The organism is Nostoc sp. (assembly GCF_036916975.1).
GTDB lineage: Bacteria > Cyanobacteriota > Cyanobacteriia > Cyanobacteriales > Nostocaceae > Nostoc.
The window spans coordinates 1-103,686 of the sequence record NZ_JBALFF010000068.1 but is presented as its reverse complement, the minus strand read 5'-3'; the positions used below and the strand labels follow the sequence as shown (position 1 = coordinate 103,686).

The 103,686-nt window shown below is 41.8% G+C and carries 82 protein-coding genes, 3 tRNA genes, 1 other RNA gene and 3 pseudogenes; 36 read left to right on the top strand and 53 right to left on the bottom strand.

The annotated features are described in order from the left end of the window. Positions 1-317 (top strand): annotated as a pseudogene (locus V7K73_RS16880) (hypothetical protein); the annotation flags it as partial. 114 nt (positions 318-431) lie between these two features. On the opposite strand, the gene V7K73_RS16875 reads toward V7K73_RS16880, so the two are convergent. Together V7K73_RS16875 and V7K73_RS16870 are read right to left on the bottom strand one after the other, a co-directional pair. After that, positions 432-761 carry a DUF6464 family protein gene (locus tag V7K73_RS16875; protein ID WP_334881747.1) on the bottom strand — a complete coding sequence of 110 codons (330 nt, stop codon included), beginning with the start codon at positions 759-761 and terminating at the stop codon, positions 432-434. A gap of 224 nt (positions 762-985) precedes the next feature. Then, complete coding sequence (locus tag V7K73_RS16870; protein ID WP_334881746.1) at positions 986-1,480, bottom strand: hypothetical protein; 495 nt, start codon at positions 1,478-1,480, stop codon at positions 986-988. 276 nt (positions 1,481-1,756) lie between these two features. Here V7K73_RS16870 and V7K73_RS16865 point away from each other — a divergent pair, with 276 nt between their 5' ends. After that, the gene (locus tag V7K73_RS16865; protein WP_334881745.1) at positions 1,757-2,215 is read left to right on the top strand and encodes a GNAT family N-acetyltransferase; all 459 of its coding nucleotides are present in this window, start codon (positions 1,757-1,759) and stop codon (positions 2,213-2,215) included. Between the two features lie 349 nt (positions 2,216-2,564). On the opposite strand, the gene V7K73_RS16860 is transcribed toward V7K73_RS16865, so the two are convergent. After that, complete coding sequence (locus V7K73_RS16860) at positions 2,565-3,611, bottom strand: 1-acyl-sn-glycerol-3-phosphate acyltransferase (protein ID WP_334881744.1); 1,047 nt, start codon at positions 3,609-3,611, stop codon at positions 2,565-2,567. Between the two features lie 709 nt (positions 3,612-4,320). Between V7K73_RS16860 and V7K73_RS16855 the strand changes: the two genes are divergently transcribed. Both V7K73_RS16855 and V7K73_RS16850 read left to right on the top strand, forming a co-directional pair. Then, entirely contained in the window at positions 4,321-4,575 is a 255-nt protein-coding gene (locus V7K73_RS16855) for a helix-turn-helix domain-containing protein (RefSeq protein WP_334881743.1), read from the top strand. A 1-nt stretch (position 4,576) separates the two neighbouring features. Next, the gene (locus V7K73_RS16850; protein WP_334881742.1) at positions 4,577-8,260 is read left to right on the top strand and encodes a PAS domain S-box protein; all 3,684 of its coding nucleotides are present in this window, start codon (positions 4,577-4,579) and stop codon (positions 8,258-8,260) included. Positions 8,261-8,528: 268 nt separating this feature from the next. On the opposite strand, the gene V7K73_RS16845 is transcribed toward V7K73_RS16850, so the two are convergent. The 4 genes from V7K73_RS16845 to V7K73_RS16830 form a co-directional block, all read right to left on the bottom strand. Further along, positions 8,529-9,221, bottom strand: coding sequence for an MIP/aquaporin family protein (locus V7K73_RS16845; protein ID WP_334881741.1), 693 nt, complete (start codon positions 9,219-9,221; stop codon positions 8,529-8,531). Positions 9,222-9,281: 60 nt separating this feature from the next. Further along, entirely contained in the window at positions 9,282-10,493 is a 1,212-nt protein-coding gene (locus tag V7K73_RS16840; RefSeq protein WP_334881740.1) for an aspartate aminotransferase, read from the bottom strand. Beyond that, complete coding sequence (locus V7K73_RS16835; RefSeq protein ID WP_334881739.1) at positions 10,490-11,683, bottom strand: iron-containing alcohol dehydrogenase family protein; 1,194 nt, start codon at positions 11,681-11,683, stop codon at positions 10,490-10,492. Before V7K73_RS16835 ends, V7K73_RS16840 begins: the two co-directional genes overlap by 4 nt. Before the next feature lie 621 nt (positions 11,684-12,304). Beyond that, on the bottom strand, positions 12,305-12,826 hold the full coding sequence (locus tag V7K73_RS16830; protein WP_334881738.1) for a Ycf51 family protein: 522 nt from the start codon (positions 12,824-12,826) through the stop codon (positions 12,305-12,307). Between the two features lie 162 nt (positions 12,827-12,988). Between V7K73_RS16830 and V7K73_RS16825 the strand changes: the two genes are divergently transcribed. Both V7K73_RS16825 and V7K73_RS16820 read left to right on the top strand, forming a co-directional pair. Further along, on the top strand, positions 12,989-13,165 hold the full coding sequence (locus tag V7K73_RS16825) for a DUF6888 family protein (protein ID WP_334761876.1): 177 nt from the start codon (positions 12,989-12,991) through the stop codon (positions 13,163-13,165). Beyond that, positions 13,158-13,346, top strand: coding sequence for a DUF6887 family protein (locus V7K73_RS16820; RefSeq protein ID WP_229461752.1), 189 nt, complete (start codon positions 13,158-13,160; stop codon positions 13,344-13,346). Before V7K73_RS16825 ends, V7K73_RS16820 begins: the two co-directional genes overlap by 8 nt. Before the next feature lie 233 nt (positions 13,347-13,579). Here V7K73_RS16820 and V7K73_RS16815 read toward each other — a convergent pair whose 3' ends face one another. The 5 genes from V7K73_RS16815 to surE (V7K73_RS16795) form a co-directional block, all read right to left on the bottom strand. Next, positions 13,580-14,098 carry a hypothetical protein gene (locus V7K73_RS16815; protein WP_334881737.1) on the bottom strand — a complete coding sequence of 173 codons (519 nt, stop codon included), beginning with the start codon at positions 14,096-14,098 and terminating at the stop codon, positions 13,580-13,582. Positions 14,099-14,377: 279 nt separating this feature from the next. Then, positions 14,378-15,778 (bottom strand): O-antigen ligase family protein, encoded by a 1,401-nt coding sequence (locus V7K73_RS16810; protein WP_334881736.1) that lies wholly within the window; start codon positions 15,776-15,778, stop codon positions 14,378-14,380. Continuing rightward, complete coding sequence (locus V7K73_RS16805) at positions 15,760-16,602, bottom strand: YaaW family protein (protein ID WP_334881735.1); 843 nt, start codon at positions 16,600-16,602, stop codon at positions 15,760-15,762. Before V7K73_RS16805 ends, V7K73_RS16810 begins: the two co-directional genes overlap by 19 nt. Before the next feature lie 1,481 nt (positions 16,603-18,083). After that, entirely contained in the window at positions 18,084-18,707 is a 624-nt protein-coding gene (locus tag V7K73_RS16800; protein WP_334881734.1) for a hypothetical protein, read from the bottom strand. A 111-nt stretch (positions 18,708-18,818) separates the two neighbouring features. Further along, positions 18,819-19,499, bottom strand: coding sequence for a 5'/3'-nucleotidase SurE (gene surE / locus V7K73_RS16795; protein WP_334881733.1), 681 nt, complete (start codon positions 19,497-19,499; stop codon positions 18,819-18,821). A 384-nt stretch (positions 19,500-19,883) separates the two neighbouring features. Here surE (V7K73_RS16795) and psb32 point away from each other — a divergent pair, with 384 nt between their 5' ends. Then, a complete protein-coding gene (gene psb32, locus V7K73_RS16790) occupies positions 19,884-20,621 on the top strand; it encodes a photosystem II repair protein Psb32 (protein ID WP_334881732.1) in 738 nt (245 codons plus the stop codon). A gap of 191 nt (positions 20,622-20,812) precedes the next feature. On the opposite strand, the gene V7K73_RS16785 is transcribed toward psb32, so the two are convergent. The 3 genes from V7K73_RS16785 to V7K73_RS16775 all read right to left on the bottom strand — a co-directional run bounded on the left by V7K73_RS16785 (position 20,813) and on the right by V7K73_RS16775 (position 23,384). After that, positions 20,813-21,196, bottom strand: coding sequence for a DUF4346 domain-containing protein (locus V7K73_RS16785; RefSeq protein WP_334881731.1), 384 nt, complete (start codon positions 21,194-21,196; stop codon positions 20,813-20,815). 90 nt (positions 21,197-21,286) lie between these two features. Beyond that, positions 21,287-22,465 carry a GNAT family N-acetyltransferase gene (locus V7K73_RS16780; protein ID WP_334881730.1) on the bottom strand — a complete coding sequence of 393 codons (1,179 nt, stop codon included), beginning with the start codon at positions 22,463-22,465 and terminating at the stop codon, positions 21,287-21,289. Positions 22,466-22,646: 181 nt separating this feature from the next. Then, positions 22,647-23,384 carry a RibD family protein gene (locus V7K73_RS16775; protein WP_334881729.1) on the bottom strand — a complete coding sequence of 246 codons (738 nt, stop codon included), beginning with the start codon at positions 23,382-23,384 and terminating at the stop codon, positions 22,647-22,649. Between the two features lie 294 nt (positions 23,385-23,678). Here V7K73_RS16775 and V7K73_RS16770 point away from each other — a divergent pair, with 294 nt between their 5' ends. Next, positions 23,679-25,802: an ATP-binding protein gene (locus tag V7K73_RS16770; RefSeq protein WP_334881728.1), complete on the top strand. Its 2,124-nt coding sequence runs from the start codon at positions 23,679-23,681 to the stop codon at positions 25,800-25,802. A 51-nt stretch (positions 25,803-25,853) separates the two neighbouring features. On the opposite strand, the gene V7K73_RS16765 is transcribed toward V7K73_RS16770, so the two are convergent. The 3 genes from V7K73_RS16765 to V7K73_RS16755 form a co-directional block, all read right to left on the bottom strand. Next, complete coding sequence (locus V7K73_RS16765; RefSeq protein WP_334881727.1) at positions 25,854-26,933, bottom strand: Gfo/Idh/MocA family protein; 1,080 nt, start codon at positions 26,931-26,933, stop codon at positions 25,854-25,856. A 228-nt stretch (positions 26,934-27,161) separates the two neighbouring features. Further along, entirely contained in the window at positions 27,162-27,881 is a 720-nt protein-coding gene (rnc, locus tag V7K73_RS16760; protein ID WP_334881726.1) for a ribonuclease III, read from the bottom strand. Positions 27,882-28,028: 147 nt separating this feature from the next. Then, the gene (locus V7K73_RS16755; protein ID WP_334881725.1) at positions 28,029-28,223 is read right to left on the bottom strand and encodes a hypothetical protein; all 195 of its coding nucleotides are present in this window, start codon (positions 28,221-28,223) and stop codon (positions 28,029-28,031) included. Between the two features lie 124 nt (positions 28,224-28,347). Between V7K73_RS16755 and V7K73_RS16750 the strand changes: the two genes are divergently transcribed. Then, positions 28,348-28,731 carry a hypothetical protein gene (locus V7K73_RS16750; protein WP_334881724.1) on the top strand — a complete coding sequence of 128 codons (384 nt, stop codon included), beginning with the start codon at positions 28,348-28,350 and terminating at the stop codon, positions 28,729-28,731. Positions 28,732-28,829: 98 nt separating this feature from the next. Here V7K73_RS16750 and rnpB read toward each other — a convergent pair. The 4 genes from rnpB to groL all read right to left on the bottom strand — a co-directional run bounded on the left by rnpB (position 28,830) and on the right by groL (position 33,255). Next, positions 28,830-29,247: RNase P RNA component class A (rnpB, locus tag V7K73_RS16745), an RNA gene on the bottom strand. 51 nt (positions 29,248-29,298) lie between these two features. Then, on the bottom strand, positions 29,299-29,985 hold the full coding sequence (locus V7K73_RS16740; RefSeq protein ID WP_334881723.1) for a hypothetical protein: 687 nt from the start codon (positions 29,983-29,985) through the stop codon (positions 29,299-29,301). Between the two features lie 65 nt (positions 29,986-30,050). Next, a complete protein-coding gene (gene corA, locus V7K73_RS16735) occupies positions 30,051-31,193 on the bottom strand; it encodes a magnesium/cobalt transporter CorA (RefSeq protein WP_334881722.1) in 1,143 nt (380 codons plus the stop codon). 379 nt (positions 31,194-31,572) lie between these two features. Continuing rightward, a complete protein-coding gene (gene groL / locus V7K73_RS16730) occupies positions 31,573-33,255 on the bottom strand; it encodes a chaperonin GroEL (RefSeq protein ID WP_334881721.1) in 1,683 nt (560 codons plus the stop codon). A gap of 157 nt (positions 33,256-33,412) precedes the next feature. On the opposite strand from groL, the gene V7K73_RS16725 reads away from it, so the two are divergent. Continuing rightward, a complete protein-coding gene (locus tag V7K73_RS16725; RefSeq protein ID WP_334881720.1) occupies positions 33,413-34,495 on the top strand; it encodes an MraY family glycosyltransferase in 1,083 nt (360 codons plus the stop codon). A 62-nt stretch (positions 34,496-34,557) separates the two neighbouring features. Here the strand turns inward: V7K73_RS16725 and V7K73_RS16720 are convergent, their stop codons facing one another. Both V7K73_RS16720 and fabG read right to left on the bottom strand, forming a co-directional pair. Further along, entirely contained in the window at positions 34,558-35,436 is an 879-nt protein-coding gene (locus V7K73_RS16720) for an Rpn family recombination-promoting nuclease/putative transposase (protein ID WP_334881719.1), read from the bottom strand. Positions 35,437-35,806: 370 nt separating this feature from the next. Beyond that, positions 35,807-36,553, bottom strand: a complete 747-nt coding sequence (fabG, locus tag V7K73_RS16715; protein WP_334881718.1) for a 3-oxoacyl-[acyl-carrier-protein] reductase — start codon at positions 36,551-36,553, stop codon at positions 35,807-35,809. Positions 36,554-37,059: 506 nt separating this feature from the next. Between fabG and trxA the strand changes: the two genes are divergently transcribed. Next, positions 37,060-37,377, top strand: coding sequence for a thioredoxin (gene trxA / locus V7K73_RS16710; protein ID WP_334881717.1), 318 nt, complete (start codon positions 37,060-37,062; stop codon positions 37,375-37,377). A 217-nt stretch (positions 37,378-37,594) separates the two neighbouring features. Next, positions 37,595-37,759, top strand: coding sequence for a hypothetical protein (locus V7K73_RS16705; protein ID WP_334881716.1), 165 nt, complete (start codon positions 37,595-37,597; stop codon positions 37,757-37,759). Between the two features lie 227 nt (positions 37,760-37,986). Here the strand turns inward: V7K73_RS16705 and V7K73_RS16700 are convergent, their stop codons facing one another. From V7K73_RS16700 to V7K73_RS16690, 3 genes are all read right to left on the bottom strand, one after another. Beyond that, the gene (locus tag V7K73_RS16700; RefSeq protein WP_334881749.1) at positions 37,987-39,903 is read right to left on the bottom strand and encodes an iron uptake porin; all 1,917 of its coding nucleotides are present in this window, start codon (positions 39,901-39,903) and stop codon (positions 37,987-37,989) included. A gap of 707 nt (positions 39,904-40,610) precedes the next feature. Next, positions 40,611-41,393 carry an isoprenyl transferase gene (locus V7K73_RS16695; RefSeq protein WP_334881715.1) on the bottom strand — a complete coding sequence of 261 codons (783 nt, stop codon included), beginning with the start codon at positions 41,391-41,393 and terminating at the stop codon, positions 40,611-40,613. An 81-nt stretch (positions 41,394-41,474) separates the two neighbouring features. After that, positions 41,475-42,413 carry a ferritin-like domain-containing protein gene (locus tag V7K73_RS16690; RefSeq protein ID WP_334881714.1) on the bottom strand — a complete coding sequence of 313 codons (939 nt, stop codon included), beginning with the start codon at positions 42,411-42,413 and terminating at the stop codon, positions 41,475-41,477. A 109-nt stretch (positions 42,414-42,522) separates the two neighbouring features. On the opposite strand from V7K73_RS16690, the gene V7K73_RS16685 reads away from it, so the two are divergent. Then, the gene (locus V7K73_RS16685) at positions 42,523-42,831 is read left to right on the top strand and encodes a hypothetical protein (RefSeq protein ID WP_334881713.1); all 309 of its coding nucleotides are present in this window, start codon (positions 42,523-42,525) and stop codon (positions 42,829-42,831) included. Between the two features lie 274 nt (positions 42,832-43,105). On the opposite strand, the pseudogene V7K73_RS16680 reads toward V7K73_RS16685, so the two are convergent. Then, positions 43,106-43,815 (bottom strand): annotated as a pseudogene (locus V7K73_RS16680) (Uma2 family endonuclease). A gap of 179 nt (positions 43,816-43,994) precedes the next feature. Here V7K73_RS16680 and V7K73_RS16675 point away from each other — a divergent pair. The 3 genes from V7K73_RS16675 (at position 43,995) to V7K73_RS16665 (ending at position 48,830) form a co-directional block, all read left to right on the top strand. Continuing rightward, positions 43,995-46,379 carry an NB-ARC domain-containing protein gene (locus tag V7K73_RS16675; protein WP_334881712.1) on the top strand — a complete coding sequence of 795 codons (2,385 nt, stop codon included), beginning with the start codon at positions 43,995-43,997 and terminating at the stop codon, positions 46,377-46,379. Between the two features lie 1,105 nt (positions 46,380-47,484). Continuing rightward, a complete protein-coding gene (locus V7K73_RS16670) occupies positions 47,485-48,141 on the top strand; it encodes a DUF2301 domain-containing membrane protein (RefSeq protein ID WP_334881711.1) in 657 nt (218 codons plus the stop codon). Next, positions 48,141-48,830, top strand: a complete 690-nt coding sequence (locus V7K73_RS16665; protein ID WP_334881710.1) for a YdcF family protein — start codon at positions 48,141-48,143, stop codon at positions 48,828-48,830. Before V7K73_RS16670 ends, V7K73_RS16665 begins: the two co-directional genes overlap by 1 nt. Before the next feature lie 217 nt (positions 48,831-49,047). Here the strand turns inward: V7K73_RS16665 and V7K73_RS16660 are convergent, their stop codons facing one another. Next, positions 49,048-50,208 carry an alpha/beta hydrolase gene (locus V7K73_RS16660; RefSeq protein ID WP_334881709.1) on the bottom strand — a complete coding sequence of 387 codons (1,161 nt, stop codon included), beginning with the start codon at positions 50,206-50,208 and terminating at the stop codon, positions 49,048-49,050. A gap of 144 nt (positions 50,209-50,352) precedes the next feature. On the opposite strand from V7K73_RS16660, the gene dprA reads away from it, so the two are divergent. Next, positions 50,353-51,465, top strand: a complete 1,113-nt coding sequence (dprA, locus tag V7K73_RS16655) for a DNA-processing protein DprA (RefSeq protein WP_334881708.1) — start codon at positions 50,353-50,355, stop codon at positions 51,463-51,465. 237 nt (positions 51,466-51,702) lie between these two features. On the opposite strand, the gene V7K73_RS16650 is transcribed toward dprA, so the two are convergent. The 5 genes from V7K73_RS16650 to V7K73_RS16630 all read right to left on the bottom strand — a co-directional run bounded on the left by V7K73_RS16650 (position 51,703) and on the right by V7K73_RS16630 (position 55,397). Further along, positions 51,703-51,993, bottom strand: a complete 291-nt coding sequence (locus V7K73_RS16650; protein WP_334881707.1) for a hypothetical protein — start codon at positions 51,991-51,993, stop codon at positions 51,703-51,705. After that, the gene (locus tag V7K73_RS16645; protein ID WP_334881706.1) at positions 51,993-52,295 is read right to left on the bottom strand and encodes a hypothetical protein; all 303 of its coding nucleotides are present in this window, start codon (positions 52,293-52,295) and stop codon (positions 51,993-51,995) included. Before V7K73_RS16645 ends, V7K73_RS16650 begins: the two co-directional genes overlap by 1 nt. Before the next feature lie 289 nt (positions 52,296-52,584). Next, positions 52,585-54,123 carry a serine hydrolase gene (locus tag V7K73_RS16640; RefSeq protein ID WP_334881705.1) on the bottom strand — a complete coding sequence of 513 codons (1,539 nt, stop codon included), beginning with the start codon at positions 54,121-54,123 and terminating at the stop codon, positions 52,585-52,587. A gap of 174 nt (positions 54,124-54,297) precedes the next feature. Continuing rightward, the gene (locus tag V7K73_RS16635; RefSeq protein ID WP_334881704.1) at positions 54,298-55,035 is read right to left on the bottom strand and encodes an RNA methyltransferase; all 738 of its coding nucleotides are present in this window, start codon (positions 55,033-55,035) and stop codon (positions 54,298-54,300) included. Further along, on the bottom strand, positions 55,017-55,397 hold the full coding sequence (locus V7K73_RS16630) for a hypothetical protein (protein ID WP_334881703.1): 381 nt from the start codon (positions 55,395-55,397) through the stop codon (positions 55,017-55,019). The genes V7K73_RS16635 and V7K73_RS16630 overlap by 19 nt, the downstream gene beginning before the upstream one ends. A 365-nt stretch (positions 55,398-55,762) precedes the next feature. Between V7K73_RS16630 and V7K73_RS16625 the strand changes: the two genes are divergently transcribed. Next, positions 55,763-57,208 carry a RecQ family ATP-dependent DNA helicase gene (locus V7K73_RS16625; RefSeq protein WP_334881702.1) on the top strand — a complete coding sequence of 482 codons (1,446 nt, stop codon included), beginning with the start codon at positions 55,763-55,765 and terminating at the stop codon, positions 57,206-57,208. A gap of 117 nt (positions 57,209-57,325) precedes the next feature. Here the strand turns inward: V7K73_RS16625 and V7K73_RS16620 are convergent, their stop codons facing one another. The 4 genes from V7K73_RS16620 to pheS all read right to left on the bottom strand — a co-directional run bounded on the left by V7K73_RS16620 (position 57,326) and on the right by pheS (position 59,924). After that, positions 57,326-57,670: a DUF5615 family PIN-like protein gene (locus V7K73_RS16620; RefSeq protein WP_334881701.1), complete on the bottom strand. Its 345-nt coding sequence runs from the start codon at positions 57,668-57,670 to the stop codon at positions 57,326-57,328. Then, positions 57,667-57,960 (bottom strand): DUF433 domain-containing protein, encoded by a 294-nt coding sequence (locus V7K73_RS16615; RefSeq protein WP_334881700.1) that lies wholly within the window; start codon positions 57,958-57,960, stop codon positions 57,667-57,669. The genes V7K73_RS16620 and V7K73_RS16615 overlap by 4 nt, the downstream gene beginning before the upstream one ends. Positions 57,961-58,078: 118 nt before the next feature. Beyond that, positions 58,079-58,636 carry a Uma2 family endonuclease gene (locus tag V7K73_RS16610; protein ID WP_334881699.1) on the bottom strand — a complete coding sequence of 186 codons (558 nt, stop codon included), beginning with the start codon at positions 58,634-58,636 and terminating at the stop codon, positions 58,079-58,081. A gap of 295 nt (positions 58,637-58,931) precedes the next feature. Beyond that, positions 58,932-59,924 carry a phenylalanine--tRNA ligase subunit alpha gene (gene pheS / locus V7K73_RS16605; protein ID WP_334881698.1) on the bottom strand — a complete coding sequence of 331 codons (993 nt, stop codon included), beginning with the start codon at positions 59,922-59,924 and terminating at the stop codon, positions 58,932-58,934. A 383-nt stretch (positions 59,925-60,307) separates the two neighbouring features. Between pheS and surE (V7K73_RS16600) the strand changes: the two genes are divergently transcribed. The 10 genes from surE (V7K73_RS16600) (at position 60,308) to V7K73_RS16555 (ending at position 71,235) form a co-directional block, all read left to right on the top strand. Beyond that, positions 60,308-61,105, top strand: a complete 798-nt coding sequence (gene surE, locus V7K73_RS16600; protein WP_334881748.1) for a 5'/3'-nucleotidase SurE — start codon at positions 60,308-60,310, stop codon at positions 61,103-61,105. A gap of 297 nt (positions 61,106-61,402) precedes the next feature. Then, positions 61,403-62,299 carry an MBL fold metallo-hydrolase gene (locus tag V7K73_RS16595; protein WP_334881697.1) on the top strand — a complete coding sequence of 299 codons (897 nt, stop codon included), beginning with the start codon at positions 61,403-61,405 and terminating at the stop codon, positions 62,297-62,299. Positions 62,300-62,765: 466 nt separating this feature from the next. Then, positions 62,766-62,909, top strand: a complete 144-nt coding sequence (locus tag V7K73_RS16590; protein ID WP_334881696.1) for a hypothetical protein — start codon at positions 62,766-62,768, stop codon at positions 62,907-62,909. A gap of 33 nt (positions 62,910-62,942) precedes the next feature. After that, positions 62,943-64,007 carry a bifunctional riboflavin kinase/FAD synthetase gene (locus V7K73_RS16585; RefSeq protein ID WP_334881695.1) on the top strand — a complete coding sequence of 355 codons (1,065 nt, stop codon included), beginning with the start codon at positions 62,943-62,945 and terminating at the stop codon, positions 64,005-64,007. A 395-nt stretch (positions 64,008-64,402) separates the two neighbouring features. Next, positions 64,403-65,311, top strand: coding sequence for an AAA family ATPase (locus tag V7K73_RS16580; protein ID WP_334881694.1), 909 nt, complete (start codon positions 64,403-64,405; stop codon positions 65,309-65,311). 329 nt (positions 65,312-65,640) lie between these two features. Continuing rightward, on the top strand, positions 65,641-66,228 hold the full coding sequence (locus V7K73_RS16575) for a cytochrome C (RefSeq protein ID WP_334881693.1): 588 nt from the start codon (positions 65,641-65,643) through the stop codon (positions 66,226-66,228). A 354-nt stretch (positions 66,229-66,582) separates the two neighbouring features. Then, entirely contained in the window at positions 66,583-69,375 is a 2,793-nt protein-coding gene (gene secA, locus V7K73_RS16570; RefSeq protein WP_334881692.1) for a preprotein translocase subunit SecA, read from the top strand. Between the two features lie 106 nt (positions 69,376-69,481). Next, on the top strand, positions 69,482-69,940 hold the full coding sequence (locus tag V7K73_RS16565; RefSeq protein ID WP_334881691.1) for an aspartyl protease family protein: 459 nt from the start codon (positions 69,482-69,484) through the stop codon (positions 69,938-69,940). A gap of 95 nt (positions 69,941-70,035) precedes the next feature. Further along, positions 70,036-70,899, top strand: a complete 864-nt coding sequence (locus V7K73_RS16560) for a hypothetical protein (protein WP_334881690.1) — start codon at positions 70,036-70,038, stop codon at positions 70,897-70,899. Between the two features lie 3 nt (positions 70,900-70,902). Next, the gene (locus V7K73_RS16555) at positions 70,903-71,235 is read left to right on the top strand and encodes a low molecular weight protein tyrosine phosphatase family protein (RefSeq protein ID WP_334881689.1); all 333 of its coding nucleotides are present in this window, start codon (positions 70,903-70,905) and stop codon (positions 71,233-71,235) included. 429 nt (positions 71,236-71,664) lie between these two features. Here the strand turns inward: V7K73_RS16555 and V7K73_RS16550 are convergent, their stop codons facing one another. Together V7K73_RS16550 and V7K73_RS16545 are read right to left on the bottom strand one after the other, a co-directional pair. Continuing rightward, entirely contained in the window at positions 71,665-73,269 is a 1,605-nt protein-coding gene (locus V7K73_RS16550; RefSeq protein ID WP_334881688.1) for a 2-isopropylmalate synthase, read from the bottom strand. Positions 73,270-73,364: 95 nt separating this feature from the next. Beyond that, positions 73,365-73,886, bottom strand: a complete 522-nt coding sequence (locus V7K73_RS16545) for a LabA-like NYN domain-containing protein (RefSeq protein ID WP_041565194.1) — start codon at positions 73,884-73,886, stop codon at positions 73,365-73,367. Between the two features lie 736 nt (positions 73,887-74,622). Here V7K73_RS16545 and V7K73_RS16540 point away from each other — a divergent pair. Next, complete coding sequence (locus V7K73_RS16540) at positions 74,623-76,983, top strand: serine/threonine-protein kinase (protein WP_334881687.1); 2,361 nt, start codon at positions 74,623-74,625, stop codon at positions 76,981-76,983. Positions 76,984-77,383: 400 nt separating this feature from the next. Here V7K73_RS16540 and gorA read toward each other — a convergent pair whose 3' ends face one another. The 8 genes and pseudogenes from gorA to V7K73_RS16500 form a co-directional block, all read right to left on the bottom strand. Then, positions 77,384-78,727, bottom strand: a complete 1,344-nt coding sequence (gene gorA / locus V7K73_RS16535; protein ID WP_334881686.1) for a glutathione-disulfide reductase — start codon at positions 78,725-78,727, stop codon at positions 77,384-77,386. Between the two features lie 458 nt (positions 78,728-79,185). After that, positions 79,186-79,569: an aspartyl protease gene (locus V7K73_RS16530; RefSeq protein WP_334881685.1), complete on the bottom strand. Its 384-nt coding sequence runs from the start codon at positions 79,567-79,569 to the stop codon at positions 79,186-79,188. Beyond that, entirely contained in the window at positions 79,566-79,880 is a 315-nt protein-coding gene (locus tag V7K73_RS16525; RefSeq protein WP_334881684.1) for a hypothetical protein, read from the bottom strand. The genes V7K73_RS16530 and V7K73_RS16525 overlap by 4 nt, the downstream gene beginning before the upstream one ends. Positions 79,881-80,048: 168 nt before the next feature. Further along, positions 80,049-80,150: pseudogene (locus V7K73_RS16520) on the bottom strand (formylglycine-generating enzyme family protein); the annotation flags it as partial. 337 nt (positions 80,151-80,487) lie between these two features. Then, the gene (locus V7K73_RS16515) at positions 80,488-82,089 is read right to left on the bottom strand and encodes a TROVE domain-containing protein (protein ID WP_334881683.1); all 1,602 of its coding nucleotides are present in this window, start codon (positions 82,087-82,089) and stop codon (positions 80,488-80,490) included. A 36-nt stretch (positions 82,090-82,125) separates the two neighbouring features. Then, positions 82,126-82,252 (bottom strand) — tRNA-OTHER (locus tag V7K73_RS16510). A 46-nt stretch (positions 82,253-82,298) separates the two neighbouring features. After that, positions 82,299-82,425, bottom strand: a tRNA-OTHER gene (locus tag V7K73_RS16505). 66 nt (positions 82,426-82,491) lie between these two features. After that, positions 82,492-82,621, bottom strand: a tRNA-OTHER gene (locus V7K73_RS16500). A gap of 437 nt (positions 82,622-83,058) precedes the next feature. Here V7K73_RS16500 and V7K73_RS16495 point away from each other — a divergent pair. Further along, the gene (locus V7K73_RS16495; protein WP_334881682.1) at positions 83,059-83,805 is read left to right on the top strand and encodes a hypothetical protein; all 747 of its coding nucleotides are present in this window, start codon (positions 83,059-83,061) and stop codon (positions 83,803-83,805) included. A gap of 68 nt (positions 83,806-83,873) precedes the next feature. On the opposite strand, the gene V7K73_RS16490 is transcribed toward V7K73_RS16495, so the two are convergent. Together V7K73_RS16490 and V7K73_RS16485 are read right to left on the bottom strand one after the other, a co-directional pair. Further along, on the bottom strand, positions 83,874-85,007 hold the full coding sequence (locus V7K73_RS16490) for a quinone-dependent dihydroorotate dehydrogenase (RefSeq protein ID WP_334881681.1): 1,134 nt from the start codon (positions 85,005-85,007) through the stop codon (positions 83,874-83,876). A gap of 285 nt (positions 85,008-85,292) precedes the next feature. After that, on the bottom strand, positions 85,293-86,018 hold the full coding sequence (locus V7K73_RS16485) for a PEP-CTERM sorting domain-containing protein (RefSeq protein WP_334881680.1): 726 nt from the start codon (positions 86,016-86,018) through the stop codon (positions 85,293-85,295). Between the two features lie 280 nt (positions 86,019-86,298). Between V7K73_RS16485 and V7K73_RS16480 the strand changes: the two genes are divergently transcribed. The 6 genes from V7K73_RS16480 to V7K73_RS16455 all read left to right on the top strand — a co-directional run bounded on the left by V7K73_RS16480 (position 86,299) and on the right by V7K73_RS16455 (position 99,552). Next, positions 86,299-89,220 (top strand): sensor histidine kinase, encoded by a 2,922-nt coding sequence (locus V7K73_RS16480; protein ID WP_334881679.1) that lies wholly within the window; start codon positions 86,299-86,301, stop codon positions 89,218-89,220. 1,099 nt (positions 89,221-90,319) lie between these two features. Then, the gene (locus tag V7K73_RS16475) at positions 90,320-92,092 is read left to right on the top strand and encodes a VWA domain-containing protein (protein ID WP_334881678.1); all 1,773 of its coding nucleotides are present in this window, start codon (positions 90,320-90,322) and stop codon (positions 92,090-92,092) included. Positions 92,093-92,112: 20 nt separating this feature from the next. After that, positions 92,113-94,860, top strand: coding sequence for a tubulin-like doman-containing protein (locus V7K73_RS16470; protein ID WP_334881677.1), 2,748 nt, complete (start codon positions 92,113-92,115; stop codon positions 94,858-94,860). Between the two features lie 30 nt (positions 94,861-94,890). Further along, on the top strand, positions 94,891-97,947 hold the full coding sequence (locus tag V7K73_RS16465; RefSeq protein WP_334881676.1) for a hypothetical protein: 3,057 nt from the start codon (positions 94,891-94,893) through the stop codon (positions 97,945-97,947). 457 nt (positions 97,948-98,404) lie between these two features. Then, complete coding sequence (locus tag V7K73_RS16460; RefSeq protein WP_334881675.1) at positions 98,405-98,599, top strand: DUF2256 domain-containing protein; 195 nt, start codon at positions 98,405-98,407, stop codon at positions 98,597-98,599. Then, on the top strand, positions 98,599-99,552 hold the full coding sequence (locus tag V7K73_RS16455; protein WP_334881674.1) for an isoaspartyl peptidase/L-asparaginase: 954 nt from the start codon (positions 98,599-98,601) through the stop codon (positions 99,550-99,552). The genes V7K73_RS16460 and V7K73_RS16455 overlap by 1 nt, the downstream gene beginning before the upstream one ends. Here V7K73_RS16455 and V7K73_RS16450 read toward each other — a convergent pair. From V7K73_RS16450 to V7K73_RS16440, 3 genes are all read right to left on the bottom strand, one after another. After that, positions 99,543-99,965 (bottom strand): DUF29 family protein, encoded by a 423-nt coding sequence (locus V7K73_RS16450; RefSeq protein WP_334881673.1) that lies wholly within the window; start codon positions 99,963-99,965, stop codon positions 99,543-99,545. The genes V7K73_RS16455 and V7K73_RS16450 overlap by 10 nt on opposite strands. Before the next feature lie 233 nt (positions 99,966-100,198). Continuing rightward, positions 100,199-101,551, bottom strand: coding sequence for a bifunctional UDP-N-acetylglucosamine diphosphorylase/glucosamine-1-phosphate N-acetyltransferase GlmU (gene glmU, locus V7K73_RS16445; protein WP_334881672.1), 1,353 nt, complete (start codon positions 101,549-101,551; stop codon positions 100,199-100,201). A gap of 159 nt (positions 101,552-101,710) precedes the next feature. Then, positions 101,711-102,946: a two-component system response regulator gene (locus V7K73_RS16440; protein ID WP_334881671.1), complete on the bottom strand. Its 1,236-nt coding sequence runs from the start codon at positions 102,944-102,946 to the stop codon at positions 101,711-101,713. Positions 102,947-103,686: the final 740 nt, after the last annotated feature.

Sequence of the window (103,686 nt, the reverse complement as noted above, 5' to 3'; positions counted from 1 at the left end):
CCGTCCGAGGAAGCGATAATGCACTTTTTGTAAATCGCTTTAATGGCACTTCTTGGAGTGGGTATCAGAGTCTGGGAGGTCTAGTCGTCTCAAATCCTAGTTGTAGTTCCTTAGGTACAAATCAGGCTATCTGTGCTGGTCTTGGAACCAATAATGCACTTTTTGTGAATCAATTTAATGGCAGTTCGTGGAGTGGTTATCAGAGTCTGGGAGGTACATACGTTTCAGATCCTAGTTGTACTCGCTTAGGTGCTAGTCAGGTTATCTGTGGCGGTCTTGGAACCAATAATGCACTTTTTGTTAATGTTGGCCCATAGTTACAGAGGTTTTTCTCTAGGGTGAAGGGTAAGGTTAGTTTAGGGCATCGGATAAATTGCTCTTTTCCCAGTTATACCCTTCCCCTTTTTTGAGTATTAGGCAGGTAAAACTTATTAAAGCCTTTTTTCATCACTACCAGCTAATTCCTTAGGTTCGTAGTGACGGCAACCATTACATGGGCCTTCGGGATTGACAGCACAACGCATGTAGCTAGATCGGGCATTAAATTTGCAGCTGATATCGCCAATTAGATAACCCACGCCTTCTAAATAATAGCGATCGCCTTCTACAGGTCTAATGTTTTGTCGTCCCTGCATCGCGGGAAAATTCATGGCTGCTTGTCTGAGTCGTAGGCGCGATCGCGCATGGGTTTTGCGGATCGCCCACAGGCAAATCAGGGACGGTAAAAAACCAACGGCAATCACTAAAAGTGTGTTTAACACCTTCTTTTTACCTCTTCTGTGCGCTGATTGATTGTCCTTGATCTTGCACTCGGGTTTTACGGAAGTGCAAATATTAGGGCAGGCTTGCCTCCTTATTACCACAGTTAGTAGCAATTAGCAATGGCAATGTGGTGAGTAATTTTGAGTCAGAATTTCCTTCTACCACTTCAATCAGCATAACTGTTACAACCTCAGGGGTGATCTGCCGTTGAATATTGATAATTTTAAGATTTGTTGACTAATACCTTTTTAAAGAAGTTTTTTGTATCAGCCTTAGCCCCATTCTTGTTTTTTCTGTGTCGCTGCGATGCTAATCTTTTTTTGGTTTGCTCACGAAGTTGCTGTGCTAACAGTGCGGCTTCCCTTTCGGCTCGGAATAAATCAACTTTTCGCGTTGTCAAAATAAATGATTGGTTAGACTTTCGTTTCACCCAAGGCACCCTAACTGCAAAATACTGACAAATATTTTTGCATAGCTCTTTTATCAAGGATGGGTAAGGTTTTTGAGTATTCAGTGTGTTAGCGATCGCTTTCAATTCTAATATCGCTGCTTCTAACTCTTGCGCCATCTGATTGATGCGTTCCACTTGTGTTATAAAACGCTCCCGTTCACTGATGATTTTTTTTTCTTGGGGTTGCAGTGGCACTATAGCAGTAATTACAGATGTTGGCTGGAACAGCAAAATGGGCTTTTTGTCCGTGTCTTGGATTTTTTTCATACTACCTCAAGTAAGGCTAGCTGACTTTTAAGGCATTTTAGCAGCTAATTAGTACATAAATACTAACTAAGTTTTGTATATGAAGTTTAATCTGATGAATTTTGCTGTATATAGCGTACATCTTTCTTAGCCCCCTCCTCGCAAGGGGGGAGGGGGTTGGGGGTGGGGTTCTGTGAGCGCGTCATAAGCGAAAAGGACTGAACTCGAAAGCTAAAGTAGTCACACCAGCACTGATAAAATTTCTAGTAAAGTTATTTGTGATTAATTACCTTCTTTATGAAATTAAGAATATACGAAATAGCTGATACCGAAGAAATTATGAAATTGTTCTACGACACTGTTCATGAAGTGAATATCCACGATTATACACAAGAACAAGTAGATGCTTGGGCATCAGCAAACATGGATATTGACGTTTGGATTAAAAGTTTAAAAAGTAAGTTTACTTATGTAGCAGAGCAGGGTAAAATTATTGGTTTTGGGGAATTAGAGGCTAATGGACACATTGACCGTTTTTACTGTCATAAAGATTTTCAAAGAAAAGGGATTGGTAAGAAAATCTTAGAACAGCTTGAATTAAAAGCAAAGTCTTTGGAGATTGAAAAGTTATTTGTAGAAGCTAGTATTACAGCCAAACCTTTTTTTGAAAGCCAGAGCTTTATTGTTGTGAAACAGCAACAGGTAGAACGTAGAGGGAAAAAGCTGATAAATTTTATTATGGAAAAATCTATTTAATAATTACTAAATTACTTTGATTCAAAACAGTAGTTTCGACGGATATATACCATTTTCTAATCTAGTAAAGTACAGCTTAACCTCACCCCAATAAAGCTGTGCTTTATCTCCCCTCTCCTTAGTAAGGAGAGGGGTTGGGGGTGAGGTTTTGATATGATATACTTCATGCACCTGGGAACTGCTATAATACGCTAGATAGCATTTAATATGCATATAATAAGGGCTAGAGTGCTTACTAAAAGCGAATTATTCTATAAAAATAAATTATTAGGAAAATAGGAAATAATTTTTTATAGTTAAGCAAATTATTTTTTCAAAAATTGACTTAAATCCATTCGGAGGATTAAATTTATCTCAAAAAGTGATTAATTTTAATTTGCAGTTTTTCTCGTAATTTTTGTGCCTGCCGATAAGCTATGTTACGGTCTTTGTTTGAATGGTTGTGCAATTCTGCTGGTTCCAAAGGCTGAATAAAGTAATGCAGGCGAGTTCTCATTGCCCAAACTCCCATTGAAGGAAACAAAATTAACGCAAGCATTAAAGGCGAGATAGGCAAAAATGGTAATTTGACTAGTCGTTGCAATTTTTTGAAATTAACAGCCCAAGGATGTAAAGATTCACTACCGATGCAAACTATCGGCAGAATAGGAATTTGATAGCGATCGCTCAATTTAATAAAACTCACATTAAACTTTTCTAGTTGATAGCGTCTCCTCCAACCTTTCCCAGGTCCACGGATACCTTCGGGTGCATATAAGAGAATTTTACCTTGGGCGATGCCTGCGGCGGGCTGCGACAACGCTGCTTCAAAATCATCTAATTCGGCTCGCACACCACCCAAAACCTGCGACCATTTAGGTGGTAGCCACCAAATCATCCAAGGATGCTCAAATAATGCTGGACTTGCTAATGGTTGTACCACCCATCCTCTAGCTTCACTTAATAAATAACCCAAGGTCAAAAAATCCCAAGGAAAACTCATCCCTGCGTGGTTCATTGCCACAATCAATGGCCCTGTTTGCGGCAAGTTTTCGACTTGTTGTAATTCTCCACGAAAATAGTATTTGACGATGGGCGCGACAACTTCTTTGCCAAAAGCTTGTTGATATTTGGGATCAAATTCACTAACTTCTGTTCGAGGTGAACGAAAACCAAGACGCAACCAACGACTCAGCAACGCCAGATAAAATCCGCCAGGAATTAAAAATAATCCATATTCTGCCCAATTCCAACCCTCTAAATCAATATGATAGTGCTGCCAATGACGGTTAAATATAATTAGCCAGCCTGGAGGATACCAAAGACAAAACCAATCAAACCAGCTAAATATATAGCCTTCACCTGGTAGATTTTCTAGTTGAGTGTTTAGGTGATTTTCGGAATGTTGATTAATCAAAACAATGATATTAATTAGGCAAAATTTTTATTTAAATCTTATTATAGCTTTATAGCTTTGCCATTGGGATATTAGCTTAGAATTAAAATTGACTAAGTAGGTAGGCGTAATTAAACATAAGATAAAACCTCACCCTCAATCCCTCTCCTTCGTAAGGAGAGGGAAGCCGGAGGCAGGGTGAGGTTTTATATTTAATTTGACCCACTTACATGGTTTGCAAACACTTATAAAGGCCAAGTATTAGATAAAACTTATGTATCCAGCATATCTGTAGCAATCCTATCTAAATTGTCAAAATTCGCAGTATCTAATTTTTCACGAATGATTTAGAATTGCTATATATAATATTAAGTAGGTTACCAAAGATAACTATGGAATATAGTAACCATAGATTTTTGGCGATGCTTGAAGATTGAAAATCATCAAAGCATTTATTATACCATTTGATATTAAATACCCACAAAAGTTAATGTTTGTTTTATAGTTACCTTATAGAGTTATTTTGTCTCAAAAAGTTTTTGTAGCACCACCTTAAAACAGTTAACAGTTATCAAAAGTATGGACTTAAATCAGTGAACAGGAATTAATCAAGACTGATAAATAATATTGGTATTTAACCAAAAGATGAAATTGACAATAACTAATGATAGTTTAAATTCTTCCTCAAGTGAGAGACAAATGGCAAGACAGGTGTCCTACTCTTCCTATTATGGAACTAGGAAACTCACTAAAAATTTCAGATTTAATCCGTGAACTTCGGCAGCACCTCGATCTCTCTCAGGAAAAGTTTGCAGCCAAGTTGGGAGTTTCCGTGCGAACAGTTAATCGCTGGGAGAACAAATCTACAGTGCCTTCACAGATGGCACTAAAGCTAATTGAAGAAATGTTACAGAAAATGGGCGAACCAGGCAAAAGACTGCTGAACGAGTATCTCCTAAAAGCGGAGCAACGGGAGGACTCTTAAGATGATGCTGAAAGTACTCAAAAAAATTTTGATGATGCGCTCTTGGTTACTAACATATAGTGTGATGATTCTGGCAGTTATAGCGGCGCTGCTGCTGACGCAACTGTTGTTGCCAGTCTTCGATCCGAGCGTATTTACATTATTTTATGCTGCCGTGGCAATTAGTGCCTGGTATGGTGGTATGAGACTTGGAGTACTAGCGATCGCTCTTTCTGTTACAACTGCTTTCTATTTTTTGATCGAGCCAGTCTACTCATTCGATCTCCTGGGCCCAAACGTTTTGGTAAGATTAACCTCATTCTCACTAGTATCCTTCTTAATTACTGCCCTATCTTCAGAGTTACGAACTGCCAGACGCAAGGCAGAGACAAGCCTAAAGTTGTTGCAAAATAGCGAAAAGCGGTTTAGTCGCTTGGCAGAATCCAACATCATTGGAGTTATGGTAACTGATATGAGCAACGGCTCGATCGTGGAAGCTAATGATGCTTTTCTGAAGATAGTCGGCTATACGCGAGAAGATTTTGCCGCTAACCAAATTAAATGGCGCGAGATTACCCCAAACGAGTATCTTTTATTGAGTGAGCGTTCAGTAGAAGAACTTAGAACGACCGGAGTATGTAAACCCTTTGAGAAAGAATACATCCGTAAAAATGGCGATCGCATTCCCGTTATACTCGGTTCTGTTGTCCTGGAAGATACTCAAGAAAAGGTGATTGGCTTCGTTGTTGATTTGAGCGAACGCAAACAAGCAGTATTGGCATTACAGCAAGCCAATGAGCGGAACACACGCACTCTAGAAAACATGAGTGATGCATTTATTACTCTAGACCGAGATTGGCGAATCATCTACCAAAATGCCGAAGCAGAGCGAATTAACGGCAAACCCCGGACAGAGGTTATCGGTAAGTCGCACTGGGAGGAATGGCCTTTATCAGTAGGCACTAATGTAGAGCTACAGTACAGAAGGGCGATCGCACAACAGATTCCCGTCTACTTTGAGCATCACTACTACTTCCCGCCCAAGTATGACTTCTGGCTGGAGATTCACGCCTACCCTTGTGAAGATGGTCTTGATATTTTCTTCCGTGACATCAGCCAACGCAAGCAAGTAGAGAAGACAGTCCAAGCAAGTGAAGAACGCCTGAAAAGTTTTTTCCAAGCGAATATAGTTGGCATTCTCTTTGGTGATGTGAATGGTAGCATTACTGAAGCCAACGACGAGTTCTTGCGAATTGTCGGCTATACCCAAGCAGATATCCAGTCAGGCAGATTACGCTGGACTGATATCACGCCTCATGAGTACCAATATTTAGATGAACTGGCTATTTCCGAGGCAAAAGCCAAGGGAACCTGTATTCCTTATGAGAAGGAATGCATTCGCAAGGATGGTTCCAGTGTGCCGGTTGTAGTTGGTTACTCTTTGTTAGGCAAATCTCAACAAAAATCAGTTGCATTCATTCTTGATATTAGCGATCTCCAGCAAGTTAAAAAAGCGCTGAGTCAGAGTCAAGAGCAATTCCAAGCTTTTATGGACAATATTCCCGCCGCAGCGTGGATTACCAATGCAGACGGACGTGTACTTTATCTAAGTCCCACTTATCTGAGTACGTTCGATGTCGCAACAAAGGCGATTAATAAAAATATTTTTGACCTATACCCAGCCGAAATCGCTCAACCCTTCCTTGATAACATTAAAATGGTTGCCCAGACGAATCAGGTTCTTGAAGCGATCGAGTCTGCCCCACGCACAGATGGCACCCTTGGCGAATTTTTGGTATATAAGTTTCCCATTGCCGATGCATCTGGGCAACGCCTAGTCGGAGGGGTTGCAGTTGACATCACCGAACGCGAACGCGCCCTTCGGGAACGCCAGCTTGCTGAACTTGCCTTGCAAGAGCGCAGTGAAAGGCTGAAACTGCTTTCTGAAACAACCAGCGATTTGCTTTCAACAGAGCGCCCCTTGGATCTAATGAACAGCTTGTTTAGCAAACTATCGGCGCAGATGGATTTGCATTTTTACTTCCACTATTTAATTGAGACGCACGAAAATAAGCAGAAACTTCGGTTAGTCGCTTGGAACGGCATTACTGATCAAGTATTTCAAGCAATTGAATACCTAGAATTTAATCAAGGAATGTGCGGACTAGTGCTACAAGAACGCCATCAAATTGTCGTCAATGATGTGCTGCACTCTACTCATCCAAATACCGACATTCTCAAAGATTTGGGAATCACAGCTTATGCAGGTCAACCATTAATTGCTCAGGGAAAGGTGCTTGGTGTCCTTTCTTTTGCCAGTCGCACCCGTACCCGCTTCACTTCTGGGGAAATTGCCCTATTACAAGCAACCTCCGATCAGGTGGCGGTTGCTCTGGAACGCGCTCAGCTGATGGATTCGTTACAGCAGCAAAAAGAGCAATTAGTCCAAGCTAACCGAATCAAAGATGAATTTTTGGCGGTTCTTTCTCACGAACTTCGCACACCGCTAAACCCGATTTTGGGATGGTCGAAGTTATTGCAAACTAAAAAGTATGATGAAGCAACCACTACTCGCGCTCTCGAAACCATTGAGCGCAATGCCAAGCTTCAGACCGAACTAATTGAAGATTTGTTGGATGTCTCTCGGATTTTGCAAGGTAAACTCAGTCTGAATATTGCTTCTGTAAATCTGGAAACTGCGATCGCATCTGCAATAGAAACTGTCCGTCTAGCCGCCCAAGCCAAATCTATCAATTTGCGATTTACTATTTTAGACTTGGGATTAGAAAATTCTTACAAAAATTTAGAATCTATCGATTTTAACAAGCAACCTGACAATCTAAAATCCCAAATCCAAGTTGCGCTTCCAGCACCGGAAAGATTCAATCCAAAATTTCTAGTAACTGGTGATTCAAGTCGCTTGCAGCAAGTTATCTGGAATCTCCTTTCTAATGCTATTAAGTTTACACCCCAAGGTGGACAGGTAGAAATCAGTTTACAGTCTGTTGGTTCTCAGGCTCAACTTAAAGTCAGTGATACAGGTAAGGGAATTAACCCAGATTTTTTACCATTCGTATTTGAATACTTCCGACAAGCTGATGGCGCAACTACCAGGAAATTTGGGGGATTGGGATTAGGATTAGCTATTGTTCGTCACATCGTAGAGCTACATGGTGGCACAGTTAAGGCTGAAAGTTTGGGCGAAGAACAGGGAGCAACTTTTACAGTCATGCTACCTCTGATAAAGACTGATCTCAATAGCCATCAAATTGATAAACAACTTGATGATTTCCCCGATCTTAATGGGGTGAAAGTTCTGCTTGTTGATGATGAACGTGATACGCGAGAGTTAATTGCTTTCATTTTAGAGCAGTCTGGCGCGGTAGTAACTCAGGCCGCATCTGCTATGGAAGCACTAAGAATTATGCCTCAGTTTCAGCCAAATATGCTGTTAAGCGACATTGGAATGCCAGAATTAGACGGCTATATGCTGATGCGTCAAATCAGAGGTATGTCACCAGAACAAGGAGGGACAATTCCAGCGATCGCTCTTACAGCTTATGCAACTGAGGCTGATTCTCAACAGGCGATCGCCGCCGGATTTTGGCAGCATATCACCAAGCCTGTGGAGCCAGCTAAATTACTTCAAGCGATCGCTAAGGTAATTTTTAATTATAACAATCTGCAAACTAACTTATGCCAATAAAATATCTTTTTTCTGGATAGAGTTGCATACAAACTCTCTCCATCATAGAAGATCGCTACACTGCTGTTGTTATCAATCAGGATAATTCTCAACTTAATTTATACTGATACCATTTCTTTGTGAGGCTGCGCCAAACCCTCTTAACTTCTTCTTTCTTTGTGTTCTTTGCGGACTTTGCGGTTCGTTTTTCTTTCTTGTACTTAAATATGGTTTAGCGCATCTTCATACAGAATTGGTATGACTTCGTGGTTGGCTCAAAGCTGTGTCTTTATTCTTTGAAATCGCTAAATCCGTTGGAAAGTTGCCGATATAATATCACTGCTAATTGTGCTCCTAAAATGGGTGCAACCCAATAAACCCAATGATGCTGCCAAATTCCTCCCACCAAAGCGGGGCCTAAAGAACGCGCCGGATTCATACTTGCACCTGTAATTGGCCCCATAAATGCTGCTTCCATCCCTACCGTCAACCCGATCGCTAACCCAGCAAAACCAATATGGGCGCGGCGATCTAGTCCAGAACCCAAAATTACAAACATCAAAATAAAGGTGAGAACGAACTCCAACACCAAAGATTGCAACCAATTCCCATTCAGTGGTAGAGTCGCCCCTAAATTCGCAACTCGCCCCAAACTAATTAGCAGTAAAGCTGAAGCTGCGATCGCACCCACTAACTGTGCCAAAATATACGGCAATACTCGCCGTTTTGGAAAAAACCCACTCGTCCAAAATGCCAAGTTTACAGCAGGATTGAAGTGTGCGCCGCTCAAATGACCAATTCCGTAAATCAACGCAGTAACGACTGCACCAAATACAAAACTGATACCAATATGCGTTACACTGCCACCACTAATGGAGTTCACCATGACTGCACCAGTCCCGGCAAACACCAAAATAAAGGTGCCAATTCCTTCTGCTAAAGCCTCTCGCCAGCAATGCGTCAGCGATTTTTGTAATTTCATGCCTTTAGTAGGCACTTGGGCATCCTACATTTAAAAAAAGTTGATAAGGTTATACTATCTCTATTGTGAAGCAGAGACTACAGCTTCAGGTTGATAGCGGATACCCGCTTGCTTAAAGCGATGTAAAGCTTCACCCAAGCGATCGCAATCGGCAATCAAACTGATTCTGACATAACCCTCACCTGCAACCCCAAAGGCATTACCTGGCGTAAGAACAACGCCAGTTTGCTGCAACACATTCAGAGCAAAATCCGTGGAACCCATACCCACAGGACACTTCACCCAAAGATACATAGTCGCCTTGGTTTTGGGGATATCCCAACCCAACTCTCCTAACCCTTGAATCAGGAAATCGCGGCGGGTACAGTAGCGCTGTTGTACTTCGTGCAAATACACATCTGGCAATTGCAAAGCGGTTTCGGCTGCTGTTTGTAATGCGGCAAAAATGCCGTAATCCAAGTTAGTTTTCAGTGTTCGTAAACCTTGAATTACATGGCGATTACCCACCACAAACCCAACGCGCCAACCAGCCATATTATAGGTTTTAGATAAGGTGTGAAATTCTACACCAATTTCTTTCGCGCCGGGAATTTCTAGCAAGCTAGTGGGTTGATAACCATCAAAAGCTAACTCGGCATAACACAAATCATGCACTAGCAAAATTTCATATTTGCGGGCGAAGGCGACGATTTCTTCAAAAAATTCGCGGGGGGCTGTGGCAGCAGTCGGATTACTGGGATAGTTGAAATAGAGAATTTTAGCTTGTTTTGCAACCTCATCAGGAATTGCAGCTAAATCGATTAACCAGTCATTTTCTGGTTTGAGAATCAAGCTGTGAATTTTCCCCCCTGCGATCGCTGGGCCGCGAAAATGGGCGGGATAAGCTGGGGAAGGAACTAGAACTAAATCGCCAGGGTTAACGTAGGCAAGTGCTAAATGGGTTAATCCTTCTTTAGAACCGAGTAGCGGCAAAGCTTCACTATCAGGATCGAGAACCACACCATAACGACGATGATACCAGTTAGTAATCGCTCGGCGGAAACTAGCAGTTCCCTCAAACGGAGGATAACCGTGATTGGCGGGATCTTTCAAGGCAGCGATCGCCGCTTCTACAACTGGTGCTGGTGTTGCACCATCGGGGTTTCCCATACCCAAATCAATTAAATCTAACCCTTGTTCCCGTGCTTTAGCTTTCAGTTCATCTAAACGGGCAAATACATAGGGCGGTAGCTTTTGTATCCGTTCTGCTGGGACAATCCAATTTAAACTCATGCTTCAACCTCGTCACTGATTCCCTTGGGCGAAACTCGATTCATAGTATCTCTACTATCTATAGGTGCAGTGGTAGAAACCATTGCTGCCATCAACTGTTCTGGCGCGACTTTAAACGGTAGTCGATGGATGTCAGAATTAGGAACTAGGGCAATTTCGGCGGCTGTTTGCAACTCGCCTAATGTAATATTGCCCAATCCCAAATCGCTTAATTTTTGGGGGAGTCCAATTTCTGTGTAGAACTTTAACAACTGTTGCCGTGCCGATGCTGCTAGTTGATTGCCTTGTAGCATTTCTTCTAAACGCAGTTGTACCAAAATTCCAAAAGCAACTTTTTCGCCATGAATACTACCATGTCCTGAAATGTGCGTTAAACCATTATGCACGGCATGGGCCGCAACTGTGCGACACTGCGCCCCTCCAAGTCCTCCAACTACCCCAGCTAATAAAACAGTCGCGTCTACGACTTCTCGCCAAACCTCACTACCTGGTTCTTTCAGGGCGGCGGCTGACTTTTGCAACAAGATATCTCGCAAAACTCGCGCTTGTTGCACTGCGGCAATAATTAAAGTGTCTTGCAAATGCCCACTGCTAACTGAGGCTTCATACCACTTAGCGATCGCATCACCAATTCCAGCTACTAAAGTCCGTTGTGGTGCAGTGTTGATCAAATCATAATCAAGGATCAATAAATCAGGACAACGAGACAACCCCACATCATAAAGAAACGCCCCCTCTTCTGAATAAACATTCGACAAGGCACTCCAAGCTGCACATGTAGAGGCTGATGTCGGAATTGTCACCACTGGCAACTGTAACTGATGCGCGACTAATTTCGCTGTATCTAAGGCTTTGCCACCACCAACACCGATAATTACATCAGCTTTATGTTCTTTTGCTTTCTTCTGTAAACATTTCAGGCTAGCTTCGCAGCAGTCTGGGCTGTATGAAGCTTGGGCAGTATGTAAAGAATGCGTTTCTAAAACTGGGAGCAAATTTTTTCGGCTGATGGACAGAGTAGAATCACCTGCCACAATTAAGGGACGACTTCCCAAACAGGCGATCTCTGCTGCTTTTGCTTGCAACACCCCAGAACCACGGATTACTTTTGCTGGGGCGACTGTGAGCGTCAATAATGTACTAGAGGTTTGAGTAGACAAAGAAGGTTGAGTAGAAATTTGATTAGACATATAATCTAGTTTGCCAAAACCAAGATATTTCTTAATCTAATAGACTTGTAGTCAGGGATGCTTGAAGACATAACTGGTTTTTGGATGGCTCCAACCTTACACCCGACTCATTTGGATCTGAGCCAAGCAATAAACTAGACAGACTAGTTTCACGAAGTTGCTTGAATCTATAATGCCCATTAGCTTGAAATTCCGAACTCTCAAAGTTTTGAATAACTGTAATAATAAATTAACATTACCATTCTCAGATTCTCAAGAAAGGAGAATAATCTGTCGATGGTCATTCCAGCTATGGATAGGTGCGTAGGGGCGAACATTTATCTGTACTCCCCGACAGCTAATTTATTTGCTGCAAAAAATTCTGAAAATGTCAACAGTGGTAATTAGGCTAAAAACTGACAAATTACAACTGTCAGTACCCATTACCTGTACGTTAATTAACTTTTTCCAAAGTGTAACCAATAAAAGTGTAAATATCTTAATATAAAAATAACTATTAATGTATCGGTAAATACAAAATAAATTATGTCATCCTGATAGCAGGTAAATTATTTTTATCCTCTTGCATGAAACAGGGGATAAGGAGAAACTTGTACAAAAATTTCCCCTTATCCCTGCCTTTTAAGCGGTAGATTTTGGCAATTGGGCGAATTTTTCTGTGTAAATTTCGATTGCGATCGCAGAATTTTCACGAGAGACGAGCGATCGCTTGGCTTCACCCAAGTAAACTGGTACAGAAGTCCCTGATTCCGGGTGGATAATGGTACGAGCCCGAACTGTCAACTTGTCCTCTTGGCGTGTACCTGAGCGACCAGAAGAAAACAGATTACTAACTGCTTGACGTAAAGTTGCATCTAATTGTGTGGGTGTAATTTGGGGTGATGTAGCAATCACCGCTTGTGTTGACCCATTGTCATAAACTAGAGTGTAGTGGGCTGCTCCTGGAATCACAGTCCGACTCAAGGGGACTATCGAGAGTGCAAATAAACCAGCCGTCATCACCAGCATAAAGCCAGTCGTACCCACCAGCCGAAAGCGGATGCCCCATTTGAGAATAAAAGCCAAAAATGTTAAGGCAGCAAATAGCAAGGTAGCAATACCTGACCATTGGGTGTACTGAAAAAAGTTAGCTGTTGTGAGCATAAGGTTGGATGGATGCGTCTTTGTTTCGTTACCGACACACCCATTTTACCGAGAGCTTACACCATACTGGTTATCCTAGTCTTTAATGCCAATCAAAATATTGGGTGCGATCGCAGTCATAATAAAGTTTAAACTTGGGTTTAGCCTAAGTTTAGGGGTGAAATGGAGCCAACCTCAGAACAATTGAAACAGTTATACCGAGTCTTGACTTGGCTAACGCGAATGTATCTCCCGGTTTACCTAGTTACCTTAGATGAGCGAACAGATAACATCGTAGTAATAGCAGGTGAAGAGACAGTTGTAGTAATTAATCCAGAAGCAGAGGTTGATTATGAATAAGCCTAACTTTAGAGAAATGACACGCAAGCAATTGCGAGATTATATTTTACAAAATCGTGGCGATACCGAAGCAATTCACGCCCTAGCATTGCACGTTCAGTCTAATGGCAAACGTCTCAATTCAGTAGATGAACTACAACAAGTCATCCAAGAAAAACGTAACCAAGGTTTAGAGCCATAGCTAAAAAAAATCATCATTCCGTTAGGGAGCTAAGTAGGTAGGCAAGATAAAAGCAAACTATCTAACGAAAAGTAAAATCTCTGTATTTGGCTCGTAGTTGCGCTTTAGCGCTAAAGCGCACGAGCTAGTGATGATTAATTTGCGCCCACTTACTTATGCGATTTTGTTAGGTTGTAGCGAATAAAGCTGGGAAAAAAATTGCTTAACCAACTTCCCCAGCCTCCCCAATTTTTCTAGAATAGTATTGGCTCACCAGAGGTAATATCGGAATTTTGAGATGTCTGCAACTTAGTTTGAACACTATCAATGATTGCTAGCCAATCAGCATCTCTGTTCCATTCAGAGCGAATCCTGGTTTTAGTCGCCGCGTCGTAGAGGTTACAAAAAACCACATTCTCTTTTCCAGCAATTGCAGTAATAATCAGGGGTTTAGAAAAGTCCTGGACACATGATGCAGCTAAAAGAAAAGTTTTAGCAAAGTTAGTTTCTATCCCAGTCCTAACAACATAAATTTCATCCGCCCTAACAACGATGTGTAACTTAACGTTGTCCTTCCCCTTAAATTCTGTCGTTTTTAATTTCAGTTCAGATATATACCCAGTTAGCCCTGTTTTGTGGACAGGAATAGTTTGATCATTATTGATATCGTAATTATACCACAAGTAGGATTCCCCGTTTAATTCTCCGCTTTTCACATACAGATAAATAGGTTCTGGCGGGTTACAAAGACCTAGCTTAATTTCAGTAACCATGTTCTATGTTCCTTTATGACAGATAAAATTTTTTTGATATTTCGGCAAATTCAATATTTTTTAAACTTGTGTTTAACTGAAGAAAAATAATAAATATACAAAAGGGCATCTACAAGAGATGCCCGTCATGCAGGAAAACCCCAAAGGGTTGTCCCTACACCTTCCCAACAATCAGCAACAGTAACTAATTAAGTATTAGTTACGCTTGTAATAGTAATCTTATTAACTTGAAACTATAAATGTCCCCAGTGCATACACTGAAAAAGAAATGATGGATATTTAAAATTGCTGTTTGTCATTTCCTGACTCATTTGGATGAGATGCAAGCCTATCGTGTAGCTTATAACGATATATTACTCCACAAATAGCAGCCAAAATTAACCATGAAAAGGCATTCAAACGAAAATCGAATATGGTTACATCTACTGTGTTCAATAGAACCCACGCAGCAAAAGCCAGAAGATAACTGAAAAATATCAATCTGTCTTCTTTATTTATATATTTTGACTTTCGGAGTAATTGGACACCTGTAATCAAAATCCAAGCGAGTAAGCCAAAAAATAACAGAGTACTGGGAAAACCAGTTTCAGCAGATAACATCAAAAACAAGTTATGGGGATGACCCAAGCGAGTATGCATCTGGGCTTTGTAGAATGTACTAAAACTATGTAACCCCCAGCCAGTCCAAGGATGTTCCTGAGCTAAAGACCAGGCAAACTGCCACTGAGTTTTTCGCATTAAAGCGACTGGTCTATCAGGATACATGTCATCATTTAACCTTGCCCAAAAGAAGGCAGGAACGTAATGACGAAAAAATTGAGCGACGGGCGAAGGAGCAAAAGCTGCCAAAAGCACACTAGAAGCGATCGCAGTCACGCCCCCCACAAGAATGCGCCAACCTTGGTAAAGTGCATAAGCTAAACAGGCAAAAATAGCGATCGCCCACCCATTGCGCGAGTTGGTAAAAATCAAGGTGATGAAATTTATAATCATCGCCACGGTTAGGAAGAGAAAGGGGAGTGGGGAGTGGGGAGTGGGGAGATGAGGGGGATGAGGGGGATGAGGGGGGAATGACTGTTTATTTTTGACTCTTAGTTGCTGATAGTTTTCTAGCCACAACCCTAAACCAAGAATGAAAATTATCACTAGATAAGCTGCGAAGGTGTTAGCGTGCAAGAAGAGTGAGGCTATGCGACCTGGCGGATTTCCTCCTGGTACGATTATCCAATTGAACACAACCCATAAAATCTCTAAATTCAAACTCCAGCCCAAAAATAACTGCCCCAAGCCGATAATTATCAGGGGCATAGAACCGATCACCAAAACCCAAGCCATTTGCCGCAATTGGGTAAATGTTTGAATCAGGGCGCTATGGGCAACGAAAAGTAAAAAGAACGGTAAGAAATTAAATAAGCCGAGGAAAGCTAATGTCTTGCCATCGGCAAATCCAGCACTCACCAGCAGCAAGACACTCAAAAGGGCAAATCCCCAGTTGAGAGGGCGGCGACTAATTTTGCGGGATTGTTTCAACCAAGTTATTAATGATACAAAACCGATAGTCACAGCCCCCACTAGAGGACTCAATGGGAAGATTAACAAAGCCCATAGAGAGTAGTTCCAAGCAGATTGCCAACGAGACTTAAAATAGTCAAAAACCTTGTTCAAGCTGGCTCCCAACATTCCTCACGAGTGAGGCGAATTTGAGCTAAGGTGAAAATAGTCGGGATAATCCGACCATAGTTAGTGGCGATCGCTCTCCACCCTAAATCTGCAAAAAACCAAGTCCACATTATCGGCCCAATCACAGCAAACATAGTGCGGGCTGCTCCATAACGAGCTGCATTCACAGTCATACCCCGTTGCGCCATTTGCATACCTACATAGCTTTGAAATTGCGTTGCAGCTGCTTCTGAGCCTGTAATAGCCGCTTGTTTGGCTACTTCATAAGTAGCAAAGTGGATGGCAAATTGACGGGCAATCTGCTTAAGTACAAATGGCTGGAGCATGGAACTAACAGCGATCGCACTACCACCTTTGAAAAGTAACCCCAAGGGGTCACGTTGCAATAAAAGTGGTAGGGGTTCTTTTAGTTCTGATTTGACAAGCTGACGCTGCACTTGTACAGTCAATTTTTGCTTTTCCTGTTCAGGTAATTTTTTCCACACCTGTCCTAGCAGATGCAAAAATACTTCTGCTTCTAAATCAATGGTTGGCAGCCGATTAGAATAGGTAATTTTTAGATACTTACATACGTGAACTAACGCTTCTCGGTAAGTAACCTGGCCTGTGCGTCCCCGCAATACTGTCATCCCGTCTGCCGCCAAAAAGCGAAAGCGACCCTCTAGTGAATCTAGCCAAGCTTTGCGGTCTTGGCTTTGTACTTCGATGGGTTCGGGTGTGTGTACATAGTCTAAGGGATTGAACTTACGACTAAATAGAATTGCGGTTAAATCTTGCAATTCTTCTTCGGTCGCTAACTCTAGCGCCGCCCTCATTTCATCCAATGTCCCTTCCTCCCTTCTATGCAGCTTTGTGTACTTTATTCTACTATTAGCTTTCAGCAGTCATTAGTAGTAATTTTGTCCTTTGATAATAACGAATAACTAATACTTCGGCTTACCTCGCCTTCGGCTCCATTGAGCGACTTGTACTGACTTGTACTGAGTCCAGCCGAAGTAGTGTAGTCAAAGTAAGTCGCTCACCACAAGTGACCAATTACTAATAACCAATGACTAGGGACTATTGACTCATAACTGATATTGTAGTCATTGGTGCCGGAATAGCCGATTGAGTCCGCGTCTATATGAAAAAACGAACCGCTTTGCAAAAGCATCTCGTTAGAGAAGGACAGGAAGGAATAGCAGTTTTAGAAAGTTATTGCCTAAGTACTATAAAAGTAAAATATCCACTGGAGTTTAGATTAGATGGGTAATTTTAAACTCCAAATAATGAAAAAACTCCAGAAATTTTTGTGACAAATCTGGAGCCAGGAAAGATACGCATTTACCTATACCAAATTTTCACCGTCGGAGAATCCTACGTCATCAGGGTATACACTCAAATCTAGATAAAAGTCTATGAGGATAAACCACTGTGCTTCTGCAATCTACATAAATGGTATTTTTTGTCAATGCGTCAGTTCTAATAACTTTTCTGTGGGAAGTAACGCAAAACAGCCTCAGACGAACTGAGGCTGTTTTGCGAGAGTTATTTGGCATGAGGGGTACATCAATAACTGAAACTGATGCCCCATGTTTAGATATAAATAATTCAGTATGCATCCCTATTCAGGCGTGTTTTGGCATACCCGGATGATTTAGAAAATTGCGACACCGAACAGTCGGTGGTAGACATCGCTTTTTCCAAAAAAACTCCAGATGCACTTAATGCATCTGGAGTAGTAACAGGTTTCTAACATCAATCAATTTTCACTTATGCGATCGCTAGATGTCGTTAGAGTATATACTCAAATGTATTTATGTCTGTTCATCCGCAAATCGACCCGCAAATTACCTTCATTTATACCCTTAATATCATTCTATCTAAGTAATTACACCAAAAAAACTCGATTTGGAATTATGGCTCGATTAAGAAAACTGTCAGAGTTATACTGTCAGTAGTTCTGAATACTTAGGTTTGTGTCAAGCAAGTGAAATATCAACTCCTCCAGCCGACAAGCAATCAAGTGTGATTTTTAACGAAAAAATGGGTTTAAAGCCGTGTTGTTCTCCGACGGCTTTTTCTTCATCTTCAGGCTTCTAATCAAGTCTCTAATACCAAATTCTGTATGAAGATGCGCTAAACCATATTTAAGTACAAGAAAGAAAAACGAACCGCAAAGTCCGCAAAGAACACAAAGAAAGAAAGAAAGAAAGAAAGAAAGAAAGAAAGAAGAAGTTAAGAGGGTTTGGGGCAGCCTCACAAAGAAATGGTATAAGAACATCAGTTTTTGTTCGGCCTACTGATTCACAATAGTCTTGAAGAATTAGTCAATGAGTTGTGGGGTAGGAATTTGCGTATCAATATCTGCTTGAGAGAAAGTGGGAAGTAACCAGCTACTCTCACCCGCCTTGAATACTTTGGCTGGTTCAACATTCAATTGAATTGCACCAGTAGCTGGATTGGTTGTAGCAATAGACTGTGTACCATCGACAAAATTGACGGCGATTGGTTGGGTTAGTTGTTGTGGTTGAGCGTTTGGGCCTAGAACCACTTGAGAACCTGCGGGTAAGTAAATACCATCACAATCCCAATCATCATCTGTAATTTTTCCTGCGCCCAAGAAGTAGAGTTGGGTTGGAGATTTTTTTGGTTTATTGGCATAGACAGCCAACGTCTTTCCTGTTTCATTGCGGCACTGCGCCCGCTTTCTAGCTGTTTCTATGACATTTTTCTGAAGCTGCAATTGTGCCAGTCGCTTCTGAAATTGCTCAGGTGTATAACCCGCTTGCTCAGGTGTATCCTTTATAGTTAGAAGTTGATTAAGCGCCTGAGTTACTTCAGCATAGTCAGCCCCCTTAGTAAAATCCTTGCCCGCCCAAGAGGGTTGAGCAATTAACAGGTTTACCATCAACACGAGAGCGACAAGAACAATTTTGAGAAACTGCATATTTTTCTGCTTTTTTTGAAATCAGTGTTCAGTGCTACTGAAACTTTACCAGATTTCAAAGTTTTGAAGCGTTAGTTGACTAATAACAATTTGAGATTTTGGATTCAATCGTCAAACTCTTAACTGAGTTACCGCAATATTACCGGAAAAACATACATCTACATCGCTACCAGGAGTGCGATCGCGTTTGCCATATTCCCCTACATAATAAAAATTATCGCCTTCAATTCGATAGTTTACTGGCAAAGGTCTGTTACAGGGTTGGCAAAATACCATATTCGGATCTGGTTCTCCTGATTGCAGATGCGGCAAGTTCACATTCCAAAAGCTTCCCGGTTCTAGGGGACGGTGGAGTAACTCCGCTAAAACTTCAACTGTGAATTTAGCAGCCATATCCCAATCAAAATTCTGCTTGGCTTTGCGATATTGAGAAATGGCAATTCCAGGAATACCGTGCATTGCGGCTTCCCGCACCGCAGCCACTGTGCCAGAAATGTAGACATCGACTCCTAAGTTGCCCCCAGCGTTGATCCCTGAAAGCACAAATTTGACATCTGCGCTAATTTGTGTTATGGCAATTCTTACACAATCGGCGGGAGTGCCTGCGATCGCATATTCAGTCTCAGAACGTTGCTGGAGGTTGATGGCACGAGTGGTGGTAACTTGATGTCCACAGCCAGACTGAGGATCGCAAGGAGCCGCGATAATAGCATTTTTGCCGTTTACAGCTTTCACCAGCGCTCGGATACCGGGGGCATCAATGCCGTCGTCGTTAGTTAAAATTATGGTCATTTATATATTATATTGATATAAATTTAGCTAAAATATCCCAAAAATGCAGATATCACCCATCAATGGGTATAGCAGGAAAAGCTACTTGCAGATATGAAAAAATATGCTTAATTCTGCCAAAAATATTGATTATACGATATCATTTATAGATTTTTTGCAAATACCGCCCCAAGTTTTTGGATTAATCCCCAAAATGGGCGGTATTTTTTGTCATTTTAATGCTTGCAACCTCCCTCATCACAAGTTTGTGCAATCAAAAAATCCCGTAAAATATATATCTGCTGGCAGTAACAGAAACTTTATACTGAAAAAAATCGGGAACGAGGTGATTTTTGCAGTGATTCTGTAGTATTTTTGGTGCAAGTCTGTCTTAGGGATCACACGATGAAACAGCTCCTCAAACAAGTATTTAACAGTCAAAAACACCTCATCCGGCTAATTCTCCCTTTGGTGACGGTTATTTTAGCAGCCTCGCTGTTTGCCGTACCTGCTTTTGCTACAGGTGTGAATCAAATACCCAACCTCACAGCAGGGAATAACACCTGGGTTTTAGATCAAGGTGAAGTTATTAGCCGTCTGAATGAAGGTAAGATTAACACCGCTTTCGAGGATTTGGCAAAACAAACAGGTAAGGAAGTTAGAATTGTTACTGTTCGCCGCCTCGATTACGGTGAAACACCAGAAAGCTTCACCAAAGAACTGTTTGAAAAATGGTTTCCCACAAAACAAGCCCAAGCGAATGAAATTTTATTGGTTATTGATACGGTTACTAATGGTACTGCCATTATTACTGGAGATGAAGTCAAGCCAATGCTTACTGACTCTATTGCCGAGAGTATAGCTACTGAAACAGTAAGTGTGCCGTTACGCAATGGTAACAAATACAATCAGGCATTTCTCGATGCCAGCGATCGCCTTGTCGCCGTTCTCTCTGGAAAAGCCGATCCAGGCCCACCAAAAATAATTGAGAATGTACAAGTAGAAGGCACCTTCAAGAAAGCAGGCGAAACTGACCAAGGTAACGCCACTGCTTGGGTAGTAGGATTGTTAATTGCCGCCACTGTTATTCCAATGGCGACTTATTACATCTATCAGATAAATCAGCCATCATCTAATGGGTAATGGGAGAGTAGGAGTTAGGAGTTAGGAGTTAGGAGTTAGGAGTTAGGAGTTAGGAGTTTGGAGTTAGGAGTTAGGAGTTAGGAGTTTGGAGTTAGGGGTTAGGGGTTTGGAGTTTGGAGTTAGGAGTTTGGAGTTAGCAATTTCTAACTCTTAGCTTTTAACTCTTAACTTTTAACTCCTAACTCCTAACTTTAATCTTGAACATACTCTTGCCCTGTAACTAAAGCTACCTCAGCCCTGACAAATTCTCGACCCAAATAAGCTGCATGATCTAATTGAGTTACAGGAGGGGGCTGAGTTTCTTCAAAAATCTTCACGCAAAGTTCTTTCGCTGTCCTCGCACTAAAAACGGTTGTGTGGGTTCGTTCTACCTTTTGTCGCGCCGGAATTACCTTTCCCGTTTCGGGATCGACAGCTAAACCGCGATCGTCAATCACATTTGTAAAATGCTTGGCATAAATTAATCCGGCATCTCGATCCAAGTAAATAATGAAATATCCACCGGGATCAAGATCAATATGACGATGGGAAAGTTTATCATCAATTGCGGCTAAATCTTCAACTATTAAATCCATAAGCATTCTAAAAAGAAATTTTCTTTCTTGAGGGTTTTTTCACTCTATATCAAGTGTAATTCGTCGTTCCCTCTCTGCCTTGGCAAACTTTTAAGAATCTTGGTTACTAAATGGCAACTCTGCATTAATTGCCTCAATCTCCTGCTGTTCGAGTTGATTCACTTCCTTAATATAGGGACGTAAAATTTGTGCTAAACGATTATTGTAAAAGCGGTGCAAACTGTGATTGGGCATAGCGGGGAAACCACGGCGTTTTTTGTGCCGCCCGCCCGCGCCAGGATCAAAAAGTTGGATATTGTTAGCGATCGCCCACTCAATCGGCGCATAATAGCAAGCATCAAAATGTAAGCAATCTATTTCTTCAAAACTCCCCCAATAGCGTCCATAGAGTTTGTCATCTTTAAATAAACAAAAGGACATTCCTAAAGGATGAGAGTTATCTTGCTCGCTATATGCAGCAACAAACAAGACTCGATGCCGATAATCGGCGTGTAACTGCTCAAAAAACCTCCGTGTGAGATACTTGCTACCCCACCAGCCAAACTTATCACAGGTGTCAGCATAGAATTGGTGCATCAAAGGAAATAAAGACTGAGGAATTTCATCACCAGTCAGGGGTTGCAATCGCAAACCTGCTTTTTCCACAGCTTTGCGTTCCCGCTTGATATTGCGGCGCTGATTGGCGTTGAAAACTTTCAAGTAGTCATCAAAAGTTTTAAAGCCAGCATTTTCCCAGACGTAGCTGTGGTGTAGCCAAGTTGTAAAACCATGCCGTTCTAGCATCGGACGCCATTGGGGATCGACGTAGAGAAAATGACATCCAGAAATTCGATTTTTGGCGCAAAAAGTGTCAATTTCATGCACCATCATCGCTGTGATTTCGTCTTCATCTTCTCCTGGGGCAATTAAGAAGCGATAGCCTTCGGCAGGAGTAAATGGTGTCATTCCCAGCAATTTTGGGTAATATTGAACCCCGATGCGGGAGGCTAACTCTGCCCATTGATGATCGAAAACAAATTCACCAGAACTATGTCCTTTGAGATAAAGTGGCGCAGCAGCAATCAGCGTTCTATCTCGCCACAATGTCAAGTGATTCGGCAACCAACCAGCTTTAGCCGTAGCACTATGGGAGGTTTCGAGATTGTTCAGCCACTCCCATTCTAAAAACGGCGTTTTGAGTGGCATTGCCAAAGCATTCCAGGCATTTTGGGGTACTTCAGCAATTTTGTTCGTCCAAACGACAGAATAGCGAGGCTTAAGTTGTTCCACTTTTTAGGAGAGTAGGGAGTAGGGAGTGGGGAGTGGGGAGTGGGGAGTGGGGAGTTAGGAGTTAGGAGTTAGGAGTGGGGGAGATGAGGAAGTAGAGATTAATTTCTTCTCAATGCCCAATGCCCAATGCCCAATGCCCAATGCCCAATGCCCAATCCCCAATAACTTTATTTAGCGTAATCTAATCTGCTGGTCGTTGCAGGCGATAGTGCAAAAAGACTTCTTGCTCAACTGCATGAACTTCTAGCAGTTGCAGCTTGGGAGCTAAATCGGGTAAAAATCCTTTCCCATCCACGGGTGTGGGTGCGGTATTACCACCTAAAATCAACGGACAGACAGTTAGCCATAATTCATCAATTAAATCTAGTCCCAGCAAGGAAGCGACTAATTCACCTCCACCCAAAACCGCCAAGCGTGTTATATGTAGAGTGGCTAGATGCTTTAAAGCTGCACAAATGTCTATTTCTCGCGTTGGTGTTTCAAAAACCAAAATTTGCTCAAATTCTGGAGGAGATTGTTGTGCTTTGGTTCCCATTGAGGGAAGCGTCCTTAAACGTCCTTTCCATGAAAGTTCTCCTGCTGTTGTCGTGATTAGCCAGCGTCTAACTGGTTGCTTAAAAAATTTAATTTCCGGATTGAGGTTTGCAGAGTGTGTAGTCACTATATAAACTGGCTGCGGAGGCTTCCCTTCTTGCGCCCGAAGTTGCACTAGACTTGGATCTGATATAGTAAGTGTTGTTCCGTAAGCCCAAAGAGTACCAGCACCGAATAAAACCGCATCAGCAGCAGCGATTTGTTTTTCTAAGTGTGCTTTATCCACCTTTGAGCCAAACCGAGCAGGCGATCGCCTAAAATCTGCTATTTTACCATCTGCACTCATTGCTAAAACAACTGTAGTGTGAGGACGATGTTGCAACATTAAACTGATTTGATAGTTTGAATATTTTTTTTGCTCGTGTGTAGATTCTCAAAAAAATCCATGCCTGCAAGCTACTATTTTACAACTTCACTACTGTATTTATATGCAACACAAACTGCTTTTAAATCTAGCATATCTTAATTTTGGTATACCGCGTTTCTTTTTGAATCATAGCAATTTGTTAATTTTAAACATTGAAAATAAAATTCTGATACTTTAATAAAATGTCTCATCTAGCTCATCTAATTACATATCTTTGCTGTTGTGGTTTGCAGATGCAAAGTGAGACACTTGATGACTAATTACCGCCAGTCTTCTTTTCGTCGAATTTTAGTAACGAGAATACTGCTTCTGTTCGTTCCAGTTTTACTTATAGGCGAGATTGTTGCCTTGAATAAGGCACGTTCTAGCATATTGGGAACTGCCCGTCAAAATTTAACAGAAAGCGCTATCAGTAAAGGGGAGAGAATTGGAGATGCGATCGCTATCTTAAAAGCTACTTTGCTGAGTGTAAGTAAAACAACGGTTATTCCGTCTGCGCCTATACAAGAGCAAGAAATTCTCACGCAGCTAAAGCAACAACTTCCACCCAGTATTGAGTGCATCCAATTAACGAATCTCTTAAGCCAGAAAATAGTTGCTAGTAGCTGTGAGGATCAAGCAATAGGAGAATTGAAATTACCTTTGCCTAGTGATGGAATTGATGTCAAAGCAATCTTCCCCCCAAAGGCAGGAATAACTGGAAAAAGAAATGCACAAAATCAATTGCAAGTAGTGTTATCTGCACCAGTCTTTGATAGGCGAAAAAATTTATACAGCTTAAGTATTCAGTCTGCATTTTACCAACAAACCAGAAATGCGCCGGGATCGCTCACAGGCGCTATGGTAGTGATTGCTGAAGATGGCACAATTTTGGCACACCCATTCACAGATTGGGTGGGAACTAATATTAATCAGCACCCAAATGCTTCCCAACTCAAGAGCATAATTAAAAATGCAATTGCGGGGGAAAACAATTCGATAAATTTGTCTTTTACACAGGGGAACGAATTAGTCGCTGGTTATACGGCTATTGCAAATCCACTTACCCAACAGCAGCAGCAAAAATGGATAGTCTTAGCTGTTTCTAGTGTCGATAATGCGCTTTTTGGTTTAGAGGAAATAAAACTAATTCTCATCGTTTTGACAGTTGGTCTGATTGGTGCAAGTTTGGTAGCATCTTTATATCTAGCTCCTTACTTAGCACGTCCTGTAGAAGAATTGCGAGACTACGCTCTAAATATTCACTCTCACCACGCCGCCCAACCAGTTCCGCACAATTTTCAAATCAGAGAATTCAATCAACTGGCCCAAGCATTAGACCAAATGGTAGAACGGCTCAAAGCTGGCTCAGAAGAACTAGAAATAGCTTGGAAAGAAGCAAAAAGCGCTAACCAGATTAAAAGCCAGTTTTTGGCTACGACTTCTCATGAATTGAGAAACCCATTACATACTATTATTAACTGTATTCGCCTGGTTGAAGATGGCTTATGTGATAGCCGACAAGAAGAAATGGAGTTTCTTAAACGTGCCGATGAAACAACGATTCATTTGCTAAATATTATTAATGATTTACTCGACATTTCTAAAATCGAAGCAGGTAAGCTTTCTGTAGTCACCACACCTCTTGACCTCCGACAAATATTGTTAGAGGTGATTAATTTACAATCAGTTAATGTTCAACAAAAGGGCTTGCAATTGAAATGCGAGTTAGATTCTCAAGCAATACCAATTAAGGCAGACGCAGGAAAACTGAAGCAAGTGCTGATTAATGTTATCGGCAACGCCACTAAATTTACCGACGCAGGAAGCATCACCATTGCTACAGAAATTCAACATAGTAATGCTAAATCTCAAGTGGTGGTAATAGTTAAAGATACAGGTATAGGAATTGATCCCACACAACAGCACAAACTATTTCGCCCCTTTGTGATGGTGAATGGCACAACCACGCGCCAGTTTGAAGGTACTGGACTGGGACTAGCAATTTCACGAAACTTAATCGAACTCATGGGAGGCAGCATTACTCTTGAAAGTACAGGACTTCATCAAGGTACGACACTGAAGATTATCTTACCTTTGATTGATATCTCGTTGTTACCTGTTCTCAATAAACAAGAAAATGTAGAGAATCTTAGATTTTCCTCTGGGAATGAGGGGGCAAAAGCAAGCAACTACCCCAGCCTACAGGAGTCTGGGAGAAGTCCGTCCTTGGGGATCAATAAATCTGTAAAAGCAGGTGTAGACAAAGAGAAGTCCTCGAAGTTGCAGGTGTTACTTGGGAACGAGACTTACGAGATAAGTCTTTCGCCGCAGCAAACCCTCTTGGTAACTCTTCCAAAAACAAAAGTTTATGCAAATGGGGGTTTTGAGAGGTAATTCTCGCTACATCTTAAATGAAAATAAAGAAACTTGAATCTCAAGGGAAAATTACGTCTCAAGAAAAATAGGTTGGCCGCCTTGTCCAAGAGATGCTGTTAGAGCAGCAAGAATTTCTACTAACTGTGTGCCTACCCAGCCCGACGAAACCTCTGAGGGAGTATTGTTGAGAACAGAGACAACAAAGCAGGAGCAAACGCGCCCCAATGGTTCTCCTGGTTCTAATTCCAGCACTACCTGCCTTTGATTTACAGGAATAAATTGATTACCCTGCTGTTCAAATTCCCCATGTATCAGGGTTAGAGGTGATGATTGCGACATCTCATCAAAAATCAAACTACCAAGGCTCCCCACAATTCCCAGCCGTCGCTGCTTATCAGGATTCAGCCAGCACAAGTGAATATAAGCTTGAAAGCCATCTGGGTATGTCAGTGTTAGCCATACGAGGTCAGCCAAACCTTGGGATGAGGGGGATGAGGGGGAATAAATATTAATTGACTCCCTCATCTCCCCCTGCTCCTTACCTTCCTGTAGCCACACCGTACCCGTTGCTTGTACTTTCACAGGGGTTTGACCTAGCCAAGCGTTAAAGATAGCAATATCGTGAATAGCTAAGTCCCACAGCGCATCAACATCTTGCCGGACAGGCCCCAAATGGGTGCGCGTTGCGTAGCCATAGCGTAAATCACCTAATTTACCCGCTTGTACTACAGTTTTTCCTTGCTCAACTGCTGGGTGAAATAAATAAGTGTGGTCAACCATTAGTATTAAATGATGCTGCTCTGCCAAATGGCAAAGTTCCCGACATTCTGCTGGTTTGAGAGTTAGGGGTTTTTCAGCTAAAACATGGTATCCCTGTTGGAGAGCATCTTTAATTAAAGCATAGTGGGTGGTAGCTGGAGTTGCGATCGCCACCCCTATCAACCCTGGAATTTTCTTTAAATCCTCCCACTTGGTTGTTAATACTACATGCTCGTCTAAATTAAACTGCTGTTTTATCGCCGCTAATCGTTCTGGATGCGGGTCTACTACAGCAACTACATCTACTTGGGGATGTGCTAAAAAATTTCGTAGCAGATGCACTCCCCAACGCCCAACTCCGATGACAGCAATTTTAATTTGGTTTGTCATTTGTCATTTATCATTTGTCATTTGTCATTAGTATGCAAGGGACTTGGGACAAATGACCACTGACAAGCAACTGAATTATCAGTTTAGGGACTTCCAAGAAATAAATTATCCAAATAAACGAACCACAGAGGCACAGAGAACACAGAGAGAAGAGGAATAGAGAGAGTTTTTGCGTCAGTTTTGGAACATTTTTTTATTTGGAAGTCCCTTATCAGCCGTATTTTTGGTTCAGGGTATTTCTGGTTGAGGAATGGCTAAAAAGGCTACCTTAGCTGCGGCTTGTTCAGCAGTTTTGATTGAGCGTCCCTTACCAACTCCTAGCTTGTTTCCGTGTAGCCAAACTTCAGCCACGAAACGTTCTTGATTCCGGTGCGGTTGAGTGATTTCTACAACCCGATACTCTGGTAAAACTTTAAATTGTGCCTGAGTCCATTCTTGGAGAGCAGCTTTGTAATTAAGTCTGGCAGGATCGAGGCGAATTTCTGTTGTTAGCTCTTGGAAGTGGGGATCTAGCCAAGAGCGGATCAGTTCCAGATTTTGAGTACTTAAATAAAGCGCACCGAGAACTGCTTCAAAAGCATCTGCCAATCGTGACTCTAGACCAACTTTATCAGCAGTAGCACTACCAGCGATTAGTAAGTATAACTCTAAACCATAAACTCTGGCTAATTGGGCGAGGATGCGATCGCTCACCAACACCGAACGAATTGCCGCAAAATCCCCTACTGGACAATCGGGATAATTTTCCCATAACACAACAGCCGACACCAGCCGTACCACTGCATCGCCAACAAACTCCAGTTGTTCATAATTTGCCGAATCAGAGACAGTGGGATGAGTTAGCGCTAAATCCAGCAGTTCCCACTTTATCGGTGCTTCTACCGACAAACCTAATTTTTGGACTAAACTTTCGAGTTGCCGTTGACGGCGTGGATAAGCAAGGGGCATTACATGATAAGGGGAAAGGGGCAGGGGGCAGGAGGAAACTAATAACTCCTAACTTTTAACTCAGCACTAAAATAGGCGTAGAGGCAGGACATAAATACTAGGTATCTATCTTAATAGTTCTCGGAGTAATACTCTAACAACTTTTAACTACTTCCCTTTATTTCTATTTAGCTTCTCTTGGATAGCTTCTCTACAGAATTCAGGAGGGTTATCTTGTTGCTGCACTTCATCTTTCATGGATTTTGTCATGCGTAAATTCATCTTCTCAGTCAGAGGTTCTTCTCTGTCAGTCTTGAAACCATAATTTTTAATATCTGGATTACCGCGATTATCTTTAGACACTTTACGTTACTTAATAAAGCTGTACTAATGTGGAAGCATATTGAATAATGATTAATTGGTGGATGAAACTTTCTGAGGGTATGCATCCACCGATTCCCACTTTTACAAGAGGTAACTCTATTTTATGTTCACACGCACGGAATTAGAAGTTAAAAGCTTGAGAGCGTTACGCGATTTGTGCCTGATACAGTACGGCATCCAAGCAATCGGGAACCCTGCTGATAAGACATCCTACATTAACGCACTCCTAACCTTCCCTGTTGTAGCTTGCAAACAAGTGTCAGAAAATAAAGGATTAAAATCTCCTATGTTCTCTCAAGTACAAGCGCTAGAAGCAACGCTAGAAGCTATGGGAACACCGACACCAGAGCAGTCAGCATTGCTCAAAGTGACGATGGAGGGAAGGAAGCTAGAGTACCCAGCACGGTACAGTCAAGAAAAGCTTTTTGGACTCTATCGGGTTAAATGGCATCTGGATACAGCATTAGAGATCCTGGGAATGCTCTAAATGATGAATTAACGATGTCTACGACGAGCTTCGCTTACGCACACCCGCACAAAAAATAATAGAGTACAAACCGTGAAAGGTTCATACTCAATTAAAGGGGAGAGAGCAGGACATAAGCCGGGTTCTGTTCTCTTGCGAGGGCAGTTATCTATCTGGGACGCTTGTTACCAAACGCCTCTAGCGGCTCTCATTGAGCGGAACTGGTAAAAGACCAACCGTAGTTCCTATCGCCTTGCTTCCAACCGGGGTTTACCGAGCCAGCACCTCTCGATACTGCTGGTGCGCTCTTACCGCACCTTTGCACCCTTACCAAATTTAGTTAAGAGTTATGAGTGATGAGTTAAGAGTTAATAATTCCTAACTCCTAACTCCTAACTTGTTTGGCGGTATCTTTCTGTGGCACTATCCTCACGATCGCTCGCACTGGACGTTATCCAGCAAGTTTGGTCTTTCGGAAGTCCGGACTTTCCTCAAACCAGTGACTATCACTGATCTGCAACCGCCTGCGCCTACTCTCTCCTTAGATCCAGTGTAATCTTTGGAAGTCCCTAGTATGCTGACATGGCATTACTTTTTTTTATTCCAAGGTAAAGCGTAAGTCCAAGGTAGTTTCCTGACTGTGAAAGGACAATTGATAATGCTAATAGGAGGAAAATCACGACCTGGAGCTAGACCTAAACGTACCTCAGATATCCTTAACACCAGTTGCAGGGAAAAGTCCAACTCCTTTCTTCTGTTAATAAAGTCGTTGTACAATTTTTTTTGCAGCCCGTTGATATCAATTAGTGGTTTTTTTGCTGAATAGGTTCCAGCTACTTGATCGCGTTGGAAAACATCTTCTGCTGTCACCGTTTCCGAAAGTGTTTTCCTGGGAGCAATCAGGCTTGGACTTTGGGGTACTGCTAAGTCGCGGGTTAAATCTGGTGATTTTCTAATTACACGGCGCGATTGCTTGCTATGTTCAACTACTAAAGAACTGTTGTCCCAGTCAACATATACAGCAACATTATCAGATTTATTTTCAATGCTAATCGATAAATCTTTCAAATCGTCAATTGGATATGAGGATTTGAGTTTAAAGGAAATGCCAACTTTATCGTCGAGATTGTTTTCTTTGAGTTGCTCGTCAACGATTCCTTTTTTAAACTCAAACTTAATTTGATCGTCGATGGATTCAACCATGCGGTTAAAAACGTATGAGACACCGATAATATAAATCGTTAAAACTACTAAATTCTGGTCGCTACTCCTCATAACTTAAAATATTAACTCCCGGTGCTAATGTAATGTATACTTGAGTCACTATCCATCTACAATTTTTAATTTCGCTTGGTTACTACAGAATTTTGCAGCCAGCCTCGTCGCCAAAAAAACAATAGTAATCCAAGTGCGATCGCCCCCATCAGTGTCAAGCAAGCTGGATAGCCCCAATACCAATTCAACTCAGGCATATTATATGGCGATTTTTCCGTATTGAAATTCATACCATATATTCCGGCAACAAAAGTCAGTGGAATAAAAATTGTTGAAACTACCGTTAGTACCTTCATAATTTCATTCATTTTATTGCTGACTGCCGAAAGATACACATCCATTAATCCAGATGAGAGTTCTCGGTAAGTTTCCACCATATCCATCACTTGTACCGTATGGTCATAACAATCTCGTAGGTAAATTCGCACTTCTTCAGTAATCAAATCTGGAGCATCTCGAATTAAAGAATTAATTGCATCTCGCTGAGGCCAGATAGCACGACGTAGTTGCAGTAATTCTCGCCTAATTTGATAAATGTCTTGGAGTGTTTGTGGAGTAGGTTTAACTATTACCTCTTCTTCTAACTCTTCGATTCGCTCCCCATAAAGCTCTAGTACTGGGAAAAAGCCATCAATAATTGCATCTAACAGAGCGTAAGCTAAATAATCCGCTCCTTGTTTACGGATGATTCCTTTGTTTTTTTCAATCCGCGATCGCACCCCTTCAAAGCAATCATGTTGTGGTTCTTCTTGGACTGTCAACAAATACTTTTTCCCTAATATCAAACTCACTTGTTCGCTGTGAAAACCACATGTTCTTTCCTTTGGTACTACCATCCGCGAAATGAATAGCAATTGGTCTTCATAATCCTCTGTTTTGGGACGCTCCGGTACATTAACTACATCTTCTAAAACTAAAGGATGTAATTGAAAAACGTTACCCAATCGTTGTAATATATCTTGACTGCCCAAACCTTGTACGTCTACCCAAGAAATCGATTCCATCTCCAGATAGGGGATACATTCTTCTGGGGTTGCTATTTCTTCGCGGATAAAATTGGTTTGGTTATAGTCAATCAAAAAAATTATTGGTGGTGGAGCATCTGCATCAATAAAAATAGTTCCAGGTAAAGTCCCTGGTTGGTGATGGAACTCATCTTCATATATCCTAGTGACGATTTTCGGAACGCGGCGCAGTTTTCGTGCCATGTAATACTACCTAATTGTCATTGGTCATTGGTGATTTGTCATTTGTCATTTGGAAATAACAAAAGATATAAGGATAATTTACACATTATTTTACAAAAATTAATCTAATAACGCTAATTTCTACTAATTTCTAAATTATGCAATTATTTAGATTCCTAATTTGATTTGGTCATCAGCATTTTGCTATTAGCCAATCAAGTATCAAATCTAGGGGCAATTCATGAATTGCCCCTACAGAAAATCAAGGCTTTCACTGCCTTGAAAGCGTAAGTCCTATACAGATAACATATTGTTCCTGAATCAGCAATGATAGATATAAAAAACAGTTTGCCTTGGCAAGACAAACTGCTGAAAAAATATTTATCTGGGTGAGCAGAAGTTAGAACATGCCCATGCCGCCCATGCCACCCATGCCGCCCATGCCGCCCATACCACCCATGCCGCCCATGCCGCCCATATCAGGGGCAGCAGCAGCAGATTTCTTCTCTGGCTTTTCAACAACGATCGCTTCGGTAGTTAAGACCAAACCAGCAATAGAACCAGCGTTTTGCAAAGCTGAACGCACGACTTTTGCAGGGTCGATAATCCCAGCAGCAATCAAGTCTTCAAATTCGCCAGTAGCGGCGTTGTAGCCAATGTTGATGTCGCCATCCCGGACTTTCGAGACGATTACAGAACCTTCAGCACCAGCGTTGTCTGCTATTTGGCGCAAGGGGGCTTCTAGCGCTCGTTCGACAATATCAGCCCCAATTCTTTCTTCGTCATTTTGTAGAGTCTTTTTAATCTCTTCTACCTTTTTAGCTAAGTGAATTAGAGTTGTCCCACCACCAGGAACAATACCTTCTTCCACAGCAGCTTTAGTAGCGTTCAGTGCGTCTTCAATTCGCAGTTTCCGGTCTTTGAGTTCGGTTTCGGTTGCCGCACCCACTTTAATCACTGCCACACCGCCAGCAAGCTTGGCGATGCGTTCTTGGAGTTTTTCTTGATCGTAGTCGGAATCGGTTTCTTCCAACTGTCTGCGAATTTGAGCAATCCGTTTTTGTACTTCTGGCTTAGTGCTACTACCAGCGACAATTGTAGTGCTTTCTTTGTCAATGGTGATTTTGCGGGCAGTTCCCAGCGCTTCTAAAGAAGCGGTATCCAAACTTAAGCCGATTTCTTCAGAAATCAACTGTCCATCGGTGAGAATAGCAATATCTTCTAACAAAGCTTTGCGGCGATCGCCAAATCCAGGTGCTTTAATTGCAGCTACAGCTAGTACACCCCGCGCTTTGTTCACTACCAAAGTTGCCAAAGCATCACCTTCGACATCTTCAGCAATAATCAGCAAGGGCTGACCAGAACGGGCGACTTTTTCCAACACTGGCACTAAATCTTGGATGCTGCTGATTTTTTTATCTGTCACCAAGATCCGGGCGTTTTCAAATTCGACGATTTGCCGCTCGTTGTTGGTGACAAAGTAGGGAGAAATGTAACCCCTGTCAACCTGCATCCCCTCAACTACTTCTAGTTCAGTTGTGAGAGATTTAGATTCTTCAACGGTTATTACACCATCTTTGGTGACTTTTTCCATTGCTTGAGCTAACATTTGGCCAACTTCTTCATCGTTACCAGCAGAGACAGTTGCAACTTGAGCGATCGCACTACCTTCTACTGGCTTGGCTATTTTGGCAATTTCTAGTACCAGTGCCTCAATAGTTTTGTCGATCCCGCGTCTTAAGCTAACTGGGTTACTACCCGCCGCCACGTTCTTCAAACCTTCCCGAATCAAGGCTTGTGCCAAAACTGTGGCGGTGGTTGTCCCATCCCCAGCGACATCTTTAGTTTTTGAGGCTACTTCCTGGATGAGTCTTGCACCAGTATTTTCTAAAGGATCTTCTAATTCAATTTCTTTGGCAACAGTGATACCATCGTTGACAATTTGAGGTGCGCCAAATTTTTTCTCTAAAAGGACATTGCGACCTTTAGGCCCCAAGGTGATTTTTACGGCATCGGCAAGGGCGTTAACACCCCTTTCTAGAGCTCGCCGAGATTCCTCGTCAAATGCAATAATTTTCGCCATGTTTAATTTCTCCAGCGCTTCCATTAGACAATTTAGCACTCACAGCGCCAGAGTGCTAATCTCCCAATTGGCTCAAGTTACAAATGGAAATAAAAAAATTGATTAATATACAGGTGATGCTCATATTAGATCCAGGCAGTAATGCTTGAATTGGGAGATGAATCTAGACAACTCCCTTAAGTCCCTTGGTATTGCCGACCCTAGCGGCACCGGCTGGTTGGCGGTAGTATTTACATTCCTCTTGGCTTGCGTTGTAACGTGGCGTTTAATTCCGACAGTACGCAAATTCGCCTTGCGGGTAGGTTGGGCTGACCAACCCAATGCCCGAAGGCTCAACCGAGAACCTTTACCCAATGCAGGGGGGCTGGCTATCTACGCGGGTGTAATTGCCGCGCTGGTATTAGCTAGCCTTTTACGACCGATTGAACTGCAAAACGTATTGGCTCAGGTGCTTACTATTCTGTTGGGGGGTTCGATATTAGTCCTTGTAGGCTTTATCGACGATCAGTTCGGCTTACCGCCCTCCGTTCGATTGTGGGCGCAAATTATCACCGCCCTGTTGCTGGTAGCTAATGGGATCAGCGTCAAAGTATTGTTTGGCACTCCCATCGACTCGCTGCTGTCGATCTTGTTAACAGTAGTATGGGTAGTAGGGATTACCAACGCCATCAACTTAATGGATGGGATGGATGGCTTGGCAGGAGGGATCAGCTTTATTACCGCCATGAGTTTGTTAGGCGTTGCAGCCCAATTTAACAATCGGGCGGCGGCAATTTTGGTACTTGCAGCTTTGGGGGGTGCAGCACTAGGCTTTTTGCGTCATAACTTCCATCCGTCACGGATTATTATGGGTGATGCTGGAGCATACTTTTTTGGCTATGTGCTGGCAGCAACTAGTATTTTAGGGAAACTGCAACAAAACACAGTTTATGCGCTAATTCCTACGGTTTTATTTTTGTTGTTACCAGTGCTAGACACCACTCAAGTATTTGTACGGCGCATACTAGCAGGAAAGAACCCTCTGAGTACTCCTGGGAAAGACCACTTGCACCACCGCTTACTTGCTTGGGGACTCTCCCAGCGCCATGCTGCCTTCACGCTTTGGTCAATTACCTTAGTTTTCAACCTGCTGGCGATGAGAATACAGGGTATGAGTTGGGCTGTGATCGCAGCTACCGCTAGTAGTATTATCATTCTTTTGGGCTTTACTATCTGGCAAAGGATACGTCAACAGCCTTAGTTCCTTGTAGGGTGGGCATTGCAATGCTAACCCTACGATGTTTTATTCACTCCATCAAAAATTCAAGCTTGAGTTAAATTATCTTGCAACCAAGCAACTAAATCTCCTTCTGTGGAAAAATCCAACAGTGCCTCAGCTAAATTCTCAAGCTGTTCGATAGATAGTTGACTGATGCGCCCTGACAATTGCTGACTCAAATTGCCAATGCGTCGTCGCAGCTGACGGATAACTACCTCTAGAGTCTGTTCTTGCCTAACTTCATCACGGACTTCCTCATAAACTTCATCATGGACTTCCTCATAAATTCTGGTAGTTTTGATATCAAAATCACCGAGTCCAAACATTTTTATCAACTCCTGACGACTGATACGCGGTAGTTTGTAAACTACAATTGTTTCTATTAAATCTAGCACTTTTTGTTGAAGTGCTTTATCGCTGACTTCTGAACGTGTCTTTGTAATCAAACTTTTGACTAATAGGGGAGTTTGTTTTTTATTTACAACTACTAATTTGATAATACCAACTCCCAAGGAATGTTCAGTTACTTCTCCAAGCTCGTTTAGATATAATCTTGTTACCAGTTGGTCGAGTAAGACTCGATAGGGTTGTACTTCGGTTGGTTCAACACTGCGACGAGGAAATATAACTACTGCTCGCCAATCTTTAGTAGGTGCGTAAAGTCGTAAATAGAGAAAAATTTCGGAAAATAACCGAGCGTAAAATTCGTGATCTTTTTGAAATTGAACCTCTACAAAATAAATCGGCTGACTGCTACTATCAGCAACAGGAAGAAAGACTCCATCAATACGAAATGCTGTTTGTTTTAATTCTACTGAAGCGAAATTATATGCATTGGCTTCTGATGCTTGCAAATTAATTAATTCAAAAAAAGCACTGGGGAAAGTTTGAAATAAACGATAGAAAATGGAGTCGGTTTTCATGCTAGTCTGTCAAGTTTGATTTAATAAGTTTTTGGGTAACGCATTGCCTCAACCCAACCTAGAAATATTCTTAACTTCTCAGGACTTACGCAAAAACTCTCTCAAACTCTTATTCCTCTGTGTCGCGCCAGTTGCTTCTCCCAAGGGGAGACGCTGCGCGAACAAGTCGGGGAACCCGCAAGGGCGCACTGGCTTCTCTGCGTCCTCTGCGGTTCGTTTTTTGGTAATTTTGCGTAAGTCCTACTTCTAAATAAAAAAATACTCAACTACTTATTGTGGGGTGGGCGACACGAACGCCCATATATAAGGGCGGGCTTTTCGGCCTACCCCACAAGATTGGCTAATTTATTTGTTGGAAGTCCCCGACTATTTAGGCCATTACCATACCGCCATCAACGTTAAATACTTGTCCGGTGATGTAAGTGGCGGCAGGGTCGGCGGCGAGGAAACGCACCATTCCAGCGACTTCTTCGGGTTGACCGAAGCGACCGAGTGGGATGTATTTGAGAATCTCTTCGGGGTTGTTGAGATCGCTGGTCATGTCGGTGGCGATGAATCCAGGGGCGACGGCGTTAACGGTGATCCCGCGAGTCGCTAGTTCTTTGGCAACGCTTTTAGTGAAGCCGATTACACCTGCTTTGGCGGCGCTGTAGTTTGATTGACCTGGGTTGCCCATTTGCCCAGCGACGGAGGTAATGTTGATAATCCGTCCCGATCGCTGCTTCAACATAATTTTACTGACGGCGCGTGTACAGAAGAAAACACCAGTTAAATTAAGGTCTATCACTGCTTGCCAATCTTCTGGCTTCAAACGCAAAAGCAGGGTGTCGCGGGTAATACCTGCATTGTTGACTAAGATATCCACACGGCTGAACTTTTCCATAACGGTTTTAACTAGTGCGTCTACTTGATCGCCTTTAGATACGTCTGCTTGGATAGCGATCGCCTGACCTCCCGCTTCTGTAATTTCTGTAACAACTGCCTCAGCAGCAGCACTAGAATTGGCATAATTGACCACTGCGATCGCTCCTTGTGTGGCTAATTCAATGGCGATCGCTCGTCCAATCCCTCGTGATGCACCTGTGACAATTGCGACTTTATCTTGTAATAGTGTCATTCAATGTTCCTCAATCTTAGAAATACTGCGCTAATTATCTTATGGTGATTTAGGGAACATCTGAATATTGTCTGAATATGGAATCACGCTTTTCGAGTTGAGAGCGAGTTTTTCCAGAAATCAAATCATAGTCTTATACACACAAACAAGAATAATATACTAATTTTATTATAATTATTTAAGATTTTTTGCTGGCAAATCATTCTAAACTTTATCTAAGTTGAGAACTGTAGTTTTTACCCTCTCCCTAAATCCCTCTCCCAAATCTGGGAGAGGGAGTTTGAAATTCTGGCTCCCCATTCTGGCTCCCCTTCTCCCAGATTTGGGGGATAGGTTGGGGGATGAGGGCAAATCCTTTTCGTCATGGAAGAACTATAGGTTTCAAGATAGACGTGGTTTATATTGATTAATTTAATCCTTTCCCAACAAAAACCCATGAACCTATACCGCTTTTATTTTCAAAGAATTACTATTGAAACAAACAATTGAAAATCGGTGTGTGTCACATGGCAACTAAAAAGCAATTTAACAGCTTTGAAGAGATGCTGTCTGCTTCTGATGTACCTGTATTAGTAGATTTTTACGCTGACTGGTGTGGGCCATGCCAAATGATGGTGCCAATTTTAGAGCAAGTTAATCTCCAACTTAAGGATCGCCTGCGAATTGTCAAAATTGACACGGAAAAATACACAGATTTAGCTAGTCAGTATAAAATTTCCGCTCTACCAACTTTAGTACTATTTAAGCAGGGTGAGCCTGTGGATCGGATAGAGGGAGTGATGCAAGCACCGCAGTTGGTGCAATATCTACAAACAAAGGTTTAAGCTAACACTTAAAATTTGGATTTTAGCTGCCAGAGGCGCGGAATATCGCGTCTTTTTTAGTGGGATAGCACAGCTAGCTGTTGCCCTACAAATCACCGTGTAAAATATTAAGTAAATATTAAGCATTTCTACTTGTATGTCTAGAGACTGGAGTTTATAAATTGAGATAGCTATATTGTATAGATATAACAAACTATATTGACAAATAAAGCAATCTATGAATAGCAAGCAGGAAAGACCTGACAAATCTTATATTTGGGTAAATATTGATTTTGATAAAGTTCAACATAGAATAAATGCCGTGACTTATCAGATTGAGCGCGTTATACAAAAGCACCAACTTTCAAATCAAACTGATAAATCAGGCAAAAGAAATAATTAAGTTATTTGTAGAGATTTTAGGCAAAGTAACTATATTTTTGTCAAACACAAATCTTTTCCCTCACCCCCAGCCCCTTTCCCAAAATTGGGAGAGGGGAGACATAATTCTAGTTCCCCGAATCCCAAAGATGGATTCGGGGTTAGGGGATGAGGGCTATCAAGGGAATGGCACATTTGGGATAGTCCGCTCCCAGCATAAAGCTGAGGAAGGGGAATTACGCGATTAGGTTAAAAGGTAAAAGTAGTCCGAAGTACACCTACAGTCGTAGTCTCATTGTTGCTGTTACCTTCTGGGTTAAAGAGAATAAACGCACCAGGGGTAATGCTGATATTATCGCTAACTTGAAAGCGGTAATAGCCTTCTAAATGGTAAGGAGTTGCCCGATTCTCGCCTGTGGGGGTAAGTTGAGCAGAACCACCAGTATCACTACGGAAAAGCGGCTGACCAAAAATAATCCCCGCAGTGTTCCCAGACTTGAATAAATCTCTGAAGTGAATTCCCGCCATCCAACTTGTAAAGGTGGTGGAAGCATTCACGCTATTTGAAGCAGCATCAACAAATAGTGCTGCACCGTAGCCAGATAAGGCTATCTTGGGAGACAATCGCCATGTTAGCGTACCCCCAACAGAGTTGACTGTGACCGGTGTTCCTGCTCCAACCCCTGCTAAAGCACCGATATCACTACTAACTAATCCTGTACCCAAAATATTGATTTCGTGATAACTGTGGGCATAGTTTAAACCAATATCCAGAGCGGAACTTGGCTTGAAGGTTAACTGTGTGGCAATAACACTACTACCACTAAATAAACCTGCTCCCAAAGGTGTAGTAGAAACTCCTGGTACTGCTTCAGTGGCAGATTTTTGGGTTAAATTGGCATTGGGATTGCCGTATAAAGCTCTTAAATCCAAATTTGGCGAAATGTTAAAAATAAATCCCGCCGCCGATGCTAAACCAGTACCCGAAGTTCCACCAGAAATCCGTACCACAGGATTCAAGCCGCCAAAACGAGAAATTGACTCTTGTCCTTCACCATAAAAAGGCGTAATTGCTGGGAAAGCATCTGATGTTTCCGCCGCAGTTCCCCCAAACAAGGTTAATTTATTAGCGACGGGAAAGATATACAGCAGTTTGTAAAGCTGAACACTGTTTGCGCCAACACCCGACAAAGTATTGACATTTATCCCCGGAAATTGCGGCTCAAAACTGGTACGGGCGCTACTTGCACTTAAAAGCGGCGAAGCTAATCCTAAACCCTGTTGTAAGCTACCCTGTCCATCGGCTCCACCCAAAAAGTTATAGGCTTGCAATCCAGTAATTAATAAATCTTTACCAGTAAAGCTAGTGGTGAGATTTAACCGTACTCTATTGACTAGGATAATGTTCGGGTCGCTTTTATTAGGAGCGCCGCCGCTACCACCAACACCAGCAATAATTACCTCTCCATTAAGTTTAGTAGTCGTAGAAAACTGATTTGCTTCTAGTTCTGCTGTGCGAGCTTCTACAGCATCTACTCGACCCCGCAATGTTGCTAATTCTGCCGTAAATTGTTCTTGTAGTTTCTGCAATGTGGCTAAATCTTCTTTCTTGACCAAATCACTAGTTGCAGTCGCAATCAGTTCATTGATTCGTTCTAAACAAGCATTTAAGCCAGCAGCAAACTCATAGCGAGTCATCGCCCGATTACCGCGATAGGTTTGATTGGGATAACCTGCGATACAACCATAGCGCTCGACTAAAGATTGGAGTGCCTGAAAAGCCCAATCGGTCGGCTGTACATCAGACAATTGAGATACGGATGTTACTTGGGCAAGTTTGTATGAGGATGGAGATGAAGTTGCAGATTGTGGTATGATTGGTTGCCAAAAGTTAACGGCAGAATCTACTTCATCTGGATTTTTTTGCTGTTGATTAACTGAGGTTAATTTTTTTTGGCTCTCATTAGCTATCAGCAATTTACTGGAGATATTTTTTGCTAAATTGCTTTGATGAGAATAATTATTTTCATAGCTGCCATCATCTTGATTAACAGCTACGTTTTTATCTGTAATTTCTAAACTAGGAAGGGCTTGCACAGGTGATAACCCGGCAATTAAACATAAAAAACCCATCCCACTAGCAGAAGCTAGTAGATATTTTATCATCATAACTCCCAACACCCATAAAATAATGGAAAAATTAATTGCGATTTTAAAATTGATTGATAAGTAAATTTAAAGTAGATTGAGCAAGAGAATCTTGTTAACTTTAATTTTTTTTTATTTCAGGATTTTTTCTGAATTAACTTACCACAATCTAAACTTATATCGCAAGTATTAAATTATAGTAAATACTATTTTGGGAAAGAATTAACAAGAAATCATATTGGTAGTTCTTATAATTACTATTGACAAAATAATAATTACATAAGTGTAATTTTGTGATAAATAACGAATATAGGTATTAAGCCGAGGATTTTGGCTCAATACCTAACGAAGAATAATTTACTCAAAAAAAATTAAGAGACTGCGATCGCTAAAATCAGCAAGAAAACGGTGGAAGTAATTTCTCTTGCGGTTGTAGCCCACTGTAGACATCACAGCAGTCTTATATATCACCTTTTAGCCAAATAAACAATACCTTACAGTAAGTAATATTTTTAACAAAACATTTGTAACTACCCTTGCAGTTTATTTACTCACCGCCTGCTATTCTGATAGTTACTTCGGTCTGTCATAGCAGATAGATTATCCTCAATAATGTTTTTATTTATTAGCGCTCATATACCATCGTGGTAATGTGGGTGCTTTTTCTTTATCCCTGATGGCAAAAATCCGGTTTAATTTTGAGGCGATGTTTGCTGTTTGATATACTAAGCTGACACTGAAGCTTTAACTTGACCAAAACGGCGATGTCTACGACGGGCTACGCCTACGCGTCTTTGGTAGCTCAACAAAGCCTGATGAAATGCTTCTCGATTAAAATCTGGCCAAAGAATATCGGTGAAATACATTTCTGTATACGCCATTTGCCACAAGAGAAAATTACTCAATCGCATCTCACCACTAGTACGAATCAACAAATCGGGTTCTGGAGTATCTGCTGTGTAGAGATGTTGTTCTACAAGACTTTCATTTACTTGTTGGGAATTAAGTTCGCCCTGTTGCACGAGTTGAGCTACTTGACGACAAACTCTGGTAATTTCGTTGCGGCTACCATAGTTGACTGCAACAGTAAAGTGGATTGCTTGATTGTTCAACGTCTCTGTCATTGAACGTTCCATTTCTGTTTGCAGAGACTTGGGTAAAGCTGATAAATCTCCAATAAAGGAGATGCGTACACCTTCTTGATGCATCTGAGCCAACTCGCGGCGTAGTAATCGCTCAAACAAATGCATCAGAAAATTAACTTCTTCAATGGGACGCTGCCAATTTTCTGTTGAGAAAGCATAGGCTGTCAATGCTTTGATTCCCCAATCTTTGCAGCAACGCAATAGTTCTTTGAGTGTCTTTGCTCCTTGGCGATGTCCAGCGATGCGCGGTAATCCTCGACTGGTTGCCCATCGTCCGTTACCATCCATGATCACGGCGATATGTTGGGGGATTTTTTGAGGTGTTAAATCGGTGGGTAGTTTTGAGAGAAGTTTGGAAGTCATGGATTTTTTGTGTTGAGAAATAAGAGTTAGGAAATAACGAACCGCAGAGGCGCAGAGGACACGGAGAAATGCACAAAAGGTTTATTGAGTAATTTCAAATAAATCTTGCAAGTACTCTGGTGTGAGGCTATTGTTCCAACTCCATAGACGATGCATTGTGTAGGCGAAGGTGAAGAGGAGAGTTGTTTTGTTGGTTAATGACCAAGCATTCCAGTTAAGGGTAGCCTTCATGCGGCGGAGGGTACGCATCAGGTTGTTACGATGATAGTTTGGCGATCGCGTTTTAATCAGCGTGCGTCCAATTCGCATCAACCCAGTATCAGGGAAAGTCCAAACACCAAACCCCCAGAATTTCGTTGTATGGTTGATTTCATCCTGTGCTAGTTCTTCTAGAACATCCTGGAGTGCGCCGGTGGTGTGAGCCATCAACCAAATATAAAGACAGGTAGCACCGTATTCTGTGGCAATGCGGTGTAAGCCGTGGCGATATAGGTCTTCGTAAGCGTCATCTGTGGGAAGATAGTTTCTAACGGTACGAAGTTTTGGGGTAATTTTCTCGCCTGTTAGTTGGGTGTAGATTTTGATTAATGCTGGTGTGTGCTGACGTTCTTCCTTTTCCCACAAACCAAGTTCTAGGAGTTCGCCATCTTCACCGACTGTTCCACCTACAAACCGAGCCATTTGAGGATGCAATTTTTCCAAATACTGCCGGCTGGTTTGGGTATAGCCGCGAATCGGGGCTTCTGTATCCATCGCACCTATCAATATAGATAAAAATACCTCTGCGTCTAAGCCGATAATTTGATTGCGGTTAATTGTTTGCCAATCGATGGGTTTCCAGGGACGCGGTTGGGGATTGGCAAACTGTATCGGTAAATCTTGCAGACGCTCATGTAGTTTTTCGACTGCAATATATTTGTCTATGAGGGAACTAATGCGGCGCTGTGTTTGCAAGTAATGAGGACTGGGATAGCTTTGACCTGCTAAGTCTTTTGTGATTGAATTGAGGGCATTAAGCATTTTTTTATACTTAAATTTTTATCTCTATGCCCAATAGCCTAAGCGATGCCTACGGCTGGCTACGCCTACGCACTTGGTTTTGTCAGTCGGCTGAAGTCGGCAGTTTTATGTGATAGGGTTGCAAAAGTCGGGGGAAAAGTTGGTTATAGAAAATTTTGGTTTCAAACCTTGCCCTTCTAAGACGACGTTACAAAGTTATATCACCATTGCAGATCCAAAGCAGTTAGTATTATCTGATTTACCATTTAAAGCAGGACAGAGAGTTGAGGTTATTGTTTTGACAGACGATAATCAAAGGGTTACTTTAGCAGAAGAATTAAAAAAGTTATTCAAAGAAATACAAGCGATACACGCAGATAATCCCTTGGATGATCAGGAAATAGTAGCAGAAATTGAAGCTTATAGACGGGGAAAATGAAAGTTTAGGATAATATTAAAGTATTCATTAACCAATTGTTAAACCTTATCTAAGTTGAGAACCGTAGTTTTCACCCTCTCCCTAAATCCCTCTCCCAAATCTGGGAGAGGGACTTTTAAATTCTGGCTGCTCTTGGACTATGTATGGGGGATAGGTTGGGGGATGAGGGCAAATCCTTTTCATAATGGAAGAACTATAGGTTTCAAGATAGACGTGGTTTAGTATCCATTATCGGAAGTTTTTTTTGAATCTGTAAAAATCCTTTTGTATTAATTTAACTCTCTGATAGTTCCCCAAATTGGTGACGATAACGTTCAAGTTGTTTTTGCGCTAATTCCAACTGTTCTTCTGGAGTTTGATAGCGCTTTCCTTGTTGATCGTACCAATACAAAACCTGACGCTGAATATTACCAGATACGTATTGCGATCGCCCAATTCCCAAACCAATTTCTGGCATCCAAAAGGGTTCACCAATTTGCAGTTTATAGCTACCATCTACTAAGCGATAAACTTCAAAAGGTTGATGGCGAAGCTCCAAAGGAGCCGCTTCGCTAACGCGTTGCCAATACTCTGGATTATAAATAATGTAGTACAGTACCCCTAACTTGGCATAGGTGTCTAATTTTTTGTCGTATTCTCCACCCAAAGTTAAGGAAACAATTTCCAAAGCCAAAATAGGTACAATGTAATGTTATTTTCTTCCCAAACAACATAGCTTGTACGAGATTTATCCGCTTTGCGGCGTTCTACACCCAAGCTCAAAAATCCGTCTGGTACAATCGGTACAAGTGGACTAACCCCTGTAGTATGGTAAACGCCCATATCCACACTGAAAAACCAGTCATTACGGTTTGCCCAAATATATTGCAGCAAGAAGAGAAGCAGGTTGGGAATAAAATTCTGGTCTTCGTTATCCACAGGGGTATCGTCTGAACAAGGAAGTTCAGCACTACTAGGCAATTGACGGGGGTCTGATTTCACCATAAGTAATGATGGTGCTGGAGTGACTATCATGAGTTTTATTTTATTAGACGAGAAGGCTTTATTCGGAAAAGTCGGGAAAAAAGTCGGATTCACAGAATCTTATCCGAAAACTTCAGCAACATAACTGTAAAGTAATTTATAGTTGTCCCTAAAATCTGAACTACCCTTGTTGTTACACAATGGACGCTGAAGCAGCATTAGCATGGTTAGACGCCATAATTCCCCCTCAGACTGGGGAACGGTTGAGCGATTTGCAAAAAGTGATTCTTGTGCAAGTTTGGTTGGGTAGAAAATACTTGGATATCGCTCATTCTTACGGTTGTACGGAAGGACACGCCAAGGATGCTGGTTCTCAGTTATGGAAGCTGCTTTCTAAAGTATTGCGAGAAAAGATTACTAAAAGTAATTGTCGCGCTACTTTGGAACGGGTTTTGAGAAAAACTACTGCGATATCAAGTCTGATTGATTACTCGCGATCGCCACATCCCACCCCAAAATTAGAGGATACCAATTTTATTGGACGAACAGAAGCGATCGCTCACTTAAATACTTTGGTAAATCAAGGCTCGAAAGTTATTGTTATCCAAGGTGAGGGAGGTTTAGGCAAAACCACTCTAGCGCAGCAATATCTGCATCATGGGTTTGAGTTGGTTTTGGAACTGCTGATGGCGAAGGAAACGCAGAATATCACCCCCGCCGAACGAGTAGTAGAGGAATGGCTCAAACAAGATTTTGATCAAGAACCTGGGGTAGAATTTGGGGTAACTTTGGGACGACTCAAGCGCCAACTCCACAATCGGCGAATTGGGGTGTTAATTGACAATCTCGAACCTGCATTAGATCAACAAGGTGGGTTGATTGCTTCTCACCGCAACTATGTAGAACTATTGCGGATTTTGGCTGATGCTAGGGTACAGTCTGTTACCTTGATTACTAGCCGCGATCGCCTTTGTGAACCTGGGTTGAATGTGAATCACTATCGGCTTCCTGGTTTAGATCAAAGCGCATGGCAACAGTTTTTTAGCAACCGTGGGTTAACTATCAACTCGCAAATTTTGCAAATCATGCATCGCACTTATGGCGGTAATGCTAAAGCAATGGGAATTCTCTGTGGTTCGATTGTGGAGGATTTTGATGGTGACATGCTTCTTTATTGGCAAGAAAATCATGCCGATCCGTTAGCAGCAACCGACTTAAAAAATTTAGCCGTTAGTCAAATCAATCGTCTGCAAGCTCTCGATCCTCAAGCTTATCGCCTACTTTGTCGTTTGGGATGTTATCGTTACCAAGATATACCTACCATTCCATCTCAAGGATTGTTTTGTTTACTTTGGGATGTCGCACCCGATCGACATCGCCAAATCATCGCCTCGTTAAGAAATCGGTCTTTGGTGGAGTATCAAAAAGGTGAATACTGGTTGCATCCGGTGATTCGGAAAGAAGCGATCACACGTTTACGCCCCAGCAATGAATGGGAAATTGCCAACCACAAAGCCGCAGAATTTTGGACAACTAGTGTTAAACAAATTGAAACCTTTAAGGATGCTTTGCAAGCTTTAGAAGCATATTATCACTACATAGAGATTAATCAATTTGAGTTGGCGGGTAAGGTCATTTTAAAAAGCCGAAATAATCAATGGCAGCAGTTTTTGCCTCTTGGTAGTACGTTGTATCGGATGGGTTTAATTCAGCCGATACTTGCGGCAATTAATCAAGTATTTAATAATTTGAAAGATGACAAAAATCTCAGCGAACTATACAATATACTGGGTGATTTATATTGGATAACAGGTAAAATTAGTCAAGCGATCGCTTGTCAGCAAAAGACTATTACTTTGGCAACTCAAGCACTCAAATCACTTGTACCTCAGCCAGAAAATAAACATCCAGTTTACTATCTGAGAATGCTAGAGGTAGATTCTTTATTAAGTATTGGTCTTTATCAAATAGATTTGTGGGAACTAGAGGCAGCCGCAAAGTTATTTCAACAAGTAATTTATCTGGCTCAAAATACCGAGCATCATCGCTGGGCAGAGAAAGCTTCAGTCTGTTTAGCTTTGGTATATTCTTATTTAGGTTTACGTGATGCCTCCGATCAATTAGCAAATGTAGCTTATCAAAATATTACAAACGAAAAATTGGTGGAAACTGGAAGATTTGTTTATTTCATGCAAATTTTGGGTCAAACTTATGTAAATTTAGGAGATTTTTATAAAGCAAATCAAATACTCCAGCAAGCTTTGACTTTTGCTGAAGAAAGCCACTATATGCAGGTAAAAGCAAAAACACTTTTGGGTTTAGCAGAAATCCATCGACAACAAGCATTTGCATTAGCCCTTACTTATCATACAGAAGCAATCGAACTTTTGGATAAAATAGGTGCTAAATGTGACCTAGCTGAAGCTTATTTTCAATTAGGTTTAACTTATCAAAAGATGGCAAAGTCTGATGAGAGTCAAATGAATTTTAATCGAGCAATTCAGCTATTTACTGAAATAAAAGCTCCGAAGCAAGTTGAAAAAATTTCCAACTGCGCTGCTCAAGGTTGTGTCAACTATTCCTGACATTGCTGAGTGGATATATTTAGACGCTAAAAAGCAGGCATATCGTTAACACACATCATACAATTTGCTGGCGTTGCGTTCGCTATCGACTTGAGTGGAAATTATTTTAAGCGATCGCACATCCAGGGAGCAATATCTAACGACAAACCGAGCAAAAGTCTACAGTTTTGCAATTCTTTAGACTCCAGGCGATCGCTCATCTCACCTTTTTATATCAACTAATTAAACCTTATCTAATACCATTTCTTTGTGAGGCTGCGCCAAACCCTCTTAACTTCTTCTTTCTTTCTTTCTTTCTTTCTTTGTGTTCTTTGCGGACTTTGCGGTTCGTTTTTCTTTCTTGTACTTAAATATGGTTTAGCGCATCTTCATACAGAATTGGTATAAGTTGAGAACCGTAGTTTTCACCCTCTCCCTAAATCCCTCTCCCAAATGCTTGAGAGGGAGTTTTAAATTCTGGCTCCCGAATCCCAAATCTGGGATTCGGGGTTAGGGGATGAGGGCAAATCCTTTTCATCACGGAAGAACTATAGGTTTCAAGATAGACGTGGTTTATGGGTTTATCCGATTACCAAATTTTTATATGCACTAAAGCTTAAATTTGTCAATATTTACTGTTTACAGCTAAAATTTCATCTTAGAATCAAGTCCTCAGCTAAACTATAAACTAAGTGGGTCGGCGTAAATCATTATCGTTGGGATAAGGCAGGGGGCAAAGGGCAGGAAATAGGGGGAAAAAGGGTTTAAGCCTTGTTTACTTTTATTTACACAGTTTGCTTTTATTGTGCCGACTTACTTACATGGCGAAAGTTTGCCTTTAACAAGGAGCAAAATCCTTTTATTAGTCTGGTTCAATTGAGATGGTAGCTGGATTTACCCCGTGCTTTACTATTTGCTATGTCTTTCGCTCTGGAAGAAAATCTGGTCAAATGGTTGAGATAATTTGTCAGCTAGCGCGTCTGTCAAGTCAAGTGATACTACAAAAATGGCTTAAAAGTTTAGGGAATGTGACACTTACCTCGTCTAATTGCCCATAATAATAAAAGTAACCCTTCAGCAATTTACTGTTGTACTCTATTAGTAATTCATAACTATATTTTTAACTATGACTACGCAAACAGTAGCTCCATCAGAAGTTTATCAAGGTCAGTTTGGGGAATTTACAATTACTCAGAGCGATCGCACTGGCGTAATTATCTACCGCGCTGGGTTAATGGTAGCAGCACTGAGCTTTGCCATAGGCAGCGCTTTGGTTTTGCTCAACAATAACCCGGCTATTTTTACGACACTTACACCTCTATATACTTGTTTTGCTGTCGCCCTTGGTGTAAGTTTATTTACCATTCATATTTATATGGCATCACTGCACCGAATATTGCAAATTTTTTGGGCGATCGGTAGTATAGCATCAGTGATTTTAGCAATCTCTAGTAGTGAACCTTTAGCTCTCACTGTTTACAATCAGCCTCTTACCTTATTTGGAGTTGGTTTTATCTTCGTTGCTTTGACAGGTATTTATTTTAAAGAAGCTTTTTGCTTTAATCGTTTGGAAACTAAAGTATTAACCCTAATAGTACCGCTACTATTGTTAGGACATTTGGTGGGAATTTTACCAACTCAGGGGGAAAGTGTTTTATTAGGAATTTGGGCAACGTTGTTTTTGGTGTTTGCTTTGCGAAAGACAGTACAAGCAATACCTGCTGATATCGGAGATAAGTCTGTATTTACTTATTTAAAAGAACAACGTTTAGCTAAGGTTTAATGCAGACAAAAAATCGTCGGTGTAGAAAATTTCCAAAAATCAAACTAATAAAACGCCAAGAAATGTGGACATTTACGGCTCAGGGGTGGGCGATTGCAATAGCTTCGATTGCTTATTTAATATTTTTCACTATTACTCATGTACACTCATTTCTCGCCGTGACTTCCCCGATAAAATCAGCAGAAATATTGGTTGTTGAAGGATGGCTACCAGATTATGCCATACAACAAGCTTTGACTGAATTTAAAAACGGTTCTTATAGTCTAGTAATTACCACGGGAGGCTCAATAGAAAAAGGAATTTATCTTACCGAATACAAGAACTTTGCCGAAGTGTCAGCCGCCACCTTCAAGAAACTCGGTTTAGAATCAGAGAAGGTGGTAGCTGTGCCAACGCCTCTGGTAATCAAGGATCGTAGTTATGCATCTGCTGCCGAATTTAATCGCTGGCTATCCGATTCTAATTTAAAGCTACAATCAATTAATGTTTTTTCTTTGGATGTTCACACCCGTAGAAGTTGGTTGCTGTTTAAGAAACTACTTAGCCCTAACATCAAAGTTGGTGCGATCGCTGCCAAAACACAAGATTACGATCCAAACAAATGGTGGGATTATAGCCAAGGTGTACGGACAATTATTGATGAAGGGATAGCTTATATTTATGCGCGGTTTCTAAATTGGAAATCTTAAAGGTGATAATTCGTAATTCGTAATTCGTAATTTTGAGTTACGAACTAAGAATTATGTTATGTAGCTTTTCCTAATTAAATGAGTTACATCAGAGCAAGCGACGAGCTTGCTCTTAGGGGGTTGTGGGTGGGGTTCAGTACCTACTCAACTGAGAACCGCTATCTAAAACCTAATTTTGGTAGGGTACTTTTACTATGGGCAATTAGACGACATCATATTACTTTTGCAGGATTTGTAATAATGCTTGTCGGTAAATTTTTAAGCCCTCTGCGTTCAGATGATCGCCATCGCTCGACAAATTATCTTTAAGAACATTATTCTCATACAATGGTGCTACTCCTGCTGCTGCAACTGGCACTTTTTCTATTTCAGCAACTTTATTAATCAAAGTATTAATTTGTTCAACTTTAGAATTTGGGGCTGATAGAGTTGGATCTGAGCTTGCTGCAACAGTTGAATAAAAAGCCGGAATCAGAAAAATCCCTTTATTTCCCATTGTGCGGACAAGTGCGATCGCTTCTTGTAGATTTTTGCTAAACAACTCATCACTAATTCCATACCAAGCATCATTTCCACCTATGGCAATAATAGCTTTTTCGCATGTAACCTTGGTAGGAATTAAACTTTTGAGTTGTTCCAGTAATGAGATTGTACTCAAGCCATTTAACCCAAAATTAAAAGTATCATTCCCAAGAGTATTACCAAGTTCAGCCGAAACAGAATCACCAAATAAGCAACCTGAAAACTGTTTATTTTGAGCGGCAAATATTTGATATTGCAGGGCAATTTTTCCTAAAGGAGAAGAACTTACATTGTCCTTTGGAGATGCATCAGCAGAACCAGAATAAGAATTTGCCATGCTAACTAGCTTAGAAATTTTTGACAGATCAATAACTAGTTGATTACTGGGATAGGCTGCGAGAAAGCTGACTAATCCTAGACCTTCTGGTGATTTTGCTCCTATGATAATGGCAGCTCGTAGGGCTTGTATACTGGCTTGATCGCGACGAGCGATCGCAACGGACGCAAAAGATAAAATTTGCTTGCTCATCCCTGTATTTATCAGCTTATCTAAAGCCACAATATCAAGAGACATTTTTACCTGAAGGGCATCTTGAAACTTCTGTTTTTCCTTAGGGCTGAGGTAATGTAAGAAAGATTGCAGTTCGCTAGAAACCTTTTGGTTGTCGGCATAGTTGCGTATATCTGCCACAGGGAGCGATCGCTCAAACAACCCGTATCTGACAGTAACTTTCTCAGCCGCCAAACTAGGCAACGAACCAAGCCCACTGTGCAACAGTAAAAATATTAAACACCCAGATAGGCTTATTAAAACACGATAGAAATATTTCATCACACAAAATAAGAAGATAGTCAATAGTTAATAGTCAAGAGTCAAGAGTCAAAAGTCAAGGGGTTAGTCATTTGTCATTGGTTATTAATCTTCTCCCTCATCCCCCTCATTCCCCTCAACAAACAACCCCAATATGGGAATACTCAATCAAGTAGTGAGGATGAAACCGTGGTAGAAGAAGGCGCATATTGGCTAGCTTGGGCGCAAATTTCGGGAATTGGCCCGGTATTATTGCGGCGGCTGCAACAGCATTTTGGCACGTTAGCAACAGCTTGGAACGCTACCAAGGTAGAGTTAGGAGAGGTCGAGGGTTTTGGTTTTCAAACACTCGAAAAAGTAGTACAACAGCGATCGCGCCTACACCCAGAACAACTATTTACCAAGCACCAGCAAGAAAATTCTCATTTCTGGACACCAGCAGATGCAGATTATCCCCGCTTACTACTAGAAACTCCCAGTCCACCGCCGATTTTATACTATCGCGGTGAAGTCGAACTCCAAGAAAATCTCGGACAAAAACCGATGGTTGGAATTGTCGGAACCCGCCAACCCTCAGAATACGGTATCCGTTGGACTCGCCAAATTAGTACAGCTTTGGCTAAAAATGGCTTTACAGTTGTTTCTGGGATGGCGGAGGGAATTGACACAGAAAGCCACATCGCCGCCATGAAAGCAGGTGGACGCACGATCGCAGTTTTAGGAACCGGTGTAGATGTCATCTATCCACATAAAAATCGAGATTTGTACAAGCAGATTTTGACGGCTGGCTTAGTCGTGAGTGAGTATCCCACAAAAACCCCACCCGATCGCACTCACTTTCCCCGTCGCAACCGAATTATTGCAGGTTTAAGCCGCGCTATCCTGGTAATGGAAGCGCCGATCAAATCTGGTGCTTTAATTACTGCTACCTACGCAAATGAATTTGGTAGAGATGTTTATGCACTGCCTGGTAGAGTAGATGATTATCCATCCCAAGGGTGCTTAAAGTTACTGAGTCAAGGAGCTTCTTTCATCCTCAAAGAATTAGATGAACTATTAACAATGCTAGGAGCAATACCACAAATTGATGCAGTGGAGGCTTCCATAGCACCAGAACAGTTAATGCCAATATCGCCAGAATTGCAAACGGTAATGAATGCGTTGGCAAGTGAAGCTTTACCCTTCGATTTTATTGTCCAACAAACCGGCATGGCTGCTGGTTCAGTTTCTGGTGCGTTGTTACAGTTGGAACTTATGGGTTTAATTTCGCAATTACCAGGAATGCGGTATCAAAAAAGTTAAAATATAATGGGACTTCCAAAGAATAAATTATTCCAAGAAAAATAAGGTACAGGATTGTTCAATACCTATTTTGGTTGATATGACAGCACTTACATTAAACCTCAATTCTGTAATTAAACTGACAAGAAAGCAGTTTTATCAATTGTGTCTGGAAGTTTTCAAATTCCTCAAACTTTTTGCGAGGAAAATATATTACCTGGTTTTGTACTAAATATGCAACAAATTTGGGGATAAATATTAGGGATGAGGAGTAATAGATAATACCGTTATCACTCCTTGACCAAGACCGTAGTACCAAAAAACTCTAAATGCAGCAGGTGTTTTATTTTCTACGTATGCTTCAAATACTTCTTCGCCATTGGGGCCAAATAAATCATCAAATTTGTGATTTTGCAAACCAGGATGACGGAGGTTAGTTTCCATCAAAGCTAATGTTTTGGTGACTTTCCGGTACTTTTTCGGGTCAGTTTGCTCTAAATTTTTCAATGCATCCCTGGCTTCAGTTGAATATTGCAGACGAAATTGCATTAATCATCAATCTCCAAGTCTGCGTATTGAGCAAATGAACCTAAATCATGAACTTCTCCCCTCCCTGCTTCTTCCAAACCCCGTAACACCATCGCTAAGGCTTCTGGATTTTGCCACAACCATCGTTGGTTTTCAGGAATTTTTTCCATATCCACAGGGTCTAGCAGAATTTGTCCTGCATCATTAGCCAGCACTCGATAAACTTTTACCTTGGCTGCTTCTCCTAATGTTAAGTTTCCTTGCTCATTTGTTAAGATAGCTTCTTTAATTACATAAAAATTTTGATTGCTAATTATCATCATTTTATTGTCAACAATTATACAACTTACTATTATAACTAAATTCTAATTTTTCATCCGAAAAATATTCGTTGTGTAATTGACCTTTTTTAATTAAAAGTTAAGAAGAATAATAATTTTTAATTAATTAATTTGGGGTACAGAGCAACCACTGAAATCTTTGATTCTAGTGGTCTACAATCAGTGTTGGGTTCAGAGCCAACAATGATTGCAATTTTTAATACCTCGTCTTTAAAGACGGGGTTTATCCCTATTTTTCAATAATTCTTAATTACGAATTACGAATTACGAATTATCTTGCGGGATAGTACTGTGGATTCATAACAGGAGATTGATAACCATTTGGGGGTACAGGATTCATAACAGGAGGCTGATAAACGCTCATGGGTACAGTGCCAGTCGTACCATTGGGTACAGGATTCACAACAGGCGGCTGATAACCATTTATGGGTATAGTGCTTGTGGTACTGTTGGGTGTAACAGCATTTTTGCTAAACTCTTGGTAGGCGGCACGAGAAATTGAGCTAATCAATTTTTCGGGGCGAGGGTCGTTTTCGGGGCGTTGTACCATCACAGAGGCTATGTAGCGTTTGCCAGTTGGAACAACTATTAAACCTGAATCTGCCAACATAGTACCAATATCGCCCGTTTTGTGGTATATTCTCGCGCCTGTTCCCAAACCTGATGGTAGCAGAGTGTCTTTCTGAGTGCGACGCAAGATATCGAGCATCAAATCGCGTGATGGCATACTCACTAAATTTCCCTGACTGACAATCGCCATCAAATTCCCCAATTCTTTGGGACTAGTGGTGTTTGTCCCTTGCAAATCTGGGAGTAAATTACGAATTTTTGTGGTTGTCAATCCCCAGTCCCGGAAACGTTGGTTTAAAGCCTCCATCCCTCCGAGTCGCGCAATCAGCATATTTGTCGCGGTGTTGTCGCTGATTGTAATCATTTTAGTGACGACATCTAAAGCAGCATACTGGGTTCCTGCGGGTTTGTATTGCAGATTTCCAGAACCGCCAGCAATCATATCCTGTTGCATGGTCAGCATTTCATCCAGGCGAATTTTACCCGCGTCTACATCCTGGAAAAAAGCAATTAAAATCGGCACTTTAATTGTGCTAGCCGCCGGAAAACTGGTAGAGCCATTGATATCTACATAATTACCAGTATCTAAATCTACTAAGAAAACTCCAGGTGTAAGATTTGGGCTGGTCGCCGCCAAATTTTGCACAGCATTTTTTAAGGAGCTAATTTCCTGAGATAGGTATAAGCTCGAAGGTGCGACTGGGGGAGCTTGGGTAGGTTGTGGCTGCGATCGCTCCACACTATTATTAGATTGCGGCGCAGAAGTTGTATTGATGCGATTAGCGGGGTCTAATACTGACAATGCTGTGCCAACAATTGCACCCATGCCAACACCCACAATCAACAACCGCACAATATACAACAAGGTTTTGGCCATTGGCTTTAACCGCGTCTTGGGCGATGAACGCCTGCCTCTTTTTGGCTTTTCCATCCGCACTGTTTTCACCATCACAGCACCTGGTCGAAAGGGAGGAATTTTGCCCTTTACATTAGGTATTGGTTTTACTGCCGTTGGCATGACTAACCCCGATTTTACCCTACGTGTAGCACCAGGGATTGGGGGAGGACTTATCGGATTTTTTGGGCGTGTTGGCGCTGTTTCTCGTCCATTGGCAGCTTGTTGCTGACTGTTAGCTTTAACTTTCTTCTTTACCACTTTTTGAACTTTTTGTGGTGGCTGGCGGCGATTTAAGGGTTGACGCCGCGAGAAAGCTGTTAGTTCGTCACTTGAATCTGACACAGTTACTCCTTGTGACCCACTTGGCTGTTTTCTTGCAGACTCCTAACCCAAAACTTAATCTTTAAGCAAATATTAATACTCAAATTCCACTTTGCCACTAAGTAGCATTTTTGTGTTTAGTCTAAGCCATATTAAATATTTTGGGGGATGATTGCGTATATATTAAACAAATAATTACAAGTTTTCACCATCCTTGTGGTTCTTAATGGCCCATTCTACCTGCTGCAAAATCCCTCGCAGCATGTAGACTTCTGTTGTTTTCAGGTGAGCGCGATTATATATTTGGCGGAATTTTTCCATCCGACTAGCTGCCGTATGGGGATATACATAACCAATTTTTAATAATAATGATTCTAATTGCTGATAGTATGCTTCCACAACATCTAAGGGGGCGAGTTCAGTTTGGGTTAAAGTTTTAGTGGCAGGCTGGGTACATTGTGACAATTCATAACAGCAGACTGCTACGGCGGTAGCCAAATTTAGGGCTACATAATCTGGACTCGTGGGAATACCAACAAACCTCTGTGCATAATTTAATTCTTCATTACTTAATCCCCGGTCTTCCCTGCCAAAAATCAGTGCTGCGGGTTTTTCTGGTTCCTCCAGTAACCAGGGTAGTGCAGTGCGGGGGGTTTCTAGGGGTGTTTCCCAACTGCGAACGCGACCAGTAGTAGCGATCGCCCGTACACATCCATGCAATGCTTCTGGTAATGTCGGCACTAATACCGCCGATTCTAAAATTTCTTGAGCATGAACAGCCATCATCAAAGCTTCCGTCGAAAACGGATCGCATTGGGGATTTACTAATACTAAATTATATAGCCCGAAATTTTTCATTACCCTGGCGATCGCTCCGATATTTATCGGACCTGCTGGCTCTACCAACACAATTCTTAATCCAGCCAAGCCCATTTTTTGCCTCCTGCGATCGCACCATAAGATATTTTTAGGCTAATACCTGCTTTAATCATCACAACTAAGTGTTCAATACGTTCATACTCATCTAGTTCTTTCAACTCCGTGGGTGTAAGTTCACCTGCGTGACTGCGTGCTAGCAAAGTACGCAAACGTTCTTGCATTTCGGGAGTAGGTTTAAATTCAGCAATTTGTTCAGGAGTGGGATTGCTGGCTAAAAAATCTAGGATATATCGGTAAACTTGTGCTGGTACAGCTGGCTGTTTGAGGCTCAAAGCAAGTAGTTCAGGTAAGCGATCGCCTACTTGTGCTAGTTGTTGAGATAGTTCCTCTGATACTTCCAGGGTGATTTTTGGCATGTTGCGCTTTCCTGAAGTGTGTCCTTCTCTCAATTGTAAACCTGGTAAAACAGGCATCAAATCAATATTGCTCGTGCTGTAATATATTCATGAATTGCCCCTGATCGCGTGTACTTTTGAGTAAGTCCTAAATTAGTTCTAAGTAGGTAGACGTAATTAAACATAAGAAAAACCTCACCCTCAATCCCTCTCCGTGAGTTCGGAGAGAGAAGCCGGAGATAGGGTGAGGTTTTATACTTGTTTTAACTCACTTACTTAATTCATTTTTTTAGTCAGTGGGTTGCAACCTGAGATGATGAAATTACTGAACCATTAGCTAGATAACAGAGGCTATATTCAGTTTTCAAGGATATAGATGTATCTACATGAATCAGCCTACAATAAAATCTTGGCAAGAAGTTCTTGCTACATTTAAAAAAATCTGGGGTTATGAAGATTTCCGTCCGCCACAAGGAGAAATTGTCAGCAGTTTATTGGCACAAAAAGATGCGCTGATTATTATGCCCACAGGTGGAGGTAAATCGATTTGTTTTCAACTTCCCGCGCTACTACAAACAGGATTAACTTTGGTAGTTTCGCCCTTGGTGGCGTTGATGGAAAATCAAGTACAAGAACTACTACAAAACAACCAAAAAGCAGGACTTTTGCATAGTGAATTATCTTCATCTCAACGCCGTGCAACGCTGCAAGCTTTAGAACGTCAACAGCTAAGATTGCTTTATTTATCGCCAGAAACTTTGCTAAGTGCGCCAGTGTGGGAAAGATTATCTCAGCCGCAATTGCAAATTAATGGCTTAATTTTGGATGAAGCCCATTGTTTAGTGCAGTGGGGTGATACTTTTCGCCCAGCTTATCGCAGATTAGGGGCTGTGCGTCCGGCATTGCTAAAATCAAAACCACCAGGAACAAAAATCAGTATCGCCGCTTTTACTGCGACTGCTGACCCGTTAGCGCAAAAAACTATTCAAACAGTTTTACAATTACAGCAACCAGAGATTTTCCGCTTGAATCCCTACCGTCCTAATTTGCATCCCAGCGTTCGCATCGCTTGGACACCACGAGGTAGAAAACAACAATTATTAAAGTTTATTCAAAATAGACCGCAACAATCGGGGTTAGTTTATGTTCGCACTAGGAGAGATAGCGAAGATTTAGCCCAATGGTTAGCAGACATGGGTTATGCAACAGCTAGTTATCATGCGGGATTGGGTGCAACTGAACGGCGTGCAGTGGAAACAAGCTGGTTAAGTGGCAAAATACCCTTTGTTGTGTGTACCTGTGCGTTTGGTATGGGGATAAATAAATCAGATGTTCGCTGGGTAGCCCACTTTCACGCGCCGCATTTGTTATCTGAATATGTGCAAGAAATTGGCCGGGCTGGAAGGGATGGGAAACCGGCCGAAGCACTGACATTAGTAAGTGAACCTACGGGGTGGTTAGATCCAGAGGATAAGCAAAGACAGCAGTTTTTTCAAGAACAAATGCGATCGCAGCAACAAATAGCGCAGCAACTTGTGAAAAAATTACCGAAACAGGGAGAAGTGAATGCAGTAACCCGACAATTTCCTGAAGGTGCGATCGCCTTAGCTTTACTCCACAGCAATGGTCAGTTAAACTGGCTTGACCCTTTTCATTATTACACAATTGGGCAAAAAGCCGGAAATCAGCCACCGACGCAATTACACGCCGCTAAACAAATGCATCAATATTTGACTACAAAGCAGTGTCGTTGGCAGTTTTTGTTAAACGCCTTTGGTTTTGACAAAGAAGCTGCTAATTGGCGTTGCGGACATTGCGACAATTGCCGTTAAGAATGTGAGTTCGATATAAGCTGGAAGCCTTGATTTACGGTAGCAAGTCAGAGCGTGAAACCGTTATTTTTTCGTTCAGAAGCCTCTTACGCCTAACTCAGGTTAATTTGGAATGATTCATACATACAACAACTGATTCCTAATTTCATAAGCCGTTAGTGCGCTTACCAGAATGCCAATCCGTTGCGCCACTTCATAAGCGTTTTTCTGAGGTACAACGATAATCCCAAAGTGTTCTTTATCCTCCTCTATGTACTGGAGATGCAATCGCTCAAAATCGACACGGTTATGTGTAAGAATACATCTCCCTACAGAAGTTGCGAATTCAAGTTGCTGAAGGTCAGTTTTGCCGAGGGTTGCTTGTTCAGGAACAGTTGTGACATCCAGACCGCGCGATCGCAAAAGTGTAGCAACCAACGCTGACATATCCTCATCGCTGTAAAGTGCAGCAAAAACTGTCACGATTTGGGCAATATAGCTTTTACAGATAGATGTATTAATTCATCAGGTACTTGGTTTCGCTCAATGTATTCATTAATCTCTGTCTGATGATCGAGATAAAAACTCAAGGCATCGAATACTTGTGCCAACGTCAGATGTGGCAAATGGTTCAAGATTTCTTCTGGCATAATCCCCAACCGCCATAAACCGACAATGGCACGAACAGATGTCCGAGTACCTATAATAATTGGCTCTCCACTCAAAATTTCCGGGTTATGGGTAACGTAACGCGAGGAGGTTTCAGCAAACATAGAACGAATCACTCAGCATAACTAGCGTTGCCTCTAGTTTACCAATAGTTATGGCCAGCAGCAGGCTGGTTTGCCTGTGCAATATGTACTGCTGCTCATTACTGTTGCACGGTCGTGGTTAATTTTCTCTAAAATTTCTAACTATTAAAATGGTAGAAGCGATCGCAGTATTTTCTGTAAATCTGGTTTCTTCATAAAACCCGTCAACTAATATTAGTACGGTAACTGCATTTCTTTGGGGGTCAACAATCCAATATTCAGCAATTCCCCTTGCGGCATACTCGGAACGTTTGTAGCGATAGTCCCGATCTTCGTTAGCTTTACCAGGAGAAACAACTTCGACAACTAATGCCGGAGGTGGCATATCCAAGGTGATTGTAGATCGCATTGAACCTTCTAAAGCTGTTGCAAGTTCATCCGTCAGCACAACTAAGTCAGGAATGCGAGTTGTCGCACGAGAACCAGCAACAACAATTTCAACTTTGTTACTTAAGCGATTAACTGGGATGAATTTCAGAAAATTGACCAGCAAAAAGAGAGATATCTGGACATTTTTTGGACTTTCGGGTGGCATTGCAACTAACTCACCTGCCACCAATTCATACTGGCTATCCGTGCGATCGTCATATTTCAAATATTCTTCAAGGGTTATACGTTTGCCAGTGATTACAGTCATATCACGTCAACACAAGTTACGTACTGATAGTTTACCAAATTCATTAATCCCGATCTATTATTTAAAACCACAGATAATTCATGGGTATTTATCCGTGGTTATATTTTCATCCAATTGACTTTTGCAAGAGATTTAAGTAGGTAGGCAAGATAAAACCAAACTATGTAACGAAAGGTAAAATCTCTGTATTTAGCTCGTAGTTGCGCTTTAGCGCTAAAGCGCAACTACGAGCCAGTGATGATTATTTGCGCCCACTTACTTAGTAAAAGCCTGATTATTTAAAGCGATCGCTTCCCTAAAATTGCTGCAAAAATCGTAAATCACTAGCATATAACCGACGAATATCATCGATTTGATGTAACACCATTGCAAAGCGTTCTACACCAAAACCGGCAGCAAACCCTGTATAAATTTCTGGGTCATAACCCACAGACTTAAGTACATTTGGATCGACCATACCGCAGCCCATCACCTCTAACCAGCGCCCATTCCACTGCAAATCTACCTCAGCCGAGGGTTCAGTAAACGGAAAATAACTGGCGCGGAAGCGAATAGGCAAATCACCAAATATTGCTTGTAAAAATACCTTAATTGTGCCTTTGAGGTCTGTAAAAGTTAGTCCCTCGTCAATCGCTAAAAGTTCTATTTGATGGAAAACTGCCGAGTGAGTCGCATCTACATTATCTCGCCGATAAACTCGCCCTGGAGCCACAACCCTAATCGGTGGTTCTTCTCTTTCCATGTAACGAATTTGCACTGACGAGGTATGAGTGCGTAAAAGATTACCATCTGGCAGGTAGAAGGTATCTTGCATATCACGGGCGGGGTGGTCAGGCGGGGTATTAAGAGCCTCAAAATTGTAGTAATCTGTTTCCATCTCTGGCCCTTGAGCCACGGTGTAGCCCATACCGACAAAAATATCGAGTGCGCGGTCAATAATTCCATTGAGGGGATGAATTCGACCTTGGGGACTGTAAATTCCCGGCATAGTAACATCAAGAGTTTCAGCCTCTAGCTGTACCTGAATTTGGGCAGCTTCTAAGGCGACACGTTGCTGGTCTAGACTAGTTTGCAGAGATTCTTTGACTGTATTGGCGATCGCTCCAATTTTTGGCCGTTCCTCTGCACTAAGACCCCCCATACTTCGCAATAGCGCCCCCAGTTCCCCTTTTTTACCCAGATAGTTAACTCTGAGTTCCTCCAGACGTTCTAGGGTGTCGGCGGCTGCGATCGCTTTTTCTCCTTCTTGCCGCAGTGCTAAAAGTTGAGCTTCTAAATTGCTAGTCATTAGTTATTAGTCATTGGTCATTAGTCATTAGTCTATATTCAAAAGCTGTAAGCTGCTCGATAAATCAACTTACAGCTATGGCATCAATATCAGCCAAAGGGGAGGTTTCCGCCCATCAGAACTTTTCAAGACGAATTTTTAATTTTGAACTCTGCCTTGCGGTAGTAGTACAGCTTGACATAAATTCAGGTAACATCTCAATATCCAGCTAAAATACATCTCAATTAACTAGACAAAAAGCTGAAAGCCCCTTGTTAAAAGTAGGCAAACTTCCGCCACAGTCTACTAATGAGTATGTATGTTTTTTTGCTGGTTGTGACATGAGACATTGACAAATGGCTAATAACAAATAACAAATAACTAATGACCAATGACCAATGACTATGAAATTACTAATTAGCAACGATGACGGCATTTCTGCCTTGGGTATTCGGACTCTAGCCAACTACTTGGCAGAGGCAGGTCATGATGTGAGTGTAGTTTGCCCAGATCGAGAGCGATCGGCAACTGGACACGGATTAACTTTACACCAACCCATTCGCGCCGAAATTGTTGAAGAGATTTTTCATCCTGCTGTCAAAGCTTGGGCTTGCGATGGTACGCCTTCAGATTGCGTCAAATTAGCCCTGTGGGCTTTGCTAGATACTCCCCCCGATTTAGTTCTCTCTGGCATTAATCAAGGTGCGAATTTGGGAACTGAAATTTTGTATTCCGGCACTGTTTCTGCGGCAATGGAAGGTTTAATTGAAGGCATTCCCAGTGTAGCACTGAGTCTTATTAGTCACACATCTAAAGACTTTCAACCTGCTGCTAAGTTTGCCAAAATTCTGGTAGACCAGTTAGCCCAAAAACCTTTGCCAGACTTAATGTTGCTCAACGTCAATATTCCTGCCGTTAAGTGGGAAGAAATTGCCGGAGTTACTCTCACCCGTCAAGGAGTGCGGCGTTACATTGATGTGTTTAATAAACGAGTTGATCCTCGTGGAAAAACGTACTACTGGTTAACCGGAGAGGTAATTGAAGATGTAGAACCCCCAACCGGATTAAATCTGCTGCCAAATGTACCCTTAGATGTGCATGTTGTCCGTAAAAACTACATCAGTATAACCCCCTTACAATACAATCTTACTTACGCAGATGGGCTAAATAAATTGTCTGAGTGGGAATTCAATTTTCTGTAAATCATTTGATTTATCAGGATAAAACTAAAATTATTTAAATGCATTAGAGAAAAATGTAGGCTATAACGTAGGGGCGCTCTTGAAAAACCGATACACATCCACCCGAAAAACAGAAAACTCTACTTGAGACGATTTCATCCACATTTACACAATCAGCCAGAAACAGGGTATGCTGTTTTACCAAGAAATCCTTCCTCTAGCAAAATCGGTAAGACAGCATAAATTTAGACAAAATCAATAACAATCAATTTTTCCACTTATCGCCCGCTCAGTCCAGCCAGCCAGCAAGCAATACCCATGTCTAGGATAGAGAATCAATTTACCGTACAATTTTGGGGCGTTCGCGGCAGCATCCCCAGCCCAGGGCCAAACACCGTTCGTTACGGCGGTAATACCCCTTGCATATCAATGCAAGCGGGCGATAAACGCTTAGTTTTCGATGCTGGCACGGGACTACATGTTTTGGGGCAATCTTTGTTGCGCCAAATGCCGTTAGAAGCTCATATATTTTTTACCCACTCTCACTGGGATCACATGCAGGGTTTTCCCTTCTTTACCCCAGGATTTGTCAAGGGGAATGACTTTCATATCTACGGCGCGATCGCACCTGATGGTTCTACCATAGAACAGCGCCTCAATGACCAGATGTTGCACCCGAACTTTCCCGTACCCTTGCAAATTATGCAAGCCAATTTAAGTTTCTACGACATTCGACCCGGGCAACCAATCCAGATTGATGACCTTACCGTAGAAACAGCACCTTTAAACCATCCAGGTGAAGCTGTAGGATACCGCGTCAACTGGCGTGGTGGTGCTGCTGCTTACATCACTGATACCGAACATTTTCCCGACCGACTCGATGATAATGTGCTGTGGCTAGCTCGGAATGCTGACATTCTGGTTTACGATTCCACCTACACAGACGAGGAATACTACTCGCCCAAATCCCCGAAAATTGGCTGGGGACATTCTACCTGGCAAGAAGCAGTGAAAGTGGCACAAGCCGCTAACGTCAAAACTCTAGTGATTTACCACCACGACCCCGCACACGATGACGATTTTTTGGATTGTGTAGGGAAAGAAGCAGCTGCGAAATTTCCTGGGGCGATCATGGCCCGGGAAGGATTGGTACTTCAGATTCCCACCTCAGTTGTCTTATCAGAATCTTTTCCTGTTAGTAAGTTTTCTACCTAAAGATTGCGATCGGAGGAATTGGAGATTTTAGATTAGATTGGTGATCAGAAGCTTTCAGCGCGAGAGCGTACCTGTTGGCTGTACGGTGAGACAGCGCTGCCCAGAGTTGTCACGCCAACCATAGGATAAGGGCGACAACAGGAGGACTACTTTATAGCACCAACATAGCCCAGACACCCACAGACGCCCTAAGATTGCGGCTGATCGAATAGTAAACCTTCGTTGCAGTCTCAACAAGGAACTAGAGCCTTTTTAGCTCTGGTATTTGGGGTTATCTGGACTTAGTAATTAGCTGTCAAGCTAATAGCACAAGATACTATCTTGGGCAACTTCCCGTGGGTTGGAAAGTGGATTAAATAAAATGCAAAACTTCATCAATTATCTAGCTTCCCTCTCCTTTATCTAGCTTCCCTCTCCTTTATAAGGAGAGGGATTGAGGGTGAGGTAACCCAGGGACATAAATTGTATGTTATTTAATTCTTATTCCTTAGGCTTTTGGCTGATAGCTAAAAGGGGTCGCATCAACACCCTGGCCGATCGCACAAAACCTCATGGGCAGTTGGTGAATGTCCTCCTCAAGGCGGTTTACCATAAGGTAGCTTCCTGCTGATAGCTAAAATAAACCTAAAATCTCAGAATCCACGTGCTAAATTTGTCTCAAAATGGGTGTTCTGTGTGGGTTGCTTCTTCTAGCGTTGGGCTGCTAACGCCGACTGCTGTTGCCCTTGGCAAGTTTGATGGTGTTCATCTTGGTCATCAAAGGGTAATTCAGCCAGTCTTGCACCCTGATGGTCAGTTGTCAGTAGCTAGTAGTCCGCAGTCAAAGGAAAATCAAGAATATATTTACTCAACAGTTGTCACCTTTGACCCCCATCCACAGGAATTTTTTACGGGGCAGCCCCGGAGTTTGTTAACGCCACTCGATGAAAAAGTCCAACAATTGCGATCGCTTGGGGTAGAACAACTGGTACTACTACCCTTTGACAAAGAACTATCTGCTTTGACCCCCGAAGAATTCGTTCAAAAAATTCTTGTGCAGCAACTGCGATGCCAGCAAATTAGCATCGGGCAGGATTTTTGTTTTGGCGAAAAGCGCAGTGGTACTGCCAAAGATTTGCAATTAATCGCCGCCAAGCACAATATCCCCGTTACCATCGTTCCCTTACAAACTTATACAGGTAACTCGCCCACCGAAAGCAGTTGCCTCGGTACTAATCCGACTCAGGATGCCCGCATTAGCACTTCATTAATTCGCCAAACCCTTGAGCAAGGCGACATCGAAAATGCAAATCTACTACTAGGACGCCCCTACACTCTCCTTGGTGTTGTCGTTCAAGGTCAACAATTGGGCAGAACAATTGGCTTTCCCACCGCCAACCTCCAACTACCAAAAGAAAAGTTTTTGCCCCGCCAAGGAGTCTATGCTGTCCGCGTTTTCATTCTCAGTGAAACATCAGATGTCGCTCCTAGTGAAAGCTTGGGCGTAATGAATATCGGTAATCGCCCAACTGTAAATGGTACTTATTCATCTGCGGAAGTACATCTGTTGGATTGGTCTGATGATTTGTATGGCAAAAAATTAGCTGTGGAACTAGTGAAATTTTTGCGCCCTGAACAAAAATTTGCTTCTCTAGAAGCCCTGAAAACACAAATTCAACTTGACTGCGTTGTTGCCAAAGAAGTTTTGAGTGCTGAAGCCCAAAGTTAAAAGTTAGGAGTTAGGAGTTAAAAGTTAGGAGTTAGGAGTTAAAAGTTAGGAGTTAGGAGTTAAAAGTTAGGAGTTAGGAGTTAGGAGTTAGGAGTTATACCATTTCTTTGTGAGGCTGCGCCAAACCCTCTTAACTTTTTCTTTCTTTCTTTCTTTCTTTCTTTGTGTTCTTTGCGGACTTTGCGGTTCGTTTTTCTTTCTTGTACTTAAATATGGTTTAGCGCATCTTCATACAGAATTGGTATTAGGAGTTAAAAGTTAGGAGTTAGGAGTTAGGAGTTCTGAGTGGGAACAATGTATTTAGGGAAATTGGGCATTGGGCATTGTGAAAACTCTTCCCTCATCTCCCTCATCTCCCTCATCTCCCTACTCCCTACTCCCCACTGGCGCACCGCATGAGAGAAAAAATTGACGCTTTAACACAAAATCTGGCTCTTACCATCGTTGGCAAAGCTGAGGCAATACGTTTAGTGCTAGTAGCCTTGCTAGGTGGTGGTCATGCCTTGCTAGAAGATGTCCCTGGTGTTGGTAAAACCCTACTGGCTAAATCTCTAGCTCGTTCACTGGATGGTAAGTTTCAACGGCTACAATGTACCCCCGATTTACTGCCAACTGACATTACTGGTACTAACATCTGGAACCCAAAAAGCGGCGAATTTACTTATCTTCCTGGGCCAATCTTTGCCAATATTCTCCTAGCTGACGAAATTAACCGCGCTACACCCCGCACTCAGTCTGCTTTATTAGAAGTCATGGAAGAACATCAGGTAACAGTTGATGGTGTCTCTCGTGCAGTTCCCCAGCCCTTTTTTGTCATTGCTACTCAAAACCCAATTGAGTATCAAGGTACTTTTCCGCTACCGGAAGCGCAAATGGATCGGTTCATGTTGTCGCTGAGTTTGGGCTATCCTTCGGAAGCAGAAGAACTCCAAATGCTGCAAAATCTCCAAAATGGTGTGAAGGTTGCTGATTTGCAGCCTTGTATTACCTTGGCAGAAATACAGGAATTGCGTTACCTCTGCTCTCAAGTAAAAGTGGCACCCTCCTTGCAACAGTACATCCTCGAATTGGTGCGAGTAACACGGCAAGATGAAGAAATAGCCCTTGGTGTTAGCCCGCGTGGTACATTAGCATTACACCGGGCTGCTCAAGCGCTAGCTTTTCTATTAGGGCGTGATTATGCCATTCCCGATGATGTGAAATTTCTCGTCCCTCATGTTCTTTGCCATCGCCTTATCCCAAGAGGTGGACGGAATGCAAGAACTGTTGTTGAGCGATTATTGCGCTCGGTTTCTATTCCTTAAAGATAACTGTTGCTTTTAAGCTTTTACTTAATTGCTTTCTCTTGAAAATGCTACTAACAGAACCTGAAATTAAACAAGTTCTAGACCAAGCTAAAGCTGCTTTTTTTGGGAGCATCGCAATTTTGGCTTAAATCTTTTCCCTCACCCCCAGCCCCTCTCCCATTTTTGGGAGAGGGGAGACATTATTCTAGTTCCCCGAATCCCAAATGATGGGATTCGGGGTATAGAGAAGGGCTTGCCAATAGGCATTGCTATGTTGCTACTGCCAACGCTGGCTAAGTTCTATGATTAGCACAAGCGCCACTTCTAAATATCTAGGAATGTGAGGAATGTCAATTTTTGTTAAGCGCAAAATCCGCGATGCCTACGGCGGGCTACGCCAACGCCAATCGCTACAGCAAAGCGCCGAACGCCAATTCAAACGCCAATTTTTCGGTTTACTTCTGGTAATTGTAACCTGGAGCCTAGCTATGGGTTGGCTTCTAGCTTTGGCAACTAATGCCCAAAGTGCTACTCCCACCGCCGAAATTGGCACTGTTGACGTAGTACCTGCACAGTATCAATTAGGACAAGAACTGTATCTGGAAAACTGCTCCACATGCCACATCGCCTTACCGCCAGCCGTTTTACCCACCCAAACTTGGAAAAATCTCCTGCAAGACTCGCAGCACTACGGCGCACAACTAAAGCCTTTAGTCGATCCGCCACGCATCTTGGTGTGGAAATATCTTTCGACTTTCTCCCGTATCCAGCGAGACGACGAAGAAACACCATATCGCCTTAATGACTCACGTTATTTCAAAGCTTTACATCCAGGAGTTAAATTACCACGTCCCGTCCAGCTTGGCAGCTGTGTTAGCTGTCATCAAGGCGCTAGTGATTACAATTTTCGCCGCCTGACAGCAGAATGGCAGTGATGAGTACAGACGCGATTAATCGCGTCTGTACAGGAGTAAAGAGTTGAAAAATTCATAACTCATAACTCATAATTCATAACTCATAACTCATAACTCATAACTCATAACTCTATTCCCCCGCTCCTTCTCTGGCCCCATCTGAGGGCAAAATGATACTATGAAGAAAGACTAAATAATCAGATAAGAGTTAAAACCAATCATTTAGTAAACTGATTGCCTCGTTTTTCTCCTGTTTTTGAGTTAATTCTCATTTGACACCCATCCACAACCAAGAAGGTTGGGTTGGGTTAAATGTTTATAATCAATGCCAAACCTTTAATTCCCATCCCCCTTGATTCAGTTCTATAATCTGCCATGCTAAAACTTTTGTTGGGCGACCCCAACGCTCGTAAGCTTAAAAAATACCAACCTTCTGTTACTGAAATTAACCTTCTAGAGGAAGAAATTAAGGCTCTTTCCGATGAGGGGTTAAAAGGTAAAACCGTCGAATTTAAACAACGGTTTGCCAAAGGCGAAACTCTGGATGACTTATTGGCCGAAGCTTACGCTGTTGTCCGGGAAGCAGGACGGCGAGTCTTAGGCTTGCGGCACTTTGATGTTCAACTCCTTGGCGGTATGATTTTGCATGTAGGGCAAATTGCCGAAATGAAAACTGGTGAGGGTAAAACGCTTGTAGCAACCTTACCGAGTTATTTAAATGGTCTTACTGGTAAAGGTGTACACGTCGTCACTGTGAACGATTACCTAGCTCGTCGGGATGCTGAATGGATGGGACAGGTGCATCGGTTCTTGGGGCTGAGTGTGGGGCTAATCCAGTCAACCATGACTCCCAATGAACGCCAGAAAAACTATGATTGTGATATTACCTATGTCACCAACAGCGAGGTAGGGTTTGACTACCTGCGGGATAACATGGCGACATCAATGGCAGATGTGGTGCAACGCCCGTTTAATTATTGCGTGATTGACGAGGTAGACTCGATTTTAATTGATGAGGCGCGGACACCGCTAATTATTTCTGGGCAGGTGGAAAGACCTACAGAAAAGTATCTGCAAGCAGCTGAAATCGCATTCACACTCCAAAAAGACGAGCATTATGATGTGGATGAAAAAGCTCGTAACGTGCTTTTGACTGATGAAGGATTTGCGGAATCCGAAAATCTTTTGGGAGTCACAGATTTATTTGACCCGGAAGATCCTTGGGCGCACTTCGTTTTCAATGCGATTAAAGCCAAAGAACTTTTTCTCAAGGACGTAAATTACATCGTCCGTAATGGCGAAGTGGTAATTGTGGATGAATTTACCGGTCGGGTGCTACCCGGACGGCGTTGGAGTGATGGATTACACCAGGCCATTGAAGCCAAAGAACACGTAGAAATTCAGCCAGAAACTCAAACTCTAGCGACAATTACTTATCAAAATCTGTTCTTGCTGTATCCAAAACTGGGTGGAATGACCGGAACGGCAAAAACGGAAGAACCGGAATTTGAAAAAATTTACAAATTGGAAGTTGCGGTAATTCCTACCAACCGCGATCGCAGACGCCAAGATTTGTCTGATATGGTCTTTAAGACAGAACCAGGCAAGTGGGGTGCGATCGCTAAAGAATGTGCCGAAATGCACGAACTCGGCAGACCTGTATTAGTAGGAACCACTAGTGTAGAAAAGTCCGAATATCTCAGCCGACTATTGAAGGAGTTGACGATTCCCCACGAATTACTCAACGCCCGTCCCGAGAACGTCGAGCGTGAGGCGGAAATCGTCGCCCAAGCTGGACGAAAAGGTGCTGTGACCATTGCTACTAACATGGCTGGTAGAGGTACAGACATCATTCTGGGTGGAAACTCCGAATACATGGCACGTCTGAAGCTGCGGGAATACTTCATGCCCCGAATTGTCATGCCAGAAGATGAAGATAGCTTTGGCGTGCAAAGACCAGCCGGATTACCCACAGGACACGGTGGTGGTCAAGGCTTTGTCCCTGGTAAAAAAGTCAAAACTTGGCGGGCTTCACCAGAAATTTTCCCCACCCAATTGACAAAAGAAACAGAAAAACTACTCAAAGATGCAGTAGAAATTGCGGTGCGTGAATATGGCGATCGCAGTTTATCGGAACTGGAAGCAGAAGACAAGGTAGCTGTAGCCGCAGAAAAAGCTCCCATCGATGACCCTGTAATTCAGAAATTGCGCGAAGCTTACAACCGCGTTAAGCAGGAATACGAACAATTTACTACCCGCGAACATGATGAAGTTGTGGGAATCGGTGGTTTACACGTAATTGGTACAGAACGCCACGAATCGCGGCGGATTGATAACCAGTTGCGCGGACGTGCAGGAAGACAAGGCGACCCTGGAACCACAAGATTTTTCCTCAGTTTAGAGGATAACCTACTGCGGATTTTTGGAGGCGATCGCGTTGCTGGGTTAATGAATGCCTTCCAAGTCGAAGAAGATATGCCCATCGAATCTGGGATGCTTACTCGCAGTTTGGAAGGCGCACAGAAAAAAGTTGAAACCTACTACTACGACATTCGTAAGCAGGTATTTGAGTATGACGAAGTGATGAACAATCAACGTCGTGCTATTTATGCTGAACGTCGCCGGGTGTTAGAAGGTCAAGATTTGAAAGAACAGGTAATCAAGTACGCCGAAAAAACGATGGATGACATCGTTGACTACTATATCAACGTAGACTTGCCCTCGGAAGAGTGGGAGTTAGAAAAGCTGGTTGAGAAAGTTAAAGAATTCGTCTATCTACTAGAGGATTTGCAGCCGAATCAATTAGAAGATATGACAGTCAGCGAGATTAAAGCCTTTCTGCACGAACAGGTGCGAATTGCTTACGACCTCAAAGAAGCGCAAATTGACCAAGTTCAACCCGGACTTATGCGCCAAGCTGAACGGTTCTTTATCTTGCAACGCATTGATACTCTGTGGCGGGAACACCTGCAACAAATGGATGCCTTACGCGAATCGGTAGGATTACGTGGTTATGGGCAAAAAGACCCGCTAATTGAGTATAAGAGCGAGGGTTACGAACTCTTCTTAGATATGATGGTTAACATCCGCCGAGATGTGGTGTACTCGTTGTTCATGTTCCAGCCGCAGCCTCAGCAAATGATGCAAGCTGAGTCAGAGATGGTGTAAGTAGTGCCATATCTCATGCAGAGACGCAGAGGCGCAGAAAGTGCTTTTGCGTCTTTGTATTTTAAGGCATCTCTCAAAAATATTTTGTTTTCAGGAGTTTGCTGAAATGGGTAAGCTGGTACTGCCAAATCTTCAAGGTAAGCAAATGGGGCAAGTAATAGTTAGCCTCACTGTCACGAATCGAATTGATCAAGTTTTGGCTCAACGAGGCTTTATTTCTTCGGGGGAAGTTCGCTCTTGTATTTTGGATAATGTTTTAGTTGACACGGGCGCAACTTTGCTATGTTTACCTGCTAGCGTTATTAGTCAACTAGGTTTAGTCCAAGGTGGAGAAGCGCAAGTAGAAACTGCTGCTGGAGTGCAGCAGGGGCGAATTTTCCGAGATGTTGAACTTAGTATTGGAGAACGTCAAGGAACCTTCGATTGTCTGGAACTCACAGAAGTACCTTATGCCCTTTTGGGTGTAACGCCAATGGAAGTTTTAGGGTTAGAACCAGACCTTAAAAATCGAAAGTTGCGGGTTTTGCCGATGAATTCTGAGCAAACTTATCTGAGTGTATTGTAAGCGATCGTATGTTTTATGCTGAAAGCAGGTACTCAGTTTTTCAGGTATGTGTTATGACGGATAATTAAGTTATGCCTCTGTTAAGAGTAGATGATATGGCAGAAAACATTGATTATGAGCAAATCTATCAGCTGACATTCCGTAAACAATGGGCTGAGTTATTGGATCTTGTTTATAAGTATTCTAAATTTGCTTCTTCAGATGAATTAGTTAAAAGAGCAGTAAATACTTTTGAAAATGAGTTTTTTGGAGAATTAGATAAAGGAATTGCAAAGGATAATATTGAAACTGTATTAGAAAATCTATTTTTACTTCATAAAGGTAAAATTTATAGTTTAACAGAAGATAGAGCTATTACAGTCGTTGTTGAATTGGTCAATATATATAGAAATAAAGGTTTACTCCTTGAAGCATATAATTATGCTAAATTTTATCCGAAACAGGAAATATGTGCTGAAGTAATTAGGCTGCACCAGGAATCATTACCCAAAGTTGTAGAACATTCTCAAAGTGATCAAATAAAGGTAACAGAAAATAAAAATATAGCTAATGTAAAATATACTACCAGCCTTTTTAAATCTCATCAAGAAATGGAATTTTTCATGGCTGTTAGGGAAAACTTTCAAATGTTTGTAGTTTATCCTAATGTTGCATTAAGTTGTTTAATTAACTTTAACAAAATTAAGAGTAATTTGTCCCAAGAAGAGAGGAGCTTCTTTTTTAGAGGAATTGTAGATTGTGTTGTATTTGATCAACATGAAAGCTATAAACCAATTAAATTCTTTGAGTTAGATAGCTCTTATCATGATTCGCCTGAACAAAAACTAAGAGATAGTTATAAGGATAAGATTTTGGCATTGGCTGGACAAACACTTTATAGGATTAGAAAGACCTCAGATAATCACGGGAGGACAGAATTCATGAAACTAATAAGAGAAATAGTAAATATTACATATTAATTAATGAAAAATCTCTTATTTATCTGTAGTCAGAATAAATTGCGAAGTCCCACCGCCGAGGCTGTGTTTTCTGAATATGAAGGACTTGAAACAGACTCGGCAGGTTTGGATCGCTATGCCCAAGTACCAGTTTCAACCGAAGCTATTATCTGGGCTGATATTATCTTTGTGATGGAGAAGTCACATAAAAATAAGCTATCGAAAAATTTTCAGCCCTTTCTTAAAGATAAAAAAATTATATGTTTAGATATACCAGATGAATATAAATACATGGAACCAGATTTAATTAAATTGTTAAAACATAAAGTGCTACCCATATTAAAAATTAAAAAATGAATATTCAGGAAGCTTTTAATGCTGCCGCAGTAGATTACGATAATTAAGAATTAAGGTTGCTCCCGAACAATTTGCTTAAGTCCCAAGTCTGGCCAAGCCTGATTTTGTGCAGTTATCAGGAAGAAATTGGTATCACACCTAACTCCTCACCAAAATCGGCTACGGTGTCCACACAAGTCTTTAGTGGGGCTATTTAAGATTTATCGCGCAGCTCCTGAGATACCTCACCCTGGTTCTGCTATGCAAAACCTGTCCCTCTCCGATACTTTGGAGAGGGATGTCCGATAGGACTCTTTGAGGTTTTGGAGGACTTTTGGGTAATCGGATAACCTGTGTATATACCGTAGCCAAAGTCGGGAAGGAGTTTTTTAGCTGATGTTAAAAACAAGGTGCGGTGCTTGTATTATGGGCAGTTTGACAGATACGATCTCAGACTTTCTGTGCAGATACTTCCTCTGGCTTTTCTTGCCTTTGCAACGCCGAATACAGCCTATTGAGCGCATTTACATAAGCTTGCGCGGATGCCACGATGATATCTGTGTTCGCTGCATGACCAGAAAACACTTTAGATTCATAACGTAAACGAATCGTCACTTCTCCAATAGCATCAATACCGGCTGTTACTGACTGCACAGAAAACTCAATCAACTCATTGGGTACATTCACCACACGGTTGATAGCCTTGTAAACTGCATCCACTGGCCCAGTACCGATCGCAGCATCGGTTAATTCTTCACCGTCTGGGGTACGCAAGGTAACTGTAGCAGTGGGGCGGGCGTTGCTACCACAGGAAACTTGCACCAATTCGACTCGGAACAAATCGGGTGCTTGTTGGATTTCATCGTTAACGATCGCTTCCAAATCCCAATCAGAAATATCTTTCTTTTTATCGGCTACTTCTTTAAATCTGACGAAGGCTTTATTTAACTCAGTATCTGACAGTTCAAAGCCCAATTCTTTCAATCGGGTACGAAAAGCATTTCTACCTGAATGTTTGCCCAATACTATTTGATTGTCTGTTAAACCAATCAATTGGGCATCCATAATTTCGTAGGTGAGCTTATTTTTTAGCACACCATCTTGGTGAATCCCAGACTCATGAGCAAAAGCATTCGCCCCGACGATCGCTTTATTTGGTTGTACTAACATCCCCGTCAAATTAGAAACTAAGCGTGAGGTTTTGTAAATTTGCCGAGTGTCGATATTTGTTAAAGATTCTTGAGATTCTTCTGGTCTTCCCAAAAAGGGATTAAAATATTGTCGCCGCACATGCAACGCCATCACCAATTCTTCTAGTGAGGCATTTCCGGCGCGTTCGCCAATGCCATTAATCGTACATTCTAGTTGGCGGGCGCCATTTTTCACCGCTTCTAAGAAGTTAGCAACTGCCAAGCCTAAATCATTATGACCGTGAACGGAAATAATCGCTTGGTCGATGTTGGGGACATTTTCGATAATCCCCTTAATGATTGCGCCAAACTCGCTAGGGGTGGTATAACCGACAGTATCGGGAATGTTAACTGTTGTTGCACCAGCTGCGATCGCTCTCTCTAAAACTTGGTAAAGAAATTCTGGATCGGAACGAGCCGCATCCATCGGCGAAAATTCTACATCTGTCATGAAGGACTTGGCATAAGCTACCATTTCTTCAGCGATCGCTAGCACTTCTGCCCGTGACTTCCGCAACTGATATTCTAAATGGATATCAGAAGTCGAAATAAATGTGTGAATTCTGGCATTAACTGCCGGTTTTAATGCGGATGCCGCTGCTTCAATATCTGCTTTAATTGCTCTTGCCAAACTGCAAATTACCGGGCCATTTTCTGTCCCCACAATTTTGGCAATCTTGCTGACTGCTTCAAAATCTCCGGGACTGGCAAAGGCAAAGCCTGCCTCAATTATATCCACACCCAGACGCGCCAGTTGCTTGGCTATAACTAGCTTCTCGTCTATATTCAGAGTTGCTCCTGGACACTGCTCTCCATCTCGCAATGTAGTATCAAAAATGATGATTCGGTCTGTTTTGTTTATCATTTGCCCTTTGTTGTTTAGTGTTTACTTGTGGCTCAATATATCTTCAACCTTAGTTTTTCTTTTACTCTTACCTTTGTAAATAATTGCTAAGAATACTAACCTTCTGTTTTTTCTATTTGATCTCTGATATCATTTAAATCTATATATCTGTCAGTAGCATTTCGGAGTTCTCTAGCGATCATTCCTTCTGTCGATACTACTGTAATATGTGTATTTTTTGAGCGTAATAATTCGATTGCTCTTTCAAAATCTCCATCGCCACTGAATAATACTACTCGGTCATACTGATCTACTGTATTAAACATATCTACAACAATTTCAATATCTAAATTCGCTTTTTGCGAGTAACGACCAGAGGTATCATCATAATATTCTTTCAGAATTTTAGTTCTAACAGTATATCCTAGACTAATTAGAGCATCTCTAAAACCTCGCTGATCTTGTGGGTCTTTTAAGCCAGTGTACCAGAATGCATTAATTAATGTTGTCTCTGATTGCTCATGTTTGAAGTATTCTAAAACTCGCCGCGGGTCAAAAAACCAACCATTTTTTTGTTGAGCATAGAACATATTGTTTCCGTCTACAAAAATAGACAGACGATTCATTGGAGAACCCATACAAATTTACACCTAATAATATATATGAATTTAGATGGAACAATAGATTATAGCAATTTTCAAATGCCTTGTTTGCTAATATCTATAAACTAACTCTTCATCTGTAGCTTTTATCCTACCTCTTTCAAGGCATAAAAACGCCTGCAACATTGGAGTTGAGATCCTGGGTGCTAAACCTTATTCACCTCCGGCACTGCAAGAGCCACCCTGCGCTCAAAATCTACCAATAAAATTGAACTAGTAACAGCATTTATAACTGTATAACACTAAATTTTACTCCTAAAGAGGTATAGCATAGGCTTAGGGTAGGATATAAGTTGATGCCTATCTATAGGTTTAGCTTTCAGTATAAGGATACGCTTTGTGGGGAGTACCAATATTGCGCCAAACACAGAAGACAAGGTTGGGACAGCTTCTGGTAAAACCCCAGTTAAGAGGATAGTTGTTGGTTAGGTTAAGGTAAAATATCACCGCAACCAACTACAGAGACGAAGTATATCCGGCTATAATCTGTGAGACAATCATTAGTTGTAACTCACTCAACAGGATAATAATTTAGGCAGTACCTGAGTAGGAATCTGTTGGGGGCTACCTTTGTCAATAAAAGTTTGTTGATGAATAGAAGATACTTTACAAATGTATAAGATTATCATTTAAGTCTTATTTGAATGTGCTTGTACTAAAACGTGGTCTGAATAAATAAAAGTGTTGGACTTAAATCAATCAGTAACACGATATGGCAGAAGAACCTACATCTACCTTAACTAAAAACTATGTCTCTGCTGCCAATAGACACTCAGGTAAACCGACAAAGGTAACTTCAACAGCATCGGCTCGTCAGTCTAGGTGGATGGTTTTGTTAGGTCATCTGCTCGCTGGCGGTTGGGTAATGGGTGCAGCATTGTTGAGTGCTTCTGGTGGAGAATTGGTTCAATTGATCGAAAATAAGGCGCTTTCTGCTTTTTTTCAAGTGCGTGGGTCGATTTTACCTCCAGAAGACATCGTAATTTTAGCAATAGACGATCAGTCAATATCAGTTCCCGAACAGTACTATAAAACAAATCCGAAACAGTATGCCTACTTAGAAACACTGAAATCTTATCCTTTTAAACGGGCTGCATACTCCCAGGTAATCACAAAGTTAATCAAAGCAGGTGCCCGTTCTGTAGCGGTAGATGTCGTTTTTGACACGCCAAGCAGTTATGGAGCTACTGACGATCGCCAACTCCAGGCAGTATTGCAAAAATATGGCACCAAAGTTACCTTAGCAGCCGTCTACGAAAATTCCCAGATGCGCCAGGGGTCTTTTATGCAACTGATTGACCCACAAGAGATGTTTCGTACAGGTTCTGTGTCCATTGGCTCAGTTAATTTCCCCCTAGAGGTAGATGGTAAAGTTCATCGATTGGCGAGTGAGTTTTCTAAGTTGTTAGGTGAAGATAATTTGATTGAAAAGCTACCCTCTTTTGATGAAGCAGCATTGAGGGCAGCACAAGTAAATTATCCCCGACCAAAGGGCGATCGCATTCATTTTTGGGGTTCTGCGGGTACATTTGAGCAAATCCCGTTTTGGCATGTACTCGATCCGGAAAACTGGAATACCTATTTACAGCAAGGAAAGGTCTTCAAAGACAAGATAGTGCTGATTGGTTCAACAGATAAGTTAAACAATGATTATTATCCAGTCGCTGCTAGCAACAGCGCTAAACCCATGTCGGGCGTGGAAATTCACGCCAACGCGATCGCAACTTTGATGCAAGGTAAAGCGATCGCCCCAGCAATTAAAAGTCCAGCGTTGCGGGGTTTGTTTGTGCTAATTATAGTTGCCAGTGCAGCTTTGATAATTAGTAGACGCAAGCATACTATCAATAAATTTCTCTATAGCCTCGCCCTGTCTGGTACTTGGGTAGGAATTAGTTATGGGTTATTTGTCCATAGTCAGTTAGTTTTTCCCACTACAGTACCAATGATTGCGATCGCTATGATTGGATTTTCCTATCTGGCAACCTCATTAATCAGAGAAAGTATCAAAAAACGCCAATTAGTAGACATTTTTCAGAAGTATAAAACTTCCGCCGTTGTCCAAGAGATTATCAGCCAACAAGATGATTTGCAAGACCTAATCCAGCAACGAGATTTAGCCTTATCAGGAAAAGTCCTGGCTAGACGCTACAGAATCGTCAAAGTTCTCGGTTCCGGTGGATTCAGCGAAACCTACATTGCCGAAGATACCCAACGTCCTGGGAATCCGCGATGTGTTGTCAAACAACTAAAACCAGCCAACACCAAACCAGAAGCCCTGCAACTTGCTAGACGTTTATTTCACTCAGAGGCGGAAACACTCGAAAAATTGGGAACGCACCCTCAAATTCCGCAACTTTTAGCGTATTTTGAAGAAGATGAAGAATTTTATTTAGTACAAGAACAGATCATTGGTCATCCTTTAAATCAAGAATTGCCAGCAGGTAGAGCAATTGATGAAATTGCAGCGATCGCAATTGTCAGGGATTTATTGCAAACATTAACATTTGTCCATAAAAACAATGTGATTCACCGGGATATTAAGCCCAGCAATATCATCCGCCGACATTCAGATGGTAAACTGATTTTGATTGACTTTGGAGCCGTCAAAGAAGTTAGTACAAAACAGCTAGATCATCAAGAGCAAAATCCCTTCACCATTGGTATTGGTACTCAGGGTTACGCACCAAGCGAGCAATGTTTTGGGCGTCCCCACTACAGTAGTGATATCTATGCAGTCGGCATGGTTGGGATTAAAGCCTTAACTGGTATGCCACCCCGTGAGCTACCTAGAGATGCTGATGGAGAGATAAGGTGGAGCGATGCCTACGGCGGTAAACTATGCACCCAGGTAAGCCACTCCCTCGCTAAGATTCTCAGTAAAATGGTGCTGGAAGACTTCAAACAGCGATATCAATCTGCATCAGAGGCTCTTGAGGATCTGGAAGTTTTTGACGATATTGTAAGTTTCCAAACCAGATACCCCATGCTACAGAATGACTCATTAATGAATACTTTAGATGACTTAGGCGCTGCCACACAATCTAGCTCAAAACCATCCTCAGAAACTACTTGATATCATGTCCGCCAAATTACCCATAATCAAAGAACCTCACCCCCAACCCCTCCCCTTACTAAGGGGAGGGGAGACAAAGCGTAGCTTTGGCTCTTTGAGGTGATTTGGGTTAAGTAATCAAGCTGACATGATGTCAATGAAGAGGAAAAGGGGGAGAACCCCATAAATAAATTTATTTGCTCTGAAACCCTTATGGCAGGGGTAATTCCACAATATTCTCCCAAGCTTTGAGCAACAATTGCCTATAAAGGTCACTCAGTTCTGCATAAGTAGGTAGGCAAGATAAAACCAAACTATGTAACGAAAAGTAAAATCTCTGTATTTGGCTCGTAGTTGTGCTTTAGCGCTAAAGCGCAACTACGAGCTAGTGATGATTATTTGCGCCCAGTTACTTATAATTTTAATTTAACGACAAAAACTCTTCTCCTGTGGTGGGATGAATGCCTATAGTTTCATCCAAGTCTTCCTTAGTAATGCCCTTGCGAATTGCCACACCCAGACTTTGAATGATATTTGCTGCATGTTCACCCACCATGTGAGCGCCCAAAACTTGCCCAGAATCACCATTTAACACTAACTTTATAGTAGTTGGCTCATCCTGTTCGATTAGCCGATACAACAGTGGTTGAAACTGGGTGCGGTAGCATTGGACATCACCAAATTTTTCCCGTGCTTTCGCCTCTGTCATCCCCACACTAGCCGCTTCTGGACGGCAAAAAACAGCAGTGGGGACATAATCATAATTTAGTTTTTGCGCCTTATTCCCAAAAACTGTATCCGCAAAGGCAATACCTTCTGCCTTAGCCACTGGAGTCAATTGCACACGGCTGGTGCAATCACCCACAGCAAAAATGTTTTCTTGGCTAGTGCGGCTGTATTCATCTACTTTAATTGCACCATCTTCGCCAAGTTCAACATGGGCATTTTCTAAACCAAGATTCTTGGTATTTGGAATGTAACCTGTGGCAACTAAGATGGTATCTGCTGTAATTATTTCTTGGCTCTCACCAGAAATAGTCAACAAGAAACCTTCTTCTGAGAATTTGATTTCACTAACAGTGCTGTTGGTGAAAAACTTAATTTTGCGTTTAATTAAACCCTGTTGTACAGCAGAGCGAATGTCATCATCAAACCCCGATAAAATCATTCCGTCTCTTTCAATCACCGTCACTTCGCAGCCGAAAGCGTGCATCATGCTAGAAAATTCTACGCCAATGTAGCCGCCGCCAATAATTGCTAAACGTTTCGGCAGATAGGGTAGCTGAAACATCTCGCGGGATGTGATAGCGTATTCTATACCTGGAATGTTGGGCTTGAGGGGTTGCCCTCCCACAGCAATTAAAATTTTGTCGGCTGTAACTTTGCGTCCATCAATATTGATAGTATGGGTATCGATGAGAGTGACATGTTGAGAAATTAGTTCAATTCCAGCTTTTTGCAATTGCTGAAAATAAGACTGGTTAATTGTGTCAATATGCTGATGTACTGACTTCATAAATAATGTCCAGTCAAAGTATGTTTGACAGTCACTCCACCCATAACTGTGCGCTATTTTATTTTGCAGGGCAAAGTCGGCTGCGTAGACAATCAGTTTTTTCGGAACGCAACCGCGATTTACACAAGTCCCACCGACGGATTCTTGTTCAGCAACAGCGACACGTACACCGTAACTAGCTGCTTTTTTAGCTGCTGCCAATCCCCCAGGCCCAGCACCAATGACAAACAAATCGTAATCAAATGTCATAAAAATCTGTTCCTTTTTCACTTTTTGGACAGAGCTATTTCATACCTTATAATGATTTACACAAAACTTAATCTACTGTCTTTGGGTGGACAATTGGGGATGAAACCAGGCTGATATCTAGCACATTGCCGCATTAATAGCAATTACATCCAAAAGGAACAGCGACGCCGAATAGCCCGCCATAGGCATCGCTCGATTATTGCTAATTTATATTACATTATGTTGCCAAAGAAGCATTTTGTATATTCTACAAGAGGTAGATGTTTGCGTAGGCGTAGCCCGTCGTAGACATCGCACTTTTGAGCCAAAGCATATAAATAACAGCTTAATCTTCAGTTACAATCTCAATTTAATCTTAGTTACCCACAAGAGGAGTGAATTTAATCGCGTGAATGGGTTACAAAATGAGGGTTGGGAGGAAGAAAGTTGATAATTGAGTTAGTAGCTACGAATTACTACTAATCTGCTTCCACTACTTCTAATGTCAAAATCCTTTTTGGTTTATTCACAACCAGCTGCATAATATCTAACCACAGTGAACCAAGCAAAATATCAGGTAGTTCTTCTCCTACATGAACGGGAATGATAAATTCTTTGCCAGCAACAATGACTTTTCCTTCATATAAATCAAAATACTCTAATCCTCTGGCAGTTTGCATCTCAATCTTAGGTATAACTATCGGCCAGTCAATAGCTTCCAAGTCTTGAGAATTAATCGCCAGCCACCCAGATGTAAAACCTGTATCAAGCATTGCTTCAACTTCAAATTGCTCACCATTAGCTACAACCAATTGTATTTCAAAGAACAACTCTCCATTGTTACCAAACTTGCCCACAATCATATCGTGCCGCAAGCTCCAATTTCGTTAAGGCGAAAGATAGTAAGTTTCGCATCTGGATTAGTATATCGCGCGCGAATTTGCTGTAGCAAACCTTCTAGTTTCGCGTCAATCAGGTAGTTTTCGCTTTCTGCATCAATAGCGATAAACCAGTTGTAATGGTTGTCGATGAGTTGGGGACGAAGGCACTCAAAAATAGTACGACACCTAGCACCCAGTTCCTGACGTTGTGCTTGACGGAGATTTGTTTCTTCAGTCGTAACGTTAGATTTTATCCATCCCCGATTTCGGCTTGTTTTTGATAATTGAGTCATATTGAATAAAAATAGATTAGAAGCAGTATTTTAATTATTGCGTGCTATTGCTGATTGTCTATAAAATATTGGAATCGCTTCGGCTAATCTAGCTAAATTTTGTAGGTTGGGTTGAATGTAGTGAAACCCAACATCATCGTTTTGCGAGAGTCGAATAACTGTTCAGTAAGCATATTCCCATTCGGCCTCGCTAGGTAGTCTGTAGGTTTTTCCTGTCTTCTGGCTCAACCTTTTACAAAATTCTACTGCATCATCCCAACTCACGTTTTCTAACGAATTGTAATATTGTTGGGTTGGAGTTGGGTTTGAGGTGTTTGACTACACACTGTCTACGACGGGCTGCGCCTACGCACATCGAAGACACCCTACTCTTACCCATTGCTGAAATAGAAAAACGACTATTCAAAAATTAAATCGCCTTCTTCTTTGCGTCAGGTAAAAATCAAACAAAGGCGGGTGCGGGGATTGAACCCGCTAATCCCCACAATGGTGGAGACGTAACCGATAACCTTAAATTCTTCGGCCCCGAAAGGCAAGTTGCGAACAAGGATAACCCGCCATGAAGTATGAAGGATAAAGTGTTTCATCCTTTACCCTCCACCAATTTCTACAACTCACCCGTAGCCAGCATCTGGATGATCCGAGGCGTACCTGGGTCCAACCCTGCCAAATCCCAGGAGAGGGAATCTTCAGGATCTACCAAAGTAATTTGGTAAGGTGTCAAGGTGACATATACCGCCTTGACGTTAGGATTTACCTTTTTGCGGTACTTTTTCAGTGCTTGACTAGGATGCTTATTTCCCGCCCAGCTTTCCGAGTCAGTCCAAAAGCAGACTACATCAGCTTTAAAGTTATTCTTGATCATCCAGTCGTAAGCTACAGATGCGTCTGTTCCACCAAAGTTTTGATTGCTAGCTTTGCGAACCGCAGAACTAAAACTATCTTTGGCGGTAATATCTAATTCCCGGAATTCGGTAGCAAAGCCGCGAATCATGTAGTTTTTTTCTGCTTTTGCTGTCACTAGTGCCATTGTGGTGGCAATTTCACAACAAGTTAGTCCCATATCTGCAACCAAGTTACCCATAGAACCAGAAACATCTACGGCGTGCATGAATACTTTACGTGTCGGTTGCACAACATCAAAAGACAGTTCAACCGCCTTTTCTAAAATGTCCACAATCCGAGGAACTGGATTCCAAGTTTTCTTGCTGCGTCCTAATGTTCCACCAGATTGATAAGTTTTGAGTGCTTTCAAAACATCTATCGGATGGATGCGACCTTTACGCAGATGTTCTCTGCGATTAAGAACTGTTTCCACTTGCAGCAAATTAGCGTTTTCATCAGCTCGTAACACACCCAGTTCAGTTAAAGAACCCAAGTTACGTAACATTGCACCTATTGGCATTTCCTGAAATAGCAACTGCCAAGCAAGCTGATCCATTTTGCCCACAGGTGCAGCCATTTCGTGGGTTAAGCGTCCTTGGGAAATAGCTTCATGGGTTTGGGTAGGATTCTGCTTGAGCCACTCGTACCACCAAATCTGCGCCAATGCTTCTGAGGGGATATCTGCTGGTAATTCTTCCCAGCCTTTAACTACCCACTCAAATAGTTGACGGTGATTTTCTGTAGGCGGTTTGACATGGAACAATCGCAACGCATCTCGATTAGAGAAGCCTTGACGCTGTTGATATTTCAACAGTTGATAAGCTAAACCCTTCACGTCTTCCCTTGAGAGCCAAGTTTTACCAGCTTCCCGCACTACTTTGCCAAATCCCCGCAGAGATTTGGTGTAGTTCAACCATTCGTAGAAGTGGCTACCAGTGCGGACAATTTGCGGGAAGATTTCACCAAACGCCTGTTTTGCTTCTGGTGCTTCACCCATCGACAGCAGTACCAAAGCTAATATTGGCGCACTGTTATTGATGGCGCGTCCATCGCTAGCATATAGAATTTCTTCTGCCGCACGGCTGGGATTTTCCGCAACAGCAAGTCTTACAACTGTCACAAAATCCTCAGTTAATTCCTGTTTACCAGCGTAGTAAGTGCTTTTTGCTGTGCCAACTAACAGACAACGGCGTAGCATCTTCCAAATACCAGCATCAAACATCCAGCCGCCGGAACGTCCCTGAACCATTTCGGCTTCTCGTCCGGGGATAGGTTGATTTTGTGGTGTAGTTGTCTTCTTGTTAGTGAAGAAGTTGTAATTCATGGCTTCATCTCCCAGCCCTTGTGGGCAAAATGAAAGGTGGCAGAGCAGGATTTGAACCTGCGACATCCGGCTTAACAGGCGATAACCCTAATTCGTCGGCCTTTTCAGGCAAGGTGTGAACAAGGATGTTTTTCGGCGCTCTACCAAACTGAGCTACCTGCCACATAGAAATTTTGGATTTTGGATTTTGGATTGAATCTAAAATTATTTGGTGTAGCGGAGCGGGATTTGAACCCGCGACCTCTCGAACCTGATTCGATAACCCTAATTCGTCGGCCTTTTCAGGCAAGAGGTGAACAAGGATGTTTAGCGCTCTACCTCTGAGCTACCCGCCACATGAAAATTTTGGATTTTGGATTTTAGATTTTGGATTTTGGATTGAATTTAAAATCTAAAATTAATTGGTGTAGTGGAGCGGGGATTGAACCCGCGACCTCCCGCGTGACAGGCGATAACCCTCAATTCGTCGGCCTTTTCAGGCAAGGGCTGAATAAGGATGTTTAGGCGCTCTAACCACTGAGCTACCCACCACATAAGTAAGTAGGCGCAAATAATCATCATTGGCTCGTAGTTGCGCTGTCTTCGCTAAAGCGCAACTACGAGCTAAATACAGAGATTTTACTTTTCGTTATATAGTTTGGTTTTATCTTGCCTATTTACTTATCAAGTAAAGTTGACTTGTATTATTAATGTAGTATGTGTATTATTTGTTGTCAAGGGGTTGGCAAGTTAATTTATGAGTTGTTAGTTGAGTGAAAAACCCTGTTGTTTTCGCCGGTAAGAATTTTTGTGCGTAGTTTACCGCCGTAGGCATCGCAGACCAATCTTAGATAAGTTGCAGATTGAAAAGGTTATGACACTCACTAAGGAAAGGTTTTGCCGGCAACTTTGCCAAAAGATACAAAAAAGTGTCCTAATTTTTGCCAATATATAGTATTATTTCCAAAAATTCACTTGGCAAAAATCGGCATGAGTGAGAAACCCATAGAAGATAACGGTAAGGCTTTTCTCGTTCTACTTTTGCCCCTCTCGTTCTTGATTATTTTCCTAGTTACCACTTGGAGATTTTTACTGGCACTAATTTTGCTGGTAATTGGCTTCAAGGTTTGGCAGGAATATCAATGGCAACAGTGGACTCATCGAGTTAACCCAATTTTTCATCAGTTAGTTCGGGAAAATCAGGGCAGGCTTACGCCAATGGACTTGGCAATGAGGGGCAATTTTCCTGGAACAACGGCAAAACGCTACTTGGATAGTAAAGCCTCGGAATTTGGCGCTAGTATAGTAAACTCCGAAGATGCGGGGCAGTCTTATTACTTTATAACTGCCAGCATTCTCGGCAATATTCTTGATAGTAGTGAGCCTGTTAAAGAACTTGCTACTCAAGCAGTTACTAAAACTGCGCGTTCGTCGCAGACGTTGGCGCAGCCATCGCTCCTAGCACCACCACCAACCCCACAGGAGGAACCAGAAACCGAATCACCACCACAGCCAACCCATGATTCAGCTACACGATCGCTGGAAAAACAGTTAATTTTTGGCTCTCTGATTCAATCTGAACTTGCCAAACGGCTAAATGTCTATTCCAGCACGGTTTATAAACGGCGAAACGATCCAGAGTTTCCTGATTGGAGTCGCAGCAAAGATCCTGATGGTATTGCCTGGTCATACTCAGAAAAAACGAAGGAGTTTTTCCCAGTGGAGGAACAAGGTTAAAACAATTCGTAATTCGTAATTCGTAATTCGTAATTCGTAATTCGTAATTCGTAATTCGTAATTCGTAATTAGAATTTGGGAATTTTTGTTTGTAAACCTACAGCTTCGTTGATGGAATTTAAGCCGCTTTGTTCTAGTAGGACAAGCAAACCTGCGAGAATCTGGCGTACCATTAATGGGCCTTCGTAAATCCAGCCTGTATAAACCTGGATCAAACTAGCACCAGCAGTAATTTTCTCCCAAGCATCGTCAGCAGAAAAGATGCCACCAACGCCAATAATCGGAATTTCTCCTTGGGTTTGCTGCCAAATAAAACGAATTACCTCAGTGGAGCGATCGCGCAATGGTTCGCCGCTAATTCCGCCAGCTTCATCCTGAGGTGATTTGCCTGTTTGGTCAATCACCCGGGTTTTGAGTCCATCACGGCTGATGGTGGTGTTAGTGGCGATAATTCCTGCCAGTTGGTAGGTTTTAGCCAAAGAAATAATGTCAGCGATCGCAACCCAATCCAAATCTGGCGCTATCTTGACAAAAATTGGTTTTTGTGTAGTATTTTCTTGTTGTAATAAATTCAAGATAGCACTGAGCATAGAAGCATCTTGGAGCGATCGCAACCCCGGTGTATTGGGAGAAGAGACATTAACAACAAAATAGTCTCCCAAATCCTTGAGTAAACGAAAACTATCGAGATAATCTTGTGCGGCTGCTTCTAGAGGAGTTAGCTTAGATTTACCCAAATTTATGCCTATGGGTATTGACTGGGTTAACTTCTGTTTTTCTTGTGCCAAACGTGCCGCCATTGCTGCTGCACCGCGATTATTAAAGCCCATCCGATTCAGAGCAGCTTTATCCAACGGCAAGCGAAACAAACGGGGAGGCGGATTTCCTGGCTGTGCGTGAAAAGTTACAGTTCCTAATTCAGCAAAGCCAAAACCCAGGTTAGACCAAATGTTAGCAGCTACTCCATCCTTGTCAAACCCAGCCGCTAACCCTACGGGATTAGGAAAGTTTAGTCCAAACAAATTCTGTTCTAGGCGGGAATCGTACAAACACAAGGATTTTTGTAAGGGTTGGTTTACCCAACTAGCAGGGGTTTGCGACAGCCAGCTAAAACAGCGAATCGTCTGCTGGTGTAACCACTCCGAATCGGCTTTTACCACATTGAACAAAACCGGACGAATGGCAAATTTATAAATATCCATTAGCTTTTCAAAAAAAATTACCCACTTAGGCATAGTTGCATAAAAAATACCCTCACTTACGGGTAAGGGTATTGGAATATTACTTTGTATGAGATATCCTTGTTTTGTCACTTTGGAAGAATGTAATAGCCCAAAAGGTTACAGGGCTTTAGTTTCTAGTTTGTTATAAGATAAAGCCTCAAACCTTTATGAAATCAAAGTCTCAGAGTTTGGGTTCCATTATTGTTTACCGAGAGTGACAAAACAGGGATAAAACACTTCTTTAGCTGTGTAACAACGACGAATTTATTGTGCTTGGGAGGCTTTTTGCTTGCGCTTAATCATCCATCCCATAACACCAGCAACTGCTATGACACCAAGAGTACTGGGTTCAGGAACAGAGGTAAGTGCTACTTTCGTTCTGAAGATGGCATAATTGCGATCGCTGCTAGAGTCGTAGCCCAGCGAGTCATGCCATATAAACTTTGATTGCGAAGATATACCTGGAATTGTACCCCAAGGAGCAGTTCCTTGGCGAGCCGACACCTGTGGGGTCTTCCAAGTTGCACTACCTATTTCGCTAGCCACAGTTGTTAATAAAGGAACATTACCAGACTCACCTGGATTTGCACCACTAGCAATTTTGTATACCCAATCGCTAGTATTTGATAAGAGGGAACCGCCACCAGGCAATGTGAAGTCGCCTATCCAGGCTTGGTTTATGCTATCATCCCAAGCTAGGACGTACAGATAGTCTCCGTCATTGGCGTTGAAATTGAAGGTTTCAGGCAAAGACCAGTTAAATTGGCCAGGATTGCCAGATGCACCCTTCTCGTTTCTACCAACAAATGTCAACCCGCTACCGTCCGCTTGACCGTAGTAAAGACCATAATGGTTATCTGCTGTGAGGGTTGCTGTAATATTGACAGCGTGCGCCGAAGTTGTTCCAGTTAACAATAAAGCAACTGATCCTAACATCCCTGTTAGCCCAAGTTTGAGAGAATTAGGATTTGAAATTAAAGTAAAACTCATTTGCTCTCCAAAAAAGCTCAAATTTAGTTTGTCCAGACGTACATCGTCGGACAGCACACATATATTACTGCTAAAAATACTTAGTATCAATGGCTAATTGAGCTTTTTACCAAATCAACATAATATCAACATCATGTATAATTTGTTTTTTATAAAGTTATAAATTTTAACTGTTAACTGATTTAAGAGTGTTGTCTGGGGAAAATGCGCGATCGCTTATTACTCAAGGTGCTTTTCTGGGCATCTTATATATTACAAGTTATGTAAACCAATAAATCAGATGGGGCAGCCGCAAAAATCTATAGCCGCCGAACAGCAGATCCTCTCATTGGGGCGCGTCCTCCAAAACCTCAGAGAAGAAGAAGATGTTGACGTTCTGATTGAAACTACTATTTCTTATCTTAAAGAACAGTTTGACTACAAAATGATTTGGATTGCTCTTTACGATCGCCTGAATCACATATTACTCGGTAAAGGGGGCATCATACCCGATCGGGACACCAGCTTTTTACACCAAAGGGTTGTTCTCAGTCCTGGGGATTTATTAGAGCAAGTAGTGATTGAACAGCATCCCTTGGGCATAGCTGATTTGCGAACTGAAATCCGCGCCGCCGAATGGCGAAAAATTGCCGAAAAATTCCACATCCAAGGAACGATTCTTTTACCAATTCGCTATAAAGACCGTTGCTTAGGTGTGCTGTTACTGGGTTCAGAACGCTGGGGCTACTTACTGACAGGGGAAGCAAAAGCCCGTTTGATGATGGTTTTAGGCGAATTGGGGGCAGTGCTTTTTCAAAATGAGATACATTTGCAGCAAAAGCAAACCAAGCGAATCGACGAACGATTATTAGAATTGCTAGAAAATTTACGCACCCTTGGTAACCTGAATCAAAGACTTGAAGCTGCGGTGCAAGCAACTCATAAATTTGTTTCCCCCAACCGGACAAATATTTACTGGTTTGAGCGGGAAGGGCGCTACTTTTGGTGTCGGATCAGCAATCAGCTGGTGAAAATCGATCGCAATTCTAGCACTCAGCAAGCGGCGGGAATGACGGTACAGGAGTTGAGTGACTTTTATTATGCTTTGACAGTTAACCAAATTGTCTCGATTGGTGATGCCCGCAGTTCTTTAAAGAGTCATTTTACAGCAAAATTGCTGCAACGGCTGAAGGTGCGATCGCTCTTAGCCGCTCCAATAATCTGGCAAAAGAACTTGCTCGGTTTTCTGGCGGTAGAAAGCAATGAACCTCGAATCTGGACAGAGACAGACAAAAATTTTGTTCAAGGTGCTGCTGGCTTAATTTCTCTGGTCGCAACTACCGAAAGCATGGAAAACACTATCAAACAGATTCAAGAGGATGCCCAACTGACTAGTCAAGTTGCTCAAGGTATCTATAGCGAACATGACCTTCAGGAAACTTTAGACAGCTGTGCTAAAAGAGTTTTAGCTCGATTAGTTGCTACACGATTTTTGTTGTTGCAGTATGATCCTCAACAGAATCATTATAAATTTATTTACCAAAGTCAGCCTTCTAATCGCCGACAGTTGACATTTGCCCTTCATCCTCTCAAAGAGTTAGATGGGCAGCTTTTGCAACGTTCAACTCAAGCCGTGGAAATTGAGAATTTAGATGAAGATTTACGCTTTTTTAATTGGCGTCCCTTGTTGTTAGAAAGTGGAGTGCGATCGCTACTTATTTGTAAATGCACTCACGAGCATATACCAGCAACGCTTTTGGTGATAGCTCACGAAACCAATCGTTCTTGGACAACTCTAGAAAAAGAATTACTCTTGGCTGTTAGTCAACAGATTGGTGTAATTATTCGCCAGTGGCAATTACATAGCCGCACCACCCAGCAGCAAAAAACTTCCCAAGCATTTGAGCAATGCCTACGCATCCTGACACAATCCCCAAATAGCAAAATTGAGGTAGGAAAAAAACATTTAGAACGTACAGCACTCGAACAAATAGCATCGATTCTGGGTTGTCCTTTAGCGTTACTGCTATCCTGGTCACCTGGTGAAAGTTGGGCAGAAATTATCCCTGGAGTGGCTGACAATAGCCTATTCGGGCTTTTTTCCGATGCATCTATTTCTATCCAGACAGAAGCCTTAATTCAGTGGGGACTTGCCACAGAGAGTTACCTGACTTTGAACGTAGATGATTTACCCCCCAAAACTCGAAAATGGTTGAAGATTCCAGACAAAGGTCAAATTTTGGTGATGGCATTACGTACCAATGCTGATTATGAAATTACGGGTGTAGTGTTGTTAGCAGACTATCAAGAGCGTCGCTGGTCAGAACAAAATCTCAGTGCGATCGCAACTCTGATTTCTCAATTAGCCTGGTGGCGTCGTGAAAAGCAAATTACCCGACTTTTAGAATCCACAACAGAAGATTTACGACAACTCAACTGGTACAAACATCGCCGCTTAGAGGAAATTCAAAGAATAACGGCGCTATCCCTTAAACAAATACATGATTTGGGTACTCCTAGTAATGAACTGACTCAGATGCGCTACGAACTATTGCTGCGGCAATTAGATCATACAGCCGCCTCTATGAGTGGAATGCTAAAACTTGAGCAATGGCAGCTAAATATAAGTTGGGAAACTATGCCCATAGCCAGTTTACTGAAGCGATCGCTCGAACGCATCGAAAATTTACTTAAACAACAAAAGCTGTGGATTGGTGTACATGGTTTGGGACAACAGATAGAGGAACAATCGTCAAAGAATTCTTCACTCGCTAGAGGTCTTCCTACTTCTAACGCTCAATCTGCAATGGCGATCGCTGGTGATATTGTCAAAATTGAGTTAGTTATCCATGAATTATTGGTTAATGCCTGCAACCGTTCTCAAAGCGGCGGCAGAATTGATATTTGGTGTCGCCGTTTTGATGCGTCAAAATCCTTAAATACAAAGCTTTCTTCTGCAAGTGGAGAAACTGATCATCAGACATCGCTAGAACTGTCGATTACATACAACGGTGCGATCGAACCACAGCTATTAACAGAACTACATGATAATAGACCCAAAGATGTGCTTGCTCCCTCCAAACTCGACCAACCACCAGGTTTACATTTGGTAATCTGCCAAAACCTCATGCAAGAACTAGGAGGAGAGTTGAATTTCTATCAGTTACCAGATAATCGGCTAGTTAGCCGCTTGTTGTTGACCTTAGTTGGTGATAATTTTTAGTGTAAAATCGTGGCGAATTGAGGGTTAAAGTTTAAACGCAGAGGGATACAGAGGTAAACGCAGAGGCACGCGGAGAATTCGCTATCATAATTAATGAAATACTGTATTTAGTTGAAATTTAAACGCAGATGCGCTTACCTTCCCGCAGACCAAAGCAGTACTGATGTATTACTTTGGCGTGGTTAATTATTTGGGAACTGCTATAACTACAAGCGTTAACAATTTATCCTTGTCACTGTCAAGGTTAATTAAACGGAAATATAAAATTAGCTTGGCAGTTATCTCAATTATTTTAGATATATTTACTGAGTCTATAAAGAGTTAAACTAGTACTTTTTGATAATTTGAATGTCTCAAAAAAACGTGACATTTTTAAAAATACTAGTTAACATATAACTTGATAAAACGCTGATTAACACCAGTCATTTTTTATTGAGGAAAAATTAATTAGCCAGTTAAAATTTGTCAAACTTTTATAAAAAGTCTATTTGCAAATGTGATTAAAGCATAAACAATTACCAATTCTTCTTAGCGCTTTTTTGGGGAATTAAATATTGTCGCAATATTTAACCAATACATTGCTAATTAAATTAAGATATTTTTTTTAAATTAGGGAGCATCCCAAATGTGCAAAAACCTTGATAGCCCTCATCCCCTAACCCCGAATCCTATGTTTGGGATTCGGAAAACTAGAATTATGTCTCCCCTCTCCCATGTTTGGGAGAGGGGCTGGGGGAAAAGATTTAAGTACTCATTGGGATGCTCCCTTAAATTACATGTTTTATTTAATAGTTAATTCAAGCTTGATAGCGTTCTTAAAATATAAATACCCCCTTAAACATACATTTTTAAGCAAAAATATGGAATCACTACATCAAATTATAGCTACCACTTTAGAGATTATCAACTTACTGCAAATAAAAATTTATAGATGCTATAAAAACATATTTATAAGCATCAAAATAATTAAATTTAAACCATTAATATACCGCTTTAATGAAGACCAAGATAAAATTTATTTGTCTGGAGAAATCTATCAATGAGTTTTAGATACTTCAAGCATTGGTTGAGATTTAGTTCAATCCGAAGCATTATTCTTTTGGCTCTAATATCAATTCCTAACTTATATAGTGCATCTGCTCAGACTACTCCTAAAGGAGGAATTGACTGGATTTTAGTTGTAGATACTTCTGCTTCTATGCGTGGTGTCGGTGGAACAAAAAACATTTTTGAGCCAGTTAAAAATTCTATCACCGAATTTGTTAATACAGCTAGATTAGGCGATACAGTTACTATTTATAGCTTTGATACAGATGTCACCCTAAATGCCAATGATATCACTATTAATAGTAATCCAGACAGAGGTAAACTTAAGCAAATAATTAGCTCACTTCAAGCTGAGGGCGTGCGTACTTATACAGGTAAGGCTGTGCAAAAGGCTTTGGAACATTCTGCCCTGTTAAATAAACGTGCTGACGCTCTTGGTCGTACTGTTAGTATTGTATTTCTGACAGATGGATTAGAAGATGTGCGTGGTATTCCTAATCCAATTTCTATTCCTAGTAATACCCAATTTTTACGTGAGCAACAATGCAAGCCCTATATATTTTTTGTGTCTTTAGGATTAAAAGAACACGAAAAGCAACTGAATGACTTTGCTAGCAATCCAGCGCTTTGTGGCAAGGGACAAGTATTGCGAGATCCTGGAGGAATTCAGCTAAATCAACTGGCTCAAAATATCCGACCAGTGCTGATTACACCCAAGCTTGATGTTAATTTACCCACTGCCAATTTGTCGCCAGTATTACCGGGAACAACTACTAAACCGCTCAATGTTAATACCATCAGTAATGTCAATGGTAAGGTAAGTTTGCAACTAGAAGACCCTGATCAAAGTGGTATTCGCTTAATTTCACCCGATCGCACCATCGACTTAGCTGCTAATCAAGCAACAGTGATCCCTGTGCGTTTACAGATACCACCGGAGGCAAAAGGGGGCGCAAATAACTTGCGCTTGGTGTTGATCAGTGCAGATCAAGCGATTGCACCAATTAAAATTGACCTACCTATAACCATTAAGTCACAACTGCAAATACAACCTACAAAGATAGATTTTGGCTCAATAGAAGCAGGGAAAACCACTGAGACTCAAACTTTGGTAGTTCGCACCAATACATCTGGAACAGCTAGCTTACAGCTGCAAGGCAATTTCAAAGACATTTCTATGACAGAACCTTCAGCAGCCATATCCTTACAACCAGGAGAAACTAAAATTCCTGTGCAGTTGCAGGTTACTGATAACAGTTTTGCAGGCGATCGCACTTTCACACTAGTCCTAACCCCAGATAAATCAATTGCTAATCCTGTCAGTGCGGAAGTTCATCTGTATATTTTGATGCCCCTATGGCGAAAAATAGTTATTTGGTTACTTTTAGTGCTGTTGGTGTTGTTAATTGCCCTGATAGTAGTTTGTTTGATTCAACGCAAAACCCCCTTGGAATTAGTCGAAAATTTCCGCAACCGCAACCGCTTAGAAGGAGCGTTGGTAGTGCTAGAACCACTGCCACAATCATCGCAAGACGAAGAGATTAGTCTTACTCACCTACAAAAGGGTAAAGTATGCCTGAGTGATTTGATACCAGTTATTGCTCCGACAAATTCTGATGCTGAGTTAGTCACAGTTTGGCGGGCAGGCAAAAAAAATATAGATTTGCGGTGTTTGAAAGGTGTAATTTTTGTCAATACTAAAAATATAAATACAGATGAACTCTTCGACGAGGACATCATCCAGATTGGCAACGTTAAGCTGCAATTTAACTGGATTGAACACCAAAGACCCCCTGAGCCAAGCAGTGGGCAAACAAACTTTTGAATAATATCACAGGAAAGTGAATGTTAAGTCCCACGGTTGTGCGTCCCACGGTTGTTTTTCGTCCTACTGTTGTTATCGGGCTAGGAGGAACGGGTTATGAAGTTGTACTCAAGCTTAAAAAGCGATTTATAGATGTTTACGGCTCAGTTCCAGAAGTTATTCGTTTTATTTCTATTGATACTACTGAAAATATCCAAGAACGAGAAAAATCACCTGATGGAACTAAGGTTATCTTAGAACCTAATGAACTTTATGCAATTTCTGTCGCAAATCCCCTACCTTTAACACGTAACGACCACATCGCGGAATGGTGGCCTAGGGATATTTCAGCAGCTAGCCTGATTAGTGGCGCTGGACAGATTCGCGCCCGGGGACGGCTGGCCTTATTTGCAAAAGTAGGCGATATTGACGCTTTAATTGCTCAAGCAATCAATTCTGTCCGCGAAATTCGCACTAGTAAACAAGTATTTTCAGATAACTTTCAAGTTTCCAGTCGAGATGGTGTCGAAGTTTTTATTGTTGGCAGTTTGGCTGGTGGAACGGGGAGTGGCACATTCTTAGATACGGCTTTTTTAACACGAAGACATCTGAATAATTTTTCTAATATTACGGGGGTATTTGTTTTACCCAGAGTGTTTGCTAATATTCCCCAAACTCACTTGGTCAAGTCTAATGCTTATGGCGCTCTCAAGGAAATCGAAAACTTTTGGGGATTGTCCCCCTCTAATAGCATTGAGATTGATTATGGCATCGCAAAAATAAAAGCCGATCGTCCTCCCTTTGATGCTGTATTTTTAATTGACGGGGTTAATAAAAATGGAACTGTAGTTGGTCGTCCAGATGATTTACAAAATTTAGTTGCAGATGGTTTGTACATCCAAATTGGTTCTCAAATCGGTCTAGATGCTGCTAACGTTGCTGATAACATTCGCGCTTATCTGGCAACTGGTGAAAAAGTTAGAGGACGCAATATAAATTACTGTAGTTTTGGTTTTGCTACCCTGACTTTGCCAGTACAGCAATATGAGCGGATGAAATTAGAAGATACTCAAAGCTTGCTAAAGAATGAGTTAATGGCATCTACCCCAACAATCGATTTAGAAAGCGACATCGCCCGTTTTTTAGAAGATTGCAAGTTAGCAGAAGCGACTACTGTCCTCAATGCCTTGACTGAAAGCGATCGCGGCGGACAGATGAAACCCGAATTTAGAATTGGCGAAATGCGTTACGATCGCACTGCTTTACCGACGATTAAAGAACTCTACAAACGGCAGTTGGATCAATTTGAACAACGCACGGCTCAAGAGTTGGGATTGAATTTTCATCGCTTACAACAGACTACAACTGCTGCGATCGCAACTTTCTGGGAGCGAAGCCTCAACCGTCCCAATGGGCTAGCTTATGCCTTGCAATTTTTAAACCTACTTTCCCAAAAGCTAAATGAATTACAGCAGAGCGTACAGCGCAAATCGCAAGAGGCGCAATCTAGTTTCAATGCTTTGAAATTAGAACCACAAGAAGAAAAAATTAAAGAAGCCGCAGAAACTTGGTTCTCAAATAAAAACAATATTCAAGCAGCTTGTCAGAGATACAAAGAACGGGCTGACCAAAAGTGGAAGATTTATTTACATTTAAAGCGGTGTGATAAAGCGGCTGAACTGTATGGTGTGTTGCGGAGTAAGGTAGAAGAAATCCAAGAAAAGTCTCAGCGTCTGCACAGTAACTTAGATAAAGTTTATCGAGATTTAGAACAGAGTTATCACGAGGTCAACCGTCAAGGAAGTAACGATAATCCTTTTATTCACACCATTCAGCGTATCAACCTGCAATCAAAACGCCCCAAAGTTACAGGCGAAGATTTTATCCGTTGGTATCGAGAACAGTCTCAAAATTTAACGAATTGGTCTGATAAAAAAGCTGAAGATGTCAAGAACGAAATTTTGAAATTTGTTGATGAAGCTTATTATCCTCTTACCAGTATGACTGTTGAAGAGGTTTTAACAGATAGCAATCCCGAAGATGCCGGACAAGATTTGCAACAACTTGGTAAACTTGCAGTTCCTCTCTGGCAGTATGAAGTATCAGAAATTCCCATTCAACAGCAACACTTAATCACAGAATTTTATTACTACGGTGTAGAGAGTAACAACACAGTTTTTAGCAATCCGCCTCTTTCTAGTCGCTTGCCTAAAGGAAATAATAATCCTTCTTTCGTACCGACAGGTGAACCCCATAAGGTGATGCTGTTTCGCGTGGAAGTCGGTGTTCCCTTATTTGCCTTCAACGGAATGAGGGATATGGAGTCAGCTTACCTAGATCCGAATAAAGTCTTTAAGCACCTGCATCGCAATTGGACAAACTTAGCTAATTTAATTCCTCCAGAAGAGGACGGTGGAGCGTTGCGTTGGTTTGCTTTAGCCATGGCACCCGATCGATATAAATTAATTGTCAATCAGGGTAAAAAATATTTCGTTTCTACAGAACAAGCGAAAAAATTAGAAGGCGGAGTTTTGCCTTTAGGAGGCGATCGCAAATCAGCATTTAAAACTTTCAAAAGTAACTTACCTCTAGTCAAGGAAATTGCTGACAAAGTTGAGCGGATTACCCACGAAGACCAAGACAAAGCCAAATTTACTTTGCAAAACTACATCAATCACCTCAATCAGGTTTTAAAGGGAGGTAAGGTTGATCCGCAGATTCAAGAACAGGTAGAAATGGAAATCCAGGAAATTGAAGCCTACCTGGAACATTTAGATGTGATTATTTAGCCCCATAGTTTGCACTCTGAGAGTGTCCCCATGCCAAAACCAACTATTTTACTTGCACTCGATCCTCACAGTGCCGCTTTTTGTGCAGCCATTAAACGGCAACTGCAAGAATTTCCAGCCGATCAAACCTGTTTAATTCAAACTTATACCTTAACTTGGGATAGTCAAACTTTTGGCTTTAGTGGCGAGTTAGATCAGTTTGCTGACACGAGTTTTGATCTCGCTCAAACTCATAGTAAACAAGCTTATGTTTCCAAAATTCGTACCCAGTTCAGCGAAGCGACTGGGGAACTGCAAACTGCACTGATTGAATTATTGAAAACGGCTAATCAATCAAAAGAAGCAATCGCAGCGAAACGCCAAGGAGTGGAAATCAGTAGCAGCCATCGAGTATATCTGATGCTGTCAGCCAGCAATCAATTTGCTAGGGGAGTAGTATTTGACATAGTACGCTTGATTCGTTGGCTATTTTCTAAGTATTTTACAGATATTCCTTACAGCTTAGAAGCTTTATTGCTACTGCCAGGGTTATTTACCCAAGCCACAACTGCTGATTACGGTGCTGCTTACACTTTCCTAAAAGAGTTAGATTACAAAATGACCAGTGGCGTTGTAATTACAGGTAGTCAAAAAGTACCACCTTTTGATAACTGCTGGCTAATGGACGAACGAATTGGCGGACTGAGGGATAATTTACCTAGTTATGCTGATGCTTTGGCAGGTTTTCTCACAGTGGAACCGGAAACCAGTGGTTTATTGATTGGCGCACAAAAAGTCCGGGGAAAAATACCCGCTTATAGCTCATTTGGTTATGGAGAATTGTTTTTCGCAGGAGAAATAACTATTAATCGTTTGAGTGCTGCCTTAGCTGCCGATATTATCATGGAGCAGTTTTTACCGAAAGCAGAATTCACTCCCGAAGCAAGTCGTAAATGCCTATTAGATGCCAAAGAATTTGTTCTCAGCGAAGATTTTAGTAATGCTTTTTTGCAATTAGAACGAGACAACGGTAAACCAGTTTGGCAAGATTTTAATCCGCGTATTGAGATCCATGCTGGGATGGCGCAAGAATATGGGTTGGAATTGCAACGTGCTTATCGGCAATTTGAAAATAAAGAGCTACTTTCTTATAAGCGCACATTGGAAAAGTGTTGCAAACAACTACAAGCAAACCTAACCAATTTTTTAGATCGCAGCATAAATCGCTATGTTGATGCTACACCTAGAGGCTTACATGAAGGAATTAGGCTATTAAACATATTGACCTTTTTGTATTTGGAACTGCAAACAGATGCCATTGGCGATCAATCCCAAAATCTGGTTACAGAACTGCGTGCGGCTGAAGCATTTCTCGACTCAAGATTGCAGGTAACAATTGATCGAGAAGCCACTCAAAAGCTGCTCAACCAAATTCTATCCTTAAAATTGCGGCAGCAACAATTACAAGATGGTTTAGCTGAAAGAAAATCTGAGGAACAACTGCAAGAGTTACAAACAACTCAAAAACAGCTAGAAACAGCAGTTGCTGACTATCGTCAGGGGTTAAATGCCGAAATCGAACAAGCTCGACAAATTCGCTTTATGGCGATCGCTCGCGCTCGTGAACAAGCCGAAGCTGCGATCGTTGTAGCTCAGAACCACTTAACGGCCATTGAAAATCAACTCGAAAAAGCCACAGATAACTTAGATGAACTGCTAGCAGAAGAAAACCGTTTTCGCTCACAGTATCTAATCGTGTATCCTACCTTAGTTACTGGTGCAATATTCGCCTTGCTGATTTTGACCGGAATTTTCAGTCAATCAACACTATGGCTATTATTGCAAAAGTTTTGGGCTAACTTAGTTACTTATCTGCTTTGGACTGCGGTAACAATTTTGACTTACTTAGGTATTGTTTGGCTGAAGTACAGCACTAATATCCGCGATCGCATTCAGAAGCTTCAGAAACAAATTAAACGCCTAGAAAGCACTATTAAAGCAACCGCCGTAGAATTGCGTCGCAGCTATAATGAACAATTAAAGTTAGAGTACGATTTATACGCCCAAAATCTCCGTGTCGAGGCGTTAAATTATTTGATTAAAACAACTAAACAAAGAACTGAAACCTTACGTCAAACTCTGTCTGATTTCTCTGAGATACACAATAATTTGGTTGCTCAACGCGATCAAGCGACCACAAAGTTCTCCGAAATTCGACTGACAGTTCTAACTGATGCGGATATTGATACTTATTACCAAAGTTTCCTTTCCACATTACCAACTGAAAATTTTACTCAACAACAGGTTAGCCGTTCTCAGTCGTGGAAAATTTCTGCTGAAGAATTTCAAAATCAACTTATGCCCTTTGCTCGTCAACAGTTCGAGCAATTGGCTAATTTGTCTATTGGCGAAGTATTAAAGCAGCCAGATTTAATTGCCGCTAATACAGCTAATTTGCGTTTGAATCAACTTTATGATAACGCTAATTTGTTACTGCGACTTCAAGATATTGACACTAACTTAAACCCAACTTCTCAACGGGAGATTACCCTCTGGGTGGGAGCAAAAGATAAAGAACAAATTTTTGCATTTTACAGTCGCTTTAGTCGTAGTTTAACCGCCTTGATAGCTGAAGATGAGCAACGGTTGTGTATTTTGACCCGTTCGTTAGGCTTTCCGGCTTATTTTCTCAGTCAAATTGAGTATTATCGAGACTGCTATGAACGGACTCAAAGCGAACAAATCGAGCCAGACGAAAATATTCCCGATTTAATCCCAGAAGAAATTGGTTCTGGTAGGGAATTAAAACTAGCTTATCAAACTTTGCTTTTAGCGATCGCTCTTGGGCTACTATCCCAGCATTCTCAAGGTGATTATCAATTTAACGCTCGGTCAATTGGTAAAAATCGAGAACAAATTACTTTAGCTTTAGCAACTGAGTTCACCTTTCAGGAACTCTATGGAGACTTAGAAGAACGTATTGAAACATTTGAACGTGATTTTATTTACCATAAATTACAGGAATTCGGAACATCTGCTTCAGATTTAAATCCTTACGAAGTTAAGCTTTTAGATCATCTACTCTCAGACTATAACCCTCTGAATTAGGCATTAAATTACCTCCTTCTACTTCTCGGAAAATTTAATATAGACCTAACCCTCAAACCCCCAACCCTTTCTCTAAAAGGGAAGAAATGTCAGATTTAAAGCCTCTCTTATTTTAAGATAGAACTTACGTAAAACTAAAAGCTATAAGGGCAATTCAGGAATTGCCCCTACGTGAAAATTAGGGTTTAGGTTATTGTTTGCGTAAGTTTTGTCAGACAGGAATTACGCAAAATATCTCTCAAACTCTTATTCCTCTGTGCGCTCTGCGCCTCTGCGGTTTGTTATTCCGTAATTCGTGCGTTAGTTCTGTAGAAGGTTGGGAGAGAGCTAAAAAATAAGTCTAAAGATAGATTGACAACACATTTTTTCGTCGAAAGTATCCCTCCTTCCTAGCAAACTGGTTATAATTATTTTCCACCTCTTTCAGAAATCAAATTATCCTATAGACAGTATTTATATGGGACGTGTTCGTTCTAAATCTGACCTACCAACAAAAATCTGTCCGGTATGTCAACGTCCTTTTACATGGCGTAAAAAGTGGCAAGATTGCTGGGACGATGTGAAATACTGCTCAGAGCGTTGTCGTCGTCGCCGTTCTGAAGCTGAAAATGAAACCAACCGCAACACAGACGCAAATAGCGCAAGAGATTAATGGAGTCACAGGTGCAACCTAAATTAATTATTCATGGCGGGGCTGGTAGTTCTCTCCACGGTAAAGGCGGATTGGAGGCGGTGCGCCGATCGCTCCATACAGTAATAGAAGAAGTCTATTCTCTACTATTATGCAAAGCAACTGCCTCTGAGGCGGTGGTGCATGGTTGCCAAATGCTCGAAGATAACCCCCGCTTTAATGCTGGTACTGGTTCAGTACTACAATCTGATGGGCAAATCCGCATGAGTGCTTCTTTGATGGATGGTGCATTAGGGCGGTTTAGTGGTGTAATTAATATCTCGCGGGTGAAAAATCCCATTGAGTTAGCGCAATTTTTACAGAACTCACCAGACCGAGTGCTATCAGATTTCGGTTCGGCTGAGTTGGCGCGGGAAATGCAACTTCCCAGCTATAACGCTTTAACTGATTTGCGGTTACAAGAGTGGATACAAGAGCGACAGGATAATTTTAAAAGTGCAATGGCTGGCGTGGTAGCAGAACCCGAATTAGTAGAAACTAGCAATGCTGGACGCGGTACCATCGGTGTGGTAGCTTTAGATGCATCTGGTAGGCTAGCTGCTGGCACATCTACTGGTGGTAAGGGCTTTGAGCGGATTGGCAGAGTAAGTGATTCGGCGATGCCAGCAGGTAATTATGCTACTAGTAACGCTGGTGTTAGCTGTACTGGCATTGGCGAAGATATTATCGATGAGTGTCTAGCTCCCCGGATTGTAGTACGTGTCACTGATGGAATGTCTCTAAAGGAGGCGATGCAGCGATCCTTTGGAGAAGCGCATCAGAACCAACGGGATTTGGGAGCGATCGCCTTAGATGCAAGTGGAGCGATCGCTTGGGGAAAAACTAGCGAAATCTTACTCGCCGCCTACCACGACGGCGAAAAAATTGGCGACACCTTGGAATGGACCAGCAACGAACTGATCGGCTATTGTTGAATCAGTTTCAGGGCTTCGGCTAAAGTTTCTTGCTGGTTAACGATTGCAGCTAATTCTTGGGCTTCATAACGCCCCTCAAAAGCTTCTAGCGCCGCTCTTTTCAGTGCCACTTGATATCCTTGTTCCAGAATATCGATTAATTCTGCTTGATTCAAGTAAAAATCACCAGATTTGCGGCGCTTGTTTATTTTGTTGATTTCACGGACTGTATTTTCTATCGAAACATCCCAAGAGCGAGTAGAACGTTTTTCGGCTTTTTGTTGAATTAAATGGATGAGCAGAATTACACCATAACTATCAATTTTATTGATTTTGTCACTGAGGCTCATTTCTTCTAACTCATCCACCAACAGCAACGCCTCATGGATTTTGCCTTGTTCTAGAAATTGCCTAAGTTCTAGCAGTTCTTCCATACTAAATTGGGTTTGTCTTGCTCTGATGACTCAAATGGGACAAGCTAAAACCATACAAACCATTAGTACCTTTAGTTGAATCAACTAAGGGACTTCCAAGAAATAAATTACTCAAATAAACGAACCACAGAGACACAGAGAACACAGAGGAATAAAGAGGAGAGAGTTTTTTCGCCAGTTTTTTGGGTATTTTTTTATTTGGAAGTCCCTAATCTGATGATTTAATTATGGCTTTATTGACTCTTCTTGCGCCAAGCAGGTTTTACCACCTGACGACTACGGGCGATCGCCAGAGAACCATCAGGCACATCTTCTGTGACTGTAGAACCAGCTGCGATGTAGACATCATCTCCCAAGGTGAGTGGAGCCACTAAAACGCTATTAGCACCAGTTTTTGTGCGATCGCCTATTTTAGTAGGATGTTTCTTCACGCCATCATAATTGGCAGTAATTGTACCGGCACCAATATTAACCTGATTGCCGACAACGCTATCACCTATATACGACAAATGTTTAGCATTCGTGCGATCGCCTAATTGCGTATTTTTCAATTCCACAAAATTCCCCACACAGCAACCAGCACCCACTTCTACGTGACCACGCAAATGAGCATAAGGGCCAATTCGGCTTCCCGCCTGCACAGTGCTATCTGTCACCACCGAATACTGCACCGTGACATTTTCCGCCAACTGGCTATTTTCAATTAAACTTCCTGGGCCAATGTGGCAACTTGATTGAATGACTGTATTTCCCCGCAGATGAGTTTGGGGTTCAATAATTACATCCGGCTGTAATTCTACTGTTTCATCAATAGTGATACTTGTAGGGTCGATGAGAGTGACACCCGCTAGCATCCATTTTTCCTTGACTCGCCTTTGCAAAATTTCGTAGGCTGTTGCTAGTTGCAGGCGATCGTTAATGCCGAGAATTTCTTGGTAATCTTCTACATCCACTGCCATAACTTTTCCGACTTGAGTCACGGCATCAGTGAGATAGTATTCTTTTTGAGCATTGTTGGCTTGTAGGTGGGGAAGTACCTTTGCCAAATCTGGCCAGCGAAAGCAGTAAACTCCAGCGTTAATCCGATGATTCTCTCTTTGAGCAGCAGTACAATCTTTGTGTTCGACCATTTGCTGCACCATATTTTCATCGTTACAAAAAACTCGTCCGTAGCCGGTGGGGTTGGGTAGGTGGGAGGTGAGAATAGTGGCGGCGTTTTGATTTTGGGCGTGAGTTTGTAACATCTGCTTCAAGGTTTCGCTACGTATCAGGGGTAAATCGCCGTTAAGTACTAGCAAATTCCCAGTGTAGTCTTCCAAGTGAGGAAGTAATTGCTGGATGGCATGACCTGTACCCAATTGCACAGTCTGTTCGACAAACTCCAAGCTCTTAATTGAATGCATGGCGGCTTGCACTTCCTCAGATTGATATCCTACAATCACGATTCGCCGTGAGGGTAAAAGTGGTTCTACACTTTCGAGAACTCTCTCGACTAGCGATCGCCCACCCAAAGAATGTAAAACCTTGGGTAAGCGTGATTTCATCCGTGTGCCGCGTCCCGCCGCTAAAATTGCTACAACTACCATAATTAGCTATCAGCTATCAGTGAAATTATGATTAATGCTGTTGGTACTTTAAAATGTCGGATCAAATCATACCAGCTAATCATAGAAGACTAAAATATACAATGAGTCAGGATTATAGCAATTTTCGCCGCTCGCGGCAGCTACAAAATTTTTTACTCCCTACTTGTTTTCATAACAGGAGAGAATAAACTCGGCAAATTGCTGCATTAGTTTGGGATTACGCCAACCAGAATCAGTTTCTTTTTGCATCACTGAAAGTGCTTCTACTGAAGTAAAAGCTTTTTTGTAAGGTCGTTCGCTCCTTAAAGCATCATAAATATCAATTAACTGAAATACTTGTGCCAGGTAGGGAATATCATCTTCCTTGAGTCCATCAGGGTAGCCTGAGCCATCCCAGCGTTCGTGGTGATGACGAATAATTGGAATTACACCCCGCATAGTGCGTAGTGGCTGGCAGATTTTTTCTCCAATCAAAACATGCTGCCGCATGATCTGCCAATCTTCGGGGGTAAGTTTGCCTTTTTTTAGCAGCACTGCATCGGGAATACCTACCTTACCAATATCGTGGAGATAACCACCCCACATCAAATCTCGAATTTGGTAGTGTGATAAATTGAGGTATTCACCAAAAGCTTGTCCCAGTCTTACCAAGCGTTCACAATGATTGCCTGTATTGGAATCGCGGCTTTCAATCGACATGGCAATAGAAAATAGTACTTGTTCGGCATGTTCTAAATCTTCGTTCAGACGCTTCTGCCGCACTAAGGACTTTACACGCGCCGCCAGTTCCACACGATCAAAGGGTTTGGTGAGAAAATCATCTGCCCCAACTTCAATTCCCCGAATCCGCGATCGCCTGTCATTTAAAGCCGTAATAAAAATCACTGGGATTAGCCTAGTCTGCTCATCCTGCTTGAGTAATTGGCACACTTCAAATCCATCCATTCCTGGCATCATCACATCCAGCAAAATCAAATCTGGTTGTTTTTGAGTTACCAATCCTACAACAATAGAACCACTATCCGCCTCAATTACTTCGTATCCTTCCATCCCCAAGAGGGCAACAGCAGTCATGCGACTGGCCGCATGATCGTCAACTACTAAAACCTTCGGCGGATCTAAATCAGACTCATTCACTTTAGAACCTTTGCTTTGTAGTGTTCTAGAGACCAATGAATCATCACTACAGTTAACATCAGGTTTTATCCAAGAACACCCTGTTTGGTTATCTTTAAGCATAAGGTCTTCTTGAGATAAGCTTAAAGAATAAGCCTCCACATTATTTTGCGATCTTACGGCATGATTGGAACCAATACTCTTCACTCTGCTAATGGGGTTTGGCTCACTAACAATTTGTTCTGTAAAGCCTGTATGGGTGGATTTCCATGGAATCACAAAGGCACTCCAGTTTTTTGCACAAGTTAACAGTGTCAGATTTCAAAAACAAATTTAATATTCAACTATATCTGAGCTAGAGGTTTAATAAGCATTATCCATTATGTCAAGCTACGTATCTAAGTTTTTCGGCGTATGTATCTTTTATGTTACAAACAAAGGGTGTCTGTTTGTCAAATTTTTTGTTTTACTTCTATTCCAGTATCATCAATTGCGACAAATCTTAAATCAGCCTTTCTACGGATATTTTTTCAGTAGCGGCGCTAAAAAGCCTTGTAATTGGTTGTTTTATATCGAGATACCCAGTTTGGAATGTTAAGTCTTTATAGTCATCATGATATGTATAGATTTTTACTTATCCACTTATAGGAATATTTTTTTATTGTGAAATAATATGTAGTATTGAATATATCTCTTGCAAAAGTCCCTAACACCCCACCCCCCAATACGGTTCGGTTAACAAAGTTATCTGTTGAGGCGAGCAGTTCTTGAGCAGGGGGAGAAGAGAAGCAGGGAAAGAGAAATTTAGGACTTACGCATTAGGTATGAAATGTAGGGGCAATTCATGAATTGCCCCTACGGTAAATCAGGGCTTTCACTGCCTTGAAAGCGTAAGTCCTGAAATTGCTTAATAATAACTGTGTTATACCAATTTAATATGAAGCTGCATATAATATAAAAAATAAACTTGATAAATAAAAATAACCATGAGCCGTCCTTTTAAGATTGAAATAGCAGAG

Excerpts from the sequence above, each read along its gene's own strand:
- V7K73_RS16555 (WP_334881689.1), top strand. The coding sequence starts at position 70,903 with ATGAAAAATCTCTTATTTATCTGTAGTCAGAATAAATTGCGAAGTCCC.
- V7K73_RS16625 (WP_334881702.1), top strand. The coding sequence starts at position 55,763 with ATGAATCAGCCTACAATAAAATCTTGGCAAGAAGTTCTTGCTACATTT.
- V7K73_RS16565 (WP_334881691.1), top strand. The coding sequence starts at position 69,482 with ATGGGTAAGCTGGTACTGCCAAATCTTCAAGGTAAGCAAATGGGGCAA.
- pheS (WP_334881698.1), bottom strand. The coding sequence starts at position 59,924 with ATGACTAGCAATTTAGAAGCTCAACTTTTAGCACTGCGGCAAGAAGGA.
- V7K73_RS16670 (WP_334881711.1), top strand. The coding sequence starts at position 47,485 with ATGACTACGCAAACAGTAGCTCCATCAGAAGTTTATCAAGGTCAGTTT.
- V7K73_RS16495 (WP_334881682.1), top strand. The coding sequence starts at position 83,059 with ATGAGTGAGAAACCCATAGAAGATAACGGTAAGGCTTTTCTCGTTCTA.
- V7K73_RS16490 (WP_334881681.1), bottom strand. The coding sequence starts at position 85,007 with ATGGATATTTATAAATTTGCCATTCGTCCGGTTTTGTTCAATGTGGTA.
- V7K73_RS16865 (WP_334881745.1), top strand. The coding sequence starts at position 1,757 with ATGAAATTAAGAATATACGAAATAGCTGATACCGAAGAAATTATGAAA.
- V7K73_RS16480 (WP_334881679.1), top strand. The coding sequence starts at position 86,299 with ATGGGGCAGCCGCAAAAATCTATAGCCGCCGAACAGCAGATCCTCTCA.
- V7K73_RS16525 (WP_334881684.1), bottom strand. The coding sequence starts at position 79,880 with ATGACTCAATTATCAAAAACAAGCCGAAATCGGGGATGGATAAAATCT.
- psb32 (WP_334881732.1), top strand. The coding sequence starts at position 19,884 with ATGAAACAGCTCCTCAAACAAGTATTTAACAGTCAAAAACACCTCATC.
- V7K73_RS16470 (WP_334881677.1), top strand. The coding sequence starts at position 92,113 with ATGTTAAGTCCCACGGTTGTGCGTCCCACGGTTGTTTTTCGTCCTACT.
- V7K73_RS16690 (WP_334881714.1), bottom strand. The coding sequence starts at position 42,413 with ATGCTTAATGCCCTCAATTCAATCACAAAAGACTTAGCAGGTCAAAGC.
- V7K73_RS16855 (WP_334881743.1), top strand. The coding sequence starts at position 4,321 with ATGGAACTAGGAAACTCACTAAAAATTTCAGATTTAATCCGTGAACTT.
- V7K73_RS16695 (WP_334881715.1), bottom strand. The coding sequence starts at position 41,393 with ATGACTTCCAAACTTCTCTCAAAACTACCCACCGATTTAACACCTCAA.
- V7K73_RS16850 (WP_334881742.1), top strand. The coding sequence starts at position 4,577 with ATGATGCTGAAAGTACTCAAAAAAATTTTGATGATGCGCTCTTGGTTA.
- V7K73_RS16725 (WP_334881720.1), top strand. The coding sequence starts at position 33,413 with ATGAATCTAGACAACTCCCTTAAGTCCCTTGGTATTGCCGACCCTAGC.
- V7K73_RS16615 (WP_334881700.1), bottom strand. The coding sequence starts at position 57,960 with ATGTTTGCTGAAACCTCCTCGCGTTACGTTACCCATAACCCGGAAATT.
- V7K73_RS16450 (WP_334881673.1), bottom strand. The coding sequence starts at position 99,965 with ATGGAAGAACTGCTAGAACTTAGGCAATTTCTAGAACAAGGCAAAATC.
- secA (WP_334881692.1), top strand. The coding sequence starts at position 66,583 with ATGCTAAAACTTTTGTTGGGCGACCCCAACGCTCGTAAGCTTAAAAAA.
- corA (WP_334881722.1), bottom strand. The coding sequence starts at position 31,193 with ATGGCACGAAAACTGCGCCGCGTTCCGAAAATCGTCACTAGGATATAT.
- V7K73_RS16845 (WP_334881741.1), bottom strand. The coding sequence starts at position 9,221 with ATGAAATTACAAAAATCGCTGACGCATTGCTGGCGAGAGGCTTTAGCA.
- V7K73_RS16665 (WP_334881710.1), top strand. The coding sequence starts at position 48,141 with ATGCAGACAAAAAATCGTCGGTGTAGAAAATTTCCAAAAATCAAACTA.
- V7K73_RS16650 (WP_334881707.1), bottom strand. The coding sequence starts at position 51,993 with ATGCAATTTCGTCTGCAATATTCAACTGAAGCCAGGGATGCATTGAAA.
- V7K73_RS16785 (WP_334881731.1), bottom strand. The coding sequence starts at position 21,196 with ATGGATTTAATAGTTGAAGATTTAGCCGCAATTGATGATAAACTTTCC.
- V7K73_RS16645 (WP_334881706.1), bottom strand. The coding sequence starts at position 52,295 with ATGATGATAATTAGCAATCAAAATTTTTATGTAATTAAAGAAGCTATC.
- V7K73_RS16485 (WP_334881680.1), bottom strand. The coding sequence starts at position 86,018 with ATGAGTTTTACTTTAATTTCAAATCCTAATTCTCTCAAACTTGGGCTA.
- V7K73_RS16775 (WP_334881729.1), bottom strand. The coding sequence starts at position 23,384 with ATGTTGCAACATCGTCCTCACACTACAGTTGTTTTAGCAATGAGTGCA.
- V7K73_RS16835 (WP_334881739.1), bottom strand. The coding sequence starts at position 11,683 with ATGTCTAATCAAATTTCTACTCAACCTTCTTTGTCTACTCAAACCTCT.
- V7K73_RS16550 (WP_334881688.1), bottom strand. The coding sequence starts at position 73,269 with ATGATAAACAAAACAGACCGAATCATCATTTTTGATACTACATTGCGA.
- V7K73_RS16720 (WP_334881719.1), bottom strand. The coding sequence starts at position 35,436 with ATGAAAACCGACTCCATTTTCTATCGTTTATTTCAAACTTTCCCCAGT.
- glmU (WP_334881672.1), bottom strand. The coding sequence starts at position 101,551 with ATGGTAGTTGTAGCAATTTTAGCGGCGGGACGCGGCACACGGATGAAA.
- V7K73_RS16630 (WP_334881703.1), bottom strand. The coding sequence starts at position 55,397 with ATGCCAAAAATCACCCTGGAAGTATCAGAGGAACTATCTCAACAACTA.
- V7K73_RS16460 (WP_334881675.1), top strand. The coding sequence starts at position 98,405 with ATGGGACGTGTTCGTTCTAAATCTGACCTACCAACAAAAATCTGTCCG.
- V7K73_RS16595 (WP_334881697.1), top strand. The coding sequence starts at position 61,403 with ATGTCTAGGATAGAGAATCAATTTACCGTACAATTTTGGGGCGTTCGC.
- surE (WP_334881748.1), top strand. The coding sequence starts at position 60,308 with ATGAAATTACTAATTAGCAACGATGACGGCATTTCTGCCTTGGGTATT.
- V7K73_RS16840 (WP_334881740.1), bottom strand. The coding sequence starts at position 10,493 with ATGAGTTTAAATTGGATTGTCCCAGCAGAACGGATACAAAAGCTACCG.
- V7K73_RS16540 (WP_334881687.1), top strand. The coding sequence starts at position 74,623 with ATGGCAGAAGAACCTACATCTACCTTAACTAAAAACTATGTCTCTGCT.
- V7K73_RS16870 (WP_334881746.1), bottom strand. The coding sequence starts at position 1,480 with ATGAAAAAAATCCAAGACACGGACAAAAAGCCCATTTTGCTGTTCCAG.
- V7K73_RS16635 (WP_334881704.1), bottom strand. The coding sequence starts at position 55,035 with ATGGGCTTGGCTGGATTAAGAATTGTGTTGGTAGAGCCAGCAGGTCCG.
- V7K73_RS16560 (WP_334881690.1), top strand. The coding sequence starts at position 70,036 with ATGGCAGAAAACATTGATTATGAGCAAATCTATCAGCTGACATTCCGT.
- surE (WP_334881733.1), bottom strand. The coding sequence starts at position 19,499 with ATGACCATAATTTTAACTAACGACGACGGCATTGATGCCCCCGGTATC.
- V7K73_RS16515 (WP_334881683.1), bottom strand. The coding sequence starts at position 82,089 with ATGAATTACAACTTCTTCACTAACAAGAAGACAACTACACCACAAAAT.
- V7K73_RS16810 (WP_334881736.1), bottom strand. The coding sequence starts at position 15,778 with ATGTTGGGAGCCAGCTTGAACAAGGTTTTTGACTATTTTAAGTCTCGT.
- V7K73_RS16700 (WP_334881749.1), bottom strand. The coding sequence starts at position 39,903 with ATGATAAAATATCTACTAGCTTCTGCTAGTGGGATGGGTTTTTTATGT.
- V7K73_RS16545 (WP_041565194.1), bottom strand. The coding sequence starts at position 73,886 with ATGGGTTCTCCAATGAATCGTCTGTCTATTTTTGTAGACGGAAACAAT.
- V7K73_RS16770 (WP_334881728.1), top strand. The coding sequence starts at position 23,679 with ATGACTAATTACCGCCAGTCTTCTTTTCGTCGAATTTTAGTAACGAGA.
- V7K73_RS16465 (WP_334881676.1), top strand. The coding sequence starts at position 94,891 with ATGCCAAAACCAACTATTTTACTTGCACTCGATCCTCACAGTGCCGCT.
- rnc (WP_334881726.1), bottom strand. The coding sequence starts at position 27,881 with ATGCCCCTTGCTTATCCACGCCGTCAACGGCAACTCGAAAGTTTAGTC.
- groL (WP_334881721.1), bottom strand. The coding sequence starts at position 33,255 with ATGGCGAAAATTATTGCATTTGACGAGGAATCTCGGCGAGCTCTAGAA.
- V7K73_RS16830 (WP_334881738.1), bottom strand. The coding sequence starts at position 12,826 with ATGCTCACAACAGCTAACTTTTTTCAGTACACCCAATGGTCAGGTATT.
- V7K73_RS16815 (WP_334881737.1), bottom strand. The coding sequence starts at position 14,098 with ATGGTTACTGAAATTAAGCTAGGTCTTTGTAACCCGCCAGAACCTATT.
- gorA (WP_334881686.1), bottom strand. The coding sequence starts at position 78,727 with ATGACATTTGATTACGATTTGTTTGTCATTGGTGCTGGGCCTGGGGGA.
- fabG (WP_334881718.1), bottom strand. The coding sequence starts at position 36,553 with ATGACACTATTACAAGATAAAGTCGCAATTGTCACAGGTGCATCACGA.
- V7K73_RS16825 (WP_334761876.1), top strand. The coding sequence starts at position 12,989 with ATGGAGCCAACCTCAGAACAATTGAAACAGTTATACCGAGTCTTGACT.
- V7K73_RS16675 (WP_334881712.1), top strand. The coding sequence starts at position 43,995 with ATGGACGCTGAAGCAGCATTAGCATGGTTAGACGCCATAATTCCCCCT.
- V7K73_RS16765 (WP_334881727.1), bottom strand. The coding sequence starts at position 26,933 with ATGACAAACCAAATTAAAATTGCTGTCATCGGAGTTGGGCGTTGGGGA.
- V7K73_RS16575 (WP_334881693.1), top strand. The coding sequence starts at position 65,641 with ATGTCAATTTTTGTTAAGCGCAAAATCCGCGATGCCTACGGCGGGCTA.
- V7K73_RS16590 (WP_334881696.1), top strand. The coding sequence starts at position 62,766 with ATGTTATTTAATTCTTATTCCTTAGGCTTTTGGCTGATAGCTAAAAGG.
- V7K73_RS16750 (WP_334881724.1), top strand. The coding sequence starts at position 28,348 with ATGTTCACACGCACGGAATTAGAAGTTAAAAGCTTGAGAGCGTTACGC.
- V7K73_RS16740 (WP_334881723.1), bottom strand. The coding sequence starts at position 29,985 with ATGAGGAGTAGCGACCAGAATTTAGTAGTTTTAACGATTTATATTATC.
- V7K73_RS16580 (WP_334881694.1), top strand. The coding sequence starts at position 64,403 with ATGAGAGAAAAAATTGACGCTTTAACACAAAATCTGGCTCTTACCATC.
- V7K73_RS16610 (WP_334881699.1), bottom strand. The coding sequence starts at position 58,636 with ATGACTGTAATCACTGGCAAACGTATAACCCTTGAAGAATATTTGAAA.
- V7K73_RS16800 (WP_334881734.1), bottom strand. The coding sequence starts at position 18,707 with ATGCAGTTTCTCAAAATTGTTCTTGTCGCTCTCGTGTTGATGGTAAAC.
- trxA (WP_334881717.1), top strand. The coding sequence starts at position 37,060 with ATGGCAACTAAAAAGCAATTTAACAGCTTTGAAGAGATGCTGTCTGCT.
- V7K73_RS16705 (WP_334881716.1), top strand. The coding sequence starts at position 37,595 with ATGAATAGCAAGCAGGAAAGACCTGACAAATCTTATATTTGGGTAAAT.
- V7K73_RS16820 (WP_229461752.1), top strand. The coding sequence starts at position 13,158 with ATGAATAAGCCTAACTTTAGAGAAATGACACGCAAGCAATTGCGAGAT.
- V7K73_RS16530 (WP_334881685.1), bottom strand. The coding sequence starts at position 79,569 with ATGATTGTGGGCAAGTTTGGTAACAATGGAGAGTTGTTCTTTGAAATA.
- V7K73_RS16455 (WP_334881674.1), top strand. The coding sequence starts at position 98,599 with ATGGAGTCACAGGTGCAACCTAAATTAATTATTCATGGCGGGGCTGGT.